Annotated in this window: 126 protein-coding genes, 4 tRNA genes and 1 pseudogene (1 of these 131 cut by a window edge); 81 read left to right on the top strand and 50 right to left on the bottom strand. The window is 69.0% G+C overall.

Annotation, left to right across the window (positions count from 1 at the left end; translation table 11 throughout):
* The 4 genes from PYR91_RS28535 to PYR91_RS28520 all read right to left on the bottom strand — a co-directional run.
* Positions 1–81, bottom strand: the beginning of a protein-coding gene (locus tag PYR91_RS28535; protein ID WP_279784679.1) for a carboxymuconolactone decarboxylase family protein. It extends 606 nt beyond the left edge of the window; only the first 81 of its 687 coding nucleotides appear in the window; the start codon lies at positions 79–81; its stop codon lies off the left edge, out of view.
* Positions 82–398: 317 nt separating this feature from the next.
* Entirely contained in the window at positions 399–1,139 is a 741-nt protein-coding gene (locus tag PYR91_RS28530) for an aspartate/glutamate racemase family protein (RefSeq protein WP_279784677.1), read from the bottom strand.
* Entirely contained in the window at positions 1,139–2,782 is a 1,644-nt protein-coding gene (locus PYR91_RS28525) for an NCS1 family nucleobase:cation symporter-1 (RefSeq protein WP_279784675.1), read from the bottom strand. The genes PYR91_RS28530 and PYR91_RS28525 overlap by 1 nt, the downstream gene beginning before the upstream one ends.
* A gap of 238 nt (positions 2,783–3,020) precedes the next feature.
* Positions 3,021–4,361, bottom strand: coding sequence for a cellulase family glycosylhydrolase (locus tag PYR91_RS28520; protein ID WP_279784673.1), 1,341 nt, complete (start codon positions 4,359–4,361; stop codon positions 3,021–3,023).
* Positions 4,362–4,658: 297 nt separating this feature from the next.
* On the opposite strand from PYR91_RS28520, the gene PYR91_RS28515 reads away from it, so the two are divergent.
* Positions 4,659–6,476 carry an adenylyl cyclase gene (locus tag PYR91_RS28515; protein WP_279784671.1) on the top strand — a complete coding sequence of 606 codons (1,818 nt, stop codon included), beginning with the start codon at positions 4,659–4,661 and terminating at the stop codon, positions 6,474–6,476.
* A gap of 6 nt (positions 6,477–6,482) precedes the next feature.
* On the opposite strand, the gene PYR91_RS28510 is transcribed toward PYR91_RS28515, so the two are convergent.
* Positions 6,483–9,821, bottom strand: coding sequence for a hypothetical protein (locus PYR91_RS28510; protein WP_279784669.1), 3,339 nt, complete (start codon positions 9,819–9,821; stop codon positions 6,483–6,485).
* A 5-nt stretch (positions 9,822–9,826) separates the two neighbouring features.
* Entirely contained in the window at positions 9,827–11,017 is a 1,191-nt protein-coding gene (locus PYR91_RS28505; RefSeq protein WP_279784667.1) for a TIR-like protein FxsC, read from the bottom strand.
* 253 nt (positions 11,018–11,270) lie between these two features.
* Here PYR91_RS28505 and PYR91_RS28500 point away from each other — a divergent pair, with 253 nt between their 5' ends.
* The 3 genes from PYR91_RS28500 to PYR91_RS28490 all read left to right on the top strand — a co-directional run bounded on the left by PYR91_RS28500 (position 11,271) and on the right by PYR91_RS28490 (position 14,907).
* Positions 11,271–12,155, top strand: a complete 885-nt coding sequence (locus PYR91_RS28500; protein ID WP_279784666.1) for an alpha/beta hydrolase — start codon at positions 11,271–11,273, stop codon at positions 12,153–12,155.
* A gap of 28 nt (positions 12,156–12,183) precedes the next feature.
* Entirely contained in the window at positions 12,184–13,488 is a 1,305-nt protein-coding gene (locus tag PYR91_RS28495) for a PP2C family protein-serine/threonine phosphatase (RefSeq protein ID WP_279784664.1), read from the top strand.
* 198 nt (positions 13,489–13,686) lie between these two features.
* Entirely contained in the window at positions 13,687–14,907 is a 1,221-nt protein-coding gene (locus PYR91_RS28490) for an endonuclease Q family protein (RefSeq protein WP_279784662.1), read from the top strand.
* 32 nt (positions 14,908–14,939) lie between these two features.
* Here the strand turns inward: PYR91_RS28490 and PYR91_RS28485 are convergent, their stop codons facing one another.
* Both PYR91_RS28485 and PYR91_RS28480 read right to left on the bottom strand, forming a co-directional pair.
* Positions 14,940–16,085 (bottom strand): hypothetical protein, encoded by a 1,146-nt coding sequence (locus PYR91_RS28485; protein WP_279784660.1) that lies wholly within the window; start codon positions 16,083–16,085, stop codon positions 14,940–14,942.
* Between the two features lie 109 nt (positions 16,086–16,194).
* Positions 16,195–17,178 carry a helix-turn-helix domain-containing protein gene (locus PYR91_RS28480; protein WP_279784658.1) on the bottom strand — a complete coding sequence of 328 codons (984 nt, stop codon included), beginning with the start codon at positions 17,176–17,178 and terminating at the stop codon, positions 16,195–16,197.
* Positions 17,179–17,275: 97 nt separating this feature from the next.
* On the opposite strand from PYR91_RS28480, the gene PYR91_RS28475 reads away from it, so the two are divergent.
* From PYR91_RS28475 to PYR91_RS28455, 5 genes are all read left to right on the top strand, one after another.
* Positions 17,276–17,671 carry a hypothetical protein gene (locus tag PYR91_RS28475; protein WP_279784656.1) on the top strand — a complete coding sequence of 132 codons (396 nt, stop codon included), beginning with the start codon at positions 17,276–17,278 and terminating at the stop codon, positions 17,669–17,671.
* 180 nt (positions 17,672–17,851) lie between these two features.
* A complete protein-coding gene (locus PYR91_RS28470) occupies positions 17,852–18,787 on the top strand; it encodes a DUF4352 domain-containing protein (RefSeq protein ID WP_279784654.1) in 936 nt (311 codons plus the stop codon).
* Positions 18,788–18,891: 104 nt separating this feature from the next.
* A complete protein-coding gene (locus PYR91_RS28465; protein ID WP_279784652.1) occupies positions 18,892–19,827 on the top strand; it encodes an ankyrin repeat domain-containing protein in 936 nt (311 codons plus the stop codon).
* Between the two features lie 81 nt (positions 19,828–19,908).
* A complete protein-coding gene (locus PYR91_RS28460; RefSeq protein ID WP_279784650.1) occupies positions 19,909–20,589 on the top strand; it encodes a TOPRIM nucleotidyl transferase/hydrolase domain-containing protein in 681 nt (226 codons plus the stop codon).
* 111 nt (positions 20,590–20,700) lie between these two features.
* Positions 20,701–21,429, top strand: a complete 729-nt coding sequence (locus tag PYR91_RS28455; protein ID WP_279784648.1) for a glyoxalase — start codon at positions 20,701–20,703, stop codon at positions 21,427–21,429.
* Between the two features lie 51 nt (positions 21,430–21,480).
* On the opposite strand, the gene PYR91_RS28450 is transcribed toward PYR91_RS28455, so the two are convergent.
* The gene (locus PYR91_RS28450; protein ID WP_279784646.1) at positions 21,481–22,122 is read right to left on the bottom strand and encodes a hypothetical protein; all 642 of its coding nucleotides are present in this window, start codon (positions 22,120–22,122) and stop codon (positions 21,481–21,483) included.
* Between the two features lie 769 nt (positions 22,123–22,891).
* Between PYR91_RS28450 and PYR91_RS28445 the strand changes: the two genes are divergently transcribed.
* Both PYR91_RS28445 and PYR91_RS28440 read left to right on the top strand, forming a co-directional pair.
* Positions 22,892–23,788, top strand: coding sequence for a helix-turn-helix transcriptional regulator (locus tag PYR91_RS28445; RefSeq protein WP_279784644.1), 897 nt, complete (start codon positions 22,892–22,894; stop codon positions 23,786–23,788).
* A gap of 125 nt (positions 23,789–23,913) precedes the next feature.
* Positions 23,914–24,885: a hypothetical protein gene (locus PYR91_RS28440; protein ID WP_279784642.1), complete on the top strand. Its 972-nt coding sequence runs from the start codon at positions 23,914–23,916 to the stop codon at positions 24,883–24,885.
* A gap of 153 nt (positions 24,886–25,038) precedes the next feature.
* Here the strand turns inward: PYR91_RS28440 and PYR91_RS28435 are convergent, their stop codons facing one another.
* Genes PYR91_RS28435 through PYR91_RS28420 form a run of 4 tightly spaced genes read right to left on the bottom strand, consistent with a single transcriptional unit; the run spans position 25,039 to position 28,852 of the window.
* Positions 25,039–25,716 (bottom strand): response regulator transcription factor, encoded by a 678-nt coding sequence (locus PYR91_RS28435; protein ID WP_279784640.1) that lies wholly within the window; start codon positions 25,714–25,716, stop codon positions 25,039–25,041.
* Positions 25,713–27,077, bottom strand: coding sequence for a sensor histidine kinase (locus PYR91_RS28430; RefSeq protein WP_279784638.1), 1,365 nt, complete (start codon positions 27,075–27,077; stop codon positions 25,713–25,715). The genes PYR91_RS28435 and PYR91_RS28430 overlap by 4 nt, the downstream gene beginning before the upstream one ends.
* A gap of 35 nt (positions 27,078–27,112) precedes the next feature.
* Positions 27,113–27,892 (bottom strand): ABC transporter permease, encoded by a 780-nt coding sequence (locus PYR91_RS28425; RefSeq protein WP_279784636.1) that lies wholly within the window; start codon positions 27,890–27,892, stop codon positions 27,113–27,115.
* Between the two features lie 42 nt (positions 27,893–27,934).
* Positions 27,935–28,852, bottom strand: coding sequence for an ABC transporter ATP-binding protein (locus PYR91_RS28420; protein WP_279784634.1), 918 nt, complete (start codon positions 28,850–28,852; stop codon positions 27,935–27,937).
* A 459-nt stretch (positions 28,853–29,311) separates the two neighbouring features.
* Here PYR91_RS28420 and PYR91_RS28415 point away from each other — a divergent pair, with 459 nt between their 5' ends.
* A complete protein-coding gene (locus PYR91_RS28415) occupies positions 29,312–30,538 on the top strand; it encodes a serine hydrolase (RefSeq protein WP_279784632.1) in 1,227 nt (408 codons plus the stop codon).
* 156 nt (positions 30,539–30,694) lie between these two features.
* Here PYR91_RS28415 and PYR91_RS28410 read toward each other — a convergent pair whose 3' ends face one another.
* From PYR91_RS28410 to PYR91_RS28400, 3 genes are all read right to left on the bottom strand, one after another.
* On the bottom strand, positions 30,695–31,918 hold the full coding sequence (locus tag PYR91_RS28410; protein ID WP_279784630.1) for a cellulose binding domain-containing protein: 1,224 nt from the start codon (positions 31,916–31,918) through the stop codon (positions 30,695–30,697).
* A gap of 519 nt (positions 31,919–32,437) precedes the next feature.
* Positions 32,438–33,385 carry a PaaX family transcriptional regulator C-terminal domain-containing protein gene (locus PYR91_RS28405; protein WP_279784629.1) on the bottom strand — a complete coding sequence of 316 codons (948 nt, stop codon included), beginning with the start codon at positions 33,383–33,385 and terminating at the stop codon, positions 32,438–32,440.
* Positions 33,386–33,472: 87 nt separating this feature from the next.
* A complete protein-coding gene (locus tag PYR91_RS28400; RefSeq protein ID WP_279784628.1) occupies positions 33,473–33,673 on the bottom strand; it encodes a hypothetical protein in 201 nt (66 codons plus the stop codon).
* 248 nt (positions 33,674–33,921) lie between these two features.
* Here PYR91_RS28400 and PYR91_RS28395 point away from each other — a divergent pair, with 248 nt between their 5' ends.
* The 9 genes from PYR91_RS28395 (at position 33,922) to PYR91_RS28355 (ending at position 40,385) form a co-directional block, all read left to right on the top strand.
* Positions 33,922–34,548 (top strand): signal protein, encoded by a 627-nt coding sequence (locus PYR91_RS28395; protein WP_279784627.1) that lies wholly within the window; start codon positions 33,922–33,924, stop codon positions 34,546–34,548.
* Positions 34,549–34,757: 209 nt separating this feature from the next.
* On the top strand, positions 34,758–36,398 hold the full coding sequence (locus PYR91_RS28390) for a PAS domain-containing sensor histidine kinase (RefSeq protein WP_279784625.1): 1,641 nt from the start codon (positions 34,758–34,760) through the stop codon (positions 36,396–36,398).
* Positions 36,399–36,536: 138 nt separating this feature from the next.
* Entirely contained in the window at positions 36,537–36,932 is a 396-nt protein-coding gene (locus tag PYR91_RS28385; protein WP_279784623.1) for an OsmC family protein, read from the top strand.
* Between the two features lie 332 nt (positions 36,933–37,264).
* On the top strand, positions 37,265–37,507 hold the full coding sequence (locus PYR91_RS28380) for a hypothetical protein (protein WP_279784621.1): 243 nt from the start codon (positions 37,265–37,267) through the stop codon (positions 37,505–37,507).
* 148 nt (positions 37,508–37,655) lie between these two features.
* Entirely contained in the window at positions 37,656–38,054 is a 399-nt protein-coding gene (locus tag PYR91_RS28375; RefSeq protein ID WP_279784620.1) for a hypothetical protein, read from the top strand.
* Positions 38,054–38,503, top strand: a complete 450-nt coding sequence (locus tag PYR91_RS28370) for a nitroreductase/quinone reductase family protein (protein WP_279784619.1) — start codon at positions 38,054–38,056, stop codon at positions 38,501–38,503. The genes PYR91_RS28375 and PYR91_RS28370 overlap by 1 nt, the downstream gene beginning before the upstream one ends.
* Positions 38,500–39,138 (top strand): TetR/AcrR family transcriptional regulator, encoded by a 639-nt coding sequence (locus tag PYR91_RS28365; RefSeq protein ID WP_279784618.1) that lies wholly within the window; start codon positions 38,500–38,502, stop codon positions 39,136–39,138. The genes PYR91_RS28370 and PYR91_RS28365 overlap by 4 nt, the downstream gene beginning before the upstream one ends.
* Positions 39,135–39,575, top strand: coding sequence for a DUF1772 domain-containing protein (locus tag PYR91_RS28360; protein ID WP_279784616.1), 441 nt, complete (start codon positions 39,135–39,137; stop codon positions 39,573–39,575). Before PYR91_RS28365 ends, PYR91_RS28360 begins: the two co-directional genes overlap by 4 nt.
* Positions 39,576–40,139: 564 nt before the next feature.
* Positions 40,140–40,385, top strand: coding sequence for a tyrosine-type recombinase/integrase (locus PYR91_RS28355; protein WP_279784614.1), 246 nt, complete (start codon positions 40,140–40,142; stop codon positions 40,383–40,385).
* A gap of 706 nt (positions 40,386–41,091) precedes the next feature.
* Here the strand turns inward: PYR91_RS28355 and PYR91_RS28350 are convergent.
* The 4 genes from PYR91_RS28350 to PYR91_RS28335 all read right to left on the bottom strand — a co-directional run bounded on the left by PYR91_RS28350 (position 41,092) and on the right by PYR91_RS28335 (position 43,155).
* A tRNA-Phe gene (locus PYR91_RS28350) sits at positions 41,092–41,165 on the bottom strand.
* A 27-nt stretch (positions 41,166–41,192) separates the two neighbouring features.
* A tRNA-Asp gene (locus PYR91_RS28345) sits at positions 41,193–41,267 on the bottom strand.
* 105 nt (positions 41,268–41,372) lie between these two features.
* Positions 41,373–41,445, bottom strand: a tRNA-Glu gene (locus PYR91_RS28340).
* An 84-nt stretch (positions 41,446–41,529) separates the two neighbouring features.
* Complete coding sequence (locus PYR91_RS28335) at positions 41,530–43,155, bottom strand: metallophosphoesterase (RefSeq protein ID WP_279784612.1); 1,626 nt, start codon at positions 43,153–43,155, stop codon at positions 41,530–41,532.
* Between the two features lie 167 nt (positions 43,156–43,322).
* Here PYR91_RS28335 and PYR91_RS28330 point away from each other — a divergent pair, with 167 nt between their 5' ends.
* Positions 43,323–43,664, top strand: coding sequence for a metallopeptidase family protein (locus tag PYR91_RS28330; RefSeq protein ID WP_279784610.1), 342 nt, complete (start codon positions 43,323–43,325; stop codon positions 43,662–43,664).
* A 168-nt stretch (positions 43,665–43,832) separates the two neighbouring features.
* Positions 43,833–45,125: an MFS transporter gene (locus PYR91_RS28325; protein ID WP_279784608.1), complete on the top strand. Its 1,293-nt coding sequence runs from the start codon at positions 43,833–43,835 to the stop codon at positions 45,123–45,125.
* 1 nt (position 45,126) lies between these two features.
* Here the strand turns inward: PYR91_RS28325 and PYR91_RS28320 are convergent, their stop codons facing one another.
* Positions 45,127–45,600, bottom strand: a complete 474-nt coding sequence (locus PYR91_RS28320; RefSeq protein WP_279784606.1) for a PspC domain-containing protein — start codon at positions 45,598–45,600, stop codon at positions 45,127–45,129.
* Between the two features lie 227 nt (positions 45,601–45,827).
* On the opposite strand from PYR91_RS28320, the gene PYR91_RS28315 reads away from it, so the two are divergent.
* Together PYR91_RS28315 and PYR91_RS28310 are read left to right on the top strand one after the other, a co-directional pair.
* Positions 45,828–45,899: transfer RNA gene (locus PYR91_RS28315), tRNA-Lys, on the top strand.
* Positions 45,900–46,973: 1,074 nt separating this feature from the next.
* Complete coding sequence (locus tag PYR91_RS28310) at positions 46,974–47,276, top strand: hypothetical protein (RefSeq protein WP_279784603.1); 303 nt, start codon at positions 46,974–46,976, stop codon at positions 47,274–47,276.
* 259 nt (positions 47,277–47,535) lie between these two features.
* Here the strand turns inward: PYR91_RS28310 and PYR91_RS28305 are convergent, their stop codons facing one another.
* Entirely contained in the window at positions 47,536–48,555 is a 1,020-nt protein-coding gene (locus tag PYR91_RS28305) for a helix-turn-helix transcriptional regulator (RefSeq protein ID WP_279784601.1), read from the bottom strand.
* Between the two features lie 154 nt (positions 48,556–48,709).
* On the opposite strand from PYR91_RS28305, the gene PYR91_RS28300 reads away from it, so the two are divergent.
* The 48 genes and pseudogenes from PYR91_RS28300 to PYR91_RS28065 all read left to right on the top strand — a co-directional run bounded on the left by PYR91_RS28300 (position 48,710) and on the right by PYR91_RS28065 (position 83,353).
* Positions 48,710–48,907 (top strand): helix-turn-helix transcriptional regulator, encoded by a 198-nt coding sequence (locus PYR91_RS28300; RefSeq protein ID WP_279784599.1) that lies wholly within the window; start codon positions 48,710–48,712, stop codon positions 48,905–48,907.
* Positions 48,908–48,909: 2 nt separating this feature from the next.
* Positions 48,910–49,143: a DNA-binding protein gene (locus PYR91_RS28295; protein ID WP_279784597.1), complete on the top strand. Its 234-nt coding sequence runs from the start codon at positions 48,910–48,912 to the stop codon at positions 49,141–49,143.
* 48 nt (positions 49,144–49,191) lie between these two features.
* Entirely contained in the window at positions 49,192–50,196 is a 1,005-nt protein-coding gene (locus PYR91_RS28290) for a bifunctional DNA primase/polymerase (protein ID WP_279784595.1), read from the top strand.
* Positions 50,193–51,548 (top strand): phage/plasmid primase, P4 family, encoded by a 1,356-nt coding sequence (locus PYR91_RS28285; RefSeq protein WP_279784593.1) that lies wholly within the window; start codon positions 50,193–50,195, stop codon positions 51,546–51,548. The genes PYR91_RS28290 and PYR91_RS28285 overlap by 4 nt, the downstream gene beginning before the upstream one ends.
* A 328-nt stretch (positions 51,549–51,876) precedes the next feature.
* The gene (locus PYR91_RS28280) at positions 51,877–52,395 is read left to right on the top strand and encodes an HNH endonuclease (protein WP_279784592.1); all 519 of its coding nucleotides are present in this window, start codon (positions 51,877–51,879) and stop codon (positions 52,393–52,395) included.
* A gap of 15 nt (positions 52,396–52,410) precedes the next feature.
* Positions 52,411–52,878 (top strand): hypothetical protein, encoded by a 468-nt coding sequence (locus tag PYR91_RS28275; RefSeq protein ID WP_279784590.1) that lies wholly within the window; start codon positions 52,411–52,413, stop codon positions 52,876–52,878.
* Positions 52,875–53,033 carry a hypothetical protein gene (locus PYR91_RS28270; protein WP_279784588.1) on the top strand — a complete coding sequence of 53 codons (159 nt, stop codon included), beginning with the start codon at positions 52,875–52,877 and terminating at the stop codon, positions 53,031–53,033. Before PYR91_RS28275 ends, PYR91_RS28270 begins: the two co-directional genes overlap by 4 nt.
* Positions 53,030–53,275 (top strand): hypothetical protein, encoded by a 246-nt coding sequence (locus PYR91_RS28265; protein ID WP_279784586.1) that lies wholly within the window; start codon positions 53,030–53,032, stop codon positions 53,273–53,275. The genes PYR91_RS28270 and PYR91_RS28265 overlap by 4 nt, the downstream gene beginning before the upstream one ends.
* 35 nt (positions 53,276–53,310) lie before the next feature.
* A complete protein-coding gene (locus PYR91_RS28260; RefSeq protein WP_279784584.1) occupies positions 53,311–53,607 on the top strand; it encodes a hypothetical protein in 297 nt (98 codons plus the stop codon).
* A gap of 73 nt (positions 53,608–53,680) precedes the next feature.
* Positions 53,681–54,088, top strand: a complete 408-nt coding sequence (locus PYR91_RS28255; protein WP_279784582.1) for a hypothetical protein — start codon at positions 53,681–53,683, stop codon at positions 54,086–54,088.
* Positions 54,078–55,295, top strand: coding sequence for a DUF4326 domain-containing protein (locus tag PYR91_RS28250; RefSeq protein WP_279784581.1), 1,218 nt, complete (start codon positions 54,078–54,080; stop codon positions 55,293–55,295). Before PYR91_RS28255 ends, PYR91_RS28250 begins: the two co-directional genes overlap by 11 nt.
* The gene (locus PYR91_RS28245) at positions 55,292–55,495 is read left to right on the top strand and encodes a hypothetical protein (RefSeq protein WP_279784579.1); all 204 of its coding nucleotides are present in this window, start codon (positions 55,292–55,294) and stop codon (positions 55,493–55,495) included. The genes PYR91_RS28250 and PYR91_RS28245 overlap by 4 nt, the downstream gene beginning before the upstream one ends.
* An 84-nt stretch (positions 55,496–55,579) precedes the next feature.
* Positions 55,580–56,254: a hypothetical protein gene (locus PYR91_RS28240; protein WP_279784577.1), complete on the top strand. Its 675-nt coding sequence runs from the start codon at positions 55,580–55,582 to the stop codon at positions 56,252–56,254.
* A complete protein-coding gene (locus PYR91_RS28235; protein WP_279784575.1) occupies positions 56,251–57,009 on the top strand; it encodes a GIY-YIG nuclease family protein in 759 nt (252 codons plus the stop codon). Before PYR91_RS28240 ends, PYR91_RS28235 begins: the two co-directional genes overlap by 4 nt.
* A gap of 628 nt (positions 57,010–57,637) precedes the next feature.
* Positions 57,638–58,165, top strand: a complete 528-nt coding sequence (locus PYR91_RS28230; RefSeq protein WP_279784573.1) for a hypothetical protein — start codon at positions 57,638–57,640, stop codon at positions 58,163–58,165.
* Positions 58,158–59,720, top strand: a complete 1,563-nt coding sequence (locus PYR91_RS28225) for a terminase TerL endonuclease subunit (protein ID WP_279784570.1) — start codon at positions 58,158–58,160, stop codon at positions 59,718–59,720. The genes PYR91_RS28230 and PYR91_RS28225 overlap by 8 nt, the downstream gene beginning before the upstream one ends.
* Positions 59,720–59,965: a hypothetical protein gene (locus PYR91_RS28220; protein WP_279784569.1), complete on the top strand. Its 246-nt coding sequence runs from the start codon at positions 59,720–59,722 to the stop codon at positions 59,963–59,965. The genes PYR91_RS28225 and PYR91_RS28220 overlap by 1 nt, the downstream gene beginning before the upstream one ends.
* Before the next feature lie 86 nt (positions 59,966–60,051).
* Positions 60,052–61,314, top strand: coding sequence for a phage portal protein (locus tag PYR91_RS28215; protein ID WP_279784567.1), 1,263 nt, complete (start codon positions 60,052–60,054; stop codon positions 61,312–61,314).
* Positions 61,314–61,508, top strand: coding sequence for a hypothetical protein (locus PYR91_RS28210; RefSeq protein ID WP_279784565.1), 195 nt, complete (start codon positions 61,314–61,316; stop codon positions 61,506–61,508). Before PYR91_RS28215 ends, PYR91_RS28210 begins: the two co-directional genes overlap by 1 nt.
* The gene (locus tag PYR91_RS28205) at positions 61,505–62,227 is read left to right on the top strand and encodes an HK97 family phage prohead protease (protein WP_279784563.1); all 723 of its coding nucleotides are present in this window, start codon (positions 61,505–61,507) and stop codon (positions 62,225–62,227) included. Before PYR91_RS28210 ends, PYR91_RS28205 begins: the two co-directional genes overlap by 4 nt.
* Positions 62,224–63,456: a phage major capsid protein gene (locus PYR91_RS28200; protein WP_279784561.1), complete on the top strand. Its 1,233-nt coding sequence runs from the start codon at positions 62,224–62,226 to the stop codon at positions 63,454–63,456. Before PYR91_RS28205 ends, PYR91_RS28200 begins: the two co-directional genes overlap by 4 nt.
* Positions 63,457–63,468: 12 nt before the next feature.
* Positions 63,469–63,879: a hypothetical protein gene (locus PYR91_RS28195; RefSeq protein WP_279784559.1), complete on the top strand. Its 411-nt coding sequence runs from the start codon at positions 63,469–63,471 to the stop codon at positions 63,877–63,879.
* An 8-nt stretch (positions 63,880–63,887) separates the two neighbouring features.
* Positions 63,888–64,103, top strand: coding sequence for a hypothetical protein (locus PYR91_RS28190; protein ID WP_279784558.1), 216 nt, complete (start codon positions 63,888–63,890; stop codon positions 64,101–64,103).
* A complete protein-coding gene (locus PYR91_RS28185) occupies positions 64,103–64,516 on the top strand; it encodes a hypothetical protein (RefSeq protein WP_279784557.1) in 414 nt (137 codons plus the stop codon). The genes PYR91_RS28190 and PYR91_RS28185 overlap by 1 nt, the downstream gene beginning before the upstream one ends.
* A 6-nt stretch (positions 64,517–64,522) precedes the next feature.
* The gene (locus tag PYR91_RS28180) at positions 64,523–67,132 is read left to right on the top strand and encodes an alkaline phosphatase D family protein (protein WP_279784555.1); all 2,610 of its coding nucleotides are present in this window, start codon (positions 64,523–64,525) and stop codon (positions 67,130–67,132) included.
* Positions 67,132–67,959: a hypothetical protein gene (locus PYR91_RS28175; RefSeq protein ID WP_279784553.1), complete on the top strand. Its 828-nt coding sequence runs from the start codon at positions 67,132–67,134 to the stop codon at positions 67,957–67,959. Before PYR91_RS28180 ends, PYR91_RS28175 begins: the two co-directional genes overlap by 1 nt.
* 1 nt (position 67,960) lies before the next feature.
* On the top strand, positions 67,961–68,413 hold the full coding sequence (locus tag PYR91_RS28170) for a hypothetical protein (protein WP_279784551.1): 453 nt from the start codon (positions 67,961–67,963) through the stop codon (positions 68,411–68,413).
* Positions 68,413–68,847, top strand: coding sequence for an HK97 gp10 family phage protein (locus tag PYR91_RS28165; RefSeq protein ID WP_279784549.1), 435 nt, complete (start codon positions 68,413–68,415; stop codon positions 68,845–68,847). Before PYR91_RS28170 ends, PYR91_RS28165 begins: the two co-directional genes overlap by 1 nt.
* Before the next feature lie 18 nt (positions 68,848–68,865).
* Complete coding sequence (locus tag PYR91_RS28160; protein WP_279784548.1) at positions 68,866–69,369, top strand: hypothetical protein; 504 nt, start codon at positions 68,866–68,868, stop codon at positions 69,367–69,369.
* A gap of 10 nt (positions 69,370–69,379) precedes the next feature.
* Complete coding sequence (locus PYR91_RS28155; protein ID WP_279784546.1) at positions 69,380–69,658, top strand: hypothetical protein; 279 nt, start codon at positions 69,380–69,382, stop codon at positions 69,656–69,658.
* The gene (locus tag PYR91_RS28150) at positions 69,658–70,140 is read left to right on the top strand and encodes a hypothetical protein (RefSeq protein ID WP_279784544.1); all 483 of its coding nucleotides are present in this window, start codon (positions 69,658–69,660) and stop codon (positions 70,138–70,140) included. The genes PYR91_RS28155 and PYR91_RS28150 overlap by 1 nt, the downstream gene beginning before the upstream one ends.
* Positions 70,141–70,147: 7 nt before the next feature.
* The gene (locus tag PYR91_RS28145) at positions 70,148–70,549 is read left to right on the top strand and encodes a hypothetical protein (RefSeq protein WP_279784543.1); all 402 of its coding nucleotides are present in this window, start codon (positions 70,148–70,150) and stop codon (positions 70,547–70,549) included.
* A 14-nt stretch (positions 70,550–70,563) separates the two neighbouring features.
* Positions 70,564–70,815, top strand: a complete 252-nt coding sequence (locus PYR91_RS28140; RefSeq protein WP_279784541.1) for a hypothetical protein — start codon at positions 70,564–70,566, stop codon at positions 70,813–70,815.
* 2,689 nt (positions 70,816–73,504) lie between these two features.
* A pseudogene (locus PYR91_RS28135) lies at positions 73,505–73,597 on the top strand (NlpC/P60 family protein); the annotation flags it as partial.
* Between the two features lie 500 nt (positions 73,598–74,097).
* Complete coding sequence (locus PYR91_RS28130; RefSeq protein ID WP_279784540.1) at positions 74,098–76,539, top strand: hypothetical protein; 2,442 nt, start codon at positions 74,098–74,100, stop codon at positions 76,537–76,539.
* A gap of 1 nt (position 76,540) precedes the next feature.
* Positions 76,541–77,053, top strand: coding sequence for a hypothetical protein (locus PYR91_RS28125; protein ID WP_279784539.1), 513 nt, complete (start codon positions 76,541–76,543; stop codon positions 77,051–77,053).
* Positions 77,054–77,056: 3 nt separating this feature from the next.
* Positions 77,057–77,572 (top strand): hypothetical protein, encoded by a 516-nt coding sequence (locus tag PYR91_RS28120; RefSeq protein WP_279784537.1) that lies wholly within the window; start codon positions 77,057–77,059, stop codon positions 77,570–77,572.
* Complete coding sequence (locus tag PYR91_RS28115; RefSeq protein ID WP_279784536.1) at positions 77,572–78,093, top strand: hypothetical protein; 522 nt, start codon at positions 77,572–77,574, stop codon at positions 78,091–78,093. The genes PYR91_RS28120 and PYR91_RS28115 overlap by 1 nt, the downstream gene beginning before the upstream one ends.
* Positions 78,090–78,485, top strand: coding sequence for a hypothetical protein (locus tag PYR91_RS28110; RefSeq protein ID WP_279784534.1), 396 nt, complete (start codon positions 78,090–78,092; stop codon positions 78,483–78,485). Before PYR91_RS28115 ends, PYR91_RS28110 begins: the two co-directional genes overlap by 4 nt.
* A 56-nt stretch (positions 78,486–78,541) precedes the next feature.
* Positions 78,542–78,967, top strand: a complete 426-nt coding sequence (locus PYR91_RS28105; RefSeq protein ID WP_279784532.1) for a hypothetical protein — start codon at positions 78,542–78,544, stop codon at positions 78,965–78,967.
* The gene (locus PYR91_RS28100; protein ID WP_279784530.1) at positions 78,964–79,287 is read left to right on the top strand and encodes a hypothetical protein; all 324 of its coding nucleotides are present in this window, start codon (positions 78,964–78,966) and stop codon (positions 79,285–79,287) included. The genes PYR91_RS28105 and PYR91_RS28100 overlap by 4 nt, the downstream gene beginning before the upstream one ends.
* Before the next feature lie 15 nt (positions 79,288–79,302).
* Complete coding sequence (locus PYR91_RS28095) at positions 79,303–79,458, top strand: hypothetical protein (protein ID WP_279784529.1); 156 nt, start codon at positions 79,303–79,305, stop codon at positions 79,456–79,458.
* Positions 79,455–80,294 carry a CHAP domain-containing protein gene (locus PYR91_RS28090; protein WP_279784527.1) on the top strand — a complete coding sequence of 280 codons (840 nt, stop codon included), beginning with the start codon at positions 79,455–79,457 and terminating at the stop codon, positions 80,292–80,294. Before PYR91_RS28095 ends, PYR91_RS28090 begins: the two co-directional genes overlap by 4 nt.
* 70 nt (positions 80,295–80,364) lie before the next feature.
* Positions 80,365–80,631 (top strand): hypothetical protein, encoded by a 267-nt coding sequence (locus PYR91_RS28085; protein WP_279784525.1) that lies wholly within the window; start codon positions 80,365–80,367, stop codon positions 80,629–80,631.
* Positions 80,632–80,977: 346 nt separating this feature from the next.
* The gene (locus PYR91_RS28080) at positions 80,978–82,198 is read left to right on the top strand and encodes a helix-turn-helix transcriptional regulator (protein ID WP_279784523.1); all 1,221 of its coding nucleotides are present in this window, start codon (positions 80,978–80,980) and stop codon (positions 82,196–82,198) included.
* Positions 82,199–82,356: 158 nt separating this feature from the next.
* Positions 82,357–82,641, top strand: coding sequence for a hypothetical protein (locus PYR91_RS28075; RefSeq protein ID WP_279784521.1), 285 nt, complete (start codon positions 82,357–82,359; stop codon positions 82,639–82,641).
* Positions 82,638–83,027 carry a hypothetical protein gene (locus PYR91_RS28070; RefSeq protein ID WP_279784520.1) on the top strand — a complete coding sequence of 130 codons (390 nt, stop codon included), beginning with the start codon at positions 82,638–82,640 and terminating at the stop codon, positions 83,025–83,027. Before PYR91_RS28075 ends, PYR91_RS28070 begins: the two co-directional genes overlap by 4 nt.
* On the top strand, positions 83,024–83,353 hold the full coding sequence (locus PYR91_RS28065) for a hypothetical protein (RefSeq protein WP_279784518.1): 330 nt from the start codon (positions 83,024–83,026) through the stop codon (positions 83,351–83,353). Before PYR91_RS28070 ends, PYR91_RS28065 begins: the two co-directional genes overlap by 4 nt.
* 319 nt (positions 83,354–83,672) lie before the next feature.
* On the opposite strand, the gene PYR91_RS28060 is transcribed toward PYR91_RS28065, so the two are convergent.
* From PYR91_RS28060 to PYR91_RS28025, 8 genes are all read right to left on the bottom strand, one after another.
* Complete coding sequence (locus PYR91_RS28060; RefSeq protein ID WP_279784516.1) at positions 83,673–85,664, bottom strand: hypothetical protein; 1,992 nt, start codon at positions 85,662–85,664, stop codon at positions 83,673–83,675.
* Positions 85,665–85,666: 2 nt separating this feature from the next.
* Complete coding sequence (locus PYR91_RS28055; protein WP_279784514.1) at positions 85,667–86,023, bottom strand: hypothetical protein; 357 nt, start codon at positions 86,021–86,023, stop codon at positions 85,667–85,669.
* Positions 86,020–86,259 (bottom strand): hypothetical protein, encoded by a 240-nt coding sequence (locus tag PYR91_RS28050; RefSeq protein WP_279784512.1) that lies wholly within the window; start codon positions 86,257–86,259, stop codon positions 86,020–86,022. Before PYR91_RS28050 ends, PYR91_RS28055 begins: the two co-directional genes overlap by 4 nt.
* Positions 86,256–86,489, bottom strand: a complete 234-nt coding sequence (locus tag PYR91_RS28045) for a hypothetical protein (protein WP_279784510.1) — start codon at positions 86,487–86,489, stop codon at positions 86,256–86,258. The genes PYR91_RS28050 and PYR91_RS28045 overlap by 4 nt, the downstream gene beginning before the upstream one ends.
* Before the next feature lie 75 nt (positions 86,490–86,564).
* Positions 86,565–87,332, bottom strand: a complete 768-nt coding sequence (locus tag PYR91_RS28040; protein ID WP_279784508.1) for a hypothetical protein — start codon at positions 87,330–87,332, stop codon at positions 86,565–86,567.
* 62 nt (positions 87,333–87,394) lie between these two features.
* The gene (locus tag PYR91_RS28035; protein WP_279784506.1) at positions 87,395–87,670 is read right to left on the bottom strand and encodes a hypothetical protein; all 276 of its coding nucleotides are present in this window, start codon (positions 87,668–87,670) and stop codon (positions 87,395–87,397) included.
* Positions 87,667–88,137: a hypothetical protein gene (locus tag PYR91_RS28030; RefSeq protein ID WP_279784504.1), complete on the bottom strand. Its 471-nt coding sequence runs from the start codon at positions 88,135–88,137 to the stop codon at positions 87,667–87,669. The genes PYR91_RS28035 and PYR91_RS28030 overlap by 4 nt, the downstream gene beginning before the upstream one ends.
* A gap of 77 nt (positions 88,138–88,214) precedes the next feature.
* Positions 88,215–88,886, bottom strand: coding sequence for a hypothetical protein (locus tag PYR91_RS28025; RefSeq protein WP_279784502.1), 672 nt, complete (start codon positions 88,884–88,886; stop codon positions 88,215–88,217).
* Between the two features lie 153 nt (positions 88,887–89,039).
* Between PYR91_RS28025 and PYR91_RS28020 the strand changes: the two genes are divergently transcribed.
* Positions 89,040–89,282 (top strand): hypothetical protein, encoded by a 243-nt coding sequence (locus PYR91_RS28020; protein WP_279784500.1) that lies wholly within the window; start codon positions 89,040–89,042, stop codon positions 89,280–89,282.
* Between the two features lie 310 nt (positions 89,283–89,592).
* On the opposite strand, the gene PYR91_RS28015 is transcribed toward PYR91_RS28020, so the two are convergent.
* The 13 genes from PYR91_RS28015 to PYR91_RS27955 form a co-directional block, all read right to left on the bottom strand.
* Positions 89,593–90,729 carry a tyrosine-type recombinase/integrase gene (locus PYR91_RS28015; protein WP_279784498.1) on the bottom strand — a complete coding sequence of 379 codons (1,137 nt, stop codon included), beginning with the start codon at positions 90,727–90,729 and terminating at the stop codon, positions 89,593–89,595.
* Positions 90,726–90,914: a helix-turn-helix domain-containing protein gene (locus tag PYR91_RS28010; protein WP_279784496.1), complete on the bottom strand. Its 189-nt coding sequence runs from the start codon at positions 90,912–90,914 to the stop codon at positions 90,726–90,728. The genes PYR91_RS28015 and PYR91_RS28010 overlap by 4 nt, the downstream gene beginning before the upstream one ends.
* Complete coding sequence (locus PYR91_RS28005; protein WP_347943553.1) at positions 90,911–92,593, bottom strand: replication initiator; 1,683 nt, start codon at positions 92,591–92,593, stop codon at positions 90,911–90,913. Before PYR91_RS28005 ends, PYR91_RS28010 begins: the two co-directional genes overlap by 4 nt.
* Entirely contained in the window at positions 92,590–92,739 is a 150-nt protein-coding gene (locus PYR91_RS28000; RefSeq protein WP_279784494.1) for a hypothetical protein, read from the bottom strand. The genes PYR91_RS28005 and PYR91_RS28000 overlap by 4 nt, the downstream gene beginning before the upstream one ends.
* Positions 92,736–94,160, bottom strand: coding sequence for an FtsK/SpoIIIE domain-containing protein (locus PYR91_RS27995; protein WP_279784492.1), 1,425 nt, complete (start codon positions 94,158–94,160; stop codon positions 92,736–92,738). The genes PYR91_RS28000 and PYR91_RS27995 overlap by 4 nt, the downstream gene beginning before the upstream one ends.
* 90 nt (positions 94,161–94,250) lie before the next feature.
* On the bottom strand, positions 94,251–94,592 hold the full coding sequence (locus tag PYR91_RS27990) for a hypothetical protein (protein ID WP_279784490.1): 342 nt from the start codon (positions 94,590–94,592) through the stop codon (positions 94,251–94,253).
* Positions 94,589–94,870 (bottom strand): hypothetical protein, encoded by a 282-nt coding sequence (locus PYR91_RS27985; protein WP_279784489.1) that lies wholly within the window; start codon positions 94,868–94,870, stop codon positions 94,589–94,591. The genes PYR91_RS27990 and PYR91_RS27985 overlap by 4 nt, the downstream gene beginning before the upstream one ends.
* Entirely contained in the window at positions 94,870–95,289 is a 420-nt protein-coding gene (locus PYR91_RS27980; protein WP_279784487.1) for a plasmid replication, integration and excision activator, read from the bottom strand. The genes PYR91_RS27985 and PYR91_RS27980 overlap by 1 nt, the downstream gene beginning before the upstream one ends.
* Positions 95,290–95,398: 109 nt before the next feature.
* Positions 95,399–96,139 (bottom strand): GntR family transcriptional regulator, encoded by a 741-nt coding sequence (locus tag PYR91_RS27975; protein WP_279784775.1) that lies wholly within the window; start codon positions 96,137–96,139, stop codon positions 95,399–95,401.
* Positions 96,140–96,196: 57 nt separating this feature from the next.
* On the bottom strand, positions 96,197–96,436 hold the full coding sequence (locus PYR91_RS27970) for a hypothetical protein (RefSeq protein ID WP_279784485.1): 240 nt from the start codon (positions 96,434–96,436) through the stop codon (positions 96,197–96,199).
* A gap of 21 nt (positions 96,437–96,457) precedes the next feature.
* Entirely contained in the window at positions 96,458–96,721 is a 264-nt protein-coding gene (locus tag PYR91_RS27965; RefSeq protein ID WP_279784483.1) for a hypothetical protein, read from the bottom strand.
* Positions 96,708–97,055 (bottom strand): hypothetical protein, encoded by a 348-nt coding sequence (locus PYR91_RS27960; protein WP_279784481.1) that lies wholly within the window; start codon positions 97,053–97,055, stop codon positions 96,708–96,710. Before PYR91_RS27960 ends, PYR91_RS27965 begins: the two co-directional genes overlap by 14 nt.
* A 283-nt stretch (positions 97,056–97,338) precedes the next feature.
* Positions 97,339–98,124, bottom strand: a complete 786-nt coding sequence (locus PYR91_RS27955; RefSeq protein WP_279784479.1) for a GntR family transcriptional regulator — start codon at positions 98,122–98,124, stop codon at positions 97,339–97,341.
* 74 nt (positions 98,125–98,198) lie between these two features.
* Between PYR91_RS27955 and PYR91_RS27950 the strand changes: the two genes are divergently transcribed.
* On the top strand, positions 98,199–98,627 hold the full coding sequence (locus PYR91_RS27950) for an NUDIX domain-containing protein (RefSeq protein WP_279784477.1): 429 nt from the start codon (positions 98,199–98,201) through the stop codon (positions 98,625–98,627).
* A 295-nt stretch (positions 98,628–98,922) separates the two neighbouring features.
* Here PYR91_RS27950 and PYR91_RS27945 read toward each other — a convergent pair whose 3' ends face one another.
* The 3 genes from PYR91_RS27945 to PYR91_RS27935 all read right to left on the bottom strand — a co-directional run bounded on the left by PYR91_RS27945 (position 98,923) and on the right by PYR91_RS27935 (position 102,083).
* Positions 98,923–99,648, bottom strand: coding sequence for a hypothetical protein (locus PYR91_RS27945; protein WP_279784475.1), 726 nt, complete (start codon positions 99,646–99,648; stop codon positions 98,923–98,925).
* Between the two features lie 385 nt (positions 99,649–100,033).
* Positions 100,034–100,666 (bottom strand): DUF4365 domain-containing protein, encoded by a 633-nt coding sequence (locus tag PYR91_RS27940; protein WP_279784473.1) that lies wholly within the window; start codon positions 100,664–100,666, stop codon positions 100,034–100,036.
* Positions 100,667–101,255: 589 nt separating this feature from the next.
* Positions 101,256–102,083: an NAD(P)H-binding protein gene (locus PYR91_RS27935; protein WP_279784471.1), complete on the bottom strand. Its 828-nt coding sequence runs from the start codon at positions 102,081–102,083 to the stop codon at positions 101,256–101,258.
* Positions 102,084–102,180: 97 nt separating this feature from the next.
* On the opposite strand from PYR91_RS27935, the gene PYR91_RS27930 reads away from it, so the two are divergent.
* Positions 102,181–102,585, top strand: coding sequence for a helix-turn-helix domain-containing protein (locus PYR91_RS27930; RefSeq protein ID WP_279784469.1), 405 nt, complete (start codon positions 102,181–102,183; stop codon positions 102,583–102,585).
* Positions 102,586–103,454: 869 nt separating this feature from the next.
* The gene (locus tag PYR91_RS27925; protein ID WP_279784467.1) at positions 103,455–105,185 is read left to right on the top strand and encodes a glycoside hydrolase family 6 protein; all 1,731 of its coding nucleotides are present in this window, start codon (positions 103,455–103,457) and stop codon (positions 105,183–105,185) included.
* Positions 105,186–105,344: 159 nt separating this feature from the next.
* On the opposite strand, the gene PYR91_RS27920 is transcribed toward PYR91_RS27925, so the two are convergent.
* Both PYR91_RS27920 and PYR91_RS27915 read right to left on the bottom strand, forming a co-directional pair.
* On the bottom strand, positions 105,345–106,166 hold the full coding sequence (locus PYR91_RS27920; RefSeq protein ID WP_279784465.1) for a cellulose binding domain-containing protein: 822 nt from the start codon (positions 106,164–106,166) through the stop codon (positions 105,345–105,347).
* A gap of 355 nt (positions 106,167–106,521) precedes the next feature.
* The gene (locus PYR91_RS27915; protein WP_279784463.1) at positions 106,522–107,160 is read right to left on the bottom strand and encodes a LysE family translocator; all 639 of its coding nucleotides are present in this window, start codon (positions 107,158–107,160) and stop codon (positions 106,522–106,524) included.
* A gap of 209 nt (positions 107,161–107,369) precedes the next feature.
* Here PYR91_RS27915 and PYR91_RS27910 point away from each other — a divergent pair, with 209 nt between their 5' ends.
* Positions 107,370–107,873, top strand: coding sequence for a hypothetical protein (locus tag PYR91_RS27910; protein ID WP_279784461.1), 504 nt, complete (start codon positions 107,370–107,372; stop codon positions 107,871–107,873).
* Positions 107,874–108,000: 127 nt separating this feature from the next.
* Here the strand turns inward: PYR91_RS27910 and PYR91_RS27905 are convergent, their stop codons facing one another.
* Positions 108,001–108,360 carry a nuclear transport factor 2 family protein gene (locus tag PYR91_RS27905; RefSeq protein WP_279784460.1) on the bottom strand — a complete coding sequence of 120 codons (360 nt, stop codon included), beginning with the start codon at positions 108,358–108,360 and terminating at the stop codon, positions 108,001–108,003.
* A 2-nt stretch (positions 108,361–108,362) separates the two neighbouring features.
* The gene (locus PYR91_RS27900) at positions 108,363–108,674 is read right to left on the bottom strand and encodes a hypothetical protein (protein ID WP_279784458.1); all 312 of its coding nucleotides are present in this window, start codon (positions 108,672–108,674) and stop codon (positions 108,363–108,365) included.
* A gap of 199 nt (positions 108,675–108,873) precedes the next feature.
* Here PYR91_RS27900 and PYR91_RS27895 point away from each other — a divergent pair, with 199 nt between their 5' ends.
* The 3 genes from PYR91_RS27895 to PYR91_RS27885 all read left to right on the top strand — a co-directional run bounded on the left by PYR91_RS27895 (position 108,874) and on the right by PYR91_RS27885 (position 110,654).
* Entirely contained in the window at positions 108,874–109,308 is a 435-nt protein-coding gene (locus PYR91_RS27895; protein WP_279784456.1) for a MarR family transcriptional regulator, read from the top strand.
* A 52-nt stretch (positions 109,309–109,360) separates the two neighbouring features.
* Positions 109,361–109,600: a hypothetical protein gene (locus tag PYR91_RS27890; protein WP_279784454.1), complete on the top strand. Its 240-nt coding sequence runs from the start codon at positions 109,361–109,363 to the stop codon at positions 109,598–109,600.
* Between the two features lie 91 nt (positions 109,601–109,691).
* A complete protein-coding gene (locus tag PYR91_RS27885) occupies positions 109,692–110,654 on the top strand; it encodes an SDR family NAD(P)-dependent oxidoreductase (protein WP_279784452.1) in 963 nt (320 codons plus the stop codon).
* Positions 110,655–110,875 lie beyond the last annotated feature (221 nt).

The raw sequence follows: 110,875 nt of genomic DNA, 5'->3' as shown, positions 1-110,875 counted from the left end.
CGCTATGGCGCGCGGATTGAAGATGTCCGTCAATTTGATGTCGATGGTCGACCGTGCCGGCAGAGTCAGGGCAGTGGTCATTCTAGGCCTCTCTTGTGTACCGTCCTAGTTGATTTGTGGTCACACGTACGATTCTGCGGCTTTTCGGACTCTGGGCCCATACAGATCGAAGTCAGCAAGTTGCCGGGCAGTTACCGTTTCCTGCCATCGCATGGTGGTTGACAACGGCTGCCTGCGCGAATATGAGCACCCCACGCAGGCGGCGCGACCGCGTTCACCCTCGGCCGTACCGCCCGTGTACGGGGAGAATCACTGATTACGGTGATTTCGACATCACGGACAATGTATACGCGCGCCCTAGCGCAAGAATGGCGTGCAGCTATCCGCCGGAGTACCGCTCAGGTGGCGGTCGTGAATCCTCGCAACAGGCCCGAGTACCGCTTGGGCACGGGCGGCGCGAACTCCCCCCGGGTGCTCGTCCGCAGCCCGAGCGCGACGAGCGACTCGACCAGCTTGGTGGCCGCCGTCACCCCGTCGATCACCGGGAAGCCGAGCTCGCGCGAGACGTCCGCGCAGAAGGCGGCCATGCCCGCGCAGCCGAGCACCACCGAGTCGCTGCCGTCCGCCTCGACGGCCGCGGCGCACAGCGCGGTCACCACCCGGCGCGCGTCGCCGTCGGGGCGGTCCAGCTCCAGCACGGGGATGTCGCAGGCGTGCACGCCCCGGCAGGCGGCCGTGAAGCCGTAGCGGTGGGCGAGGTCCCAGGCGCGGTTCACGGTCCTGGAGAGCGTCGTCACGACGCTGAAGCTCCGCCCGACCAGGGTGGCGGCGTGCATGGCCGCCTCGGCGACGCCGACCACGGGCCCCGACGCCAGCTCGCGGGCCGCGTCCAGGCCCGGGTCGCCGAAGCAGGCGACGACGTAGCCGTCCATTCCCACGCGCTCGCCCGCCGCGATCTCCGCGAGCAGCCCGGGGACGGCGAGGGCCTCGTCGTAGTGGCTCTCGATCGACTCCGGCCCCATGACGGGGCTGACGGCCACGATCTCGGTGCCCGGCGCCGCCACCGCCCGGGCGCAGCGGCCGATGGACTCGGTCATGGCCCGGGCGGTGTTGGGATTGATCACTTTGATGCGGGTCATCAAGCCGGCCGGGCCGCTCCGTCCGAGGCGGCCTCAAGGTCGCGGTCCAGGTCGCCGATCCGGGGCGAGGCGCGCTCCAGAAGGAGCATCGCCACGAACCCGAGGCCGCAGCCGATGAACCAGCTGTAGTCGGCGATCCAGGTGAGGTCGGCCGTCGTCAGTTCCAGGTCGAGCAGCAGCTTGGGAACGAGCACCGAGGCGATGGCCGGCAGCCCGCTCGCCACCGTGGCCCAGACCGCGTTCGGGTTGTAGCCGCCGCGGAACCAGTAGCGGCCCGCCCGGTCGAGGGTGAACAGCTCGTCCACCCACACCCGCTGCCGGGAGCACACGTAGTAGCCCGCGATCAGGATGCCGAACAGCGGCCCGATCAGCGCTCCGAGGAGGCCGAGCGTGTAGTGGATGGCGTCCGGGTTGCCGTACCAGTTCCACGGGGTCAACAGCACCGAGCCGACCGCCGCGATCATGCCGCCGGTGCGCCAGCTGATCCGCTGCGGGTTGACGTTGGAGAAGTCGAAGGCCGGGGAGATGAAGTTCGCGACGATGTTGATGCCCACCGTCGCGATGACGAAGGTCAGCCCGCCGAGCAGGATCGCGAACGGCGTGTCGATGCGCTGCACGGTGTGGATCGGGTCGGTGATGAGCTCGCCGAACACCGGCACCGTGGCCGAGGCCGTGATCACCGTCAGCAGCGAGAAGAACAGGAAGTTGACCGGCAGCCCGAGCAGGTTGCCCTTCTTCACCGCCGCGAACGAGTGCCCGTACCGGGAGAAGTCCCCGAAGTTCAGCATCGGCCCGGAGAAGTAGGACACCACCAGGGCGATGGCTCCCAGCATGACCGGGATGGACTCGGCGAAGCCGAGGCTCTCGCCCTGCGACAGGTCGAGGCTGATGTTCTGCCACCCGGCGCGGCTCACCAGGTAGACGGCGAGCACCACCATGACCACGTACACCGCCGGGCCCGCCCAGTCGATGAACCGGCGGATCGCCTCCATGCCCTTCCAGAACACCGCCGCCTGCGCCACCCAGAGGATCGCGTAACAGATGTAGCCCAGGGCCGAGAGCCCCAGGAAGCCGTAGGCCCGGGGGTCGTTCAGCGTGGCCGTCGCGGGCCAGAACTTGAGGAAGATGATGATGAGCGCCTGGGAGGCGAGGTAGGTCTGCACGCCGTACCAGGCGATCGCGATCAGCCCACGGACGATCGCGGGGATGTTCGCGCCCAGCACGCCGAACACGGCGCGGTTGATCACCGGGTACGGCACGCCGGTCATCTGGCTCGGCTTGGCGACCAGGTTGCAGAAGACGTTGACGATGACGATGCCCGCGATGAGCGCGAACAGCACCTGCCAGCTCGCGAGGCCGAGGGCGAACAGGCTGCCCGCGGTGACGTAGCCGCCGACGCTGTGCACGTCGGACATCCAGAAGGCGAAGATGTTGTACGACGACCAGGTCTGGCGGCGCAGCGGCGCCAGGTCCTCGTTGGCGAGCCGGGGGTCGTAGCCGGGCTTGATCAGGCCCGCCGTGGGCGCGGGCTCGTCGAACTCCGCACGCTCGGCCACACCGGCCGGTGCGGTGCCCGGCGGCGCGGTGACCGCGAGCAGATCATGGGGGTGGCTGGGCGGAGGGGACACACCGGGTTCGGTCATTTCAGCATCCCTTGGCGTAAGGGGGTGGACTGGAATGTCTGATCAGGGACCGGCGGACGGGGGCACGCGCTGTCGGGTGGACGATCAACCGATGGCGTGAATGTATTACGCGGCGATCGGTGGGTAATTTCGCCCGCGTAAATCCCTCGTGACGCCCCAGAACCACCGAAACGGCGTGGACCACCCGTGAACGACGAGGAGGCCGGCACCCCCGTGCCGGCCTCCTCTCGGGTTCGGCTCAGAAGTCGTCGGCCGTGCGGATCCGGTCACGGATCCAGACGCCGGCCTCCTTCAGGCGGGAGGTGCCCGTCCACGGGCCGCCGGCGTTGCAGGTGCCGGTGGTGAAGACGGCTCCGGAGCGGTGGTCGTCGGAGAAGTTCCAGTTCACCCAGCTGATCTTCTTGCTCGCCATGAGGTCCAGGTACTGCTGGGAGCGGGTGAAGTCGTTGGCGCCCTCTCCCGCGTAGTCCTGCGTGCCGAACTCGGTGACGAACATGGGGATGCGGTCGGCCGCCCGCGACAGCGCGTTGAGGTACTCGGTGCCGTGCGAGGCCGCGTAGAAGTGGAAGGTGTACATGATGTTGGAGGCGTTAACCGGGTTGGCGATCACCTCCGACTCGGTGGCGCCGTCGGAGACGCCGAGCGACGACCAGGCGCGGGTGCCGACCAGCACGACGCCGTCGGGGTCCTGGGCGCGGATCACCGGGATGACCTGCTCGGCGTAGCCCTTGACGGTGCTCCAGCTCACGCCGTTGGGCTCGTTGGCGATCTCGTAGATGATGTTGGGCTTGCCCGCGTGCCGCTGCGCGATCTCGTTGAAGAACGTCCTCGCCCGGGCCAGGTTGAAGTTGGGGTCGCCGGGGCTGAGCATGTGCCAGTCCACGATCACGTACATGCCGCGCGCGCTGACCTGGTCGATGAGCGAGTGCATCAGGTCCGTGAAGCGCCGGGGGTCGGTCTCGTACCCGTCCTCCTGGATGTACATGGACAGCCGGACGACGTCGGCCTTCCAGTCGGTCGCCAGAGCGTCCAGCGAGCCGTTCGTGAGGCACTGCCGGTACCACTGCAGGCCGTGGCTGCTCATGCCGCGGAGCTGGATCTGCTTGCCGTTCTTGTTGCACAGCTTGGTGCCGCAGACGCGCAGCTGCCCGTTGGCGGCCACCGGCGTGGTGCCGACGGGGGGCTGCCCGCCGCCGCCGTCGCAGGAGGCGCCGTTGAGTGCGCAGTTGGCCGGCGTGCCCGTGCCGTTGACGACGAACCCGAAGGTCGTCCTGCCGCCGGGGGCCAGGGTGCCGTTGTACTCCCGGTTCCTGAACGTGTACCGGTTGCCGGAGGTGGTCAGCAGGGCGTCCCAGTAACTGCCGACGCTGGTGCCGGCGGGCAGGTCGAAGGCGACCGTCCAGCCGTTCAGCGTCGAGGTGCCGGTGTTGGTGACCGTGTACTGACCGCTGTAGCCGCCGCCCCAGCTCTGGGTCTTGGCGAAGGCGGCGGTGTCGGCGTGCGCGGCCGACGGGGTGAGCAGGGCGAGCAGCAAGGTGAACAGCCCGGTGAGCACCAGGCCTGGCGCGGTGCGCCGCATCATCACTCCTTGAGGGGGCGGGTCCTGTCACGTTCTTTATCTTTAGGAAAGTTTCCTAACTTGCAAGCGACCGTAAGTGCTCGGGTAAAGCCGCGCAAGGCCCAAAGTCACCGAACCTGTCGTAACGAACCGATCTGAACGGACGTCAAGTGTTCCCGGGCACTGGCGTGGGCCGCGGTAACCGGATAGAAACAATGCGTCCCCTTTCTTCGGAGCCTGACATAAGCCCCGCACCGAAAAGAGAGCGCTCTCTTGACAGTGCGGGTGGCGGCACCCCCCTTCCCGACAGGCAGGTCGATGACGAACACCCATGACCACGGCGCGCGCGAGACCACGCGCGGCCCCAGGACCACCTTCCTGACGCGCCTCCTCGCGGTGACGTCCGCCGCGGCGGCCCTCGCCGCCACCGGCCTGGTGACGGCGGCCGGCACCGCCACGGCCGAGACGCACCGGGAGCCCGACTTCGGGCCCAACGTCTTCGTGTACGACCCGTCGACGCCCGCCGCCGAGATCCAGGCCAAGTTCGACGCGCTCTTCGCCCAGCAGGAAGAGAACGAGATGGGCACCGACCGGTACGCCATCCTGTTCAAGCCCGGCCGGTACGACGTCAACGCCAAGCTCGGCTACTACACCACCGTCGCCGGCCTCGGCAGGTCGCCGGACGACGTCGACGTCAACGGCGCCGTGCGCGTCATCGGCCAGTCCGACCCCGACTCCGCGGCCGGCATCTCCTCGCTCACCAACTTCTGGCGCTCGGCCGAGAACCTCTCGGTGACGCCGACCGACTGGTCCAACCAGTGGGCGGTCTCGCAGGCCTCGCCGATGCGGCGCGTGCACATCCGCGGCACCCTGTGGCTGGAGCCGGGGAACGGCGGCTACTCCAGCGGCGGGTACATCGCCGACTCCAAGGTCGACGGGGTCACGATCAACGGCTCGCAGCAGCAGTGGCTGACCCGCGACAGCGTGCTCGGCGGCGACTGGACCAACGGCGTCTGGAACCAGGTGTTCTCCGGCGTGACCGGCGCCCCCGAGCAGGGCTTCCCCGACCCGCCGTACACCACGCTGGCCACCAGCCCGGTGACCCGCGAGAAGCCCTACCTGTACGTGGACGACCGCGGCTCCTACCGGGTCTTCGTCCCCGCGCTGCGCCGCGACACCTCGGGCACCACGTGGGGCGACGGCCGCACCGAGCAGGGCACCTCGCTGTCCATCCGCGACTTCTACATCGCCAAGCCCGGCGACGGCGCCAGCCGCATCAACCAGCAGCTCGCGCGCGGCAAGCACCTGCTGCTCACCCCCGGCGTCTACCACCTGGACCGGGCGCTGCGCGTCAAGCACAAGAACACGGTGGTGCTCGGGCTCGGCATGCCCAGCCTGGCCCCCGACACCGGTGACGCCGCGCTGCGCGTCGAGGACGTCGACGGCGTCCGCGTCGCGGGCGTGCTCGTCGACGCCGGGCCGCGGCGGTCGGACGTCCTGGTGGAGGTCGGCGACCGCCACAGCCGCCGCGACCACGCGTCCAACCCGATCTCGCTGCAGGACGTCTTCTTCCGCATCGGCGGCCCGTGGGTCGGCAAGGCCACGACCAGCCTGGTGGTCAACAGCGACGACACGCTGATCGACAACATCTGGGCGTGGCGCGGCGACCACGGCAACGGCATCGGCTGGAACCAGAACACCGCCGACACCGGCGTGGTGGTGAACGGCGACGACGTGACCGCGTACGGCCTGTTCGTCGAGCACTACCAGAAGTGGCAGACGATCTGGAACGGCGAGCGGGGCCGCACGATCTTCTACCAGAGCGAGATCCCCTACGACCCGCCGAGCCAGGCCGCCTGGAACAGCCCGACCGGCAAGGGCTGGGCGTCCTACAAGGTGAGCGACCGCGTGCGGACCCACGAGGCCTGGGGCCTGGGCGTCTACTCCTACTTCAACCAGGGCGTCGACATCCGCGCCGACCGGGGCATCGAGGTGCCCAAGAGGCCCGGGGTGCGGTTCCACGACATGGTGACCGTCTTCCTGGACGGAAGCGGCGGCATCGAGCGGACCATCAACGAGGCCGGCACCCCGGTCGTCGGCTCCTACGGCACGAGCACCATCGTCAGCTACCCGTGACCTGACTCACTCCTCCGGCGCCCGGTCCGAGCTTCTCGGGCCGGGCGCCTCCATGCCCGCTCCCTCCTGGGCGAGCCACTCCTGCAGCAGCGCGTGGCGGAACTGGTACGTCGAGCCGTACCTGCGCAGGACGCCCCTGCGATGCGCGTCCTCCAGGAAGGCCATCAGCCGCAGCGGCAGCACTCTGCGGGCGGCCAGCCACCAGCGGGTCAGCACGAACCAGAACCACGCGCTCCTGCCCAGCGCGAATGCCACGGCGAACGTCGCGAGCGTCAGGGCGACGAACCCGCCGGCCGCCGGGAAGCTGCCCGGCGGCAGGCCCACGAGCGAGTACGCGACGCCGAAGGCGAGCGGCACCGCCGCCATCACCACGGTGGCGGCGCGGTCGCGCCGGAGCACGGTCGCGGGATCGTCCGCTCCGGCCAGGTCGGCACGGACGAGAAGGTACGAGCGCCGAGACGAGCGGACGTGCGGGCGGACCGAGACGAGGCGTCCGGCCGAGAGGCGACGCACGCTGGACGAGACGCCGACCCTTCTTCGTGACGAGAGCGCCAGCCGGCGCGGGAGCGGCGGCGAGGGGACCACGACGGCCGCGACCGCGCCCATCACGCCGAGAGCCGCGCCGAGCATCCACCCTCGATCCCAGCCGAGGAGCGACGGCAGGCCCGCGACGGTGTGCAGAACCCACTGCACCGGTGCCCCCAGCAGGCCGACGGCCACCGCGAGCACGACCCGCGCCACCGGGGACACGGCCTCACGCAGCCGCCACCATTCCAGTTCGGTGCTCTGCCGCCGGGACATGAGAGCCGCCAGGAAGGCCAGCGTCCCGGTCGCCGCCGACGGCTCATACCACGGCCCGCCGGGGTCGACGCCGGGAACGACTCGCTGATAGGCGCTGGGGATCAGCCTTCGCAGCAGATGCCGCTCGATCGCGAGCTGGGAGGGGAAGACGAACCGGTCGAGCAGTTCGGCCGGCTCGGTCGCCGGAGGCGCGTAGGTGTCGCGCATCAGCCACACCATAAGCGGCGTGGACAGCACCCTTGCCAGAGGGCTCTCGGGATGTTCGGTCAGTTGGGCGAACACCGGCTCCCAGCGGCGGTCCAGGGCGATGCTCGTCCGGGCGAGGAACCGGGCCGCCTCGGCGGGCGGCACCGGCTCCAGCTCGATCACCGCCGCACGGCGCAGCGGGACGCCGGTCGCCGCCACCATCGATTCGTACTCCCGCGTGCGCGAGGTCAGCACGAACGAGCGGCCCGTGGTCGCCTCGTCGAGCACACTCACCGCGCGGGCCCGCGCGGCGTCGGGCAGCTCGTCCAGCCCGTCCAGCAGGGGCAACACACGTTCGGCGCGCAGGAGCTCCATGGCCTCCTCGATGCCCGCATCGCCACGCATCACGAAGACGTAGTCCTCCACCAACCGGCGAGCCACCCAGGTGGAGAACGGCTCCTCGTGCGGGCGCCAGGAGGCCAGCGCCAGCACCACGGGCACCGGACCGGAGGCGTCCGCGAGCAGCTCGTCCGCCAGCACGGTGACGCACGTGGTCTTCCCCGCGCCTGGGGCTCCGAGCACGACGAGCTGCCGGTGCGGCAGCCGCAGGAACGCCTCCGCGAGCGACCGGGTGTCACCGGCCAGCCGGAGCCCTTCCCCCGAGGACGCGCCCTCCGGCGACGCCTCGTCCAGGATCGCCCAGGAGGTGGGGGACACGGGACGGCGGGTCGCCGACCATCGCAGCCGCAGGCCGAGGTTCCCGTCGATCCGCGCGCCCCACGTCTCAAACCTCGTCCGGGCGAGGACCGCCCACCGCAGCTCCCTCTCCAGCCTCCGCAGCTCCGGAGGGAGGGACTCGCCGGGAGACGGAAGGCGTGTCTCAGGGGTCTTCGGGCCGTCCTCGTCGCGCCGGGCGGCCAGCACTCGGAGCAGCGGCTCGACCCCTTCGGGACTCAGCTCACCGATCACCACGGGGGCCCGCTCGCCCTGCAGGAACTCAGGCAGGTCGGCGGCGGAGCCGCCCGGCAGCACGACGGGCACCAGACGGCGGGTCAGCGGGCCGGCCCAGTAGGCGTCGCGCACGACGCGCGGCGCGGACGCCTCGCCGTCCTCGCCGTCGCCGGCCTGGGTCAGGTAGGCGGGCGAGGCGACCACGGCGACCAGATCGGCCCGGCCGAGCTCGGTGGCGAGCCACGCGCTCCAGCCGGGCCGCCGCTGCCCCGGGGCGTGGTCGAGCCGGGCGTCCACCCCGTGCTGCCGCAGCAGGAACCACAGCTCGCGGACGCGCTCGAAGTGCTCGGCGGACTCGTAGGCGTAGGAGATGAACACCCTGGGCGTGTTCTTCCCCGCACCCCCCGCCCGGGGCGGCGCGGCGCGCTCGCCCGCGCCCGCCCGGACGAAGCGGTCGAGCAGCGCGCGGCGTTCGTCCTCGGGCGGCGGCCCGGCCAGCTCGGTCACCCGCCCGTCGGTCAGGTAGCCGGCGATGCGCTCGGTGGCGGCCAGGATGGTGTTCTCCTGCCGGGGTCGGTCGCCGACGGTGGCGAGGATCTCCTCGTACGCGTAGTAGCTCTTGTACGGGACCTCCACCTCGCCCCAGTACCGCTCGGGATCGGGCACATGCGACAGGAACCGGCCGAACCGGCCGCGGGCGTAGTCGCGGCCGGCCTCCAGCTTCTCCTGCTCTCCGTCCTCCACCCGCATGGGCACCGGGAAGATGCGCAGCTGCTCGGCGTGCCGCTGCCGGTGGATCGACGTCGCGACCGCCGCCGCGCCGTCGACCGCCTGCGTGCTGAAGGTGAAGCAGTTGACGAGGATGTCGGGAAGCTGGACGGTGCAGATGCCCGCCGTGTCGCTCAGCCCGGTGCGGCTGTCGATGAGCACGTAGTCGTACCGCCCCCGCATGTCGCGCCTGAGCGCCTCCAGGAAGGCCCCGCCGCTGAGGCGGTCGTAGAAGTTGCCCCAGTCGAAGCTGCTGACCAGCGCGGAGTACGAGGCGTCCTGGCGACCCGCGGGCACGAGGTCGACCGTGCCTTCGCCGGGGAAGGCGTGGTCGAGCGACATGGCGTACGGCGAGACGCGGGCCAGCCGCTCGTGCCAGCCGGGCTCCTTCGAGCCCTCGGGGTCCATGGCGGCGGTCGCGAACTCCCAGACCAGGTCGATCACCCCGCGCGACAGACGCAGGTCCTTGTCGGGCAGGAAGGGATGGAAGAACCGGTGCAGGCCGGGCGCCTCCAGGTCCCAGTCGACGACCAGGACGCGCAGGCCGTTGCTCGCCAGGATCCAGGCGGTGTTGGCCAGGCTCATGGAGCGGCCGGTGCCGCCCTTGTAGGAGTAGAACGTGATGATGGGCGCGGCCATGGTGATCAGCCTCCCGGCCCCGCCAGGATCGGGCGCGGGATCGCGGCCCCCGCGACCCGCCGGGCCACCTCGTCGCGCTTGACGATGCGGGCGCGGATCTCGACCAGCACCTGCGCGAGGATCTTCTCGAACTCCTCCATCGACTGGATGTCGTCGCAGTACTCCGGCGGGCCGGCCTCGGCCCACCCGCCGAGGCTGAGGTACAGCCGGTCGCGCACGGTGTCGTCGGGCGGGTCGGCGGCGTGCCAGGGCACCAGCACGGCGATGTTGCCCGAGCGGCGCCCGTCGAGCCACTCCAGGACGGGCCGGCGCCCGGCGAGGCCGACCGCCCACGGGTCGAGCAGCAGCACCATCAGCTCGTTGCGGGCGCGGGCGTGGTCGAGGAGCTGGAACAGGCTGTCGTCGGCGGGGCGGAGCGCCGAGATCATGCGCTGGGCGGTGGCCACCGCCTGCGCGCGCAGGGCGATGGGGTCGGGGCAGGCGGGGTGGTACGGCCGCCAGTCGTCCCAGTCGTCACCGTAGGAGTCGACCGTGGCGCGCATGACGCGCATCTGGGCGCGGTCGCCGGCCGCGACGACGAAGGTGACCCTTTTGGGGCCGCTCACCGGCCTGGGCGCCCGCCCCGGGCCACCGGCGAAGGCGTCGGGCTGGGTCTCCAGATCGACCTCGGCGCCCGGAAGCGGCGCCTCGCCGGCCGCCGCCATGATCATGATGGTGAACCTGACGAGGAAGTCCTGGTAGCGGCTCTCGTTCTCCTTCAGCTGCATCAGGTAGCGCAGGCCGTAGTCGAGGTACTCGGCCCCGAACTTCGCGCGCGTGTCCTCGATGGCCCGCGCGGTCTCCGGAGGGTCGGCGGGCAGCGGCACCCACCACACCGGCACGATGGCCGCCGCCGCCTCGCCGGTCGCGCGGCGGTGCGCGGCGAGTCGCTCGCCGAAGACGTGCCACTCCTGCCCGCAGTAACGGCTGGAGAAGTAGCTGGGGGAGTAGACCGGGACGAACACCTTCGACACGGCGAGCGCCTTGCCCGTGGCCGTCGACCACAGCGTTCCGGGCGGCTGCTCGACGTCCAGGAAGCCCGTCTCGGCGTGCGGGATGCCGGCGCGGGTGGCGAGCTCGCGGCGCAGGTCGTCGTAGAAGCGGTGGAGATACACGTCGGCGGCGTCCACCCGCGCGTAGCTGAAGAAGAAATGCACAGCACCTCACCAGCCCGGCGACCCGCGACCCGACCCAGCGACCCTATCCGAAACCGATGACGGGAAAGCGGGGAAAACGGAGAAGCGGATTACCGGCAAGGGGCTCTGATCGGAGGCCGGAAATCCGCCGGACGGTCACGTCGAACGCGAAGGCTCGGCTGGACGACGCGAACGGGGATGTCGAGCACGCGCTCGCGGCTCCGACTCCCGGTATACACGTCTGGGAATTCCGACGATCGAGGAGATCGCCCTCATGACCGACACGAAGACCGGCACCCTGACGGCGCCGGGCGCGACGCTGCACTACGAGGTCGGCGGCTCCGGCCCCGTGCTGCTGCTGATCTGCGGCGGCGTCTACGACGCCGCCGGCTACGCGAGCCTGGCCGGGGAGCTCGCCGGCCGGTACACGGTCGTGCGGTACGACCGGCGCGGCAACTCGCGCAGCCCCCTGGACGGCCCGCCCGAGCCCCAGCGCCTGGAGGTGCACGGCGACGACGCCCGCCGCGTGCTGGAGGCGGCCGGCGTCACGCCGGAGCGGCCCGCGTACGTCTTCGGCAACAGCTCCGGCGCCATGATCGGCCTGGAGCTGGCCGCCCGCCACCCCGGGCTGGTGAGCGTCCTGGTCGCCCACGAGCCGCCGCTCTTCGAGCTGCTGCCCGACCGCGAACACTGGCGCGCCGTCATCCGCGACGTACAGGACGCCTTCGTCAAGGAGGGCGCCGGGGCAGCGCACGCGGCCCTCGCCGCCGGGCTGGAGATGCGCGGCGGCGAGGCGTCCGGCGACCAGCCCGAGCGCGTCCCCGGAGGCGCCGAGGCGCCGGCCGGCGAGCCCGACCCGGAGACCATGGCCATGCTGGGCCGCCTGGAGAAGAACGCGGAGTTCTTCATCGGCTACGAGGTGCCGCCCTTCGCCACCTACACCCCCGACCTGGCCGCGCTGCGGGGATCGGCCGTGCGGGTGGTCGCGGCCGTGGGCGAGGCGTCCGCGGGCGAGCCGCCGTACCGGGCCGCGTGCGCGGTCGCCGAAGGGCTCGGCACGCGCCCGGTCGTCTTCCCCGGCGATCACGGGGGCTTCGGCGGCCACGCCGCGCCGTTCGCGGTCAGGCTGCACGAGGTGCTTTCCGGCATCGCCGGTTGAAGTTCGCCATGAGGTGAATCATGGGGGGATGAGCGAGAACCCAGCCGGCGCCCGCCGGCCCGCCTCCCGGAGCGGCACGGTGGACGACGACGGCCCCGGCGGCGTGGAGCGAATGCTGACGGGGCTGTTGCAGGACAGCCACCAGGTCGCCCTTGAGGGGGTTCCCTCGCTGGTCGGCGAGCACGCCGCGAAGGCGGGCCTGCACGAGGTGCTGATCTACCTCACCGACCTGCAGCAGACCACGTTGCGCCTGCTCGCCGCGCACGGCGCGGGAGCCGGCGAGGGCGCGGGCGGCGATCCGGGCGCGTCCGAGAGCCTCGACGACCTGCGCATCGACGGGACGCTCGCCGGGCGCGCCTTCCAGGAGGTGCGCATCCTGTCCAAGCACGACGCCGACGGGGCCGTGGAGTGGTGGTGGGTGCCGCTGCTGGACGGCACCGAGCGGCTCGGCGTGCTGCGGATACGCGCGAAGGACGCCGACGAGCACGCCGTCGACGCCATGCGGCATCTGGCGTCCGTGGTGGCGTTGATGGTGGTGAGCAAGCGTGCCCTCAGCGACACCTACGCCCGGCTGGTGCGCACCCGTTCGATGCACGTGGCCGCCGAGATGCAGTGGACGCTGATGCCGCCGCTGACCTTCGTCGACGACCAGGTGGCGATCGCCGCCATCATGGAGCCCGCCTACGAGGTCGGCGGCGACGCCTTCGACTACGCCATCGCCGGCGACACCGTCCACCTGGGGCTGTTCGACGCGATGGGCCACGACGTCTCGGCCGGGCTGACCGCCTGCCTCGCGGTGGCCGCCTGCCGCAACAACCGGCGCCAGGGCGCCGACCTGATCGCCACCAGCGAGGCGATCGAGCGCGTGCTGATCGACGAGTTCGGGCGGGGAACCCGGTTCGTCACCGCCGTCCTGGCCAACCTGGACACCGTCACCGGGACGCTCACCTGGGTCAACCGGGGCCACCACCCGCCGGTGGTGATCCGCGGCGGCCGGTGGGTGACCACCCTGGAGTGCCGGCCCTCCCACCCCATGGGGCTCGATCTTCACGTCCCGATCACGCTCTGCCGCGAGCAGCTGGAGCCCGGAGACCGGGTGATGTTCTACAGCGACGGCGTCATCGAGGCGCGCAACGCCGAGGGCGAGGAGTTCGGGCTGGAGCGGTTCGTGGACTTCGTCATCCGGCGCACCGCGGACGGCCTTCCGGTCCCCGAGACGCTGCGCCGCCTGGTGCGCGGCGTGCTGGACTACCACGACGGCAACTTCCAGGACGACGCCACGGTGCTGCTCGCGGAATGGCACGGCTCCGCCGACCGCGACATGAAGATGTGACGGAGACCTCGGAGCCGCGATTCGGCTCGCCCGCTGCTCATACGCTGATTCGGCCCCTCGGCCTTTCGGGCCGCCAGAACCCTGCCGGAGAACGGCCGTACGCGCCATTGCGGGGTGTGGCACGATGTCGCGGTGCCTTTCCATGCCGATTTGCATATGCATTCGAAATACTCGCGAGCCTGCAGCGGAAACAGCGATTTGGAGCATCTGACATGGTGGGCCCGGCGCAAGGGCGTCACTCTGATGGGCACCGGCGACTTCACCCACCCGGCGTGGTTCGGCCGGTTGCGCGAGAGCCTCGTCCCGGCCGAGCCGGGGCTGTTCCGCTTACGCGACGACCTCGACCGTGACGTCTCCCGTACGCTGCCGGCCGGTGTGGCCGCCCGTGAGGTGCGGTACATGCTGTCGGTGGAGATCTCCACGATCTACAGCCAGGGCGGCCGTTCCCGCAAGATCCACCACCTGGTCTACATGCCCGGCTTCGACGAGGCCGAGGCGTTCAACCGCAGGCTCGGCCGGGTCGGCGACCTCGGCTCCGACGGCCGTCCCGTCACCTCGATGAGCTCGCGCGACCTGCTGGAGACGACCCTGGAGTGCGGTGACGGCGCCTACCTGGTGCCCGCCCACGTCTGGACGCCGTGGTTCGGCGTGTTCGGCTCCAAGTCGGGCTTCGACTCGCTCGAAGAGTGTTACGGCGACCTGACCGGCCACATCTTCGCCCTGGAGACCGGCCTCTCCAGCGACCCGGCGATGAACTGGCGGGTCTCGGCCCTCGACGGCTACCGCCTGGTCAGCTACTCCGACGCCCACTCGCCCCCCATCGTGGGCCGCGAGACCACGGTGTTCGACACCGACCTCGACTACTTCGCCGTCGAGCGGGCCCTGCGAACCGGCGCCGGGCACGCCGGGACGATCGAGTTCTTCCCCGAGGAGGGCAAGTACCACGTCGACGGCCACCGCAGGTGCGGCGTCCGCGTGGACCCGGCGGAGACCCGGAGCCTCGGCGGCGTCTGCCCCGTGTGCGGCAAGAAGCTCACCGTCGGCGTCCTCAGCCGCGTCGACGACCTCGCCGACCGGCCGGAGGGCTTCCGCCCCGAGGGGGTGCCGGGCTTCCGCAACCTCACCCCGCTCCCGGAGGTCGTGGGCGAGATCCTCGGCGTGGGCCCGAAGAGCAAGAAGGTCGGCGCGGAGGTCGAGCGCCTGATCACCGCGCTCGGCCCCGAGCTGGAGATCCTGGCGGAGCTGCCGGTGGACGACATCGCCGTCCACTCCCCCCGCCTGGCCGAGGCCGTCGCCCGCCTGCGCCGCGGCGAGGTCACCAAGGAGCCCGGGTACGACGGCGAGTTCGGCACCATCCGCGTCTTCGAGCCGGACGAGCCCAAGGAGCCGACCGCGGAGGAACCACCCACCCTCTTCTGAACACCAGCGCCGATCGCGCCCCGGCGGGCTCGTCAGGAAGAGCAGCCGTCGGCGGCGACCCGCGAGAGGTCCAGCACCGTGTAGCGGTCGCCGCCGGACTTCCAGTAGAGCAGCGGGCCGGCGGGCGCGGATCCGCCGAGGTGGATCTGTTCCGGCCGGCCGTCGGTCGCCGCGCTCGCGGAGGGATCGAGGAGGGCAGAGCGTCCCGTGCAACGGTCGTACAGCACGGTCGCGGTTCCGAGGGTCCCCACCGGTCTGCCCATGGTCGTGACCATGAACGCCCCTCCCTGGACGAAGGGCGGATCGAAGAAGCCGAACCTGTCGCGGACCAGAGCCTCCTCCATGTGCACGCCGGGCGTGAGCGTCCTGCCGGAACCGTCCACCCGCTGCGTGACGACCCGCGTCAGCTCGTGCGCCTTGGGGGTGAGCTCGCTGACGCACCACTCGGCGCCGCAGCGCCGGGACCCCCCGTCCATGGCGGCCACGGCCCTCCGTTCGCCGGTGGCCAGGTTGAGCAGCCCGTCCTCCTTGTCGTACGCCCACGGCCACGAGGACATGTAGTCGTACCCCTCGGTCTTCACCCGCCGCACCGCCCCCCCGGAGATCGGGACACGATGCACGAGAGCGCCGCTCCACCAGACGACGTGACCGTCCGCGATCTCGAAACCGTCCAGGGCGCTCGGCGAGAACCCCTGGCCCGGGAACTCGGTGAGCAGCTCAGGGGCACCGCCGGAGACGGGCATGACCCAGATCTGTATGCGCGGCGGATCCCCGTCGCCTCTCACGTTCGCCATCCACGCGACACGGCCGGCGCCGCTGGCCGCTTTCGCGATGCGATGCCCGGCGGGGCCCTCCGGAACCCTGGCCAGCACGCGGTGCGCCCGGGTCCGCGGGTCGTATCCCACCAGGACGGGATGGGTGCTGCTCGGATCGGCCAGCAGCACCTCACGCTCGCCCAGCATGGCCACCGGCCGCACGGCGCGGACGCCCGAGATCCGCGCCGGCGTCTCGAAGAACGCGTCCGGCCAGACGTCGCCGGCCGGCGGGAGACTCGGGGCCGTCGGCGGGGCCGCGGACCGGGCCGGCGGCTCGTCCGCGGACCGGCACGCGGAGAACGTGCCCGCGAGCATCACAACCAGCAACGGCACCAGAACGCGCCCGTACCCCGTCTGCCCCATGACCGGTACGACGTACGGCCGGACCGGCGGGTTCCTCCGCGGCCATATCGATATGCCGGCCCGCGCGCCCGACGGGCCGCCCCGGGCCGGGTTCGCGTCCCCCCGGCGGTCACGTGCCGGCCGCCTCCGGCGTCATGCGCGACTGGGTGAGGCGGTAGTGCGCGGGCGGGATGCCGTAGCGGGCGGTGAAGGCCTGGCGCAGGGTCTCGGTCGTGCCGAAGCCGCAGCGGGCGGCCACGGTGGCCATGGGCAGGGAGGTCGAGGTCAGCAGGTGGGCCGCCGCCTCGGCGCGAGCCTCGCGTACGAACCTGCCCGGGGTCTGGCCGAGGTGCCGCAGGAACAGCCGTGTCAGGTGCCGCTCGCTGACGCCCGCCCCGGCGGCCAGCGCCGCGACCGACAGGTCGGCGTCCAGGTGGCCGGTGACGTGGTCGACCACCCGTCTGACCAGGCTGTCGGACGGCGGCGGCGCGGCGGTGAACATGCTCATCTGCGCCTGGTTGCCGGGCCGCTGCAGGTAGGTGACGAGCTGGCGGGCCACCGTCCGCGCCAGCTCGGGACCGTTGTCCTGCTCGATGAGCGCGAGCGTCAGGTCGAGCGCGCTGGTGACGCCGGCCGAGGTGTAGACGTCGCCGTCGCGGATGAAGATGGGGCCGGGATCCACCCGCACCTCCGGGTGGCGGGCGGCGAGCGCGCCGGCCCAGCGCCAGTGGGTGGTGGCGCGCCGGCCGTCGAGCAGGCCGGCGGCGGCCAGGATCCACGCTCCGGTGCACACGGACGCCACCCGGCGGCTCTCCCGCGCCAACCGGCGGACGTGCGCGAGGACCAGCCGGTCGGCCGCCGCGTCCTCGCTGCCGCTCCCGCCGGACACGAGCATCGTGTCGACCGGCCCGGTGACCCGTTCGAGCCGCTCGCCGGCCTGCAACGTGACGGTCGGCCCGCAGTCGATGGGCCGGGCTCCCGGCGTGGCCAGGCGCACCTTGTAGTACGGGGCCGCGCCGTACCAGTTCGCGCACTCCAGGCTCGCCACCACGCAGGCGATGTCGAGCAGCTCGGCGGCGTCGTACCCGACGATCACGAAATGCCGCGGTTCCATGGTTCGACTGTAGGCCGGAAAGACCGGCTGCCCAAGATTCCGGACCTCCACGCTCACCTTCCTTGGACGCCACCTCCCCCGCTCACATAGTCGGACCATGACGCAGACAGCGACCAACGCGCGCGGCGGCCGGCTCCGGTTCGCCCTCCACTACATCGAGATGATCGTCGCGATGTTCGTCGGGATGTTCGCCCTGGGGCTGCTCCAGGCAGCGGTGGGCCTGGACTTCTCCCACGCGCGGTACCCCGAGGCGGGCTACCTGGTGATGGCCTTCAACATGTCCGTCGGCATGGCCGCCTGGATGCGCTTTCGCGGCCACGCCTGGCGGCACACCCTGGAGATGTGCGCCGCCATGTTCGCCCCGGTCATCCCGCTCTTCCCCCTGCTCTGGCTGGGCGTGATCGACGGCGACGCGCTGACGGTCCTCGCGCACGTGGCCATGCTCCCCCTCATGCTCGGCCTGATGCTGGCGCGCCGCTCCGAGCATGTCTGAGACCTGCCCGGCGGCTCCGGAGGTGAGACCTCCGACCGGCGGGCTCCGGAGGCGGAGAACCCCGGGCCGGCGCGGCCCGCCTCGGCTACGCTTCGATCATCACGGGGCGCCCTCGGCAGCCCGTCCGCGTCGCGCCTGCCGTCCTCCCCGGGGCGCGGTCAGCCCCCCTCGGAGTAGACGATGGCGTACCAGCAGGGCCCCGGCCGGCCGGCGCACCACGGCCCGCCGCCCGGGTACGGCCACCGTCCCGCGCCGCCGCCGCCCAAGAAGAGCCACACGAGGCTGATCCTGGTCGTCGCCGGCGTCCTCGCCGTCGTCCTGGCCGGCGGGGCAGCCGTCCTGCTGGGGGCGGTCGGCATCGGTTCGAGCCCTGGGTCGTTCGGGCAGCCGGCCGACGCCTCCGGGCGCTCGCCCGCCAGAACGGCTCAGGCCGGCGCCGCGGCACGCGACGGCCGATTCGAGTTCCGGGTGACCAAGGCGGAGTCGGTGCGCCGGGTCGGCGACAGGACCCGGGGGAAGACCGCCCGGGGCCGGTTCGTGCTCGTGTACGTCGAGGTGCGGAACGTCGGCGACCGTCACCAGTACTTCGCCGGCTCCTACCAGCGGCTGCGCGACGCCCAGGGCCGCCGCTACGAGGCGGACACCCCCGCGGCGAACCACCTCGGGGACGCCGACAGCATTTACGAGCGAATCGAGCCCGGTGACCGGATCAGCGCCGTCGTGCCGTTCGACACGCCAAGGGACGTCACCCGGTTCGTCCTGGAGTTGCACGACTCACCGACGTCCGAAGGGGTCGGTGTCCCGGTGACGGTGACGTCCGCGCCCGCGCACGAGGTGACGTTCGAAGCGACCGGCGAGGGCGTCGGCGAGGTGCGCAACCTCAACCACAAACGGGGCCGCGACGGCGAGGACCTGGCGGACGTCCCCCTCCCCTGGCGCAAGACCGTCCGGCTGGAGGGCGGCCCCGTCCCCGAACTGAGCCTGTCGGTGCTGAAGGGCAGCCGATCGGGCACGGTCACCTGCCGGATCAAGCTCGACGGCAGAACCGTCGCGGAGAGGGCCGTCTCCGGCGACGACGTCATCTGCGACGTCGCGTTCACTCCCCCCGCCCACTGACGTCGACCGCCCGCGGCCCCACCGGCACCGCGTTCTGAGTTTGTCGGTCTCATGCGCCATGATCGGCGCACCTCGCATCGATCACCTCACCCAAGGGGCGCATGATGTCAACCCACGGCCGGGCCGACTGGTCCGACGTCGGCTGGAACGACTGGACGGATCTCGGCCTCATCCGGGCACGGCTCGACGCGGGCGCGGACCCCCACTCGGGGGTGTGGAACTACGCGGGGCCGCTGAGCGCGGCGGCCGAGCTCGGCTCGCCCGAGGTCGTCGCGGAGGTGGCCCGGCGCGTCGACGACGTCGACGCCGAGCATGAGGGCCGCACCGCGCTCTGGCAGGCCGTCTTCGCCAACCGCCCCGGCAACGCCCGCGCCCTGTTCGCTGCCGGCGCCGACCCGTGGCGCCCGATGATGGCCGGCTGGTCCCCCGGCCGGCTCAGCCTGGCCGGCCCCACCCCCGGCCTGTTCACCCGGCCCGCGGGCGAGATCGGCCTGTCCGCCGCCGAGGCCGCCGCCGTGGCGGAGGCCGGCCGGCTGATCACGGCGCTGGGCGACTCCGACGAGGAGGACCTGAGCCTGGCGTGTGTGGCCGGCATCGGCGCGGCCGAGGCCGTACGACGCCTGGAGGCCGTGCCGGCCGAGAACGAGGACGACGACAACGCGGCCGACGTCGTCGGCGTCACGGACGTGCCCGGTGGATGCGTCGTCATCCAGCCGTGGGCGTGGGCCGCGGCCGACCCCGGCGTGGTGGAACGGTTGTCGGTGGGCACGGTCTGCTACGCGATGTACGCCAACCCCAAGAGCGGCGACCAGGGAAGCGTCACCCGCGACGGCACCGTCGAGGAATGGGACACCCACCCCGGCGGCGGCACCGTGTCCCAGGAGGACTCCGCCGAGGACATCCTCACCGAGTACCTCTACCAGGGCCGGCCGGTGGCGTACTGCTGCGCCGCCGCCGGCCTGCGCCCGACCGACGCGCGCGCGGTCACCGGACCGCCCGGCATGTGGGTGAGGCTGCCCGACCAGGACTGGTGGCAGTGACCGTGCGCGCGTAGCGGGCGGAGCCGTTCTCCGGCCGAAATCGGGGTGACGGCCCGGAGCGGCCGCTGCGAGTATCGGTCTATGCGAGAGCTGGAGCGTTTCCGAGCCGCCATCCGTACCTGGGCGGGCGGCGGCGCGGGCGCTCCGGCGGCCGCCGCGGAGGCCCGCGGGCTGGCCCGCGACGGCCTGGGCACGGTGGTGCTCGTCGAAGGGGTCAGCGACCAGAGCGCGGTGGAGGCACTGGCCGTGCGGCGCGACCGCGACCTGGCGGGTGAGGGCGTGTGCGTCGTGCCGATGGACGGCGCGATGGGCGTCGGCCGCTACCTGCGCATCCTCGGCCGGCCGGAGCTCGCCGTCAGCGTGCGGGGGCTGTGCGACGAGGCCGAGGAAGCCTACTTCCGGCGCGGGCTCAAGCAGGCCGGCCTCGGCGCCGGCACGACCCTGACCCGGGACGCGATGGAGTCCCTCGGCTTCTACGTGTGCGTCGCCGACCTCGAGGACGAGCTGATCCGCGCGCTCGACATCGCCGGCGTCGAACGGGTCCTCGCCGCCGAAGGAGATCTCGCCAAGTTCCGGCTCTTCCAGAACCAGCCAGCGCAACGCGGGCGGGCCGTCGAACGCCAGCTGCGCCGCTTCATGGGCACGACGAGCGGCCGCAAGGCCCAGTACGCACGCGCGCTCGTCCTCGCCGTCGACGCGAACCGCGTCCCCCGGCCGCTGGACCACCTGCTCGCCCACACCTCCCGCTGCTCCACCCGCTGACCCGGCGGAGCGCAATTCCGGCGTCGTTTCGCTACGCATCCTGGAACGATCCATGTGCGCGTTCGGTGGAACGGTGTCAGCATCGTCCGGCGACCCGAAAGGCGGAATGACGTGGGTGAGACTCCGGTTCGGCCGAACGAGACCACGGTGCCGTTGATGCCGTGCGCGTCGGTGGAGGAGATGTCGGCGTTCTACGAAAGCCTGGGATTCGAAGCCACCTACAAACAGAGCAGGCCCTACGTGTATCTGGCGTTGCGGTGGAGCGGTTTCCAACTGCATTTCGGGCCGGCGCCCAAAGGCCTGGACCCGGCCCGCGAGGAGTCCGGGGGCTGCCTGGTGATGGTCGACGCCGTGCAGCCGTACCACGAGGCCTTCGCCGCGGCGATGCGCCGGGTCCACGGGAAGGTGCTGAGTTCCGGCGTTCCGCGGATCACCCGCTACCGGCCGGGCGCGTCCCGTTTCACGCTGATCGACCCGTCGGGAAACTCGATCGTATTCATCCAGCGCGACGAGCCGGAGGAGGTGGAGTACGGCGGCTCGAAGAAACTGACGGGCCTGGCCAAGGCGCTCGACAACAACCGGATTCTGCGCGAGTTCAAGAACGACGAGGCGCACGCCTTCCGCGCGCTGAAGTCGGCGATGCGCAGGCACGGCGCGGACGCCCCGGTGGCCGAGCGGGCCATCGCCCTGTGCCACCTCGTCGACCTGGCCACCGTCCTCGGCGAGCCCACCGATCCGTGGGCCACCGAGCTGCGCGGCCTGGAGCTCACCGCCGGCGACCGGCAGCGCATAGAGGCGGAGCTCGCGCACGTCCCCGGCCTACAGGAGTGGCTTCCCTGAAAGCCCGGCTACCGGAGTGGCTTCCTGAAGAGGGGCGTCCGCGCGGCGGGCCTATTCGCCCGGCGGGGAATCCGGCCAGTACGGCACCGCCCGCTCGGCGGCCGACGCGATGGCCGCGCCGTCCAGGACGCCCATGCTCAGCTCGATGCCGCCGACGGGCCACTCCACGCCGAGCTCGAAGGTCTCCGGAGGCGGCGAGGGCCAGAGCCACAGCCCCATGGTGAGAACCCCCGCGTCCTCGTCACCGCTGCGCATGGACACGCCGCCGAGCAGCAACGAGAGCCGCGGGCCCGGCGGCGGATCCTGCGGCAGCTCCTTGAAGTCGAAGCTCTGCCCGACGGTGGTGACCTTGGACCCGTCGGAGTAGCGGACGCCGAACCGCAGCAGGTTGTCCGGCAACCGCCCGGCGCTCACCCCGGCGACCATGTGCGGGTACACCGACATCTGCAGCGCCTGGAAGTCCTCGGCCGACAGCGTGTGCCGCCTCATGACGATCTCCACGTTCATCAGACAGCCCGTCCTGAACGCCACAATCGTCGGCACCGCGACGACGACCCGCGGGCTGCGCCCCAACACCAGCCCACTGACCACCACCGCCCCCATCACCTCCCCCGGCGGCGCGTACCAGGCGGGCAACCCAGGCTTGGGCGAACGAGCGGGTTCTTCCTGCACGACCGGAGGCTCGAAGAACATGCCCCCACCCTACGAAAAATCCCCAAGGCCGCGCGGGATGCGGATCCACGCCCACCAGCCCTGACACCGGTTGAACCGATAGACGCACCCTGCCATATCAGGCATGCTGGTGCCCCGATGCGGGGGGGAGAACCAGATGGCGGGAATCGGATTCGCCGAGATTTTCGTGGTATTGGTGCTATGGGGCGTTCCAGGCGCTTTATTCTTCTTCCTCACCTACTGGGTGATCCGCCTGGCGATCAGACACGAGAAGCGCCGAATACCGACCCGAAGAGAAACCGCCCGCCAGGAACACCGCCAACGCGCAGCCTCAGCACGCACCGCCCAACGCCAAAGACAACAGCAGTCCGAGTAACCGAACCAACCTCCTGGCCTGGCGACTCAAGGAACGTTCGTGGTGAAGTCACGCGTCGTACAGATCCTCCCCCCTCAGCCCCCGGCTTGGTACAAGAACCCGAAGAGCACGGGCGCGCGGGGCGGTTGCAGCCAGCACGGAACTCCCCCGTGTCACTCCGAAATCGTCGCGAGCGTCGTTCTCTCCGATGCCGGCAGCGACGACATCCAGTGGGCGGTCTGCGAACGTGGACTGCGACAGCTCAAGCTCAACCATTGATCGGTGGCGAGAGGCGGAGGAGAGACCGCCGCGCCATGGCGTTGGTCAGACGGTGATGTCGGCCGGCGCCCTACGCCGTCGCGGGAGGCGGACCCCGGGGATCCCTACCCCGGCGGGGTGAGGCACGGATTGCCGGGAGTGCGCATACTCGACGTCATGAGCAAGCATGGGCACCTCGCCGAGTTCCTGCAGACGCGCCGGGGGCAGTTGCGGCCCGAGGACGTCGGGCTGCGGACGTATGGGGAGCGGCGGCGGGTGCCGGGGCTGCGGCGGGAGGAGCTGGCGATGCTCGCGGGGATCAGCGCGCCCTACTACACCCGCCTGGAACAGGGGCAGTCGCACAACGCCTCGCCCGAGGTGCTCGACGCCATAGCCGGCGCCCTGCGGCTGGACGAGCCCGAGCGTGCCCATCTGCACGCACTGGCCCGAGCGCCGAGACGCGGCGGCCCCTCGGGCCGGCCGCGTGCCGAGCGCGTCCCCCCGGCGACCAGCGCCTTGCTGGCCGCCTTCAAGGGCACACCCGCCATCGTGATCGGCCGGGGCAGCGATGTCCTGGCCTGGAACCCCGAGGGTCACGCGCTGTTCGCCGGCCATCTCGATCCGGAAAGTCCCGACGTCCCGGGCCGGCGGCCGAACATGGCCAGGCTGGTGTTCCTGGACGCGCACACCCGTGACCTGTACGCCGACTGGCCCGCCAAGGCCAGGGCCGTGGTAGGCAACCTGCGCCTGACGGCTGGGCGGCACCCGGACGATTCTCGGCTGGCCGGGCTGGTCGGCGAGCTGACCATGGGCAGCCCGGAGTTCGCCAGGATGTGGGCCGACCACCGGGTCCAGGCCTGCGACGTCGCCGACTACGAGATGCGCCACCCCCTGGTCGGGACGCTGACGGTCACCCAGCAGACGCTGCAGAGCCCGCGGGGAGACGGCCCGACCCTGGTGGTGGCCACGGCCGAGCCCGGCTCCCCCTCCGCGACGGCCCTGACCCTGCTCTCCCACGTCATCGAACCGGATGCGGCCCAGCCGCGCCGCGGCGCCCACACCCCCACCGCCTGATCCTTCCGCCGGCCCGCTCCCACGTCTGCCCGGTCGGCGGCACCATTCCGACCTCCCGCCAGGCGTCCCCTCGACCACGGCGCCGCACCGCGGCCGCCGCATGCCCGAAAACAGTGAAGGAAACCATGTCCAAGCGAATGATCAAGATCGCCGTGTCGGCCGCTCTGGCGGCCGCGGCCGCCCTGACGGTGGCCGCGCCGGCCGGCGCGACGTCCCCCCACGGCCCGCTGGCGGATGTGCGGGTCGCCACCCACTTCGACCTGTCCGCGGGCCAGATGCCGGAGAACATCAGCCTGCTGCCCGACGGCACGGCGAACGTCACCTTCGCCGCCAGCCGCCAGGTGGCGCAGATCACCCCCGCGGGCAGGACACGCATCCTGGCGACGCTGCCCGCGCCCGCCGACGGCGGGGCCGACACGCCGGTCCTCGGATTCCCCCTGGCCACCGGCATCGTCCACACCTCGGACGGCACCGGGTACGTGCTGTACGCGACCGGCACGGCCGAGCTGACGGGGCTGTGGCGGCTGCGTCCCGGCAAGGCCCCGCGGCGCATCGCCGCCCTGCCCGCGGAAGGCCTGCCCAACGGGCTGGCGCTGGACAGGCGCGGCGAACAGCTCTACATCACCGACTCGGTGCTCGGCACCGTGTGGACCGTACCCGTCACCGGCGGCACGCCCACCGCATGGTCCACCGCACCCGAACTGTCCTCGACCGGCTTTCTGGGGGTGAACGGCGCGAAAGTGCACGGTGGCGCGCTGTGGGTGACCAACCTCGACCGGGGCACCCTCCTGCGCATCGCGATCCGCCCGGGCAACCGTGCGGGGGCACCTGAGGTCAAGGCGTCGGGCCTCGTCGGCATCGACGACTTCACCTTCACCGGCCGCGGTGACGAGATCCTCGCCGCCCTCAACGGCCCCAACACGGTCGTGCGCATCCGTCCGGGCAGCACAGGCACGACCGTGCTGGACGGCACCGACGGACTGCAGAACCCCACCTCCGTCGCACTGCGCGGCAACGACGTGTACGTGCTCAGCGCCGCCTACACGACGGCCACCGACCCCAACCTGCTACGCGCACGCCTGCGCACCCACCCGTAAGACAGGCGATCCCGAAAGGTGCCCACCACCCGGCCACGACCCGCCCGGCCGGGACGGCCGGAAGGCCCGCTCCGTCACGCATCACGGAGCGGGCCTTCCCGCACGCGTTCACCGGCTTCACCGACACCGACGCGATCCCCGCGATGCGCCTCGTCAGGACGGCTCGCGTGGTTCGGGGGTGAGCAGGCGTCGGTTGAAGGCCTCGGCCACGGCGGCGGCGCGGTCGCTTACGCCGAGCTTGGCGTAGATGTTCAGGAGGTGGCTCTTGACGGTGGCCTCGGTGATGAACAGACGGGCGGCCGTCTCGCGGTTGGTGTTTCCGGTCGCCACCAGTTCGAGGACCTCGAGTTCTCGCTGGCTGAGCAGTTGGGGGGCGGGCGTTCTGACCCGGTTCATCAGCCTTGCCGCGACCGAGGGGGACAGGACGCTCTCGCCCCTGGCGGCGGCACGCGCGCCGCGCAGCAGGTCCTCCCGGGGGGAGTCCTTGAGCAGGTAGCCGGTCGCGCCCGCCTCGATCGCCGGCAGCACGTGGGTGTCGTTGTCGTAGGTGGTCAGAACCAGCACGCGCGCGGTGACGCCGAGCCTGGTCAGCTCGGTGATCGCGGTCAGCCCGTCCATGACCGGCATGCGCAGGTCCATCAGGATCACATCAGGCCGGAGCTGCTTGGCGAGCCGTACGGCCGCGGCGCCGTCAGCGGCCTCGCCCAGCACCTCGAAGCCGGGCGCGGAGGCGAACATGCTGCTCAGCCCGTCCCTGACGATGGGATGATCGTCCGCGATCAACAGTCGGATCAGGGGCTCGGCTGCCGGCTCGGCCGTGCGGTCGGTCATACGGGGCTCCCGGGCGGCTCGGCCATGCGATCGGTCATACGGGGCACCCGGGCGGCTGAGCCATGCGATCGGTCATCTGGGCTCCCGGTCGGCTGGGTGGGGATGCAGGCCGAGATGCCGGTGCCGGCGCCGGGTTCGGACTCGATCCGCAGGCTCCCGGACAGTCCTTCGACGCGTTGTCGCATGATGGTCAGGCCGAACCCGCCGCGGGACGCCGGCCGCGACGCGCCGTCTCCGGCCCCTTCGGCTTCCAGGCCCGCGAGGTCGAAGCCCCTGCCGTCGTCACGCACGTCCAGCGCCACCTCGTGTTCCAGGTACGACAGCGTCACTCCTATCCTCGTCGCCCGCGCGTGCTTGGCCACGTTGGCCAACGCCTCCTGGGCCGTGCGCAGCAGCGCGAACTCGGCCTCCGGCGCCATCGGCCGCGCCGTGCCGGTCGTCGTGACCTGGACGGGGAGGCCGTGCAACTTCGACCAGCGGTCGGCGACGTCGGTGAGCGCCTCGCCCAGGCGCGCGGTCTCCAGCGGTTCGGGCCGGAGCGCGTCGACCGAGCGCCGGGCCTCCGCCAGGCTCTCCCTCGCCAGCCCCTTGACGGCCTCGAAGGGGCGGCGCCACTGCGCCGGGACGTCGTGCATCTGCTCGGCGGCCTGGAGCTGCGTGATGATCCCGGTGAGCCCCTGCGCCAGGGTGTCGTGGATCTCGCGAGCCATTCGCTGGCGCTCGTCGAGGACCCCCGCCTCCCTGGCCTGGGCGAGCAGCTGGGCGTGCAGGCCGGCGTTCTCGGCGAGCGTCGCCTCCAGCAGCCGGTTCGTCCGGCTCAGCTCGGCGAAGGCCTGGACGCGCTGCTCTCTCTCCTGCTCGGCGATCTGCAGGAACCAGGCGGTGACGCACATCATGACGATGTTGACGATGACGATGAGCGCGGAGATCGTCAGGCCGAGAGCGGTCGTCTTGGGCACGCTGGACGCCTGTGCGGCGCCGGCGACGACCGCCACGGCGGCCACGCCCAGCAGCCGCCACGGCCAGCGGACGACGGTGAAGGCGTAGATGTAGGGGGCGGGGGTGAACAACCCGAACACGGGGGTGCGGGCCACCAGGACCGCGGTGATCGCCACCAGCCCGGTGAAGAACACCGCCATGATCAGTGGCCGCTCCCACCAGGCGGGACGCAGGGTGAACATGCCGAGCATCCACCCCGCGGCCAGCCCGCACAGCCCGAGGTCGACGGCCAGGGAGCCGTCGCCCGCCGATTGCTCCGTGATCACCTGGAAGACGGCGAGGCCGGCCAGCAAGGTGTACGGCACCACGGTCACCAGCAGAAGGGGAGGCCGTTCCCACGCCGCGCCCTGGGGCTCTGGCATCTGCCCGCTCACATCCCTCAGCCTCCGGCCGCAGTCTATTCCCAGCGGAACCAGCGGACCGCGATGATCGCGCATACGACCGCATAACACGCCAAGGTCACCAAGGGCTGGGCGGACGGGAAGTGGCCCTGGTAGGTGTCCTGGAACGCCTGCATGCCCGCGCCGAGCGGGGTGTAGTGGCTGATGTTCCGCAGCAGCGGCGGCATCTGCGCGATCGGCACCCAGAGGCCGGCGAAGAACATCATCGGGAAGAACAGCACCGTGCCGATCGCCGTGGCCGGGCCGCGGCCGGGCGCCAGCGCGGTGATCATCAGGCCGATCGAGAGCAGCGCGGCGGCCGCGAGCAGCCAGCCGGCGGCGAAGCCGGCGAGGTTCTGCGGCAGGCGGACGCCGAAGCCGAGCCCGGCCACGGTGAGAAACAGCGCCACCGCCACGACCGCGATGGAGAAGTTGGCCACGAGCTGGGCGGCGAGTACGCGGGCCGGGCCGACCGGCGTGGTGCGCATGCGCCGCAGCACGCCGCTCTCGCGGTACCCGGCGAGGATCGTCGGCAGGGCGGTCAGGGCCAGGATGGCCAGGTTGAACAGGATGATGACCGGCACGTAGAGGTCGAAGTACGTCGGGCCGCCGGCCTCAACGGGCTCCCGCAGGGCGGGGACGTTGCCGAGGATGACCAGCAGGATGAGCGGGAAGCCGACCCCCCAGAGGGGGCCGGTCTTCTCGCGGACGCACAGTTTGATCTCCGCTTTGGTGAGCCTCCACGTCGCGGAACCGTGCTTGACGGTGACGGGTGCGGCCGTGCTCAGGGCTGACACGATTATGGCTTCCTCTCTGTGTAAGGGCTGCGTCGGTTGGGATCAGGAGGTGGCGTCGGGGCGTTTCCCGGTCAGCTCGACGAAGGCGTCCTCCAGGCTCGCCTGCTCGACGCGCAGCCGTTCGGCCACTATCCGGTTGCGGGCCAGCACGGCGGTGACGGCGGTGAGCGCGTCGCTGTTGCCGGTGACGACGACCAGCTCGCCCCGGCGGGTGACGCTGGAGACGTCGGGCAGGCTCGTCAGCAGCGCGTCGTCCACCGGCCTGGACGGTCGGAACTGGATCCGGTGCTCGATGCGGGCCCGCTCGGTCAGCCCGGCCGGGGTGTCGACCATGACGACGCGGCCCGCGTCGATCAGCGCCACCCGGTCACACAGCCGCTCGGCCTCCTCCATGAAGTGCGTGACCAGCACGATCGTCACCCCGCGGGAGCGCACGCCCTCGATCAGCTCCCAGGTGTCGCGCCGTGCCTGCGGGTCGAGGCCGGTGGTGAGCTCGTCGAGTATCGCCACCCGGGGGCTGCCGACGAGCGCCAGCGCGATGGAGAGCCGTTGCTTCTGGCCGCCGGACAGCTTGGCGTACCTGGTCTTCGCCTTGCCCGCCAGGCCGAGGCCGTCCATCAGCGCGCGCCAGTCGGCCGGTTCGGGATAGAAGGAGCTGTAGAGCTCCAATGCCTCGGCGACCTCCAGCCGCTCCTGGATCTGCCCGTCCTGCAGTTGGACCCCGAGCCGCCGGGTCAGCTCGGCATGGTCCCGGCGGGGATCGAGCCCCAGCACCTTGATCTCGCCCCGGTCCGGCACGCGGAGGCCCTCGACGCACTCCACGGTCGTCGTCTTGCCGGCGCCGTTCGGGCCGAGGATCCCGAGGATCTCGCCCTCCTCAACGGTGAGCGAGACATCGTCGACCGCGACATTGTTCCCATAACGCTTGTGGAGGTTGCGTACCTCGATCACTGGCGGCATGCGGGTGTCCTCTCGGGCTCCGGCTCATCGGCGACCGGCGAGATCCACCCTTCTATGGCGGCGCTCATCCGAACATCGACCGGTGGACGGGACCCGGTCGCCGCCCGGCGGGCGAGCCGGCTCCACCGGGTGGCGCCGGCGATCAACCGATCGGTGGATCGCCGACCGCGCCCCGCCGATGTGGGTGGAACCTGGGTGAATACCGCTGTCAGCTTCACCCCGGGCGGACGACCTGCGCGCAGGAGCGCCGAAAACTGGCAATCCCCCCGAGAGGCCGGCGTCCACCGAGCGGCTTAAATAAAGCGATATGCCGAAGGAAAAAGGCGTCGGTCGCCGTTCGCGAATACCAGGGGAGAAGGCGGGCTTTCATGAGAATGGTGGCTGGGGTTCTAGACGAGCCTTGCTCGATTTACAGAAATGCCGGGATTTCAGGGCAGCCGCCGGCACAAGGGGGAGAAAATGGCCAAGTGGCCGATTTTTGTCGGGTTGCTGGGGATCAGCACGGCACTGACCGGTGGAGCCGTCCCCTCGGCCGCTCCCGCCATCGCCGTATCCGCCATCGCCGTATCCGCCGGGGACGGCGTCGTGACCGGCCTCGGCGCCGATCGCGGCGCGGCCACCCGGCGAGCTGGACCACCGGCCCCGCACGACAAGACCGGTGCGGCGATGCGGGAGTACCTGCGGGTTCTGGCCGCGAGCAAGGAGTTCACCGGCTCGGCGCTGGTGGTACGACGCGGGAAGGTGCTGGTGCGCTTCGCCGCCGGCGAGGCCGACGAGGCGAAGCACATCCCCAACCGGCCGGATACGGTGTTCCGGATCGCCTCGGTCACCAAGCAGTTCACCTCGATGATGGTGCTGAAGCTGCGCGACCGCGGGCTGCTCGGCCTGGACGACCGGGTCTGCCCCTATCTCGTCCCGGCCTACATCGCGACCTGCCCGCCGGCGTGGCGGCCCATCACGATCCGCGAGATCCTCACGCACACCTCCGGCATCCCCGACATCCAGGGCCTGCCCGACTTCTACCTGGAGCTCCCGCTGCCGACCACGACCCGAAGGCTGATCCAGCGGTTCGTGAACCTGCCGCTCGACTTCGAGCCCGGCACCAGCTGGAAGTACAGCAACTCCGGCTACATCCTGGCCGGGGCGATCATCCAGCGGGTGACGCACAAGCCGTACGGCGCCGTACTGCGCAAGTTGATCACCGGCCCGCTCGACCTTGAACACACCGGCTACAGCAGGGGAGATCCGCCCCCGGGGTACGCGAAGGGCTACTACACGCTCGGATCACCGGCCCCGCCCATCAACGGCTCGCAGGCGTTCTCGGCGACCGGCATCTACTCCAACGCCGACGACCTCGTCGACTGGGACCGCTCGTTCGGCGCCTACGAGGTCGCGCCACCCGCCACCGTCAGGCAGGCGTTCACGCCACAGGCGCCGTGCCCCAGCACCGGCTGCCTCAACCTGCCGTCGTCCGCGTACGCCTTCGGCTGGCTCGTCTACCGGCTCAACGGGCACCGACTCCGCTACCACCCGGGTCTTCTCCCCGGCTACGCGGCGAGCAACATGTACCTGCCCGATGACGACATAGCGGTGGTCGTGCTCAGCAACGTCGAGAACACCGACACCAACGGCATCGCCCGCCACCTGGCCCTGATCGCCCTCGGCCCCTCCGAGTGCGCCTGCTGACAGCCGAACGGCGTGTCACCCGCGACCTCGCCGGGCGAGCGGAAGAACAAGGCACGGAATGACGGACGAAAAGTCTGACCGGGCCCACCATTCGCGGCGAGCCGGGACCTCGCTCCCGGCCCGCCGCTGTGGCGCCCTGCCCCAGGTGAGTCGGGGTCAGCCGGCTGTGCAGGTGACGGTGGCTCCGGCGCCGGTTCCGTTGGCCTGGAAACCGAGGCTGGTGCTCTGTCCGGCCGACAGCCGCCCGTTGTAGTTCACGTTGGTGACGGTCACGGTGCCGGTGGTGCCGGAGTTGACGCCGCTCCACATGGAAGTGATCGTGGCGCCGGCGGGCAGGGTGAGGGCGAGCCTCCAGCCGTTGATCGCGGAGCCGCCCGCGGTGACGTTGATCGCGGCGACGAACCCGCCGGCCCACTGGCTCTGCACCGAGTAGGTCGCCGAGCAGCCCCCGGGCCCGCTGGTGGGTGACGGGGAGGGGGACGGGGACGGCGACGGACTGCCGGTGGGTGACGGAGTGGGGGTCGGGGACGGGGTGCCGTCGAGCGTGAGGTTCTTCTGCTGGACCTGCCACTGGGTGTTGCACAGGCCGCAGTTGGGGCCGACGAAGGCGGCGCCGGCCGTCGCGTCGCCCTTCAGCCGCCACTTGAGCCACAGCACCGCAACGCGGCCGAACTCGCCGCCGTTGGTCTGGCCGTAGGTGCCGCCGTGGCCGACGTTCAGGTTGCCCATGAACGCGGGCAGCCCGGCCGGCAGCTTGCCCCAGTCGTCGATGGCGTTCGGGTAGGCGATGTCACTGGTCCCACCGATGAAGTAGGCGATCGGCTTCGTCAGCCGGCGGAGCTGGTAGTCGTCGGCGTCGTTCAGCAACCCGCTGCTGAAGATGGTGGTCGTGCTGAGACGCGCGTCGTTGGAGACGGCATAGGCCTCCAGCCCCCCGCAGGAGAAGCCCCCAGCGGCGATCTTGCCGGTGTCGAGTCTGCCGTAGAAGATGCTGCCCTGGCGGCTGTTCTCCGCGACCGCCCAGTCGATGGACTGGGTGAGCATCTGGGACGTCGTCGAGCCGGAGCCGTTCGGGCTGCCGCTGGCGATGACCAGGAACCCGTGCGAGGCGATCTCGCGGAGGAAGTTCAGCTGCGACGTCCCGTTGGCGGAGCAGCCCCCGTTGCCCCATACGTAGATGGGGAGTTTCTCGGACGGGAGGGTTCCGGGCCGGTAGATGGTGTGATTGGGCAGGCTGGCGGAGGTCTCGTAGTCGGCCGGGTAGGGGCCCGAGCCGCCGACCGCGGCGGCGGTGGGCGTCGTGGTGAGCGCCAGAATTCCAGCGCAGACCGGGGCGATCGCGACCGCCAGTACCGCGTTGAGGATCGAGCGTTTTCTCATTTCGCCCTCCGAAGGTGTCACGACGGCGCTCTGTGTCGGAAATCGCATACGCGGCGCACGCCGACGGAGCCCGGCAACGGCACAACCACTCCCACCGCGGCCGGTCGGCGCCGGCCGAATGTGGGGATCGACATGGCGGCCCATCGACTGCGAGCTGCGCTCGTGTCAGTCAGCGCGAGCCGATGAGAGCAACGTGCAGTTACTATCACTGCGGTGATAAAAAGTGTCAAGCAATCGCAACTCGGCCGGTTAAGCGGTGTGCGCGCCGACCGGAAACGGCCCTGACGCGCCGGGGTCCGGGCGCGGGCGTGAACCTTCGGGACGGCGCCACCGGACCCCTGCCCGGCGCCGGGAGGACGGGCCGGTACGGACGGCTCCGGCGCAGGTCACAATGCCCCACTCGGCCGGACACGCCGGTGGCTCTCGGCGGACGGCGGCCGGTCGAGAACCTGACGCGCCACGGCGGTCACGAAGCGAACCCAGGCGGCCGGGCCGTCGTCCTCGTGGGTGAAAGTTTCTTCAGCCTTTCCCGCCGGCCGGGACCGACACGGAGTTCTCCGACGCCTGGAAGTGGGTGATCCAGGAAGCGGCGTCCGGCCAGTACGGTGTCGCGACCTGGATGAGCCGCGCCTCGGCGAGCGAGCCGAGAGCGGAATGGATCTCCAGCATGAGGTCCCTGGCAGCCTGGCGAGGCCACGGTGCCGGCAGGAGGTGGTCGGGCAGGTTCGGGTCGACGTCTGGGAACTTCCGCCAGGAGTCCATGACCGAGGTCCGGGCCACCAGCGCCCGGGGCGCGTCGACCTCCCGGTCACGGACGGCCACCCGCAGGTCCGAGTACCGCGCGATGAAAGCCTCGTACGCCGAGGCGAGGCCGGCCAGGTCGTAGGCGGCTGCCGGACCGTGCGGGCCGGCCTCCTCGTGGAACCGGGTGTGCATCACCGACCATCGGCCACCGTCGACGTCGTCCAGGATGTCGTGCAGCGCCTGGGTCACCGGACCGGAGCCCGAGCCGGGCCTGATCCACACGCTGTCGTACAGCCGCGCGAAACCCAGCGCCCCCAGAGCCTTGCGGACCGCGTGCCGCGGGGCCTGGCCGGACTGGGGGATCGAGAAGGAGACGGTCACCCAGTCGCCGGTCCACCGCGGCGGGCGGGCGCCGAAGCTCAGGAAATGGTCCATGCGGGAACGATGCCGGGCGATCGCCTGAGGCGTGAGGTGGTACACCGGCGGCCGTCCGGACCCCCGCACGGCGATCAGGCCACGCTTGGTCAGCCGGGACAACGCGGCCCGCGCACTGGGCTCGCTGATGCCGAACTCCCCGAGCATCGCGACCACCGCCATCGACGGAAGGTCGGCGTCCGAGGAGTCGAGGTACTCACCCAGCAAGGTCGTCAGCAGGTGCTGCGGATTCGGCCCGACCTGCGCCCGCGGTGCTCCGACGTCGTCCGAAGGTACAGGGACACTCACGCCCTCAGCTTGCCTCACGACAGGGCTGCGAGAGGCGGCCACGCGTTCCGAAGGCGATCGCGTCGGCTCGAAGGCGATCGCGTCGGCTCACCCGCCGCGGGAAGAGTGGCTCCTGCTGCCGAGGTCGTCGTGGATCAGCCAGCCCTGGTCGGTCTTGCGCAGGGTCAGGGTCCCCAGCCTGTTTGGGTTCTCCGACGGCTCCTCGCCCTCGGGCAGGCACCACCCTTTGCCGCAGTATCCGCTGACCTTGGCCGGGGAGCCGTCCGTCTTGAGCCCGGAGGGAACCATCCGCCGATAGGCGTCCGCGGTAGAGAAAAGAGCTGTTGCGGTCCCACAAGCACGGCCTTGGTGTCGCAAGTTACATCAAGGCCACTGCGTCTGGATCGGGCGCAGCAGGAATCGCCCAGTCTGCGGGACAGCCGATCACTCTTATTCCGTACGGCGGCGAAGTCAGCGATCGTCACGACCCCTGTCGTCACTGACATCTTTCTGGTCCATACGGGAGGGCGGATACTCGTCGGTCCTATGATTCCCGAATGCCTTCCAGATTCGCTACACCGCTTCTGCTGGCCGTCGGCCTCCTCACTGGCTGCGCGGGGGCTCAAGAGAGCAGCGCGGAGGGAACGGGCAGAAATGCCTCTCCGAAGCCGGCCGGCTCGTCGGCGGAGGCGATCCAAGGACGCTGGTGGACCTGGGCGGCCTCGGAAGGCGAGAGCACCAACCCCGTGACGGACCCGACCGGGAAGTTCTGCGACCGGAACCAGCCAGAGGACGTGTGGTTCCTCGCCGGAACCTTCGGCGGCACCTCACAGCGGACGTGCGAGGTTCCCGCAGGGCGGATGCTGGTGTTCCCCCTGGTGAATCGGGTCGGATCCGAGGCGGTGTGCAAGGAGTTCATGGCCACCGCCGAAGGCGGAGCCACCCTCGACGGTAAGGCGGTCACGCCTGAACGGATGGAAGAGAACGACGTTGCCGTGACCGGGGTGGTGGGCAACCCTCTGACAGGCGAGGAGGGAACGGCAACCTCCTACGCTTGCGGCATCTGGGTACGTCTCCAGCCACTGCGGCCCGGCCGTCACACACTGACCATTCGCGGATCCTCCGGCGACTTCCACACAGGCGTTGATTACACGCTCATCATCAAGACCGAGCAGCAAGCGTGAATCCGTCTCATGGCAAGCGTCGCCCTGGCCGAATCAGCAGGGGCAACGTGTGCCAGACGACTCCGTGTAAGGGGACGTCCCCCAAGGTCGAGAACGATCTACGAAGGATCTCCCCGGCGCATACGGCAGTTTCCCGCAAGATACATACCCTTAGGGTTTGTTCACCGTTTCGGCGGGTTGGACAGGTGGTGGGTAAAGGGGGGACCGCCGTGGCAACCAGCGACGACTGGGCGAGATATGGGTTCAGCGCGGAACTCTCCAGAGCCCTGTTCCAGGATCTGCGCGTGGGGATGTACGTGGTCGGCCATACGGGGAAGATCCTCCTGGTCAATCCGTATGCCGAGATACTGCTCGATCGTCCCGCGCGGCACTTGATCGGGGCCGAGCCCCACGACCTGCTGCACCGCAACGCCGACGGTAGCCCGATCGCCCGGGAGGACTGCCAGATCCTGGCCGGGTTCGCCGAGGGGATGTACGTCCGCAGCGAGGAGGCGTGGTTCACTCGCGGGTCCGGAGGCCTGATCCCGCTGGGCGTGATGTCGGCTCCGCTCCCGTTGGGCGGGGGACAGATGGGCAATGTGGTCCTGTTCTACGACCTGTCGCAGCACAAGGCCGTGGAACACGAGCAGGCGGCCGCCCTCACGGCACTGGAGAAGCTGACCGATCGATTGTCGCTGATGGCGGAGACCAGCACCGTGCTGGCCTCCGCCCTGAGGGTGGATGAGGCGCTGCGGCGGCTGTCTCGTCTGGTGGTGCCCCGGCTGGCCGACTGGGCGATGATCGATCTGCTCGGCCCCAGCGGCGAGGGGGTGTACAGGGTGGTGGTCGTGGTCAAGCAAGGCCGGAACGGTGTCGAGTACAAGCAGTGGGAGGGTCCGCTTCCGGCGTTTTCGGAGACCTCCCAGGCGCCGATGGCACGGGTGCTGCGCGGTGGCCCCGCGGTGTTGCTCGGCCCTGAGGATGTGGCCGAGCAATACGATCATGAGGAGTACAGCGTCGAGCGGCGGCGGCCGTTCGCAGCGTTGGGTGCCCATTCGGTCATCGTCGCGCCGCTGCGTACGCCGCGCCGGGTGCTGGGTGCGCTCACCCTGGCCCGTTACGAGACCTCCCTCGTGTACGACTCAACCGATCTATCCCTCATCGGCGACATCGCCAGCCGAGCCGGGCTCGCCGTGGACAACGCGAACATGTTCGAGGAGCAACGCCGGTTCGCCTCCTCCGCCTCTCACGAGCTCAGAACGCCGCTCACCGGTCTCCGCGCCCAGCTCGAGGAGGCGGTGCTCTACCCCGCCGACATAGACCCGCACGAGACCATCAGGAAAGCGCTTGCCGTCACCGATCGGCTGGAGACGATCGTCGACGACCTGCTGGTGTTGGCTCGGCTCCATGCCGGAGAGCCGGCCGCGTACGAGCCGATCGACGTCGGCGCGCTGGTGTCGAAGGAGGTGGCGGCCATGGCGGGTGGCGTGCCGCTCCACGTCGACGCTGACCGGGATGTGCACGTTCTGGGCAACCGGATTCAGCTGATCCGAGTCGTCGACAACCTCTTGGTCAACGCCCGGCGACACGCGGACACACAGGTCGAGGTCACCGTGGGACGGGCGAAGGGCTCGGCCGTCATCACCGTGTGCGACGACGGTGCTGGAATCGCGCCGCAGGACCGAGAGTGCGTCTTCAAGCGCTTCGTCCGCCTGGACGAGGGCCGACGCAGAGAACCGGGAGGCAGCGGGCTGGGCCTGGCCATCTCCCGCGACATCGCCCAGGCCCACAACGGCACCCTCACCATCGAAGACTCCCCGCGCGGCGCCCGCTTCGTCCTCCGCCTCCCCCTGACAGACAGGCGTCCATAGCCTCCGCCGCCTCCGACCACCGCCTCCCCCGGACAACGGACGCGTGTGGGAGAGGGCTGTGTTGCCGGTTGGCGGTTGTGACGTGTAGGACGAACATTGTCGTCACGTCCGTACGCCTGAGGTGCCGGGAGCTGAATCGTGGATGATCGTTTCAACGTGATCGTGAGCGCAGGATCGCTGAAGGTGACGGACGAGCACACGGTGCATTTCCCTCATCGATGGACGCCCGAGGGCGTGAGCGTCAGGGCTGACTTCACCGGAGGACATCTCCTTCATCTCGCGGCGGCGGGATGCGTCCTCAACGACCTTTACCGGGAGGCCGCCGCACTGGGAATTGAACTCCTGGGAGTGCGCGTCTCCGCAGCCGGCGGCTTCGATATCGAGAGCTGGCAGTCAACCGGGATCACCTACACCGTCGACGTCAGCTCCACTGCTCCAGCCGAGAGCATCGCCCACCTGATCGACATCGTGGACTCCGTCGCCGAGATCCCCCGCGCCATCCGACGGGGTGCCACCGTGCAGAGGATCAGCTAACGACCCTGCAGGAACACAGCCAACGAGGACTTCCGCACCGTTAAGGCGGCATGAACACGCGGTCGGCCGCGGAGGAGGACGTCCGCATCGGCGTGACGGCGACGGAATCGACAGGACATTACGAGCTCGCGGGCGCCGTGCCTGGTCAGTAGCCGGAAGACAGCTCAGCGACCGTTGCATCACCGTCTGGCCTTGTTGCTGTTTCCGGGCGGGCTGGCCAGCACGTAAAGTCCTCGACCGGTCCGGTGGAGCGGTGTTCCACCTGCGCTGGGCGGTCCTCCGGGCGCATTACTGATCATGCCTTGAAAGGTGGGATCGAGGCTTGGCCGGTCATGATCACGGCGCAGGTAGAGTGCCCAGATCCACTCGTAGACGGCGATCCGCGTGAATGGCGGTCCTGCGGGGTGATCGTGGTCGCCCGCCAGAGCGTCTCGCTCCGTCGCCTGCGTGCCGGCCAAGTCGTCACCGTGCACGTCAGTCACAGCACGCTCACCATCGACCTGGACGAAGGCCCGCGCACGGTGCAGCGCACCACCGACCTACCGGCCTCCGGGGAGGATCGGACCGTGTTTTGACGCTAGGAACGCGATCTTGACGATGATTCGGTGACGCAGGCACTTGCCCTGGTTGAGGGCCGTGGCCGACTCAGCCACGGGCCCGCACTGCAGAAGTATGCTAACGTGCGTTACTATAACGATCGTTAACCTACTTGGAGGGGGAGCAGTGCTGGATCAGCTGGGACGGGCGCTCGCCGCGGAGGACGCCACTGCCGTGTCCGTGGTGCTGGCCGAGGACGTCACCTTGCGGGTCGCGGTGCACGACGAGCCGATCGAGGGGGTCGGTGCCGCGTCTCACGTCATCGAGGCTGTGCTCGACGGGGTGCTGCACGACATCGAGGTGTCGGCGACCATCGGCGGCGTCGGCGACACCTCGGTTCTGATGTTCAGCGCCCAGGTCGCGGGCCACCCCGGCCGGGCCGACGGGCTGCTCGTCGCGCGCCAGGACCGGGACGAGCGGATCTCGGATCTCACGGTGTTCGTCCGGCCGCTCGCGGCGTTGCAAGCGCTGGCCGACGAGATGGGGCGGCGGCTGGGTGTGCCGCGCCCCGGCGGTGTCGTCTGATGGCCACCCCATCGCTGCGCAACTGGATCCCGGCCGCGATCCTGTCCTCGCCGCTGCACCCGGTGATGAGCCGGAGGAGTCTCCTGCTGAGCTTCACCGGGCGCCGCAGCGGCGTCCGCTACGTCACCCCCGTCAACTACCTCCAGCGTGACCGCGAGCTGCTGATCACCACGAAGGGGGGGTGGTGGCGCAACTTCGACGGTGGGGGGCCGGTGGAGCTGCGGCTGCGGGGCCGCCGGGTCGCGGCGGTGGCCGAGGCGGTGCGCGAGCCCGCTGTTGTGGCCGAGGCGCTCACCGCACTCGTGCGTGACCACCACGCGTACGGCCGCTGGGCGCGGGTCCGGGTCGGCGCGGACGGCACCCCGGACATCGCGGACGTACACGCGGCTATCGCGAGCGGCCGGGTTCTGGTCCGTGTGCTGCTGGACGACGAGGCCGTCACCCCATGACCGCAACGCACCGCAGGCGCCGTGGCACCGGGCACGAGCTGCGTGAAGTGGTGGTCCGGGTGGCCGCCGACCTGCTGGCGCAGCTCGGCGACGCCGACGCGCTCACCATGCGGGCCGTCGCCGCCGCCGCAGGTGTCACCGCACCTTCGGTCTACCGGCACTTCCCGGACAAGGAGGCGTTGCTGCGTGTTGTCATCGCCGAGCGGTTCGCCGAGTTCACCGAGCAGCTCGAAAGCGCCGCCGTGTCCGCTGCCGGCGACCCCGTCGCGCGGCTCGAGGCGATCGCCAGGGCGTACGTCCGGAGCGGTCTGGAGCAGCCGGGGCATTACCGGGTGCTGTTCAGCGCCATGAACGCGGGCCCGGCCGGGCTGGGGCTCGAACCCGGCGCTGCGCATCCCGGCGCGGCCTCCTACAAGGTGCTGGTCGACGCCGTCGGCGCGTGCCTGTCGCCCGCCCGCCGCGATGCGGCGTTCGTACTGGCCACCGAGCTGTGGGCTTCCCTGCACGGCGCCATCGACCTGCGCATCACCAAACCCGACATGCCCTGGCCCGAGCCCGATGCGCTGATCGACACGGCGTTGACCGCTGTGCGGACCGCGTCGTCGCCCGGGCCACTACCCGCGGAGTCGCCGTGAACCTGCTCGTCTTCGTCACGCTGGCCGTCACCGGTTTCGTCGCCTGTTCCGAGTTCGGCTCCTATGCCTTCGTCCATCCGGTGTTGCGCAACTTGCCCGGCACCGAACGCATCGCCGTCGAGAAGGGCCTGCTCAAGACGTTCGGGCGGGTCATGCCGGTCGGGATGACGCTGTGCGTGGTGCTCGCGGTAGCCGTCGCGATCGAGGGCAGCGGGCCCGGGTGGCTCGCCTGGTCCGCGGTGGTCGCGTTCGCCGTCGCGGTGGGGTTCACCGTCGCCGTCAACGTCCCGATCAACATCGCCACCGGACGCTGGGATCCGGCGAACCCGCCCGCCGGATGGGAACGGACCCGCCGCCGCTGGGAGTTCTTCCAGGGCGTGCGCTCCTGGCTGCTGCTGATCGGTTTCGTCCTGGTCTGCGCGGCAGGCACCGCCTGATCAGCGCGCGGCGGCTGCCAGCACCACAGCCCGTTGTCCCGACATGTGGCAATTCAGGGCATGCACTCGTCCCTACCACGTCAAACGTGAATACGGAGTCAGTCATGCACTTCTCTCGAATCACCGGCATCGCCGCCCTCGGCTTCGCCATCACGATCGTCTCGCCAACGCGATCATGGTGCCCGCCGGTCTGCCGCTCACCGGTGCCGAGATCGGCGAGGTCAACGCGTTCTTCGGCACCGAGGGCGAGGTCGTCGCCGTCGCGTCCGCGCTCACTTCCCTCCGCCTGGCTACTGGCCACCTTGTTCGGCGCAGGCGCGGTCTCCGCGCTTGGGTGGACATCGACCTCGACGGCGCGAAACTCGAAGTGATCCAGACCCTTCAGCGTGTCGAGGGCCGTCTCCAGTTCGTCCGGCCCAAGACCAACGACTCCGAACGAACCGTCCCGCTCCCCTCCATCTGCGTCGAAGCGCTCCGACCACACCGCAAGCAGCAGAACGCTCCGACCGCTGGAACGACTGGGAGGAACACGGCCTGGTCTTCCCATCCCCGCGCGGAACGCCCATGGAGCCGGACAACCTCCGCCGAAGCTGGGGAGCCATCCGCAAGGCCGCCGGCCTCGGGGACATGCGCTTTCACGATCTCCGCCACACCTGCGTGACCCTGCCGCTTAACCTCGGCGTCCCGCCCCAGGTCGTCCGAGACATCGTCGGCCACAGCGACATCGAAGTGACCATGACCATCTACGCCCACGTCTCCCTCGACGACAAGCGCAACGCCCTCGGCAAACTCGGCGACGCGCTCGCATAGAACAGGAGCCCTACTCCGACGCCTCGGCTTTGGCCGGGGCGTCTTGTCGTTCTCAAGGCAACTGTCAATAGAAGTCGCTGATGTGACGCCAGATGAAAGCCGACCCATTTACGATGAGGCCAAGTGCACACAAAGTGGGAACCGCTTCCTCTTCGTCACTCGCAGGTGTCTGGATGTTCCGTCACCTGAAGGATGACGGGAGTGAGGAGGTGTCGATGGCTCGCCATCGGAAGAAACCCCACAATGTGTGGACACGGTGGTTGCCGGATCTTGATGCTGTCACAGCGATGGTCACTCTGCTCGCAGGGTTGGCTACCGTGATCGCGACGGTGATCTCACTTTACAAGTGAGATTGAACGGGCAACCCCCGGGCCAGTTCGGCCTCGCGGCGAGCGAGTCGTCCTGGTCCCGGATCAGGGGTAAGCGTCACCGCTTACCCGAACTCGCACACGGGCTTGAGATCTCAGTGCCCCTGCACTGTCAACCGCCTCGCTCACAGTGCTGAACTCACTCCGCGGCACCCAGTCGATTCGGTCCATGACCTCGGGTAAGCGCTACCGCTTACCCACATCACCGAGTGCTCCTCGTTTGGGGCATCACAAACTTCGAGAGAAGCTAACCCACATCCCGCTGGGACGTTGCTGTCATTGGACATCAAAAAGCCCCGGGCCGTAATCGACTCGGGGCGTTTGCTGCTCAGTTGCTGTGGTCAGGGGCGGGGTCGAACCGCCGACCTTCCGCTTTTCAGGCGGACGCTCGTACCGACTGAGCTACCTGACCTTGGCGGTGAGATGACACCGACCTATGCGGTCCTGACGGGACTTGAACCCGCGACCTCCACCTTGACAGGGTGGCGAGCACTCCAAACTGCTCTACAGGACCTTGCTTGGCTGAGGTGGTGTTCCCCGGCCCTTTGCGCTCGCTTAGCCTACCAGCTCTCCGGAGATCTTTGACCTCCCGGCTTGCCGTGTGGCATCGGCTCGCGCGTGCCCCCAACGGGATTCGAACCCGTGCCGCCGCCTTGAAAGGGCGGTGTCCTAGGCCACTAGACGATGGGGGCTCAGGACTCTCGCCCTGGTTCCGTGACGCCTTCCGTCGGAGACCTCTGAAGCATAGGGGACGTCAGCCCCCGATGCCAAAGCGGTCAGCCCCTGGCGGGCGTCGCGGTTGCGCCCTCTTCTCCCGTTGGCGACGGGGACGAAAGCGGCTCCGGGGAAATTGTACGGCCAGGGTCGGTCTCCACGTGACGCTGGATCTGTACCCATTGCTCGCCCAGACCGCCGAGCGTCACGTCGTCCCAGGCCTGGAGGCGGTGGGTCTTCCTGTCGAAGTACAGCACCGAGGCCTGGATGGGGGTCGGCTCGTCGTGCTCCAGGCCGCGCAGGCCGGCGCCGCCGGTCGAACCCTGGATCATCAGGCGGGTCCGCGAGCTGAGCATCTCCGTCGACCGTTCGTGGACGTGGCCGGTGAGCACCAGCGACACCGCGCCGGCGAAGGCCCGTCCGATCGTCGGGTCGTGAACGGCGACCACGTCGACGTCGATCTTCTTGGCGTCCTTGCCCTTGGTGCTCGCGGGCTTGGTCGCCGGGCCGGAGGGCTTGGGGCTGGGAGATCCCGCGCGCTCGGACGCGGACGCCTTCGCGGTGAGGGGGGCGGGCGTCAGGTTCCTGGCGTGCGAGCGGCCGAGGCTCTCCAGCGAGGCGTCGTCGGACTTGACCTCCACCGACTTGTCGGGCGTGAACCTGGGGTCCCCGACCCCGTAGATGCGCAGGCCCTCGACGGTCTTCGCCTCGCCGTCCAGGACGACGGCGTTCTTCTGCTCGGCGATGGCGTCCTGCGTGGCGTCGGAGTCGTGGTTGCCCCGGACGTAGACGTAGGGCACGCCGAGCTTGCCGATCTCCTCCACGAACTTGTTCTCGGCCTTGGTGCCGTGGTCGGCGATGTCCCCGGTGTCCAGAACGACGTTGATGTTGAACTGGTCGCGCAGCGAGCGGATCATGTTCCAGGCCACCGGGTTGAGGTGGATGTCCGAGACGTGCAGCACCCGCAGCGTGTTCGGGTCGGGTTCGTACACCGGCAGCGTGGTGCCGGCGTGGTAGAGCTGCGAGACGTTGGTGACCAGCTTGGCGAGCTGCCCTCGGTACTCCGTGAAGCGCGTGACGATCGACTCGGCGCTGCCGATCAGCGACGGCACGCCGGTGAGCAGGCCGGTGTAGCGGGGTTCGGCGACGGAGGCGGGGTTGAAGGTCGTCACCGCCAGGACGACGGCGACCGCCACCGCGCCGAGGCTGCCAAGGCTCGTCCACACCGCGCGCCGCAGCCGGCGGAAGACGACCAGCCCGACGAGGAAGCCGCCGGCGGTCCCGAAGAGCACGGCCCTGACGAGCAGCTCGCGCAGTCCCAGCATGAGGTCGGCCTCGATGAGGCCGGGAAGGGTCTCGGCCCATCGGGGGCTCTCCAGGAGCTGCTGGGCGACGTCGGCCCTGATGCCGTCGAGGCTCAGGCCGAGCTGTACCGGTCCGTGGTGGGAGTCGAACCGCAACGTGCCGAGCGGGCGGACGTCGAGGACGGTCTGCCCGCCCCAGGAGGGTTGGAGGCTCATCCCTATCTCGGCGGGACCGACCGCCGTACTGACCCTGGCTCCCATGGCGATGCCTAACCAGGCTCCGGCGAGGGCGACGATCCCGATGATCAGGACGGTCGCCGTCCGGTTTACGGCTCGCCGCTCGCTCAGCCGCGAGGCGGCCTGCCTCCAGCGCATGAAGTTCATCGCGACTTGCCTACCCGAAAACGCCGCACATCTCATAGCGGCCACGAGTCAACCGCCGTTCACAGAACGGTCAAGAATCGTCTGGCCAGCGGCTAAGCACCCTTCCATAAGCCGATGCAGGGGGACGAACTACCACACCCTCTCTCCGCGGTGACACGATTGACGGTGTGATCGAAGTTTCGCGGGAGAAGTTCGAGCAACTTGTGGCCGAGGCGTTGGACACCATCCCGCCCGAACTCGCGCGGGTCATGGACAACATGGTCATGGTCGTGGTGGACGATCCCCCCGAACCGGGGCTGCTCGGGCTCTACACCGGCATTCCACTGACCGAGCGGGGGGAGTGGTACTCGGGCGTCCTTCCGGACCGGATCGAGATCTACCGCAACCCCATCTGCGAGATGTGCCAAACCGAGGAAGAGGTGGTGGAGGAGGTACAGATCACCGTCGTCCACGAGATAGCGCACCATTTCGGCATCGACGATGATCGTTTGCATGAGCTCGGCTGGTGACGTACCCGCCCACCAGGCATCGCCGTTCGGTACATAGCACCTGAAAGAGGGCAAGCGGCGGGCCGTTCGGCTGGCCTGCTCTTGCGTAACGACGGGCGGCTCGGGCACCGTAGGTGACATACTGAACACGGTGTGTCAGGTACGGCCCAGCGAGCCAAGCGGAGACATATGGCGGCCACAAGGCCAGGCCGGCTGCCCGGGCGGCACCGCCGCTCGCCCGAAAGCCGAGCGACCTACGGCGAGGTCATCGCGATCGGCGAGTTTCGCGCGCTGTGGGCCGGTCAGTGCCTCTCCCTGCTCGGCGACCAACTCGCCCAGGTCGCGCTCGCCCTGCTGGTCTACGACCGGACGGGCTCGCCGCTCGCCACCGCCGCCGTCTACGCGCTGACCTACCTGCCGCCGATCCTCGGCGGGCCGCTGCTCGCGGGGCTGGCCGACCGCTACCCGCGCCGCCGGGTCATGATCGTGTGCGACGTCGCACGGGCCGTGCTGGTCGGCCTGATGGCCCTGCCCGGAATGCCGTTCCCCGTCCTGTGCGCCCTGGTCTTCCTCGTGGTGCTGCTCAGCTCGCCGTTCACCGCCGCGCGGGCCGCCCTGCTGCCGGAGATCCTTGAGGGAGACCGGTACGTCGCGGGCTCGGGCCTGCAGAACATGACCAACCAGGCCGCGCAGATGCTCGGCTTCGCCGTCGGCGCCGGGATGATCGCCACGATCGGCCCCCACCGTGGCCTCGCGCTCGACGCCGTGACCTTCCTGGCGTCCGCGCTGATCTTGGCAGTGGGTGTGCGCCGTCGTCCCGCGCCCGAGCTCGAGGACGGCGTCCCCGCGTCCATGTGGAGCATGACCAAGGCGGGGGCGAAGCTCGTCTTCGGCGACCGGCGGCTGCGCACTCTGGTGCTGTTCGCCTGGCTCTGCGGCTTCTACGTGCTTCCCGAGGGCATCGCCGTGCCGTACGCCGCGACGTTCAGCGACGACCCCCGCACGATCACCGTCATCACGGGCCTGCTCATGGCCGCGATGCCGACGGGGACGGTGGTCGGCGCGTTCGTGTTCGCCCGGTTCGTGTCGCCTACGCGGCGGCTGCGCGCCATGGGCTGGATGGCGATGCTGAGCTGCGCCCCGCTCATCGGCTGCGCCATGCGCCCGCCGGTGGCCGTCGTCCTGGCGCTGTGGACGCTCGCCGGCATCGGCGGGGCCTACCAGCTCGCGGCCAACGCCGCGTTCGTGCAGTGTGTGCCGGCCAACCGGCGCGGCCAGGCCTTCGGGCTCGTCCAGTCGGGCCTGCTCGGCGCCCAGGGCATCGGCATCCTCATCGGAGGGGCCGCCGCACAGGTGCTCGGCCCAGAGCCGGTGGTCGCCCTCGCCGGAGCGTCAGGGCTGTCCGTGGCCGCGTTACTGGCCGTGCTCTGGGCCGAGTCTCGTGCCGAGATAATCACCAGGGTCCGTGCCCAGGTGACCTGAGTCACGCCTTCGCGGGCGGCTCGTCCACCGGCGGCTGCGGCCGGTCCTGGGGCGTGGAGGTCGGGTCGTTGTAGGTCGGGGCGCCGTAGGTCGGAGCGTCGGCGTACGGCGGCTGGTCGGCGTAGGAGGGCGGGTTCGGCGCCTTGGAGGGCTGCTGCCAGGAGCTGGAGGCCTTCTGCCAGTGCTCGGAAGCCTGCTGCCAGGCGGTCCCTTCGCCGGTCTTCTGCTTCTCGATCAGATCCTGGACGATCGAGGTGATCTTCCCCTCCTGCGGGATGAGCAGCCACGCGACGGCGTAGATGCCGACTCCCAGCCCTCCGAAGAAGGTGGCGACGCCGAGCGCCAGCCGCAGGATGTTGGCGTCGACGCCGAGGAACTCCCCGGCGCCGGAGCACACACCGGCGACGATCTTCCCGTGCCTGGTGCGGCGGAGTTCCTTGCCCGGCTTGTACCCGAAGGTGTTCATCTCGTTCATGTCTCAAGACTGCCCGCAGCCCTCCCCTTAGCACATCGGGATTCCCCCTGGCCCGACCCTGGCACCGCCCTGAACCCCAAGAGCCCCCAACCCTGGCGCCCTCCCCCCGCCCGGCGACCCCACCCACCACCAGAGCCCCCCTTGCCCGACTCCAGCCCCCAAGACCCCTCCCATACGGGAAGCCGTTCGCCCCAGGCGCGGTACGCTCAGTACCCTGCAATCGAGCCGGGCCGCTAGCTCAATGGCAGAGCTGCGGACTTTTAATCCGTAGGTTCAGGGTTCGAATCCCTGGCGGCCCACCCTCAGACCTCCCGCTGACCTGGTCTTTCATGGCGGCCCCGGAATCCGTAGGGATGGGGACCACGACCGGGGGGACCGAAGGGGGACCGGCAGTCTCGGACGCCTCCCCCACGGCGACCTTCCGAGGCACCAGAGCGGCGATGGCTTCGGCCGCCTCGTGAGCCACCTCGGGCATGATCGCGGTATAGGTGTCGGTCGTGATCGTGATCGAGGAGTGGCGAAGCATCGCCTTCACGGCCGCCATCTCGACGCCGGCGGACAGGCCCATCGTGGCCGCACCATGCCGAAGGTCATGCAGCCGAATCGGCGGCAGGCCAGCCGCGTAAGCGAGCCGGGCGAACATCTCGCTGATCGAAGCCGGGTGCAGCTCGGTGCCGTCCTCTCTGGTGAACACTCGTCCAGTGTCCTGCCACGCCTGGCCCCATGCGAGGCGTTCCTCGTTCTGCCGCGCCCGGTGCGCCCTCAGCACCGCCACCGACGCCTTGTCGAGGGCGATCGTCGCGTCGCTGGAGCCGGTCTTCGGCTCCCCCTCCTCGAACTCCCAACCCACCTGCACGAGCTGCTTGGAGACCGCGAGCGTGCCCTCGTCCAAGTCAAGGTCGACCCATCGGACACCGCAGGACTCACCCCGACGCAGGCCGCGGAACGCCACCAGGTGGAACAGGGGGTAAAGGTGGTGACCGGTCGCCTGGTCGAGGAACACCCCGAGCTGCGCCGGCGTCCACACCATGACCGGACTCGGCCGGGGCGTCGACTCCCACACGTTGAAGGCGCTCGACGTCTTGCCGCCACCGGCCGCGCGCACCGCTTCGAGTCTCTGCTGGAACTGCGCTGACCATGCCTCCACACGGGCCTTGGTCCACACCAGCCCTTTCGGCCGCTTCCCCGCTTCCAGCTTGACCAGCTTCGCCACGTTGTCCGTTACGAGGTTCTCGCGCTGGGCGTCGCTCAGCGCGGAGCGCAGCGTGGCCCGGATCCGCTGCTTGGTCGCCGGGCCTGTGATCCGCTGACCCTTTACCGAGGCGCGCACGGCCGGGTCCTCGGAGGCGCGGGCTTGGAGGAGCGCCTCATTCTTGGCGTCGACCCCGTCGAACATCTCCTGGACGACGGAGACGCGCAGGCGGTCCATCCGCACCGGGTCCAGGACGTGCAGGTGGACGCGGTGGTGGGACTCGTACGCCCGGATCGTGGTCTTGCGGATGTCCGCCGACTTCCGCCGCCGCGCGATCCACCGTGCCCAGAACTCCCCGAACGTCACCGCGTGGAACGTCTGCCCCGCCCGGTACTTGCGCCGCAGCTCGTCGCAGTCTGGGAGGTCGGCGCCGGTCTTCCGGGCCTGGCGGATCAGGCCGAGGATCTCCAGCCGCGCCTCGTGACCGTCCGGGCCGGCGTCGGGGACGTCCATGAGCCGGTCAGCGGACTCGAAGAAGTCGGACAGGTCGGCCTCGGTACGGAACCCGCCGACGGCCAGGCGGACCCGGGCGCCGTCTGCGCCGGGGGTGTACTCCTTCTTGCCGTACCAAGATCCGTGGTTGGGGTTCCACGACCCGTCTTTGCGCCGCAACTTCGGGCATTTTGCGCCGAGTTCTCGACTCGCGTTGTCACGGCACTTGCAGCGCTTAAAAGCACCCGCCGTCATGACTCGCCCTGCCCCTGGGCTACTTTTCGTTGCTTCAGCTCCTCATCCCTGCGCCTCATGACAGCGTCCAAATCTTCGAGCTGGACGAAGACGTGGGCTTTAGCCTCAGGGGAATACTGGAGGTACCCCAACCGGGCCTCTATCAGGGCCTTCTCAATCAGCCACGTGCTCTTTTCGAGGCTGGAAGCAATTGCTTCGACCGATTCGCCAGCGCGGAACCTGTCCACGGCGACCTTCGCAATTGGATCGGGGAGACGTTCTTTCCCGATCAGTCCAAGCTGCTCGTAGAGGTCGTCCTGTACGCGGCCGATATCGCCCAAGAGTTGACGAAGAGCTTCGTAGTGGTATCGGGTCCGATCGATCTTCTCCAGGATCTGATCGTGTGTCGCCTGCTGTGAGGCGTGGACGCCCCAAGCGTCTTGCGCGTAGGTGGTCTCGCCTTCTTCGCGCGGCTCGTCACGCTGATAGAAGACGACGGCGTCGTTGAGCCGGCGTCGATACTGCTCGTTGGTCTTCTCGGGTAGGTCAGCGTCCTCCTCCGCGTCCTCCTCGGCTTCGAAGGTGAAGCCGTCCGTGTTGATGACGTAGTCGAGGACATCGGCCATATACAGGCAGTCGTTGCCCCTCCCCGTCGTGTCCGGGAGGTCCATGAGGTATCGCTGCTTGATCCCGTCATCCTCTGGGGGGAGGAAGAATGCTGCGATCGGCAGGCCGAGCGTGGTGGCCAGACCGAGGATGAGATCGGCGTCGAACTGCCTCACCCGCTTCCCATCCCACGACCGTTCAGCGGCGCTGATGGACGCGTTCGTCCACAGGGTCTGGCCTCGGGCCATGTTCAGCCGCGCCGCCAAGTCCTCCTGCTTGAGGCCTGCCGCCTTGCGGAAGTAGGCCATGTTGTAGGCCACCAGGCGATTTGGCGTGATGTGGGTCCCCGGAAGCTCGCCGTAGTCGCTCCCGGCTTCTCTTGGCGCCCTCGTGTAGCGCTCCGGGGCCTGGGGCTGCTTGGTCTCATCCACGTGGCCACTGTAGCCGCTCAATCATCATCCATCCAGATTCTTGCGTATCCGGCCGAACGATTTGACATGGAGACAGAGTAAGGATCACTCTGTCTCCATGATGAACGCGCCGGACGATCTGTCTGTAGACGGAACGTCCACAGCGGACCTGTCCTTGCGGGCAGTCCGTATCCGGCTGGGCCTCTCACTGCGATCAGTCGCAGCGAGGGCGGGCGTCGACCCCGCCCAGCTCTCCCGCATCGAGCGCGGAGAGTCGCAGCTCACCGTTGACGTGCTCTACCGACTGGCCACGGCCCTGGAACTCCACGTGCTCGTCCGCGAGCTGGAGCCCCACCTCCCCCGAAAGAGGTAGTCATGGCGCAGACCATTGCGTCCCCCGTCGGCATGACGGAGGAAGAGATCCGCGCTCTTCCCGTCGCCGTCCCTCTCGTGACCGCTGGCCGAGCCCTGCTCATGGGGCGCACCAAGGCCCACGAACTGGCTCGGTACAACAAGTTCCCGTGCCAGGTGCTCCGCATCGGCGGCAGCTACGTCGTGCGCAAGGTCGACCTTCTCAAGGTCCTGGGCCTGATGGCCGAGACCTCCTAACCCCCAGCCAGCACATCAAGATCCGTAACACCCCGGGGGGACCACGTGATGTCCGGCATCGGCGCCGAGGGGCTCGGCGCCGCTTCTCCTCACACCATCAACCACGCGACAGGGATCCGAATCACCCCTGACACGCCCAAGATCGACGCGATGCTCGCGTACGCGGCCCACGGCTTCAAGTGCTTCATGCTCAGCGCCAGCAAGGTCCCGCTCAAGAACTGCGACGACTGCACCGAGCACCACCTCACCAACGAGCAGCGCGAGGCATGCGAATGCCTCACCTGCCACGGTTTTTACAGCGCCAGCGCCGACCCTGAGCGTCTCCGCGAGATGGGGCGGCGGAACCCCGGCGGTCTTGTCGCCATTCGGACGGGCGCGGTCTCCGGCCTGGTCGTGGCCGACATCGACACCCTCGATGCCCACGGCGCGGACGGCATCACCACCGCCGCCACGCTCATCAAAGACGGCCTGCTCCCGCGCACTGCCGCCGCCCGCTCCGGCACCGGCGGATGGCACCTGCTCTTCGCCCACCCGGGCGGATGGATCAAGTCCGGGGCTCACCGGCTCGGGCCGGGAGTCGACATCAAGGGTGACGGCGGCTACTTCGTTGCCGCGCCGAGTCGACACCCCAGGACCGGCCAGCCATACCGGTGGCTCAACGACACCGTCTCTCTGCCGCTCACGCCGCTGCATCCTCGGGTTGCCGAGCGCCTGCGGGAGAAGCCGGCGCCCGCGCCGAGTGGGCGCCCGGTCGGCCTTCCGCACATCCGAGACCGGTACGTCATCGCGGCCGTCGAGGGAGAGGTGCAGCGCATCCTCGACACCGCCATGGTCGGCGGCAGGAACGACGCGCTCAACCGCAGCTCCTTCGTCCTCGGCACCCTCGTGGGCGCAGGCGTGCTCGACCAGCTCGACGCCGAGACCGCGCTGCGCGCCGCAGCCGAAGCCGTCGGCCTGATCGCCTGGACCGGTGAACGCCAGGTCGACGCGACCATCCGCTCCGGCCTCACCGCCGGGTCCCGCAACCCCCGCCGCCTTCAGGGGGCCCGGTGACCACCACCGCCAAGACCCGCGAGCAGCACAGAGGGCAGCTCCGGATCGCCGAGCGGTTCGCTCATCAGCACGCCGACGCCCTTCGCTTCGTCCACGGCCTGGACTGGTACCGCTGGGACGGCAGCAGGTGGGCCGAAGACAAGGACGGCGGCGCCAAGCGCTGCGCCATCGACACCGTCAAGCAAGCCCGGTCCGAGGCGAGCAGGCTCTCCAAGGACGCCAGGAAGCAACTCCTGGAAGACGCCGGCAAGTGCGAGTCCGCCTCCGGCCTCGAAGGCGTGCTCCGCATCGCCGCAAGCATCAAGCCGCTGGCAACGGCTTCCGACCAACTCGACGCTGACCCCTACCTCTTCAACACACCGACGTCCACCGTCCACCTGCTCACCGGCGTGAGCGGCCCGAACAACCGCAACCACCTCATCACCAAGGTTGCGGGCGGCAACCTCCACTCCGACCCCAACGCCGAGTGGGACGCGTTCCTCCGGCGGATCCTGCCCGACACCGACGTCCGCACGTTCGTCCAGCGACTCATGGGCTACGCAATGCTCGGCAAGGTCACCGAACACGTCATGCCGATCTTCACCGGCGACGGAGCGAACGGCAAAGGCACCTTCCGGGACGCCCTCATGGCCGCGTTCGGCGACTACGCCATCGAGGTCGACCCAGCGATGCTCATGGAGAGCAAACACGAGCGACACGGCGCATTCAAGATGCGGCTCCGCGGCGCCCGCCTCGCCTTCTGCTCCGAGACCGAGAAAGGCCGCCGGTTCGCAGAAGCGACCATGAAACGGCTGGTCGGTGGAGACCCCATCGAAGCCAACCTGATGCATCGCAACCCCATCACCTTCGACCCGTCGCACACCCTGGTCATGCTGACCAACCACCTGCCGGTCGTCTCCGGCGATGACCCCGCCGTGTGGCGCCGCATCCTCGTGGTGCCGTTCGACGTGGTGATCCCCGAGCACGAGCGCGACTCTGACCTGCCTGAACGGCTCAAGGCCGCGGCGCCGACCATTCTCTCCTGGGCTTACCAGGGGTGGGGTGACTACCAGTCACAGGGTCTGAATCCGCCCGAGGTGGTCAAGACGCGCACCAAGCAGTACCAGAACGACAGCGACGTCCTCGCCCGCTTCCTTTCCGAGCGCATCCATCGCACAGAAGCCGGCAGGGAGAAGGCGAGGGACCTGTTCGCCGCTTGGACCAGTTGGTGTCTTGCGAGCGCTGAAACGCCTGGTAGCGAGGTTGAGTTCGCGAAGTCCATGGAGAAGCGCGGCTTCGCCAAGGTGCGCACCAACGCCGGAAACGTCTACCGCGGCCTGGTGCTCACCGTCGAGAGAGAAGAAAGCCCGTGACCTGCGGAAGTGCAGGGCGTGTAGGGATGTGCATGGTTTCCCGGTTGCCTTCATGCGTGTGCGCGCGTATAGCGAGTTTCGGAAAACCCTTCACAACCCTACACACCCTGCACGACCTGCGGAAATGCACTGGTAGCCCTACACGGATCAGTTATCCGACAGGGAAAGTAGGAAACCAGCCGTGCATACAGCGCTCCGCAATGGGGGCGATTAGTCCCGGTGCCTCCACCAGCGCAGCCATGGCTAGCCGTACCTGCGCTGTCCGACACGGAGAGCTGTCCCCAACCCCCCGCCCCACCTCTGTTCGCCTACGTCCCCGGGGGGACTCATGACCTCACTACTCATCACTGACTTAGACGTCGTCACCGTGCTCGCGTCGAGCAAGGCCGGGCCCGTCCCGGTGCTCCTGGACCGGGTCGACTTCGAGCGCCTCAAGGGCCGGCCGATCTCTTTGGGAAGTCACGGATACAGCCAGCTCTGGGACGGCGGCCGGAGCGAGCTGCTGCACCGCTGGGTCATGGGAGCCCGCCGCGGCGACGGCCTCTACGTCGACCACGTCAACCGCGACCGGTACGACTGCCGCCGCTCCAACCTGCGGTGGGCCACGCCGCAGATGAACGCGGCGAACCGCCGCTCCACCGCCGTCTCCGGTTACCGGGGCGTCTACAAGCGCCGTAAGCGGTGGGCGGCACAAGCGAAGGTCGACGGCCGGAGCTACTGGCTCGGGCTCTTCAAGACGCCTGAGGAAGCCGCCCAGGTCGCGCACGAGTGGCGACTGCTCAACCTGCCCGGCTACCTCGGCTCGGACACCAGCACCGCGCCCACGGTCAAGTTCGTGGCCGCCTAACCAAAGGAGAAGCGAATGACAACAGCGATCATCTACCCGAGCAGCACCAAGTGGGGCGCCGGTAACACGCGGTGCTTCATCTGCGGAGACAGGTTCACCTACAACTACGACGAGAAGACCATCCCGGCCGTCCGGGCTCCAGGCGCCTGCAACAAGGGGTGCCTCAGTGCGCCGAGCGCCCACCGGGGGGACTGCGCGGCTCTCGGCGGAGACCTGTGCCCGATGTGCGTCGCGCAGGCGGGCAACGGCATTGAAAACCTTCGCCACAGCGTCCAGATCCGCATCAAGAGCCTCCTCGGCACGATCGGCAATCTCCTGCCGTACCTCACCGCGGAGTGGGAAATCCACGCTGACATTAAGGCCGCGAGCGCTTGCCCCGATTGCGGATCGCAGATGCTCTGTGTCCCCGGCGAAAGCGCTACTTGCCCCGGCTGTGGGCTCACCGTCGGTGCCCTCGCCAGCCGAGAAGGAGCGAGTCAGTGAGCGCGAATCAGATCCCGGCGCCGCTCACGGCTCGTCGATCGCCGAGCACCACCCTGGAGCACTCCTGCCCCGAGTGCTGGATGAACGGCGGTCCCGGTCACCGGCCGGCCGACGTCATGCGGATGCTCGGCCGTCCCACCCGGAGGACCCGATGACCCTGCTCGAACAGCTCCTCGCCGTCGCTGCCGCCTTCGGGCTTCTCGGCATGGCCGCTCTCCACAGCCGCGTCAAGAACCTGAAGCTCCTGCTCGACCAGGCGCACCGCCAGTACCGGGCCGAGGTGCGGAACAACGCCGTCAGGCAGCGGGAGCTGGTCAACGGCGCACTGCGGCACGCCGCCCAGCTCAACCGCATCACCGACCGCGCCCACACGGTGAACGGCCACGATCCCCGGTGAACAGCTCGCTGACCGCCATGACAGGACAAGGCCCGATGACCAAGATCACAGAGAAGACGCTCAAGCGTCAACTCGCTCAGCTTCGTAAGGACTGGCGCCGGTGGCGGACCGCCCAGACTGACGACCCGGGCTGGATTGAACGTGACCTCGTCTGTCCCGTCACACGGAATGCCTACCGCAAGGGGAAGCCGCTGACCTGCGGCGATCCGACTTGCGAGGGCTGCCTAAGCACTCTCTACCGCGCGGATCGCATGGCGGAGATTGAGGCCAGGGTGCGGGAACTCACCGCGCCGACCGAGATTCAGCCCGTCCAGGAAGCTCTCTTCGCGTGAAGCACGCTTCGGCCGCCCCCGCGCCTATCGGGGGCGGCCAGCGCTCAGGTAACCACAACCAGAAAGGAACGTGATGGTCGACCCCACGCTCGCCACCCTGGCCGAGCACTACGCCAAGCACCTGATCGTCGAAACCGAGATCCACGCCCGCGACAACTGGGCCGGTGACCCCACCGGCGACGTCTACGAGTTCCCCGACGCAGCCAACATTCTCCAAGCACACACCGCCCTCGTCGGAGCCGCCGCCGCCTACGACGGTCAGACCATCACGATGCGGGACGTCCTCTCGCTCATCAAGGACGACGGCCAGGAGTACGTCATCGCCGCCGACAAGATCCGGCTCGACGACATCGACACCGCAATGGTGTGCCTCGCCACGGAGTTCGACGCCCTGAACAACCACGCCCACGAAGTCATGGCCACGTTCGCCGGCCTGGTGCGTCTGAAGAAGCTCCTCAAGGAGGCAACCGGTGACAAGTAACGACCCCACCAACGCCCAGCCCAAGCGCATCCAGATGCCGCCCCGCCACGAGCGCAAGGGGTGGCGCAAGCCTGAGAACTCCAAGCTCGCCACCCGCGCCACCCGGTGGGGCAACCCGTACAAGGTGCAGCCGCTCGGGCCCCACACGCTCGAAGAGTCCCTCGCCCTCTACCGCCGCGACCTGTTCAGCGACGAGGGCGTCCAGGCCCGGCCAGACCTTCCGCGCGTCAACACCAAGGACGTCTCCGACAATCTCCGCGGCTACGACCTGATCTGCACGTGCCCCCTGGACCAGGCGTGTCACGTCGACCTGCTGCTCTCGGTGGCCAACATCCCCTGGAGCGGCGAGGGGCCGTCGATCACCGAAGACCAAGCCGCCCTGATCGCCGAGTGCTACGACGAGACCCGCAACTGGGGTCAGAACTTCGCCGTCTACATCGAGACCCTGCATGAGCGGGACCCCATGGAACTGGGGCACTACCACTACGCCATGGCGGTGGCCGACCTGTGCGGCGACAACGGCCTCATCCCGGGGTTCGACCGTACGGTCAATTGGTTCGGCTACGGCGAAATGACGATCGCGTTCGAGGCGCAGAACGACGACGAGCCTCTCAAGACGATGTTCTGGTCTGAGGATCTCGCCAGGGTGTCCGGGGTCGATCTCAAGCGTCTCCACGACTGGTGGCAGCAGCAACTCGACGACGACGACCGCGAAGACGTATGGGGCCTCACCTACTACAGCCCGCGCCACGATCGAGAGCGAACCCTCCCGCTGTTCAGTCACAGTGCGGCCCTGCGCGTCATGACCTTCCTGTCGCCATGGAGACATGAGTTCTACGAGGCAACGAAGGAACTGATGTCCCACGCGATGGAGAAGTCTGGGCTCGGTGAGTTCCTCCTGGGCGGGGAGAAGTCCGGCTTCACCGCTCTGGCTCACATGAAGAGCACCGACGGCGCGATCACCAAGGTGATGATGCCGATCCACGACTTCAGCGCCGACAACATCCCGATCGTGCGGGCTCCGTGGGACGACGCCGCCGACGACGAGTTCCTCAAGATCACCGAGTTGTGCGAGCGCTACGAAGTGCACCGCGCGTCCGACGCCGTCCACGCCTTCCTCGGCCCCCGGGTCAGCGAAGAGGAAGCCAAGCAGATGGCGTTCCGCGGCCCGTCCACCATCGACACGACGCAGGAAGGAACCCAGTGACGATCTCCATCGAGGGCGGCGCCGAACTGGTGCGAGGCATTGTCCGGCAGATCCTGCTCGACGTCCCGGGAGTCAAGCCCGAGAGCCTGGAGCTGTTCGACGGCGGCACCGCCCGCTGCATCGTCACGGTCCCCGACGAGCAGGCTGACCGCGCCGCCCTCATAGCCGCCAACGCCACCCAGCAGGCCAACGCTTCCTAAACCCCAAGGTCAGCCCCGCCGTAACCTACCGTTACGGCGGGGCGGCCGGGGACCATGCACACCAGTCACTTCCGGGGGAGTCCGTTGAACATCGACCTCGTATACGCCGACCTCGACAACCTTCGCAGTAGCCTTCCGCAGCTCCGCGCCGCCCTCGTCCCCGGAACCCCCCGCCGGTGGAGCCAGCACGACCTCACCGACGAAGCCCGCGCCCGCGCCGACGCCCTGGCCGTAGCCGAACGCGAGGCCAAGCACGTAAACATGGGCCAGGGTCTGAAGAGCCTCGGCGACGGGAGGGCCCCTTTGTCGTTGAGCGTCCTCGACGTCCTCGCTGACATCGAGGCCGCCGTCGTCGACCTCGAAGCCGCCGTCGTCGACCGCCTCGGGCAGACACGCCTCGCCGGCGCATCACCCGCCGAGCGCATCACCCGCCTGGTCGGCCTGCTCGACCGGATCGCCGCAACCGAAGACCTCGCCGAACACGTCGCCGACGAAGCCCACCGCATGAAGCGGCAAGCGCGCCGCGCCCTCGGTGACGTCGAGCCCGTCCACCGGCTCGCCGGGAGATGCCCGATCTGTGACGGCATGAGCCTGCGTGCCATGCCCGAAAGGGAACTGGTCGTCTGCGTCAACGTTGCCTGCCGGTGCAACACCGACGAATGCCCGTGCAACGCCACCCAGCCTCGCCGCCACCGCTGGCTGTACAACGAATGGCCGTGGCTGGCGCAACTCCTCGCCGACGACCTGGAGAACGCGTGAACCCCTCGATCGACACGGACGCCGAATACACCACCAGCGAAGTCGCTGCCGAGCTCGGCGTCGCCCCCGCCACCATCAGCGTCTGGGTCTACCGTGGATACCTCACTCCAACCGGCAAGCGGGGTAAGCAGAACACCTACCGTCTCGCCGATGTCTTCGCGGCCGAGCGGTGCAACCGGTGGAAGAACCTTGCGGCCGTCAACGATCTCGACCCCGACCAGCGTGACAAGTCGCAGGCCCGGCTCGCGCGCGTCCTCGCCAGTGAGCCGATCCTCCCCGGAGGGCCGATCTGCCGGGCCAACGCCTCGCCGACCGACCGCTACACCCCGGTCGACATGCGCGCCCGCCGGCTTGGAGAAGAGTCGGTGTCCGGGCCGCGGTGCAGCAACCCGATTCCCCGCGACGCCCCCGTCCCAATGTGCGTGCACCACCTCGCCACCGCGTACCTGTACACCCGTGACATCCTCGAAGCCGCACGCACCACCATCGGCAACGGTCAACGGTCGGCGACCTCGGTGATCTACTTCATCCAACGCGGTGACCTCATCAAGATCGGATACAGCGAGAACCTCGCCCGACGAGTACAAGCCCTTCACGGCGACCGCGTTCTGCTCGCACTCGCCGGGACCCGCGCGCACGAGTCCGCCCTCCACGAGCTGTTCAAGGAGCACCGCGTGAAGGGCGAGTGGTTCCGCGGGCACCCCGACATCCTCAGCTTCATAGAGGAACGCACACCCCAGAACGTGGCGGGGTAGATCGTCCAAGCCTTACACTCCAAAGAGAACCCGCCCTGCGTGAGCTATCAGTTCGACCAGCCCGGCCTCAGTGCCGGGCTTTTGCGTGCCCGAGGAGGAACACCATGCCCGTCTCCTCGGCCACACTGTCCCATTTGGGACAGTCGGCCGCCTCGCAGTAGCGGACGCAGCAGCACATGCCCAGACGCGAGTGCATAAGCTGCGCCATCCTGCACTCAGGCAACGGCCCGCGCTGCTCCGCCTGCACCACCCAGCGGTCCCGCGCCCGCGACCGGCAACGAGGAACCACCACCGAACGCGGCCTCGGCTGGACACACCAGCAAGCCGCGAAGCAGATCCTCGCCGACGCAACGCACTGCGAACTGTGTGGACTACCACCAACGCCAGACGATCCCCTCACCGCAGGACACAAGCACGCCCGAGCTGCCGGCGGGACCAACGACCCCACCAACTACCAGCCCGAGCATCTGAGCTGCAACCTCCGCAAAGGCGCAGGTCAGAAGGGGTAGGGGGGCCTCCCCGGCACGGGGGATCATGATCATCCCCTGACCCGTTCCCATCGGGCCCTTTTTCGGTGGTACCACGGCGCGGGATTTCCCCCTCAATGCGATCTTGTCGAGGTGTCGTCATGCCCAGAGCCAAGAAGGTCGCGGGCACAGCCGTGGACAAGCGGAACGGCCAGCAGGTTCTCGGCGTCGTTCCCGGGCTGAAGGTCGAGAAGTTCCCGCCTCCGCGTGGCCTGTCGAAGCCCGCCAAGGACGCCTGGGATGCCTTCTGGGAGGACCGGCCGGCTCACCTGGTCACCCCGGCGTCCAAGGTTGTGCTGCTCAGGTGGATCGATGCGCTGGACCGGTACCTGCGGACTATCGCCGAGGCTGACCAGCAGCCGATCGTCACCGGTTCGACCGGTCAGGACTCGATGAACCCGCTGTACAAGGTCGCTAACGACGCCATGGCCATCGTGGAGCGGTGTGAGAAGCAGATGGGCGTCGGCGGGTTGAACGCGGCGTCCCTGGGTCTGGCCGCGATCAGTGAACAGCGGTCTCTCGCTCAGATGAACGCCCGCTACAGCGACCCGGTTGACTCCGAGGACAATGCGGAGCCGGAGCCGGATCCGCGCCTGCGGGTCGTCGGCGAGGTCGTCGATGATGAGTGACCAGCCTTGCGCGGCGTGCGGCTGGTCTCCGAAGCCGGGCGAGCTGTGGCCATCCCTCGGCGGCCTGGCTGTCCGGTGGATCCAGGACAACCTGATCTTCCCCGAGGGGGACACCTTCGGTCAGCCGTTCACGCTGCGCGCTGACCAGAAGGAGTTCCTGTACCGCTGGTACGAGTACTGCAAGCGGTGCGACCAGTGGCACTACGACGAGGGCGTACGCGGCGCGGCCACCGGTGACGGCAAGACCACGTTCATCGCGGCCATCGCCCTGCTGGAGTTCGCCGGCCCTCCGCAGATCGCCCCGATCAGCCCGATCATCAACATCGCGGCGGCCTCCTATGACCAGGCCGACGAGTTGTTCGCCAAGGCCGGTCAGATGGTCGGCGGCCGGGACGACGAGATCACCGAGGCGCCGCTGTGCGGGTTCTTCGCCGTCTACGAGAAGGTCATCCAGTTCCGCGACGGGCGGCCGGGCGAGATCCGGCGCGTGGCGGCCGTGGCCGGGACGAACGAGGGCGGCATCCCGCACCTGTTCGTCTGCGATGAGGTGCACGAATGGGGCGATGTCGGGTCGAATAAGGCCCGCGTCCACACCGTCATCTCCAAGTCCACGAAGAAGCGGAAGACGGCGCGCGGGTCCGGCCGGGTCTTGAACCTCTCGACAGCCGGGTTCGACGTGGATCATTCCCTGCTGGGGGCCATGTACAAGCGTGGTCTGCGGGTCCTGAAGAACCCCATGCTCGCGCCCCGCCTGCTGTTCGACTGGCAGGAAGCCCCCGAGGGGCTGGACTACGAGGACCCCGACCAGCGGGCCATCGCCGTGCGCACCGCATCGAAGGCGGCCGGGGTGCTGTGGAACGTCGCCGACCGGGTCAACGACTGGGGCAAGCCCTCGATGCCGCGCCATGAGTGGCTGCGGTACTACGCGAACCAGTGGGTCGACGTCGCCGACGAGTCATGGCTGAAGGACCACCCGCAAGCGTGGGGCGACTGCCGCGGCGACGCGACGATCCCGGGCCGCGCCGAGGTGGTCGTGGCTGTCGACATGGCGCTGCGCCGGGACTCGGTGGCCGTGCTGGTCGCCTGGAAGCGGCCGGACGGCCGGGTCGCGGTACGGGCCAAGATCTGGAACCCCGACGGCGGGAAGATCGACCACCTGGCGGTCGTCGACTACATCCGCCGTGACCTCGCCGATGAGTACACGATCACCGAGGTCACCTACGACCCGCGGTTCTTCGAGGTCCCCGCCCGGATGCTCGAAGACGAGGGATTCAACATGGTCGAGTTCCCGCAGTCGATCGAGCGGATGACGCCGGCGTGTGGGCAGGCGCTACAGGCCATCGTGGACGGCCTGGTAGTGCACGACGGTGACCCGGACCTCGGTGCGCACGTGAAGTCCGCGGTCCTGCGGCCGAACGAGCGGGGTTTCACCCTGTCGAAGGGCAAGTCCAAGCGGAAGATCGACGCCTGTATCGCGCTGGTCATCGGCCTGTGGCGGATTCTCGCGCCCGATCCTGAGGAACAAGTGGTCGAACCGTGGGTGATGTGGGGGTGATGGCGGTGGTCAACGCGACCGTTCCGGTTGAGCGGATCTCGGCCGAGGCGCGGCGGGTCGACGGCCGCCAGGCTCTCGCCGCGGTGGGCAAGGTACTGGCGACGCTCCTGCTTGCCCTGCCGTACGCGGCCGGCTGGTTCCTGCACAAGTTGTGGATGGGACTCGTGCTGGTGTGGATGGCGGGCACGGTGGGCTGGCGCGATGCCGGACCTCCGGCGGCGCCCGATGAGGCAGACCCGACCTGATGGGCCTACTAGACAGGGTCACGGCAGCGGCCCGTGACCGGCGCGAGCATGCCCGCAAGGAGTGGTCGGAGTCCTCGTTCTGGGACATGGAACGGCTGCGTTTCCCCCTGATCAGCTCGTCGGGCCGTCAGGATCAGGAGCGGATCGAGAACGATTTCGAGGGCTACGCCGCTGGCATCTACAAGCGGTCGGGCCCGGTGTTCTCGCTGATGGACGTCCGAGCCAAGGTGTTCTCCGAGGCCCGGTTCCAGTTCCGCCGTTACCGCAATGGCCGACCCGGGGACCTGTTCGGCGAATCCACCCTGGAGCGGTTGGAGAACCCGTGGCCGGGTGGGACGACCGGCGACATGCTCGCCCGGATGTTGCAGGACGCCGACCTCGCGGGCAATGGCTGGCTCACCTACCACGCAGGCCGGATACGCCGGATGCGCCCCGACCGGGTGACCATCGTGCTGGGGTCGCGTAGCGAACCCGACGGCGACATGCCGGCCGGTTACCTCCCGTTGGACGTCGAGGTGCTGGGCTACATGTACAGCCCGCAGGCCCTCGGCTCGGACGGCGACATCTTCCTGCTGCCGTCGCAGGTGGCCCATTTCGCGCCCATCCCCGACCCCGAGGCGCACTTCCGGGGCATGTCGTGGCTGACGCCCCTGCTGCGCGAGGTGTCCGCCGACACGGCGGCGACCACGCACAAACTGAAGTTCTTCGAGAACGCGGCGTCGCCCCGGTTCGTGGTCCGAGTGGACGCGAACATGGAGCCCGAGAAGTTCAAGCGCTTCAGGGCGATCATGGAGGAGGGGCACGCAGGCGTCGACAATAGTTTCCGGACGATGTATCTGGGCGGCGGGGCGGATATCACACCCCTCACCTTTGACCTGCGGCAACTCGACTTCAAAGCCGTTCAAGGTGGCGGGGAAACCCGGTTGGCGTCGGCCGCCGGGGTGCCGCCGGTCATCGCCGGATTCAGCGAAGGCCTCGCGGGATCAAGCCTCAACGCCGGCAACTACAGCGCCGCGAAGCGCCGGTTCGTGGACGCCACGATGCGCCCGCTGTGGCGCAACGCCGCCGGGTCGCTGGCCACCCTCGTAGACGTCCCCAAGGATGCGGAGCTTTGGTACGACGCCCGCGACATTCCGTTCCTGCACGAGGACGCCCGGGACGCCGCCGATATCTTCCAGGTCCGCATGGAGACGATCAACAGTGCGGTCCGGGAAGGCTTCACCGCTGACTCTGCGAAAGCCGCGGTCGCCGCTGAGGACGAAAACCTTCTCGTGCACACCGGACTGGTGTCGGTACAACTCCAGCCGCCCGGTACGCCGCACACCGCGCCGCCCGCCGAGGACCGGTGATGGGCCGTCGTCTTCGCGTCATCGGCGCGTGGGCTCTGCTGTGCGGGTCGCTAGTCGGGTGGCCGGTGTCGGCGCTCACTGTCGCCCGCGAGGAGCCGCCTTTCATCTTGGGCCTGTCGTGGCTCGCGATCATCCTGACGTCGCTGGACCTGCTGACGTCGTCCCAGGTGCACGAGGAGCAGGGGAAGAAATGAACACGAAGAGCCTCCGCGTCGAGATCAAGGACGCCGACAAGGGCGAGGTCACCGCGATCTTCAGCACGTTCAACGTCAAGGACAGCGACGGCGACGTGACGCTGCCGGGCGCGTTCGAGGACGGCGCCGAAATGCCCATCTCGGCATACGGGCACACGAGCTGGTCGGGCGCGCTGCCGCCGGGCAAGGGCCGGATCCGGACCACGAAGACCGAGGCGATCCTTGAGGCCCAGTTCTTCCTCGACACCCAGCACGGCGCGGACACCTTCAAGACGGTGCAGCGCCTCGGCGAGCTTGGCCAGTGGTCCTACGGCTACGACGTGACGAAGGAGTCCCGCGGCGAGTTCGAGGGTAAGCGGGCCCGATTCCTAGAAGGTCTGAAGGTCCACGAGGTCTCCCCTGTGCTGCTCGGCGCGGGTGTGGGGACTCGCACATTGGGCGCCAAGAGCGCCCCCATGAGTTTCGCCGAGGAGGCACGTGCGGTCTTGGCCGCCGTGTCCGGCCTTGGTGATCGTGCCGCGGACGTCTTGGCGAAGCGGCTTGAGAAAGGCAAGGGACTCGGCGCCGAGAGCGCCGAACTGATCGAGCAGGTCAACGCGGAGCTGAAGCGCTACGCCGACCTGCTGGCAGACCCCGAGCCGGACGTCGACACCAGCGACCTGGAGCGCGAATGGCTGCGCATGGTCGCCCGCAAGCACGCCAAGGAGAAGGCAGCATGACGATGACGTTCCCTGCGCTCGAAGAGGCGCAGGGCAAGCTCGACCACGCCCGCAAGGCACTGCACGAGGTCTTCGAGCAGGCCGGCGCCGAAATGGACATGAACAAGGTCACCGTCATCGACGGTGACTCCAAGTCCAAGGTGGACTGGATTCGCACCAAGAACGCGGAGATCGACGACCTGGCCAAGGACGTCGAGGAGAAGCTCCAGCTCGCTGGCGCCGCGCAGAAGTCCCGGGAGCACGCCCAGAAGGGCCAGCCGCGCGGCGAGGCCGGCGACGAGCGCGGCAAGCCCGGCGGCAAGACCAAGTCGTTCGGTGAGCTGTTCACCGACTCCGCCGCCTTCAAGGGCCGGCAGGGCAGCAACGGCCCCGAGGCTCACCTGGACATGGAGCTGAAGGCGCTGCTGGACACCGTCACCGGGTGGACCCCGGAGACGACCCGCGGCCCCCGGATCGTCGACTTCATCACCCGGCCGATCCAGCTCATCGACCTGATCCCGCAGACCTCCACGTCGCAGACCGCGGTGACGTACATGGAGGAGACCACGTTCGTGAACAACGCGGCCGAGATCCCCGAGGGCGGGCCCTACCCCGAGTCAGCGCTCGGCCTGGAGGAGAAGCAGGCACCGGTCCGGAAGATCGGCACCTGGATCCCGGTCACCGACGAGGAGCTCGAAGACGTCCCCCGGGTCCGCGGTTACATCAACAACCGTCTCCCCTTCATGGTCCGCCAGCGCCTGGACAGCCAGATCCTGATCGGCACCGGCTCGGGCACCAACCTGCGGGGCCTGCTCAACGTGCAGGGCATCCAGACCCAGGCCAAGGGCGGCGACCCGACTCCGGACGCGGTCTATAAGGCGATGACGAAGGTCAAGGTCAACGCGCTGGCCATGCCGAACGTCACGGTGTGGAATCCGATGGATTGGCAGGAGGTCCGCCTGCTGCGCACCACGGATGGCATTTACATTTGGGGGTCGCCGTCCGAGCCGGGTCCGGCCCGTATCTGGGGTCTGCCGGTGGTCGAGGCGTTCGGCCTGACCGAGGGCACCGCCGTGGTCGGCGACTTCCAGAACTACTCCGAGCTGGCCACCCGTCGTGGCATCGACGTGCAGATCAGCAACAGCCACGGGGAGTTCTTCACTCACGGAAAGCAGGCCATCCGCGCTGATGTGCGGGTCGCTTTCGTCATCTACCGGCCGGCCGCGTTCGCGACCGTCACCGGCATCTGAGAGGGGCTGAACATGCCGTACACGGGTGGATACCCCTCGGGCAGCGTGCAGGTCGTCCGCGGCCGTTACGACTTCGCGGTGGACGGTGGCGCGGTCGGCGACATCGACCTGACGAAGACCGCCGTCATCCCGTCTGGGGCGGTGATCCTCGGCGGGTTCGTCGAGGTCGACGTCGTTCCGACCTCGGGCGGCTCGGCGACGATCGCGGTCAAGGTCGAGGGCGCCGGCGACATCATCGCCGCGGCGGCCATCTCCGGTGCCCCGTGGTCGACCACCGGCCGTAAGTCGGTGGTGCCGGCCTGGACCGGCGCCACCACGGTCAAGACGACCGCAGCCCGCAAGGTGCAGGCGACGGTGGCCACGGCCGCCCTGACCGCGGGCGTCATCGATGTCGTGCTGTTCTACGTCCCGATGGCCGACTAGGAGGAATCGTGCGTGCTGACCAGCGCCTGTGGCGCACCAACGACGACCGCCTGGTGGCCGAAGGCGACCCGGACGCCGCCACCCTCGCTTACACCGTCGGCGACGACATCGCCCCGCGCGACGAGGGGAAGCTCCCCCGTAGCGAGGGGCCCGCCGGCGAGGAGAAGGCGGCGCGCAGGCCGGCGAACAAGGCGGCCGACAAGCCGGCGAACAAGGGCGTCTGATGGCGATCCGTCTCCCCACGGCGGCGCGGAACGCCGCGGCGGACGCCGTGGTCGACCTGCTGGACGCGGGGTCGGGCGCGGCGACGCTGGAGGTCCGGTCGGGGTCTCAGCCTGCGTCGGCCAATGACGCCGCCAGCGGCACGCTTCTGGCGACGTTCACCCTGGCGGACCCGGCGTTCGGTTCGGCGAGCACTGGTGTGGCGACAGCGGCGAGCGTGCCGCGGACCACGACCGGTGCCGCGAACGGCACGGCCGGGTGGTGGCGCGCCAAGGACTCCACAGGTGCCACCGTGCTGGACGGCTCGGCGACGGCGACTGGGGGTGGTGGTGAGGTGCAGCTCAACACCACGACCGTCTCGACCGGCGTCGAGCTGCGACTGGAGAGCCTGACCGTCACCGTGCCCGCAGGCTGATCTGAGGTGGTAGCGCGCGCGGCGGTGCTCGGTGACGGTGGCACCAACGGGGCCACCGTCACCACCACCAACACCGGGCGTAAAGCGGGCGTGCCGGTGGACTCGGTCACCATCGGCTCCGGCGCCACGCTCACCTGGGACACCACCCGCGCCTACCACGGCAACGCCTCCATGCGGCTCACCACCGGCGCGGCGGCCAACGCCTGGGTGCGCTGGGAGTCGATGTACCGGCCGGCGTCCGGAGCCGCCCAGGTCGCCACGGTGTGGCTGTACCAGACGGCGTTCACGCCGACGAGCAGCATCGTGTTCGTCGCGAACAGCTCATTGCAGCGGATCTGCGAGTTCCGGGTGTCGAGCGCGGGCCGAATCCGCGCGCTCAACAGCGCCGGCACACAGATCCTGGAGACCACCAACGCGATCAGCCTGAACACCTGGGTACGGATCGACTGCCTGTTCACGCCGCACGCCTCGGCGGGGGTCTTACAGGTCAAGCTGTACAACAACCCCGCGTCGAGCACCCCGACCGAGTCGACGTCGGTGTTCACCGCGCAGAACTTGCGGCAGACGCAGGTCGACCAGGTCTACATCGGTGACACCATCTCGGCTGCCTCGCAAAGCTGCTGGTTGCAGGCGCACGTCACCGACGGGTCGCCGCCGCCGTTCGGACAGGTCGGCTGGGTCGCATCCAGGTGGCTGGGCGCGGTGACGGACACCTCGGCCAGCGTCGCCGCGCGCATCCTCGGCGGGGCGTCGGCCCGGCTGGTGGTGTCCACCTCCCCGTCACTGACCAGCCCGTCGTACTCCAGCTCGCAGAGCCCGGACTCCGACGGCACCGTGCGTATGACCGCCACGGGACTCACCGCCGGGACGCAGTACTACTACGCGGTCGAGGTCGACGGGACCATAGACCCGGACTCGGCCGGGTCCTTCCGAACCGCGCCGACCCCGGGCAGCGAGGCGTCGTTCCAGTTCATCGCGGCGGCGTGCGCGGCCACCAACAGCAACGCCGCGGTGTTCGACGCCATCGTGACGGCCAACCCCGACTTCATGATCCATCTCGGGGATTTGCACTACCAGGACATCTCGACGAACAACGAGACGGCCTACCACGCGGCCTACGACCGGGTGATGGCCTCGCCCCGGCAGCGCGCCCTGTTCGGCACTGTGCCGACCCCGTACATCTGGAGCGACCACGACGCCACGGGCGACAACGGCGACGGCACCGCCGCCAGCATCCCGGCCGCGAACGCCGTCTACCGCTCCAGGGTCCCGGCGCATGCCGACATGCCGAGCACCACCGGCACCTACTTCAGCTTCGTTCGTGGCCGGGTGAAGTTCGTCTGCACCGACGGCAGGAGCTTCGCCTCCCCGATCGCCGCGACCGACAACAGCTCGAAGACCAAGCTCGGGACCACGCAACGGACCTGGCTGATCACCGAGCTGACCGACCCGGACTACCCGGTCAAGATCTGGGCGCACGAGGACGCGATCAGCAACGGGTCGACGTTCACGGGGGACGACACCTGGTCGGCGTACTCGACTGAGCGCGCGACGATCCTCGCGGCCATCGCAGGTGAGCGCGTGGCGTACGTGTGCGCCGACCTGCACATGGTGGCCGCCGACGACGGGAGCAACGTTCCCGCCGTCGGGGCGGCCTCCGGACTCCCGGTGCACGTGTGCGGCCCGCTGGACCAGACCAGCTACCTGGGCAACGGCACCTACTCGGCGGGACGCTACCCCGCGTCCAACGACGTCGCGGTCAACCAGTACGGCTGGTTCGAGGTCACCGACACAGGCGACGCGATCGAGCTGCTGTACGAGGGCCGGTCCGCCGACGGCACCGTGCGGGTCACGCAGACCACGACGTGGACCGGCCTGGCCGAGACGATCACGGGTGACCTCGCCGCGACGCTGCCCGCACTCACCGGGGTGGGGTCCGCGTCCGTCGCGGTGACGGGCACGGCGGCTGCAACCCTGCCGGGGCTGACCGGCTCGGCGTCAGCGGTCGTCGCCGTCTCAGGATCCGGGGCCGCCACGCTGCCTCCGCTGACCGGGCAGGCAAGCGGCACAGTCGCCGTCACCGCCCAGGCCGCAGCCACGCTGCCGCCTCTCACTGCCGAGGGCACCGGCACCGTTACCGTCCTCGGGTCCGCTGCCGCAGTGCTGCCCGCGCTGACCGGCGACGGCGCTGCGAGCGTGTCGGTTGCCGGGACGCTCACCGCCCAACTCCCGGCCCTCACCGCAGCCGGAACCGCCGTGGTGGAGTCCGACGGCGGGTTCCTCGCAGCGACCCTGCCCGCGCTCACCGGGCAGGGCTTTGCCACGGTCACCGTGACCGCCGCCGCCGCGGCGACCTTGCCGGCGCTGACGGGGACGGGCACGGCGGAGGTCGTCCCGAGCAGCGGCACGCTGGCCGCCGTCCTGCCTGCGCTCACGAGCGCCGGGGTCGCGACCGTGCGCGTGACCGGCATCCTCGCAGCGACCCTGCCCGCACTGGTGGGCGGACCGGCCGACTCCGTACCCGAGACGTCCCGAGGGGCGATAAGCCCCCGCTTCCGGCCGGCGCCAGCGATGGCGTCGCGAGTGCGCGCGGGCGCGACGATGGGAGGCCGCTGATGTCGTGGGACCTGGGGGACGTCGTTCCCCTGTCGATCGCCATTACCAACGAGAACGGGCAGCCGGAGGACGCCGGGCAGGTCATGCTCACCGTCACCCGCCCGGACGGCACCATCGACACTCAGGGGCCGATCGTCTCGACGACACCCGGGGTGTACGACGTCGACTACCCGGCTGCGCAGGTGGGTCGCCACCGGTGGCGCATGGTCGCAACCGGTGCGAACGCCAGTGCCTTCGGCGACGTGTTCGAGGTGGTCGCCGCCGACGACGGTGTGTTCATCAGCCTCGCCGACGCGCGAGCCCATCTGAAGAACAGCTCGGCTGCCGATGAGGCCAAGCTGCGCGGGATCATCGCCGCGGCCTGCCAGATGATCACCGACCGAATGGGGGCGGTGGCCCCGGTCACCGTCGTGCACGAGGTGACGGCATGCCGGGGCGTGGCGGTGCTGCCGACGCGTCCGGTCATCAGCGTGTCCAGCGTGCTGCGCCTGCCCGGCCTGGAGCCGCTGCTCCCAGGTGACGATGGGTGGACGTTGACCAGCCGTGAAGGCGTCCTGGAGGGCGTCCTGAGCACCTCCCGGTGGCGCCACCGGGTGCGGGTCACCTACCTCGCTGGTCGGTCTCCTATCCCGGCGAACTTCCGCCTGGCCGCACTGGAGCTGACGGCGCACCTGTGGCGCACCACCCAGCACAACTCCGGCGGCGGACGCCCGGGGCTGGTCGTGGACGAGCAGGTGATCCCCGGGGTGTCGTACGCCCTGCCGTACACGGTGCGGCAACTTCTCGGCCTGGACAAACGACCGCGAGACGAAATCTTGGTGGGCTGAAATGAACGTCATCTCCACCGTCCCGATTGCGCTGGACGCACTGGTGGCCGCGGCCCGCAGGGCACTGCCCGGGGTGCAGGTGGTCGACGGTGACCCGGTGGAGGACATCGCCGACAAGCTGATGTGCATCGGCTACGGCGCCGACCCGGACGAGCCGGTCGTGGAGATGGTCCGCACCCGCGACCAGGCCACCACCACCCCCGAGCACGAGTCGTACACGGTGACGTGCGGCGCCTGGGCCTGGCCCGGACATGAGGTGGACATCAAAGCGGCGCGGGATCAGGTGTACGCGATGCTGTCGGCGTTCGCCGCCGAGCTGGCCGCCGACCCGACGCTCGGCGACGTCGTCGCGCGGGCGCAGATCACCACCGACTCCTACGCCCAGGGGCAGACCGACCGCGGCGCGTCGGCCGGCGTGCGGTTCACGATCGCCGTGGACGCCTGGAAGCCGTGATGGCCCAGCCCCGCACCGGTACCGATGACCTGCGCAGCCTCATCCGCAGCTTGGGCAAGCTGCCCGACGACATGCGCAAGGAACTGCGTCCGGTGCTGCGCAAGGCTGGGCAAGAGGCGCTGACCCAGGCACGGGCGAACGCCTCGTGGTCCACCCGCATCCCCAAGGCCACCAAGCTCAGCGTGTCGTTCGCCAAGCGCCGCCCCGGGATCGCCCTCACGGTCAACGCAGCCCGGGCGCCGCACGCCCGAGCGCTGGAGAACCTCGGGGCCCCGGGGTTCTTCCGGCACCCGCTGTTCGGTAACCGGCGGCGCTGGGTGCGGCAGAAGACCCGCCCGTTCCTGTGGCCGGCGGCCCGCGCGCAGCTCTCCCAGGTGGACTCCGATATCGCGGCGGCGGTCGATGTGGCCGCCCGCAAGCACGGCTTCAAATGATGATCGAAAGGAACCTTGATGGCCTTCAGCCTGCGGGCGTTCTTTCAGCTTGAGTCTGAGCTGACCAGCCCGCTTGACCTGTCCACCGTGTCGTCGCCGACCGGCTTGTCCCAGCAGATGAACTTCGCCCAGGGCGCGGGCGCCGGGCAGGCCGACATGGTCTTCGGGGACCGGCGCACCATCGCTGCCTCGGCGACCGACAGCCTCGACCTCGCCGGCGGGCTCACGGGCCCGTTCGGTGCCGCGTTGACGTTCGCCCGGATCAAGATGCTGGTCGTCCGCGCGGTGGCTGGCAACACCAACAACGTCAACGCCACCCGCCCGGCCTCCAACGGCGTCCCGTGGCTGCTCGCCGCCGGCGATGGCATCGCGGTGCAGCCCGGCGGGATGTTCGTTTGGCACGCCCCCACCGCGGCTGGTGTCGTCGTCACCCCAAGCACGGGCGACCTCATCGACTTCGTCAACTCCGGTGCCGGGACCACGGTGACCTACGACGTCATCATCGCCGGCGCGGCCACCTAGGAGCAGAGCCATGGAAGAGCTGGACCTGGAGATGGTGGAGATGACCCACCCGGACATCGACGGCGGCAAGCGGGTGGTGCCCGTGCCCCGGGTGGCGTTCGAGCACCACCACGCCCGCGCCGGATGGGAACTGGTCGACGACGAGGCCGCGGCAGATGCCGCCGAGCCGGACGCACCCCCATCGGGCGAACCCGCCAAGACGCAGGCCCTGGAGCATCAGCCCGGGGCTGACACCGACAAGCCGACGGCGCGTCGGCGCGCCAGCAGCAAGGAAGAGGGGGCTGAGTGATGGCTGCCACGCCGATCACGCCGTTCACGCCGTACTACACCAAGGGCAACATCAAGTGGGTGTGGGCGCCGGCCGTGGCGCTCAAGACCGCCCCCGCGCGTGCGGAGATCAACCTCGGCACCGACGTCACCCAGATCGTCAATAGCTGGGACGGCTGGTCCAAGACCGCGAACTTCATCGACATCCCGAACCCGAACGACCGGTACACCGGCAAGGTCCCGGGCGGTATCGAGGCGGCGGACTCCTCGCTGACCTGCTACCTGAACAAGGCGGGGGTCGACGCCCGGCAGTTGCTGCCGGAGCTGTCGGAGGGGTTCATGTTCCGGTTCGACGCCCAGGACATCCCCGGCCGGTTGTTCGACGTGTTCCCCAGCACGGTCGCCTCGCACTCCAAGGAGTTCGAGATGGACGGCGTCCCCATGGTGGTCATCAGCTTCGCCATCACGTCCGAGCCCGCCACCAACGTCACCATCCCTGCGTAGGAGAACCGTGGAACTGATCAGCAAGGACGCCCTGTGGCAGGTCCGCTGCCCCGAGGAGGACGTGCCGCTGCGTCGCCCCGACGGCAGCGCGCTGGGCACGATGCGGCTGCGGGGGCTGACCGGCGAGCAGGTCAACGAGTGGCAGGACCAGGTGACCGAGCAGGTGGGCAACCACCGCCGCCAGTCCAAGCACACCATGGCCCAGCTCATCGTCAGGTCCGCGATCACCGCCGAAGGGGCCCCGTACTTCGAGCCCCATGAGGTTCTGCGCGTCTCCCAGATGCCCGGGTACCTGCTCACCCAGCTCACCCCGGTCGCGATGCGCCTGTCGGGGCTGGGCGAGGACGACATCAAGGAGCTGGTCGAGGATTTCGGCGCAGGCCCGAGCGAGCCCGATACCACCGACTAGCTCTCGCGTTCGGGATGCCGGTTTCCCAGATGCTCCAGCAGGTCTCAGGCCGGACGCTCGCCGAGTGGGAAGCGTACGAGCACCTGTACGGGCCGATCGGCGTAGAGGCACGGGTCGACCGGGCGGCGGCGCTGATCGCCCAGCAACTCGCCAACGCGTTCCGCCCGCCCAAGACGCGGGAGTTCGCCATCGAGGACTTCCTGCCGAACTGGGCCGGGCGCCCACTCCACACCGAGGGGGATGCTGGTGGCTGGCCTGCTGCGTAACCTCCGCATCGTCCTCGGCGTCGACTTCGACGAGAAGGGCCTCAAGAAGGCCGATAAGGCGCTCGCACAAATCGACGCCAAGCTAGGGAAGATCGGCCGCACCGGTGCGGTGGCTGGCGGCCTCGCGGCGCTGACGGGCAGCGCCACTGCCCTGGTCGGGGCGCTGCTGCCCGCCGCGCCGGCCGTGGCCGCGATGCCTGCGGCGATGGCGGCTACCAAGGTGGCCGCCGGGACGCTGAAAGTCGGGCTGATCGGGGTCTCCGACGCCGTTGAGGCGCTGGCGAACGACGACCTGGCCGCCTTGGACGAAGCCCTCGCCAAGCTGTCACCAGCCGCGCGCGGCTTCGCCCGGGAGGCGTCCCGGTGGAAGGGCGCGTTCGACCCTATCCAGCGGGCCGTGCAGGACCGCTTGTTCGCTGGCGTGGCCAAGGACATGCGCCCGGTGGCCACCAACCTGTTGCCGGGGATCCGCACCGGGATGCTGGACGTGGCCGGGAGCTTCAACTTCGGCACCCGGGAGGCGTTGCGGTTCGCCGCAACACCCATGGCCCGGGGCGCGGTGAACAAGACGTTCGCGTCGACCTCGCGCATCATGACCACCCTCGGCGGCGCCGTCCGCCCGGCGCTGGCCAGCGTCACACAGTTGACGGTGGCGGGTCTGCCGCTGGCTGAACGCATGTCTCAGTGGGCGGCGAACGGCGCGAAGTCGGCGGCGGGATTCCTGACCTCTGCGGAGGGCGCGGCCAAGCTGGACCGGGTCGTCGACCGGGCCGGGGACACGCTGGCCAGCCTCGGCCGGATCACCAAGAACATCGGCGTCGGTGTGCTCGGCGTGTTCGGCCAGATGGAGGACTCCGGTGAAGGAGTCCTGGACACGGTGGAACGCCTCACCGCGCGGTTCGCCGCCTGGACCAAGACAGCCCAGGGTCAAGAGGAGATCGCTAACGCCCTGGGCTTGGTGCGTGAGGTCGCCGCCGACCTGGGAGCGGTGCTGCCGCTGGTCGCCGGGCCACTCGGCCTGGTGGCCAACATCCTCACCTCCTTGCCTGAGCCGCTGCGCGGCGTCGTCACACAGGGGTTGGCCCTGGCCCTGATCGTGGGCCCACTGGCCGGCAAGTTCGGGGCCCTGGCCTCAGCCGGGCTGCACGCCGCCGACGGCGTACGCCAGATGCGCGACAAGGTTGCCGACGCCGGTGGGCCGATGGCCGCCCTGGGGGCGGGGGCGTCGCGGACGCGGAGCCTTCTCGGCTCGGTGACCGGTGTGCTGGCCGGCCCGTGGGGTATGGCGCTCGGCGGCGCCGTCGCCGCGCTTGGGCTGTTCGCCACCCGTAACGACGAGGCCGAGCGCCGGGTGGCTGACCTCACCGATTCCCTGGTGAAGAACAAGGGCGCCCTGGACGACAACGCGATCTCCAACGTCAAGAACCGGCTGGAGACCGAAGGCGTCTATAAGGCCGCCCAGCAACTCGGCATCCGCCTGGACATGGTGACCCGGGCGGCGCTCGGCGAGACCGACGCCCTGGGCCAGGTCAACTCCCAGCTCCAGACGCACGCCACCAACGTCCAGATCACCGGCGGCCGGCTCGGCACCTTCTCCGTGGCACAGAAGCAGCTCACCGGCGGCGCCCTGCTGGTGAAGAACGCGGTAGGCGGCAGCAACGCCGAACTGGCCAACGCCCGAGAGCAGTACCAGCGCCTCACCGCGGCCTCACCGAAGGTCGCCGCCGGAGCGTCCGAGGTCGCGGGCAGCATGACCGACGTCGAAACCTCCGCAGGCCGAGCGGCAGGCAAGGTCGGGACCCTGACCAGCAAGCTGGCCGGGTTCAAGGCGATGACCGGGGACGTCGACATGGCGGCCATCGGGTTCCGCGACAGCATGGACGAGCTGTCGTCGGCCCTGGGCAAGAACAGCCTGCGGCTCGACGCCCGCACCGGGAAGATCAACATCTCGAACAAGGCCGGTCGGGAGAACAACCGCCTGCTCATCGACGCGATCCGCTCCGCCGCCGACCACGCCGACAAGGTCCGCAAGCAGACCGGCAGCGTCGACAGGGCCAACACGACGTTCGCGCGGCATATCGAGCGGCTGCGTGGCGTGCTGGAGAAGTCCGGGCTGTCCAAGACTGCGATCGACCGGCTGATCCAGCGCTATGTCACCATGCCCGAGGCGATCAACAAGGCAACCAAGAAGATCAACGACCGGACCGTGCGGATCGAGGTCAAGGCCGGCGGCAAGCTGATCGGCTACAAGGTGCAGGGCGGCACCATCCCGGTCTACGCCTCCGGCGGCATCCTGCCGGGCTACACCCCCGGCCGCGACGTCCACCTGTTCAACAGCCCAACCGGCGGATCCCTAGGGTTGTCCGGCGGCGAAGCGGTCATGCGACCGGAGTGGACCAAAGCGGTTGGCCCCGGCCTCGTCGACTACTGGAACGCCAAGGCCCGCACTGGCGGGGTGTCCGCCGTCCGCAACGCCATGGGCGAAGGCGTGGGCGTCGGTCGCCACCGGTTGCGCGGGGAGGGCGCGTTCTTCGCCGACGGCGGCATCATCCACCGCGGTGGCGTCACCGGCCTGGACCGGGTACGCGAGATCACCACGGCGGCCAACCGGCTCTACGGCCAATGGGCCACCACCATCGGCAAGGACGTCGCCAAGAAGGTCAACAAGGACTTCGCCGGCGGACCCGGCGTACAGGGCGCGCTGCGGTGGGCCCGTGCGCAGGGCGGAAAGCCCTACGTCTGGGGTGGTGTGGGCCCGCGCGGCTACGACTGCTCGGGCCTGTGGTCCGCCGTGGTCAACAAGATCAAGGGGAAGAACCCGCACTCGCGCCTGTTCTCCACGCACTCCTTCGGCGCCAACAGCGGGCCCGGTGGATTCCGCCGCGGGCTTCGCAGTCCCGTGATGGTCGGCGTCACCGATGCCGGTGTCGGGCACATGGCCGGCACCCTGGCCGGGGTCAACGTCGAGTCCCGTGGCAGCCGCGGCGTGGTCATCGGCGGCGGTGCCCGCGGCGCCAGCAACGGGCTGTTCACCCGCCGGTACGGCATGAAGGTGATGGACTCCGGCGGCGTTCTCGGCCCTGGAGAACTCCAGTACAACGGCACCCCCCGGCCTGAGTACACCTTCACCCAGCGGCAGTTGCACGAGGGCGTCGCCGGTCCCCGCATCGAGGTGCACAACCACTTCAACATCCCCAACCACCCCAACATGAACGCAATCGCGAAAGATCTTTACGAGATGCTGGATGGGTACATGGCCAAGTCGAAGCGACGGCTTCCGGCGTGAGTTATCCGCAGATCATCGTCGAGTGCCAGTTCACTGAGCCGACCTGGACCGACATCTCGCCGTGGCTGCGGGGGGCGTCGGTCCAGCGCGGGTCCTCACGGGTGGAGTCTCCGATCACCCGCTATGACGCGGGGACGGCCACCATCCGCCTGGACAACCGGGACAGGCGGTTCGACCCGACCAACCTCGCGGGGCCGTACACCGAGGCGTACGCCTCCGACAGCGGGGTGCGGACGTTCACGTGCGAGGTCACCCAGTCCTACGGTCAGGGCTGGACGGTCGACGTCAAGTCGGCGGTCGGCCTCCAGGCCAGCGTGGTGGGCGTCTCCTCGCGCGCGTCCGGTACGACCGGCAGCTTCACCGTGTCCAAGCCGTCCGGTGTCCTGTCCGGGCACAGGCTGCTGGCGTTCCACTTCTGCGACGTCGGCACCACCCTGGGGTCGATGGGCACCCCGACCGGTGGCGCGTCCTGGGGGACGGCCATCGGCACCCGCTCCGAGGGCGATGACACGCTGCTGGGCAAGGTGTGGGCCAAGACCGCCGGCGGCAGCGAGCCCAGCAGCTACACCTTCACGCAGAACTCCGGCGCTGACGGCGTGGTCATCATCGTCGCCGTGCGGGACTGGGACGCTTCCTCCTCCGAGGTCGTCCTCTCCCAGTCCAACCCGGAGTCCGCCGCGATGGGGACGCCCGCCACCACGCCGCACGCGACTAACGACCTGGAGATCCGGGTCGCGGCCGGGTCGCAGGGCGGCGCCTCGGGTGCGACGTGGACCCCGCCGCAGGATGACGGCTGGTCGGAGCTGGCCGACCGGCAGTCCGGCTCCTACACCACAGCATCCTTGGCGGCCAAGCAGCTCACCGGGTTCGGCAGCGGCAGCGCGACCCGGGTCAAGCCCGGCCGGCCGATTCGCCTGCGCGCGAGCTTCCCCTTCGCCGCGACCACCAACCTGGTGCAGAACCCCTCGTTCGAGACCGACACCACCGGGTGGGCGGCCACCGCGAACACCGCTATCTCCCGGGTGCCGGACGTGGCCCGGCACGGCGGCTACGCCCTGGAGATCCGCCGGACCGCGACCAACCCACCGTTTCAGCTCTACGGCGCTGCGGTCGCCTCTGTCGCGGGCGGTGCGACCACCGGGGAGACCGTCACCATCTCGGCGTGGGTGTACATCCCGGCCGCGTCGTTCCCCAAGGTCACCGGCATCGTCATCGGCGCCGACGGGGTGACGTTCGACTTCGTGTCGACAGCCGGGCTGGTCGCAGACGCCTGGTACCGGGTCACCCGCACCGCCGTCCTGACCGCGACCTTGGACGACATCGAGGTCCAGGTCTGGACCAACGACACCCACGCCGATGGGCAGATCGTCGCCTACATCGACGCCGTCCAAGCCGAGGAGAAGCCCGCGGCGACGCCGTACTGCGACGGGTCCCTGCCGGCGTGCTCGTGGACCGGCACCGCGCACGCCTCCTCCAGCTCCCGGCCCGCGTCGTTCACCTGGGATCTGTTCACCGGGTTCGTGGACGACTGGCTGATCAACTGGACGCAGACTTACGACTCCGAGGTCACCGTGCCATGCACCGACGGCCTTGGCGTGCTGGCCGACTACGACCGCGCCCCGGTCGCGGCCGTCGGTGCCGGGGAAGACGCCGGCGACCGGGTCGAGCGCATCCTGGACTCACTGGACTGGCCAGCCTCAGACCGGCAGATCGCCGTCGGCAACACCACGCTCCAAGCCACCACCCTGGAGGGCGACGGCCTGTCGGAGTTGCAGCTCGTCGCGGACACCGAGATCGGCGAGGTGTACGTCAACGGGTCCGGTGACGTGGTGTTCCGCAACCGGCAGGGCCTGCTCGTCGACACCCGGTCCACCATCGCGCAGGCCCGGTTCGGACCCGGCGGTTCAGCGCGCGGGCGGCTGACCTACCACGACGTCGGCGTGGCCTACGACCGTTCCCAGATGGCCAACCACGTCAGGATCGCGCGGGTGGGCGGTGCGCCGCAGACCGCGTCCGATGCCGCCTCACGCGCGGAGTACCGCACCAAGACCTATCCGCGCGACGACCTGATCATGCAGTCCGACGCCGAGGCCCTGGCCTACGCCCAGTGGGTGCTGTCCATCGCCAAGGAACCCGAGCTGCGGTTCGACCAACTCGTGGTCCGACCCGAGGCCGACCCCGACGAGTTGTTCCCCGTGGTCCTCGGCCGGGAGATCGGAGACCGGATCCTCATCGAACGCCAACCCCCCGGAGGTGGTGACCTGGTGTCCCGCGAGGTGTTCATCAGAGGCGTCACCCACGAGATCGGTGCGGGGCGGGGTGGGGCACCACGGTGGGAGACCTCGTGGCCGTTGCAGGCCGCCGGCCGCGCGGGTTCGTTCTGGACGCTCGGCCACCCGACGCTCGGCCGGGTCGACTCCAACTCGCTGGTGTACTGACGTGCCGTTTAAGACGTGGGGCCACGACGAAGTCGGCTACGCCGCGGACCTGAACCGCTTCTGGGTGCAGGGCATGCACGTCAACAAAACCTCCGACCAGGCGGTCACCAACTCCACGACCCTGGTCAACGACTCCCAGCTTCTGCTCGCGGTGCAGGCGAACACCGACTACTGGGTGGAGGCGTTCGTCATCTACAACGCCCCCACCGCCAACGACATGCAGCTCGCGTGGAACACCCCCTCAGGCGCCACGCTGAACTGGTCGAACAACGGGCTCGCGCTCGCCGCCACCGGCAGCGTGGACCGGGTCAGCCGCACCGCACTCACCGCGGCCAGTACCGCCACCATCGGCGGGTCCAGCGGGGATGCGATCTGCGCAATGAAGGGCATCCTGCGCACCGCGGGATCCTCGGGGAGCTTGCAGATGCGGTTCGCGCAGAACACCGCCGGGGCCGGCACCAACGTCACCGTGAAGACCGGATCGCAGATCATCCTCACCCGGCTGAAGGTCTGACCCATGCCCATCAAGGATTTCCAGGTCGGGGCACCGCCCACGGCCGCCAACATCAACCGCTACTTCCAGCAAAGGGCCCACGTGGTCCGCAGCACCAACAAGTCGATCACCTCGACGACCACGGCACAGAACGACGACCAGCTCTTCCTCCAGGTGCAAGCCAACACCGACTACTGGCTTGAGGCGTTCCTGATCTACGACGGCGCGACCGGCGGAGACATCAAGATTGGGTGGTCGGTGCCGTCCGGCGCCACCTTGGAGTGGACCTCCAACGGGCTCACCGACGGCGCCACCTCCACCGCTGATGACCTGTGGCGCCGCCGCCGCTCAGCCGCCCAGGACGAGATCTGCGGGGCGCTCGGCGCCGGCACCAACGCGGTGGCCATGCCCGAGGGCCTGCTGCGGGTCGCCTCCACGGCCGGGCCGCTGCGGCTGCGCTGGGCGCAGGGAGCCTCCTCGGCCACCTCGACCATCGTCAAGTCCGGCTCCCTGCTGATGGTCTCCCGGATGGTGCCCTGATGCCCATCAAGGACTTCACCGACGGCGAGCGCCCACCCGCCTCCGACCTCAACCGGTACCCGCTGCAACAGGTCCACATCATCAAAACCGCTGATGAGACCTACAACTCCACCGTGATGCAGGACGACAACCACCTGTTCCTAGACGTGGTCGCCGGCACCGAGTACTGGGTGCAGGCGTTCCTCATCTACGAGGCCGACGAACGGGAAGATTTCAAGATCGGGTTTGTCGGGCCCAGCGGCTCCACGTTCGACTGGATGTCGGACTCGCTGATCTCCTCCGGCGTCACCAGCTCCGGCCCGGTCTCCCGATCCCTGCAAGCGTTCGGCAACACCCCCAGCCCCGGCGGGGTGGGGCAGGGCACCTTCACCCGGTGCGTGGCCATGCCCCGCGGTGTGCTGCGCGTCGGCCTCACCAGCGGCGTGTTCCGCCTCCAATGGGCCAAGCTGTCCGGCTCTTTCGGCATCGCGACCACCGTCTACGCCGGGTCGCTGATCCGGGTGCGGAGGCTCACCACATGAGCAAGGGCGGCCCACCCGAGTGGCACCCCGACCCCGACAACCCCGACGAGATGGTCCGGATTCAGTGGATCTACTCCTACGGGCACCCTCTCGAACTGCCCTACGAGGACGCCGAGGCCATCACCCGCCAGTCCGCCGCGCAGCAGGCCGGCGGCCGGGTCATCAACTCCTACCCCGAACCGCTGGACGACGCCGCCTACCTGTGGACGCTGTGGCTGACCGACGTCCCCGGCTGGCAGGACGCACCGCCGCGCGAGGGCGACGGCCCACCGGTCGAGGAACCCCCGCAAGAGGAACCGCCCGCCGAGGAACCGCCGGACGAGGAGGACCCCCCGCCGGCGGACTCTGAGACCGAGCCGGACGAGCAGCAGGCCCCGCCGCCCGCCCCATAGACGTGCCGCCCGCCGCCTCCCGCGGGCGGCACCCCCCACGAAAGGCCGGAACGGTCATGATGATCAGTCGGCGCGAGAGGTTACGCCTCAACCCCTTCGGCACTGTCGCCGCCAGCGCAGCCGTCGTGCTCGGCGGCATCGCCGCCGTCCTCGGAGACGACATCTCCCAGGGCATGACCAACAGCCTGCGCGCCAGCGCCGAGATCATGGCCCACCTGTGGGGCGCCAGCCTGGCCGCCGGCGGCCTGCTCAAGCTGTACGGCCTGTACGCCGGCCGCTCCACCATGGAGATCCCTGGCCTGTGGATGATGGCCGGCGGCTACGGCTTCTACGCCATCACCGTGGTCGGCGGGCTCGGGCTCGGTGGCCTGGCCGCAGGCATCCTGTCCACCGCCCTGGCCGTCGGTTCCGTGATCAAAGTTCAGATCATCATGCGGCACGCCAGGAATGCCGTCCGCCTCCACGACGCGGAGGGCGAGTGACCTGGGGGCAGATCCTGCTGTCCATCGCCCAGGTAGCCGTCGGCGGCGGCATCGTCCAGGCCATCCTCGCGTTCACCCGGCGGCGCAGCGAACTGCGGCAGCTCGACCGGGGCTCGGACTCGGTCGCCGTAGAGACCGCCGACCAGGTCGTCGTGATGATGCGCACCGAGATGCAGGAGACCAAGGCCGAGAACAAGGAGCTCAAGGCCGACCTCGCCGACCAGCAACGCCAGATCGAAGCCCTCGCCGCGGAGGTGTCCAGCCTGCGCGCTGAGCTGGCGATCGCCCGGGCCGAGATCCACCGGCTGCAAGACGGCTGAACCGAAGGGAGAGCTGTGAGCGGACCATCCGAAGAGGCGCGGCTTGTCGAGCAGGGCGTCGACCGCCACGACTGGGGGCCCACCGAGGAAGACGAAGAGCAGGTGCTGGCAGACCTGGGCTACGTGCTCGACGACACCGGCATCTACCGCGGCGAAGGGGAGCCGCTGTGACCGCCGCGGCGGTGCTCGCCGAGGCCCGGCGCGACCTCGGCATGACCGGCCGGCCCAACCCGATCACCCGCGAGTACGCCGCCCGGCACGGCCAGGAGTTCCTGAACGCGCCGTGGTGCCAGATGAGCATCACCCACTGGGCCCGCCAGTCGCGAAGCGCCGACGCCGTGCTCCCGGCCGGGGACCGGGCGTTCACCGTGTGGCATGCCCAGGACGGGCAGCGCGCCGGCCGCTGGCATCCCGGCACCACCGCCAACATCCGCGCCCACGCCCGGCCCGGTGCCGTCGTCTTCTTCGACTGGGGCGGCAGCGACCAGATCGGCGCCATCGACCACGTCGGCATCGTCGAGCGCGTGCTGCCGGACGGCCGGGTGCAGACCATCGAGGGCAACACGGCGGACGCCTGCAAGCGCAGGGTCAGGGCCGCCAACGTGATCGCGGGGTTCTGGAACCCCGACTACCAGGAGGACGACATGCCCAGTGCCAAGGAGATCGCCGACGCCGTCTACGAGCGGATGACCGGCACCGTCACCGATGACGTGTGGGCGGCCCGCGAAGGCATCCTGGAGCCCGGCCAGAAGATCGACCCCAAGACCGCGTTCCGGCAGATCTGGGCGTACGGCAAAGACGGCCACGCCCAGCTCCGCGTGATCCTGGCCAAGCTGGGCGCCCAGGACATAGCCCTGCGGGCGCTGGCCGACGCGCTGGCTGCGCAGAACGACTCTGTCGACGCCGACGCGCTCGTTGCGCGGATCGAAGCGGCGATCGAGAACGTCCGGGTGCGGCTCGACGTCACCGACGACGACCCCGCCCCGGCGCCCGCTGCAACTAACTGAGCGGCGTTCGACTTTCTGACCTGCGGCGACGCGGGTCTTTTCTATGCCTGCATCACCCGAGGAGTCCCTCATGAACGAAGCCCCCATCACCCCGAGCACCCCGACCAAGCCGCCGGTCGAATGGAAGGTGAAGGCCGCCTCGCTCGGCACCTTCCTCGCGTCGGTCGCCGGCCTCGCTGTCCTCCAAGCCGTGGACGCCGATCACTCGCTGATCGAGTTCCTCCCGGACCCGCTGGAGGCAATCAGCTTCGCCCTCATCCCGACCGGAATCGCGTGGCTCGCCGGGTTCAAGGCCCGCCACACCGCCCGCCCGGACCTGCCGCTCGATCAGCGGTAAGACCTGGACATTCCCGCACGTCACTGAGGGGGGAACGAATCGTTCCCCCCTCGCGCGCCGGGGACGGACCTCAGAGACCCTGAACATGTGACTGGTCACATGTTCAGCCCCTCGCACGCCGGGGCCGGACGATTGGCTTACCGAAAAGCGCAAGTCTGCGGAATTCGGTAGCCCGCGCGCCGGGGCCGGACCCTCGGCCACCTGGACGGCATGCCCCGCTCATCCTCTTCGGAGGGTGGGCGGGGCTTCTTCGTCGCGCCTGGAGTCCCTGCCGGGTTGGTCCTGGCAAGAGAAAAGCCCTGGGGCCTACGCTGAAGTTGTCGAGGCTTCAGGAAGGTCAGGGCTTATGAGCGAGGTTAACACGGTCCCTTTCGGCGATGACATGATCGGTCGCCGCATCGCCCACGCAAGGAAGCTGCGCAAGCTGACACAGCGCGAGCTTGCCGAGCTGGTTCCCTGCTCTAAGAGCTTGATCGCTCAGGTTGAGGGGGGACACAAGCCAGCCACCCCCTCTCTGATCGGGGCCGTGGCGCGTGCGCTCCGCGTGCAGGTGACCGAACTTACCGGGCAGCCGTACCGGGGACGCACCGCCGACACCGATCGCATCCACGCCACCATCCCCGAGATCCGTGAAGCCCTCGTCTACTGGGACATCACCCCAGAACTCGACGTGCCGCCGCGCTCGGTCTCTGACCTGCGTGCCGCCGTCGACCGCGCCACAGCCCTCCGGCAAGCGGCACGGTACGTCGAGCTGGGAACGATGCTCCCTGCGGTGATCAAAGAGCTGACCGTCCACGCCCACACCATCGGAGCCAGCCGAGAGGCCGAGGTGTATTCCCTGCTGGCCTCGGCTTACAGCGCTGCGGACTCCATGGCCTACAAGCTGGGATACCTGGACTTGTTTCACATCGCGGTGGAACGGATGGCGTGGGCCGCGGGGCGCTCCGATGACCCGCTCTTGCCGCCGGTCGCTGATGTCCGCCGCAGCATGGCGTTCGTCGCGTCGGGCGCTTACGGTGGAGGGTTGACCTTGCTCAGCCGAACCCGCGAAAGCCTCGAAGCGGACCTGTCCGACGACCAGGCGGTGCTCAGTGTGTACGGCACCCTCCATCTCCGTGCCGCGATCTTGGCAGCGCGGGACAGTCGCACGGGAGACGCGTGGGAGCACATGGCTCAAGCCGGGGATGTCGCTGCCCGCGTCCGCCACGACACCCCCGACTACGGTCTGCTGTTCGGCCCGAGCAACACCGCGATCCACGAGGTTGCGGTCGCCATCGAACTGGGGGACGCCGACGAGGCCATCCGTCGCGGCGCGGGGCTGGAGCTTCCGCCGTCGCTGTCGGCCGAGCGGACCTCGCACCATTTCATCGATCTGTCCCGGGCGTGGCTGTGGCAGCGCAAGCCGGAGAAAGCTCTCGACTGCGTCCTGCGGGCTGAGCAGATTGCCGCCCAGCGGACGCGGTATCACCCCATGGCGCGGGAGACCATTGCCCGGCTCCTGGACACTCAGCGCCGCGTTCCGACGCGCCTGCGGGGCGTCGCGCGACGCATGGGGATCGCAGCCTGAGGGCGCCGAGAGTTTCACAATCGCGTGAAACTTAGACGCTAGGCCCCGGCGTACCGTCGCGACATGAGCAACCCGTTACCAGGTGCGACGTTGTGTAGCTGGTGGGTGCTCCGCAACGCGGCCTGCCGCTTGGCGACCGGTCAGAGCGGAGCCGAGGCATGAGCCGGCCCATCGGGCGGCACCGCGACGGCGGGCTGCCGCCCCGGTTCCGTTCCCGCCGTTGGGACGCCGAGAAGAAGGCCGACGCCGCGCAGCTCGACCAGATGGAACCGTCCTGGGTGATCCTCTACGGCGAGGGCACCCGGCAGTTCATCGCGTTCGCCAAGTGGACGGCGGAGCCGGTGCGGATAGCCGCGGCCTCCGTCGACGAACTGCGGAGTCTGATGCGCGAGGCTGAGCTGACCGCGATGTTCCGAGGCGCACCCACACGGAACACGGCATGACCAGCCAGGGCGAGCAGACCGATCCCTACGGCATGTCGCCCGCGGCCCGGCCGTCGGTGGGCGGCTACTTTCCGCCGTCCGGGCCGTTGCCGCTGCCGGCGCAGCAGCCGGTCGTCCCCTTCCTGGCCGGCCTGGTGGCCCAGCAGATTCACGCCATCGAGCAGACCTACCCGGCGTGGTTCATCGTCCGCCTGGTCGACGAGCACGGCATCCCGGCCGGGTGGACCGCCACCCGGCACGCCGACCTGACCGCCGCCCAGCGCGCGACGGGCCTGGTGCCGTTCCTGGCGAGCGACGACGCCGAGGGCCTGATCGCGGCGCTGGCCGTGCAAGACGAAATCGCCCACCAAGCCCGGTACTCGCCAGGTCCGAAGGATGCGGCGTGAGACGACACGAGACGGCGATCAGCGCCACCGAGGGACATGTGGACCACGCCCCGCACGTCCACCAGAGGGCGAGCAGGCGCGCCGCTCAGCGGCTCACCTGGGGCAAGCAGGCGAACCGCATGGAGCGCCCCCGGGTGCTGCGCTGGACGTGCGAGTGCCGGCAGACCGTGTACTACCTGATGACCGGCGGCGGGCGGGCCTGGATCCGCCGCACCGTGCGCAACGGTTCCCAGGACGCCGCGCCTCAGGTCACCGAAACCGAGCTGATGCTCTACCCCGACGCCGAGAGGCTGTGGGAACGCATCCTGCTCGGGCACGCGCGGTAAGCCACCCGTCTGGCCTGTCCACCCGCAGCGTGGGTCAGGCGGGTTCGGGCGTGGCGGCGCTGTCCTTTGTCCCCCTCGCCAGGGTGATAAGCGCCGCCACGCCTTCCACGCCTGCGCGTGGCAGAGGGTCACCGTGCCCCCCGCGCGCACGGCTGCGCGTGGGATGCGCGCGATCCGCTCTTTGTGATCTTGTTCGGGGTGTCGCGGCACCGTCGCGAGGGTGTCGCGACGGGGTGTCGCAAGGTGTCGCGACAGGTGTCGCGAGCCCCTGACCTGTAACCCCTCCTCCCGCGACACCCCCCAGCCCCCACGCGACACCTCACACCCCAGCGGGGTCCCCGGCCAGCAGATCGGCGCGCAAGATCCGGTAGCACCGGGCGATGTCGTCCCGCTCGATGACCCCGTCCTCGGCCAGCAGGGTCAACTGGTCGTTCAGCCAGCCCCGCGAGCTGTACCCGGTGCGCTCCTTCACCTCCTTCAGGTCCCGGGTGGCGAACTCCTCCCGCCCGGCGCGCACCCACGCGGCGAGCTGCTCCAGCAGCACCCCACGGGCCTGCTCGGGCGGCATCTTCGGCGCGGGCCGCGGCGGGAACTTCGCTTTGTTGAGCGGCTCGATCGGGTCGTCGGCGTTGGCCTCGATGTCGGGCGAGGGGTCCTCGGTCTTGACGTGCTCGGCCATCGGGTCGTCCTCGTCGTCCTCCTCTCGATCCTCGTCGCCGACGGCGTCGGGGCCGTAGTTCGCGCAGATGATCGCAGTGAACTCGTCGACCTCCTTGGCCGCCGCAGGCCAAGACTCGGCGTGCCGACGCATCCGCGCGTTAGCCTCCTGGTCGCTCTCGCCCCAGTCCCAGGTGCGGTTCGGCATCGCGATCCGCTCCTCGGGAATGGAGGGCGCGTCCAGGTAGGACATGCCGGCCCGTTTGTTGGCCCACAGCTCGGGCCGGGCGGCGCCGGTCTCCTGCTGGGCTTCCGACAGGCCGAACTTGGCGTCCTTGGCGCTTTCCAGGCCGAAGCACCACTTTGCGCCCTGGCCGCGCGCCAAGGTCGGCATCTGGCTGTAGTCGCTGCGTTGCAGGCTCATGGCGATGGTGCCGCCGGCCGAGCGCAGCTCCTTCACCAGCTCCAAGAACTTGTCCTGCTCCTTGGACGGCAGCGCGTCAAAGATCTTCGGAAACTCCTCCAACCAGACGATCCAGTAAGCCAGGCCGCACCCGGGCACCCACTTCTGGAAGCCGCGTTCGGCCAGCCACTGGGTGCGCTTGGGCGCCTGCTCGTGCAGGCGGCGCAGCATGGCGCGCACTTGCTTGATGTCGGTCTCGAAGCGGTGCAACATCGGGCGCAGCGGGCCGAGGGTCTGGTCCTGCTTGGCGGTGTCCGCCGCGAAGATCGCCACGTCATACCGGGTACCGGCCTCGGCCAGGAAGTTCCACGCCCCACCGATCGACTTGCCCGAGCCGGTCATGCCGTTGATGACGACGTGCGCGCCCAGGATCGTCCACTCGACCGGGTCCAGGTCTTGCCACAACCCGAGACGGATCGCCTCGCCGATCGACCCGTTCGGCCGCGACGGGCCCGGCCACGGGATCCGGTTGCGCAGCACGCGGGGGTCGGAGACGCTGACGTTTGCCTGACTGGCGTCGTCGGGGTCGAGCGTCGCGATGATGGAGCCCGGGGGCAGGGGGACGCCGGACTCGATGTACTTGACCTTCTTCTGCAAGTCCTCGGCGACCTGCTGGCCCTGCTCCAGTTGGACCTTGCCCTCGACCTTGTGCTGCCCGATCTTGGTCGTGCGGGCCTGCACGCCCGGCATGCCGGCGGCTTCGGCGCCGTGGCCGAACAACCACCCGAGCTTGTCCTGGACGGCGCCAGGGGTGTCGAGCCCGGTGTGCCGAATCGCCGAGCGGATGTTCCAGGTAAGGACCAGCGTCACGCCGCCGATCAGCGACAGGCGTCCGAAGATCGGATGCAGCACTCCTTGGAAGGTGGCGCCGCACACCCACAGCCCGGCCAGGAACGTGGTCAGCGTCGTGTGCGTGCGCCCCCACGGCCCACGCGCATGCGACTGCCCGTAGGCGACGGCCGCGAGCACGGCCGAGCAGAAGGCCATGAACCACGACGTCCACGCCACGGTCTCGGGGTCGTCGGAGTCGAGGATGAAGTGGAACGCTGACCCCAACCCAAGGATGAGTACGCCGACGATCCACGGGGAGGCGTACACGGCGACCTTGGACACCCCGCGGGCCATGATCCGGTCCATCGAGGTGTCCTGCATCTCGGTGATGGTGGTCTGGCCACCTTTGCGGTTGGCCATGATCACCAGTCCCACTTGCGTTGCCGCTTGGGCACCGGCTTGACCAGCTCGGCGAACTCCCGGCAGTACTCCAGGTTCAGCTTCACCGACTCCACGGCCAGGCCGGCGGCCATCTCGGCCATCCGATCCAGCCGCTTGCACACCCGCCGGGCCCGCCACTTCACGTCCAGGCCGAACGCCAGCGGGTGACCCTCGCCCATCTCGCACAGCACCGCGTACAGCTCATCAGAGCTGCCCTCGTACTCCATGCACAGCGCCCACGCGAGGTCACGCGAGACGCTGGCGTAGGTGGCGATCGATTCAGAGCCGTCGAACTCGATGACCTCCAGCGCGGGCACCTTGGCGTCCTTGCCGCTCACTGGTCTTCCTCCCATGTCTTGCGTACGGCGACCGACACCAGGCGGTAGCACCGCGCGAGGCGTGGCACGCCGAGCCGCGCGGCGATGACCGCGTCGACCGCGCCGAGCACCAGCGCCGCCACGTGACCGACGTAGGTGAGCACGACGACCACAGCCGCCAGCACGGCAAGCAGAAACGCCCGCACCGGCCGGGGACCCGGCCGGGGGGCATCGGTGATGACGTGGACGCGGGTCATCGGCGGCTCTCGACGGCCACGCGCACCCGGGGCATGGCCAGCCCCATCGACAGGCCGAACACCACCCCGCCGCCGTACATCGCCCACCCGCTGTCGATCAGCAGGCTGAGCCCGAGGTACACCAGCCACGACAGCAGCACGCCGCCGAGTACGGCCGGACCGCCGGTCGACCGCCGGCGCACCTTCACCGCCGCGGCGCGGTTGCTTCGGCGTCTCGTCTGATGGGACATTGAAGATCTCCTCTCGTTGGGAGACCGCCCCCGGGTACGGCCGGTCAAGCTTCGACCCGGGGGCGGGTACAGGGGTTACTGACTGGCCAGCGTCGACAGGTACGCCCTGACCTGCTGCGCCCTGTCCTGGCCGATGCCCAGCTCGGTCTTGAGTTGCCGGACGCCGGGAAGCGACCCGGTCACTACGTGCGGCAGGAACCGGCTGGCGGCCTTGCGCCGCAACTCCTCGGGTACGTCGCCGGGTACGTACTCGGGCTCGTCGGGTACGTCACCGGCGGGCGGCTCGATCTCCGGCACCTCGACCGGTTCGGAGGCCACCACGACGGGCGGCTGGTCGAACAGTTCGATCTCGGCGGCCCAGTCGTACACCTCGCGCGACACCGGCACCGCGGCGGCCGGCGGGGTGTACCCGGAGGGTTCAGGTATGGGGTCCGGGTGTACCTCCGGTTCAGTTGTGGCCGTCTCGACCACAACCGCCGGAGACGCGTGGGCGTCGCGGGCCAGCATGTGGCCCAGCACCGCGCCCACGCCGAGCACCAGCACCGGCAGGCACGACACGGCGGTCACGATCAGCGGCGGCGCCGTCGTCAGCCCCTTGGTCACCAGCAGGTGGTAGGCGACCTGGCCGAGCATGCCCAGCCCGAGCGCCCCCATCGAGGACCACTTGGCGAACGCCCGGGTGCCGTCCCCGACCCGGCGGCTGTGCGACAGCCACGTGCCGAGCGCGTACGCGGCGTAGGTCTCCACGCCGATCGGCAACGTCACTGCGGTGTTGAGCTCCCAGTCGGCGATGCCGGGCAACGGCTTGACCATGCCGAACCCGCACAGTTCACCCAGACTCACCCACCCCGACCAGGTAGCGACGAACGCCGGCAGAGCCAGCAGGAGAAGAGGCCAGCGGTGCGTCATGAGGCACCCCCCGCCCGCAGGCTCCTGCACCGCGGGTACTGCGCGCCGACCGGGCACCTGGCCCAGGTGGTCGACGACACCTTGATCGGGGTGCGGACCCCGCTCCTCGCGATGGTGATCTCGTAGCGCCACCAGCAGGAGGTGCAGGAGCGCCGCCCCACAACCGCGCCGGATTCGACGTTCCGGTAAGACGTCGTGCTCTGCTCGCACGCGGTGAGCGGCAGGAGCAGACCCAGCAGAACCAGCAGGGCCGGGAGCCATCGGCGCGTCATCGGCCGGCCTCCTCGTCGTGGTGGGTCGACGCCCCGGCCTCGACATCCAGCGCCGAGGGGCGCGGCGGGTCGGAAGACACGATCATCGGCCCGTCCAACGGGTCGACGCTCGGCTCTCGCTCACCGACGAGCACCGACACCTCGGTCATGGTCGTAATGAAGTCGCTGGCCTCACCGAGCGGCAGACCCGCGAGCGCGTGACCCAGCACGAAAGCGAAGTGCAGGGAGAAGTCGACCTTCTCGTGCACCGGCGTGTTCAGCGGGCCGGCGGTGTCCACGAACATGCGGACGAGAGTCGGGCCGTCTCCGAACTGGACGAGCGACAGGCCGATCATCGCGGTGTCGAGAGTGCCGAAGGTCCCCAGATCGCGCCAGTGCGCCTGCTCGGGCGCGGGGGCGATGTGAACTTTCCGGCACCACTCGATGGGGCATGACGCCGGGGACGTGTTGTCCCTAGGGTGATCCATCAGATCCATCTCCTGTGTTGGCAGGGTTGGGTTCAGACCCCGGGCCGGTGTTGACGCACCGGCCCGGGGTCGCTGAGCTAGTCCGCCCAGCGGGCGTAAGCGAGAAGCTGGAAGGCCAACTGCTCGGCCTCCACGGGGGTCATGCCGTTGTGGGACTCGCGCTCGAAGTGCACGCGGGCACCCTCCTGCGGGTTGTAGGTCAGGCCGATGCGCCCGGCGTCGATCGAAAGTTCGGGAGCGTGACACACGCCGTCGTCATGGGCGCCGTGCGGGTCGCGACACCACTCCTGGTGTCCGGACCGCTTCTGGTGTCCGGCGGCCCCCCCGGGCGCCGGAAGACCAACAGTGGGGTTACGCCCCTCGGCGACCAGGACAAGCAGGCTGCCCGCGAACGTGACCGCCTCGTCCAGCGTGAGCTTGGCGTTGTACTCGTCCCGTTCGTCGAGCAGTTCCACGACGGGCTCGATCTCGCGGAGGTGCTGAAGCAGCGACCCCGTCAGGGTCGGGGCGCGGTAGCGGTAGAACGGCTCCGTCCCGTGAGGGCCGAACTTGGCGGGATCCGCCAGGGTGAGGGCCACGCCCGTGTTGAGACCGGCGTGGCTGCGGTCGTCGAGCGGGTCGGAGTCGTAGTGCGGGGTGACGCACCACCGGGGGCACGGCGAGGTCTGCCAGTAGGGCTGGTCGGCGGAGTTGAAGCTGAACGCTTCGTCGATGGCGGCGTCGGCGTTGACGCCCGTACGCTGGGTCATGGTGCAGGACTCACTTCCTGTGCAAGGCCCTGGCGTCGCGCTGGAATCGCTTCGCCGGGGCCGTCAATCGTTTCAGGGAATCGCTTCTCTGTTGCGATTACCTTAGCTAACCGCCTATGGGAATCGCAAGAGGTTTGCGATACCGTGTTGGGCATGGCGAAGAAAGATCCACTCGACGCTCTAGACGAGAGCACCGCTCGGTACCGCGAGACCGAGGCAGCGCACGAGGAGTCCCGCCAGGCGGTCGCCAAAGACGTGGTCGCCGCACTGAAAGCAGGCAAGCGCCCGACCGATGTCGTGGCGCACTCGCCCTTCACGGACGCGTACGTCCGGAAGATCGCCCGGGACAACGACATCGCGCCGGCACCCCGCGGCGGCGGCAAGAAGCCGAAGTAACGGGGGCCCATGGGAGACCGATGGGGGACCGGAAGGAACATGCGGTCCCGGTTCAGCCCGACGAAAGCGGCACTCTCCGGCCCGATGAAAGTGCGCCTACCTGCTGACACTCCGAACTGTGACATTATCCGTCACCGTCCGGCACGTTTCCCAATGCTCTTTTAATCCGTAGGTTCAGGGTTCGAGTCCCTGGCGGCCCACCAGCGAAAACAGGCGTGTTGGGCCTTGCTTCGGCCCGCACTACAGCCATCCTCTACAGCCAACAGGGCCGGACCCCGTCTTGGGAGCCCGGCCCTTGCGCTTCTGGCGCTCATCCGAAAAGCTTCTTGGCGACCGCATCGACGGCCTCCCGCTCGATCCCGGGCAGGACGTGAGCGTAGGTGTTCATCGTCAGCCCGATCTGACTGTGTCCGAGCGTCTTCATCACCGTTCGGGGAGAGGCCCCGCAGGCGATCAGGAACGAGGCGCAGGCGTGTCGAAGGTCGTGCAGCCGCAGCCAGTCGAGGCCAGCCTTGGCCCTGGTCTTCCGCCACCTGGTGCTCAGGTTCCCCGGTTCGATCGGCGTGCCGATGGTGGAGGCGAACACAAGCCCGCTGCTCTTCCACCTCTCCCCCGCGGCGAGTTGTTCGGCGGCCTGCTCTCGCTTGTGCTTCCGCAGAGCGGCCAGGGTCGGCTCAGGGACAGGTACGGCGCGACGTGACCGGCTGGTCTTGGGGTCAACGAGCTGAAGTGACCCGTCCGCCCGCTGAAGGCTCTGGCGCACCGCTAGAAGCCCCTTGCCGAAATCGATGTCCTCCCATCGAAGCCCGAGGAGTTCCCCGCGCCGCAGGCCGAGAGTCAGAGCGCAGATCCAGAAAGCTTCGAGCCGGTCGCCCTTGATCGTGTTGATAAGGCTCTTGGCCTCTTCGATCGTCAGCACTCTGGCTTCGTCACGCTTGACGGACGGAGGCTTGACGAGCTTCGCCACGTTGCGGTGTATCAATTCCTCGCGTTCCGCATCGGCCAGAGCATTGCGGATCAACCCGTGAACCTGCTTGACCGTCGCTGCCGAAAGACCGGACTCTGCTTTCGCCTCGATCAGCCGTCGGACATCTGTGGGGGTGAGTTTGTCGAGCTGCTTTCGCCCAAGGGCCGGCTTCACGTGATCGTGAATGAGCTGCCGATACCCGCGAAGTGTGAGGGGACGAGTGCCCTGCCGCTTCTTCATCTCGATCCACTCATCTAGCCACTCGGCGAACTTCCGAGGCCGAGCGGCCAGGTTCTGCCCCTTACGCTGGGCATCCTTCAGTTCGGCGAGCTTGCCGAGAACTTCTTTCTCGGTCTTCCCGTAGACCGTCTTGCGAATCCTCTTACCGTTCACCCAGCCCAGATCTACGGCGCCGGACCAGAGCCCATCCTTGCGCTTGAACACCGAGCCTTCGCCCTGTGACCGCCGACGCCCGCTCACGCCGCCTCCTGCTCGATTGCCGAAAGAAACGCGTACAGCGCCCTGGCGGGAATGCGCCGGCACCGGCCGATCTTGACCGAGTGCAGCTCGCCTGATGCCATCAGTTCATAGACCTTCGTCTTGCCGAGCCCGAGCATTTCGCTCGCATCGGCCGGAGTGAAAAGAAGCCGGTCTCCTGTAGTCATGCCGCCCTCCTCAATCTGATCGCTGGTGATTCCTCGTTGGGGCGCCCATCTGCTCTGGCTTGGGCTTGTCTGAGTGCGGTGCGCCAGCGTTGGCGATTGGCGATCTCTTTGAGGAGTCGCTCGGCCAGGGGTGGCACGTCGCGGTCCGACGGGGCGGCGACGCGCCACAGGTAGCGGTGCGGGTCGACGGGTGGCGTCTCGTCTTCGGTTGCCGAAACGCCGAGCTGTTCCAGCACCCAGGCCCGCCGGTCCTGCTTGTGTTCGGTGAGGGTCTTGCCGGACCACTTGCGCGAGACCAGGACGCGGCGGCCGGCGTAACCGAGGTGTTCGGGCTTGTGTGCCTTGCCCCGGCACCCACCCGGACGCATCCCCGACTTGGCGCCCTTGGGTTGCACGCCGTAGCGCAACCAGTTGGGGCAGGTGGGTGCGCACGGTTCGTAGCGGAGCACGTTCATCAGCCGTTCCACATGCGCCCGGACGGCAGTGCTATTGATCTCGTGGCATTGGGACAAGGACTTGGTGAGGTACTTGGACAGGTAGTGCAGGCCCTTGTCCGCGTCGGGCGATCCGGCGAGTACGCCTTTGACGTCGACCTGTTGGCCCAGGCGCACCACGTGCAGGGGTTCGGCCTCCTGGTCGGTGTCGAGTTGGTCGAGCGCCTGTTCCCAGGTCGGCAGCACTTCGCCCGTTGCGGGGTCGAGGTAGTCGCCGGCCTGCCCGTCGATGCGATCGGCGGTGTGCTCGTCGGTGACCCAGACCGGAAGGTGCTCGCCCTCGAAGCGGACTTGGTCACACGGTGGCCACCAGACTTGGTGATACGTCGCCGCGGCGACGGCCTTGACCTCGGCCCGTGGCATGGTGCCGCGGACGGCCATGTGCAGGTGTGGTGCCAGGCGGCGTTGGGGTTCGACGGTGGCGAAGTACTGAACGTCATACCCGGCGACGCGGCGAAGGTTCTGCACGAACCGGTCCACCAGCTTGGGGAAGTGGATCGCATCCCTGGCGGCCCGGACGTAGTCATACGTCGAGGGGTCGACCGGGGTGCCGTCCGAGCGGACCTTGCCGTAGCTGTCGCAGGTCAGGGTGATGAACAGCGAGGGCCGGTACACGGCGCCGTCTGGCGCGGTGAAGGTGCGTCCGACCGTGCGGTTCTCCCGTTGCCGCTTGGGCAGGTCCGGGGCGTCCTGCCGGCGACGCGTCGAGCGCGACCGCTTGGGCTTGCCCGAGCCGGGCAGCACACTCCCCCGGACACCGGAGGTGGCCAACTCATCCTCCAGGGTCGTGACCACCTCATCCCACACGGCCACGTCCCCGCCGGTCTCCTCGGCCAGCTCTCGCAGCACGTGAGCGTCGGCACGTTCCTCGATGAGCCAGAGTTGGCGTTCGGTCGGTTCCGCCGGCTCGGTGACCGGTTCGGCCTCCAGGTGCCAGCCCTCCCGGCATTGCGCCTTGCGGAGCTGCACGGCCCGCTTGGCGCACGGTTCGCACCTGGTCTCCAAGGTGGCGCCGCACGGGATGTTCACGAACTCGACCCGGCCCGTCATGACCTCGGTCCGCCGGAGCGGCACCGGACGGATGCACACGCCGTGCTGCTTGGCCACCTCCTCGATGACGTCCAGGGCCACCGGCATGGACTGGCGGACAGCGCGCGGGATGGCGCGTTCACCGGGGTTGGTCACGCGGCCTCACCACAGTCGACCAGGCAGCCAGCCCGCTCACCGCACTGGCGGCACTCCACCAGCCCCCGGACGGCATCCAGCCACAGCACGTTGAGGCCCCCGCAGCAGGCGCAGCGCAGGCCGTCCAGGATGTGCGCCAGCGTCATCGCCTCTCACCGGCCTTGGCGAAGTCCGCGACCATCGCGCGGATATCGGCATCGGAGACGAACGCCGCGCGGACGCGGACCGGTTCGGGGCAGGCTTCGAGGCGGACGTATCCGACGCCGGCGCCCAGGGCGGGGGTGGAGGAGATGTGATCGGCCAGGGCGCCCCGGTCGCGTGCCCCGTCGCCGAGGACGAGATCCACCTGCGAGGGCTCATCGAGCCGTAGAGCGATCTTGTCGGGGAACAGGTTGCGGATGGACAGGATCTCTTTGCGGGGGTCTTGGAGTGCCGCCATCACCCCGACACCGACCGCGCGGCCTTGCGTGGTGAGAGTGGCCAGAGCGGCACTGATGCGTTCCTTGAGTTTGCGGTCGGTCTGGTAGGCGGTGAGGAACGCCACCTCATCCACGATGACCAGCACGAACGGGTCCTCGACGGTGGGCACGTGGTTGCGTTGCACGCCGGCGAACCGTGCGGCCCGCTCCTGCATGACCTTCACCGCGGCTTCGAGAAGGTCGGCGCAGGCGGCGGGGTCTGCGGCGTAGTGGTCGCCGAACAAGGCGCGTCCGTAGGACAGCTCCATGAGCTTGGGGTCCAGCGCCCAGATCTGGGCCAGCCCGGCGAGCACGGCCGGCAGCAGGCCGCGAATGGCCGACCACAGCCACGAGCCTTTTCCGGCCCCGGTCGCCCCGGCGACCAGGACGTGTGTGCCGTGCAGCTTGAGCCGGTAGAGGGTCCCGTCCTCGTGATGCCCGATCGGTACCGCAGAGGCCTGCACGTCGCCGGGGATCGGCAGCGCGGGTATCGGGGTGGCCAGCAGGTCACGGCGCGGCAGAACCAGCGTGATCCGGCCGGGCTTGTCGACCTTGACCCGACACTCGGGAGCGGCGAACCCGTGGGCGAGGTTGCCGGCCCTGTCCTGCCATTCCTCGGCCGCCTGACCGGAGAGCATCTTCAGGCGCACTACGTCGGCGGTGGGGGTGCAGGTGACCTTGAGCAGCCGGGGTAGGTACTCCCGGCCGCCCACGTGCTTGGCCAGCCCGGAGACGACCATGACGGGTTGCCAGTGCCGGCGGTAGTTGCTCATCCACCGCCACCAGGCGTACAACCGCAGCCCCACCCACGGCTTGAACGAGACCGGATGAGCCAGCCACCACCCGGCCAACCCCGTGGTGACCGAGACGACGGCGATCAGGGCGAGATGCCAACCATACAGCCAGCACAGTGCCGCCGGGATGGCGACGGCTGGGCAGGCGACAGGGTGCCGCCACAGCGTACGGGCCAGGGCTACGACGGCCCTCAGCAGCATCGCGGCGAGGGTGAAGATGGCCGGGGTGTTGACGACGACGGGGCGAAAGACGAGGGAGCTGGGGGCGGTGGAGACGATGTCGCGGGTGTAGTCGCCGGGGAGTTTGCGCAGCATAAACTGAACACCTCTTCAGGTGAGTTGAGTCGCAGGGAGAGAACCGGGGGGCCGCCGGAAGTTGCCGCTTCCAGCGGCCCCGCTAAACGATCAGGCCGCCTTGCCGGGCGTCGCCTGACCAGTACCGGTACCGGTGTCGCCGGAGTCGCCGACGTGCTCGTCACGCAGCCGTTCACAGTCGGCCAGGAACCGGGCAGCGGCCTCGAACAGGTCGCGGGCGAAGCGCACGTGCGCGTCGGTGACCGTGGTGTGCTTGGTCGTGCCGATGTTCACTTTGGCGTCGCCGTGGTCCACCGACAGGAACGCAAGCGGGCCGTCGGTGGCGGGGTAGTACTGGACCCGCGCGTGCTCGTCGGGGTAGACGGACACATCGACCACAGGTGACCGGCCCGGCCGCATGCTGATCGTCGTGTAGCTGTAGCCGCCGCTCATGCCACGCCTTCCTTCCGCTTGGACTCCTGCCGGACCTGAACCAGATACAGCCGCTCGACCTCAGCGGCGAAGGCGCCGGCCTGATCGGCCATCTCCCGGGCGAACATCACCGAGGCGTAGTCCACCCGGTTGGCATGCAACGTCACCTTGATGACCGCGTTGCCCGCCGCGACCTCCAGGATCGGCGTGCGGTGCGGGTAGGCCAGACACGCCACCCGCCCCCGCCCGTCCACATGTAACGCCGTGCTCTGCCAGGACCCGTTGACCCGGCCGCCCATCAGGCCGCGTCCTTACCGCTCACGCTCACCGCGACCTTGGCCGGACCGGCACCGGTCCGGGGAGCGCGCATCTCCCGCGCCCGGAAGGAGAACGCCTGCCGCTCGTTGTTGACCCACGGGGTGACGGTCATGCCGTCGAACTCCACCGGGATGAACGGCAACCCCTGAAGGGGAGCCGGCGGCACCGGCTGAACCGGGGCGCTCACCTTGACCTTGACCGTCTTCTCTCGCGCCTCGGGGTCACAGTCGATCACCGTGACCTGCCACACGAACTCCCCCGTCGCCTTGTCCCGCGCGAACACCGGCTTACCGGCCGACGACGCCGCGAAGTCCCTGACCTGCTCCACCTCCCCGACCATGTAGCACCCGTACGGGAACACATGCTCAAAGCCGATCGGGATCGCACCACGTATACCCACGTCGTTCTCCTGTCGTTCTGTTGCCAACTCGAACTGTCGAGTTGAATCTAACCTCTAAACGTCTACTCGTCTAGATGAGTTTCGGCGTGAGTGTGTGACATAGGTCACATCACACCGAATAGGTGTCATCCAACTCGTGCAGGGTGCCCGGCATGGCGATGTCGACCACCAACACCACCCGTCCCGTTGAGTCGAAGACCCGGGCCAGGACGCCGAGCACAGCCGCGGAGTCGCTCAGCTTGAACACCTCGACCTCGTGCGGCAAGGGATGCCGCGCCGACAGCCGTTCAACCACGTGGTCCAGGCGCAGCCCCTTGACCGCCTGCACGTGCCGGCCCACGCTGACCGACAGAGCCTGTTCCCGGCCGAGGTCGGTTCCTTCGGCCATCTCGATGGGACACCAGAAGGTGACCAGCTCGACCGGCTCGTCCCCCTCACTCATCAGCAGGCGACGCATCACCATCGGGGTTCCAACCGGGAGCGACAGCATGCCCGCCACGTTGCCCGGAGCCGGCCCCGATCCTGCCTGGATCACCGCCGCATCGCTTCCGGACTCCACCCGATCCAGCACGGCGCGGCCCGGCCTGGAACCTTCCCTGCCTCCCACAGGCGGCATGGTCTTCACGTAGGAGCCCTTGCCGTGCTCCCGGCTGATGATCCCGCGAAGCTGCAACACCTGAAGCGCCCGCACCACCGTCGGACGACTCACCGCGAACTCACGGATCAGTTGGGCCTCTGAGGGGAGTTGGCCACCGGGAGGATAGGTGCCGTCCTCGATCTTGCGTCGTATCGCCGTCACGATCCGGGCGTACTTCGGCGGCGCGTACTCATCCTCTGCGGACATGACCACCAACAACTACTCGACTGTTCGACAGCCCAGCACGGCGGCCCTGGCGTCCACTTGCACTCACCGGCGCCGGTCCCGTTCCCCCAGGTGTGCCGGTGGCGTGCCCGTTTCCTCCCGCCGATGCCAGGGCGTCATGTGCCACAGGTCGAGCCAGGCCAGGGCCATAACGCCGACGAGAGCAGCCAAAGCGATCAGCATGTCCCGAGGCGAACCGGCGCCGGCGACGATCGCGAGCCCCGCTGCGCCACCGGAGACGAAAGCCCACGGGTTGAGCGAACGTCCGATACGCCTGAGTCGCATAACGCCTCCATGAATAGGTGATCAGTGTTCTCCCGGCACACGAGGCCGGTCTTCGATCCGCGTTTCGGCGGCGAGATGGGACGCCAACTCGTCCAGGGTGGCCGCGCATCGCACGTTCGACAGGCCGCGAGCCAGCGCAACGCCCGGCAGACAGTGCCGCCGCACGGCGACCCACCCGCCACTGATGCCGTCGGAGATGTCCCAGCGCATGCCGTACTTGCTTTGCAGCCCCGCCAAAGTGACGGCCGGGCGCATCGCCGGGATCGACGGCTCAACGCGGGCCATGGTCGCGCCTGGTGTCTGTCTCCAACCAGGGCACCCGATGAAGACGCCGCATCTGCGCGTACCGGAACGCGATCCGGCGGGCCGCGCGATCAGGGTCAAGAGCCGGATGCCAGGCGTACACGATGCGGCGGTTCTGCGGGTTCCACCCTGTCCGCCACCAGAAACGATCACCGTTACACCAGACGACCAGACCGACCCAGACCGAGACGAGCGCCAGCCCATAGCCGTCATGCACGTCGGAGGAAATGCCATGCGCGGCGAGCCCGGTCTTCAACGTCTGTGCCGTCTCCAAAGCCAAACGCCCGTCCCAGACCGGGCGCCGCCCCGCGCTCACCACCCTCCCTCCATGGGGATGCCGGCAGGCAACTGCGCACCCCAGCACGTGGAACACCGCCCACGGACACGAGAACCAGACGCGGCCTCACCGGGACCCGCGACCAACTCACGCCGCGAACTGACGTACTTCCACCCGCGTCCTTCGCAGGACGCACACCGCTCAGTTGGCATGACGCTCGACTCCGCTCGGGATCAGCAACCAGCAATCCCAAGGCGTCTACTCGCCTAGAGGAGTGATTGGCTGACTCCTTTATGACTCCTCTAGAGGAGTTCGTCAAGCCCTATCGCGCGGGCAGCTCGTACGACAGCACGTAGGCATCACTGGACATCACCGTGTCACAGACCTCGACCGCCTTGCCGTCCGTCGTATACGCAGTCCTGACCAGGCGAAAGACCGGAACACCAGGGGCCAGCCGGAGCGCTCGCATCTCCTCACGCAGCGGCATCCGCGACCGGATGTCCTCAACGAAATGATCCAGCCGGTACCCCAACTCCTCCAGCCGGGCATAGATCCCACCCGGCCCACTGTCCGGCTCCGCGATCCGCGTACCCATCGCGATCTCAGCAGGGATGTACGAAACCGCCGTCTCGACCGGTTGACCATTGATCAGGTAGCGACGAGATCGACGGATCACCCGAGCGTCCTCGGCCAGCCCGAGGAGCGTAGCCACATCGGCCGGCGCCTCCTCCTCGGTGATCCGGATCGAGTCGACCGACGGCTTACCGCCGGCCCCCTCGGTCTCGGCGATAAACGCCGCTTTACCCTCCTGGCGATGACGACGGGCAAACCGGTCAGAGGCCAGCCGCCGGACCGGGGGATGAGAGCGCACGAACACGCCGCGCCCATGCTCGGCGACCGTCAGCCCTTCGCTCTGGAGCACCTGGAGCGCGTTGCGGATCGTCATCCGTGCGACGCCGTAGTGCTGCATCAGCTGAGCCTCCGAGGGCACCTTGTCCCCCTCGGCCAAAGTGCCCTGCTCGATCGCCTCACGAATATGATCAGCGATCTGCCGGAACACCGCCCGATCACTGGTCGGGTCCAGCTCAGGCAACGACAACTCAGCCACGACCCGACTCCTCAACTCGTACATACGTGTACTACGGTCGAGGATAGCGACCAGCACCGCCGGAGGTAATCCCGATGGATCACCACAACACGCACTCCGTCAGCGTGGCAGGCGTGATCATCGACGACCAAGGCCGCGCCCTTCTCACCCAACGCCGCGACAACGGCCACTGGGAAGCCCCCGGCGGCATCCTCGAACGCAACGAGGACATCATCACCGGCCTTGTCCGCGAGGTCCGCGAAGAAACCGGCCTCGACATCGACCCCGTCACCCTCACCGGCGTCTACAAGAACATGACCCGCAACATCGTCGCCCTGGTCTTCCGCTGCAAGGTCATCGGCGGCCAACTCACCGAGACCGACGAAGCCCGCTCCTTCCGCTGGGTCACCCCGGACGACGTCCGCTCCCTGGCGTCTGAAGCCTTCGCCATCCGCGTCCTAGACGCCATGCATCACGACCAGCCGCCGGCCATCCGCCACCACGACGGCACGAACCTGCTCTGAGCCAGCACTGCGTGATCTCGCTGACGTAGCGCAGATCTTGCCGAATTGTTCTCTTAGGTATCAAGGCGGCAGCGCTCCGCGCCGCCGCACGGCCCGCCGCCCGCCCGCCGTCCGGGCGTGCGGCGTGGACGCCGGTCCCGGCCGGCGGCGGGAACGCGGGCCGCCCGTCGCACCGGCACTCGCCGACCGCAACCCAACCCACCGACCCGGAACGCGCCGCCGCGCAGATACAGCATGAAGGTCACCCTGATGTGTAGCTAGCATTTGAATCGCTTAACGCGAACGACTCAGATGCTCACGAAAATTTCTCGAACAACATTTTCATCACCGCCAACTGAGACGGCACGTCAACGACATCTCCTTGAAACTTGTATATACCCTCGCGTTCCTCTATATTCTGCAATCGAACTTCAATCCAACCCTTCACGGGCGAGGCAGACGTCAAATCGCCATTAATGCGCACACTAAAGGCTTCGATTGCGAATGGCGTGTAGCTTACCTTATACCCAAGATGTGAATCATTATCTGTCGAATTAGCCAAGGGTGGCCCTTCTAATTCCAGATCGACTGGCGGCCGCAGATACGACTCGGTAACTTTCAAAAAGTACCAGAGCACCTCTTCTAGATCCGAACATTGCTCCCAGTCGGGCGGTTCGGCATCGTCGTGCTCTACGGAATTACGAAGTTTATTCAACTTTCGCAGCATCCGCTGCCGGATTATTCCCAATTGTTCGAGCGTGTTCAGCCAATTCCCGGCGTCATCCACAGGCATTGCGCGTAAATTAAGCTCTTCTGCGAGATGCTCCAGGCGAGCACGCATCGCACGCTTAAGCGCGAGTATTCCGTCTATTCTATTGTATAGTCCGGTATCAGACGACAGGCGATGCACTGCATGCAGATATGCCTTGCTAGCCCTGATGCCCAGTGGGTCAGTTCTGCCATCACCGCCCGGCTTACCACCTCCCGAAAATGACCAAACATCCCGATCGATACAGATCCAAGCTTTTCCATCAATCTGCATAATTACAAGGATACAGGTTGAGGTCATTAAAGGCATTCCGAACAGCGACACCGGTGACCAGCATGCCCAGACAATGATCGCCTATGGCTCTGATCGATCTAATCGCTCATCCACGCCGCCGCCCGGCCCGCCACCCGAACGCCGCCCGGCCGGGCATGCAGCGTGGACGCCGGGTCCCTGGCCGGCACTGGGAGCGCTGACCGCCCGCCGCACCCAGCACCCGCCGACCGCACCCATGCAGCACGACGATCGCCCTGCGATGGCCGGCCATCACACGGGGTCGGGGGCGATCGAAGGTCCGGGGCTTCGTTCCTCAGCCCCGGACCACCGAATTAGCTCCGTCACCTGGAAAGAAAGTGACGGAAGGGTTTAGAGCCAAGCGAATCTAAGCTTCAGCGTCCCTTGGAGGCCATTCGGCGACCACCTCTCCCTTATTACGCCAAAAAGGTTCTCGGCGCCACATGGGAATAGAGCGACCAAAGCAAACGCTTACCTCCAGCAGTTTTTGTTCGTTCCAGGGACGAGCGTCCGGAAGATAATATATGTGCCATCCGGACACGCTAACTATCTGCAATAGTGCGTTCCGACTCCACTCGGTAGCAAGGTTATTGCGCTCCGGCACCCACAGTTTCCAGCCTCCTCTTTCCGTCGGTGCCAACGCAGGAGACTCCGCGTGCGCCATCTGCCAATAACCCTGCCGCGAGATCGGGTCGTATATAACCATGACCACTGGAAGACTATAGGATGCCCAGTAATATACGTGATCCTCGGTCGGCCGAAGAATCCACCCATCGCCGCAACGTTCCCGGAAATAGCTGGAGCCGGATTTTATCTGCAAGGCAAAGAGTTTGCCGGTGACCAAATCTGACCAGTTTTCATCGACTATTTCGACGTGTGCATCAATGCCGAAATCGCTGATCGGCTGCTCACGAAAGAGCCAACGGTACTGATCATCGAATACCTGTTGGCAGTAACTCACGCCTTGGCGAGAGGTGTGGTGCTCTTCAGGCCTATGCACGAATGCATGGTCCCACGCACCATCATCTGGCGACTACTCGGACGGGCCTGTCGATCATCGGCGACGCATCTGTCTACTGACGTGAGGACCTTGGCTGTACAGCCACAGCTACAGCCAAGGGGGCGAGCGAGGGCAGACTTTGGCGGACGTCTGCGGACGCCGCGTGTCCAGATCAGAGCCCACGGAGCTTGATCGAATCGGCTACTTTTAATCCGTAGGTTCAGGGTTCGAATCCCTGGCGGCCCACCCTTATCTACCAGGGCAGACTCCCGGATACCATGATCCAGACTTCTGCCCGGGTTCAGTTCGGGTTGCAGTTGTCAGCACCGGGGTTGCGGTCGCCGGCCTCGGTCATCCCACAGCGCCCGACCCATCCGCGCCGCCGCATCGCTCGCCAGCTTCGACGTGACGTGGGTGTACCGCTTGGTCGTGGTGTCGTCATAGCTGGCAAGTAACAGCGCCTGAGGGCTTGCGGTGGGAACAAGGATGTGCGGTCTGCGGGATGAGGCGGCGCTGGTGCAGCCCAAGCCCAAGGGCGCCAGGCACGAGGCGTGGTCGGCGCCGCGTTCCTCGCGGCACTGGGTGGGAACTATTCGAAGGCCGCGATGTTTCGCACCGCCCACTCGGCGAAGGTACGGGGCGAGCGGCCGAGGATCCGCTCGAGGTCCGGGCTCACCTGCTGCTCGGCGGCCTTCGGCCTGCCCAGGATGTCAAGGGTGGACTCCACGATCGGCTCGGGCATGAACTGCAGCATCTGTGCCCGAGCCTCCGCACGGCTCTGCTCGACGAACTGGACCGGCTCACCCAGCGCGTCGCTGATCGCCATCGTCTGCTGGCGAGGTGAAATCGGTGCCGGTCCGGTCAGCACATACGCCTTGCCGACATGACCGGCGTCCAGCAACACCGCTGCGGCGACCTCGGCGATGTCGGCCGGATCGATGGTCGGCAGCGCGACATCACCGAACGGCGCGGTGACCATCCGTCGCGTGCGGACCATCTCGGCCCACTGCAACGTGTTGGAGTCAAAGCCTCCTGGCCGCAGCAGTGTCCAATCGAGATCCGACTGCGTCAGGGGGTCCTCCAGTGTTGAAGGGTGGCTTCCCGTGGCAACGCCCTGGGAGGACAGCAGGACAATCCGGCGGATCCCGCCTGCTTCAGCTACGTCGAGGACGTCGCTGACGTTGCCGCCGACCGCCACGAAGTCGCCCGAGGTCAGCAGGAACAGCGTTTCGGCACCATCGAGTGCGGGCGCGAGGCTTTCCGGCTGGGCGAGGTCGGCCTGCTGATGCCGTACTCCGGCTGGAACGTCCTGCGGTGAGACTCTCCGCGACACTGCGGTCACCTGTTCGCCGGCCGCGATCAGCGCCTGCATGAGTGGCTGTCCGACGTTGCCGGTGGCTCCAGTCACCACAATCATGTTCACTCCCAGTTCTCGATGTCCGTGGACTCGATGGAAGCTACTAGGGCTGTGATAGTAGGTACCTAGAGGAAAGTATTGGGGAGAAGGGCTTATCGTGACCAACGACACAGCGTCGGCATCTCCCGTCGCGGTCGCCCCGGAGCAGGCGTGTCCGATCACTCCGGTGGTCGACATCGTCTTCAGCCGCTGGACCACTTCGATCCTGTGGACGCTCCACGAATACGGGCGGCATCGGTTCGTGGAGCTGGAACGCCGCATCACCACCATCACGCCCAAGGTACTGACCGAACGACTGCGGCAACTGGAGCGCGACGGGCTCGTTGTGCGCACCTATCACCCCGAGGTTCCACCGCGGGTGGAGTACGAGATCAGCGACTTGGGGCGCAGCCTCGGGCCGCTGTTCGCGGCACTCGCAGGCTGGTCGGTCAACCTGGGCAAGGTCGAACAAGCCCGGCTGGAATACGACGCCAAGGAACCGGCCCGCGGCCGTCGAAAGTAATGCCCGAAGGCTTGGCCAGAACCCTCAAGACTCCGGCACCGTGAGGGTTGCCGGGTCTTCTTGCTTCCACACGTCTTCATCTTGAATGACGCCTTCATCGATTTTCAACGCGCGGAAACCGGGACACCCAGTCGGCAGGCTATGCTGGCCGACGCCAGTTAGTGATCACCGTATTGCGACGACGCCTCGAAGGCGACTTGAGCTAACACGCCGGCCGCTCGGAGGTTCCGCCTCACGGATCACCTGGGCGTATACCCGATGGATAGCCGCTGGTCGGCCTACTCTGTCGTTATCGCGTGCTCCGGTACCTCCGGCCGCCGTCGCGTACACGTGTAGCGCCCAGCGGGGCGAAGAGGAACATCCGCTGGCAGTGGTTTGAGGGAGTCACGGAGAATCTGGGGTATCGGGATCCAGCCCTTCGCTTTGCACAGGCTCATCGCCCCTCTCCGCTGCGCTGTTGCTCGTGGATGCGCCAGACGATTGTTTGAGTGCGGGCTGAACGTGAGCACTCCGCATGGTTGCAGGTGCGCGGCTTGGCAAGGCTCGAAGCGAGCGCCGATAAGCGCGGGATCTTCGTGGTCTGGGTTTCCATTGAGGAGGCTCGCCGGGCGGCGAAGGGGTGAAGCTTTCAGGAGGGCGGGCGGGTTGCGGGGACTGTGAAGATGTTCCTTCCGAGCTAGGGGGGCTGATCGCGGTCGGGGGGCGGGGTGCGGGGGGCGCGCGGCCGGGTGCGCGGTGTACAGGCGTGCGTGAGGGGCGAATCGTAGTGGTCGCCCCCTTCTCCGCCCTGGGGGTTTCTCCGTGGCCCGGTTTCGAGGAGGCACGACGTGGTGGTGCGGTGGAGGACGCGGTGCCGGGGGACCTTGGCGATGGTCGCGGGAGTGGTGGCGTGCGCGGTGGTGGCGGTGGCCGTGCCCGCGCTGGCGGCGATGCCGCCGGCCACGTGCCGGGTGACGTATGTGAAGACCTGGGACAGCAGCGGACGGTTCGGGGCGAACATCACCATCGAGAACATGGCTCCGCGGATCACCTCGTGGCGGCTGACGTTCACCTGGCCAGGTGACCAGCGGGTGGACAACGGGTGGTACGCCACGTGGAGCCAGTCGGGCAGGAACGTGACGGCGGCGAACCTGCCGTACAACGGGCCCCTGAACCAGGGGCAGCGGATCACGATCGGTTTCAACGGGTCGTACACCGGCCCGAACTCGCCGCCCGCGCTGTTCCTGCTGAACGGCGTCGGCTGCCTCGGCCCCAACCCGCCGGTGACCCCGACGCCCACCCCGACCCCGACGCCCACCCCGACCCCGACGCCGACACCCACCCCCACACCGGATCCCGCGAGGGTCGACAACCCGTACGCCGGGGCCGACGGGTATGTCGACCCCACGTGGTCGGCCGCGGCGGCGGGTGAGCCCGGCGGGGCGGCGGTGGCGCGGACCTCGACCGGTGTGTGGCTGGACCGGATGTCCCGCATCGCGGGCACCTCCACGGCACCGGGGCTGCGGGCGCACCTCGACGAGGCGGTGCGGCAGGACGCCGCGAACGGCGCGACGCCGCTCACCATCCAGATCGTGCTGAACGACCTGCCCGACCGCAACTGCCTGCGGTACGCCAGCACCGGCGACTTCACCATCGCGGCGGACGGCCTCAACCAGTACCGCACCAGGTACGTCGACCCGATCGCCTCGATCCTCGCCGACCCGGCCTACCGGCGGTTGCGCGTCGTCGCGGTGGTCGAGCCGGACTTCCTGCCGGGCCTGGTGATGCCGACCGGCACCATGTACACCATCCACTGCGAACCGGTCCGCGCCAGCGGCGTCTACCCGCTGGCCGTGCGGTACGCCCTGGACCGCCTGTACGGCGTCCCCAACGTTTACACCTACCTCGACGCGTCCAACCACGGGAGGCTCGGCTGGGCGGACAACTTCCACCCGGCCGCCGAACTGCTGGCTAGCATCGGCAACGCCACCGGCGGCGGCCTGCCGCCCGTGCACGGCTTCACGGTGAACACCGCCGAGTGGGCCGCGCTCACCGAGCCGTTCTTCACCGCCTCCACGATGATCGCCGGGACCCCGGTGAAGTGGACCCGCTGGGTGGACTGGAACGACTATGTGGATGAGCTGTCGTTCGCCCAGGCGTTCCGGAACCGGCTGATCGCCGCCGGGTTCCCGCCCACCATCGGCATGGTGATCGACACCTCCCGCAACGGCTGGGGCGGCCCGGCCCGCCCGACGGCGCCGAGCACCTCCACCGACGCGAACACGTTCATCGACCAGTCCCGGATGGACCGCCGCGTCAGCCTCGCCAACTGGTGCAACCAGACCGGCGCCGGGCTCGGCGAGCGGCCGCGGGCCGATCCCGCGCCCGGCATCGACGCCTATGCCTGGATCAAGCCGCCCGGTGTCTCCGACGGGGCCAGCGCGGCGGACGTCGTGCCCAACCCGGAGAACATCCCGTTCGACCAGCGGTGCCACCCGCAGTTCCAGGAGCCGCGCGGCGCGTACGTGCCGGGCCAGGCGCTGCCGAACGCCCCGGTGGAGGGGCAGTGGTTCCCCACGCTGTTCCGGCAGCTCCTGGCCAACGCCCACCCGCCGCTGTAGCCGTCAGGCCCGCGCGGTCCTCATCGCCCGCTGGCGGGAGAGCGGCTACCAGACGGCGAGCCGCACCACGGCGCGGCTTCAGCGCTCGGGCGAACACGTCGGCCGCCGACGCTTCCGCCGATCGGGTCGCGTGTGCGTAGACCCGAAGGGTGATCGCGTCTATGAGGGGGGCCATACCTCGGACGAGCAGCTGACGTCGTTGAGGTAGAACCCGCCGGGGGTGGGGGCCATGCCGCGGTGCACGGCGGTGAAGCCGGCCTGCACCGATCCACCTGGGGGGATGACGCGGTTCCAGGCCAGGTGCCGGGCGTTGAAGCGGGTACCGGTCTGGCTCCACGTCGCCCAGTACCCCGAGATGAGGCGCGGGGCCGGCGGCGCCCATGTGATGACCAGCGTCCAGCCGTTGATCGGGGTCGTACCGGTGTTGCTGATCGTGACCCGGGCGTTCTGACCGGTTCTCCGCGCCTCGGGTTCGTATTTCACATGGCAGTTGGAGACCGGTTCTGTGCGGGTCGGCGTGGGTGAGGGCGAGGGGTCGGGGAGGTCGTCGCGGGCGAGGGCCACGAACGGGTCGGAGGGCTCGCTGAGATTGCCCGCCGCATCCCTGGCGACCACGATGTAGGTGTAGGAGGTCCCGATGACCACGTCCCCATCGTGGAAGATCGGGTATGGGGACGTCCCGACCTTGACGTACCCGGTGACCGTCTGGCGTTGGACGTCATAAGCGACCACCCCGACATCGTCGGTGGACGGCTCCCAGCAGAACAACACGCCCTCGAAGTCGGAGGAGCAGCGGTCCCGGAAGCCGGTGGGCTTCGACGGAGGCGTGGTGTCGGCGGCGGCCCGTGCGCCGGACGCGGCGCCGAAGCCCGACGCGGAGGCCGCGGAGGCGGTCCCGTGCGCGCCGGGGACGACGGTCAGGGCGAGGGCGAGTGACGCGGCGGCCAGAGCCGCCCATGAACGTGGTGCGCGGAGTTCCATCCGTCCCCCTGTCGGATCCACTTCGGGCGAACACTTCTCGCAGCGAGCGTGGAACACGTCCGCTGCCCCGTAAAGCGGACACCGCGCCCCGCCACCGGACGCACAGCTCCCCGATGAACCTTTCACTCGACCGGCACGGGATCCGCTTTGAGCTTTCACGCCGCAGAGCGCGAGTCGCGAGTTGCCATGAACCTCGTCGGCGACCACCTGGAAGGGGGTACCGCCGTCAGCGACGACCGTGAGCTGCACGCCGAGCCGGCGGGTGCCGTCGCGACTCCCGACGCGTGGGGGTGGGCCGGGGGCACGGTGGGGGTGCGCTTCGGTGGTTGCTCGCTATCGCAGGGGCGTACGAGCCTTATGGCTGCCGTTGCACCGCCAGTCGTAGGCCGAAGCCGATCACGATGAGGCCCGTGAGCCGATCCAGGGCGCGCTTGACCGACGGCCTGTGCAACCAGCCGCGCAGGAGACCGGCGAACCCGATCAGCAGGGCGCTCCACAGCAATCCTTCACACACGTGGACGGCTGCCAGCATGACGCCCATCGCGGCGTGAGGGACGTCATCGGGCATGAACTGGGGAAGCACCGCGACGTAGAACGCGCCCACCTTCGGGTTGAGCGCATTGGTCAGCAGGCCGCGGCGGAACGTCGGCCACCATGCTCTGCTCTTGGGCTGGTCGGGTGCCGCCACCTCCCCCGCGCCGCCTCTACGGCTCCGCCAGAGCATCAGGCCGCCCATCCACACCAGGTAGACGACGCCTGCCCAGCGCAGCGTCTCGTAGGCGAGGGCAGAGGCCGCGAGGAGGGCGGACAGACCGGCCGCCGTCAGAAGGCCCCACATCAGCGTTCCCGCCTGTATACCGAGAACCACAGCCCATGCTGATCTTCTGTCGATGAGGAGTGAGGTGCGCAGGATCAGTGCCGTGTCCAGCCCCGGTGTCACCGTGAGCACTCCCACGATCAGCGCGAACGCGGCGAGCGACCCGTATATGTCCACGGACGTCACCATAACGTTGGGCAGGACTGCTGCTCGTCGCCCCTGCTGGGGCGTGCGACTCGCATGTCGTGCCGACCATCGCGGTCCGACAGGCATTTGGACGGGTTGCGGGCGCGCATTTCGCCACAGACCAGAGGGGGATGAGGCGCTTTCCTTGGGTTGTCGGCCCGACGGGGGCCGGGATCACCGAGTTGAAGGACTGAATGGAAATGCGTCGTCACATCGCCGCTCTCGCCCTCACCATCGCCGGTTTCGCCGGCATGGCGTCCCTGTCCGCTCCCGCGCAGGCGGCCTCGCCGATCACCGTTACGGTGAGCCTCGGCGGCATGTCGGTCACCGGGACGACCGGATCCGACCTGATCACCTTGGCCGAGGGCACCGGGGGCGCCATCAAGGTGACCGGGGTGGGCGTCACCTCCAGCGACACCGACTGCCAGCCGATCTCCGGCGGGGTCAGCTGCACGAAGGCCAGCACGATCATGGTCAACATGCGCCAGGGCGACGACATCGTCAACAACGACACCGTCGGCCGGTTCACCGAGATCTTCGGCTCGGCCGGCCACGACACCCTGTGGGGTGGCAGCGGCCGCGACGTCCTCGTCGGCGGCAGCGGTAACGACTTCCTGAACGGCCGTGGCGGCAACGACACGACCGACGGCGGAGCCGACACCGACAACTGCACCGGCGAGACCGAGGAGAACTGCGAGATCTGAGAGCGACCGGCCACGCGGAAGGGGACCGGTGGCGGGCCGGGCGTCCTACGGGGCGCCCGGCCCTTTCGCGTCCAGCCTCACCGGCAGCACGGCGGCCCCTCGTACACCGCCTGCCGGCGTTCCGCGGCTACACCATCGGGTTGCCGTTGACGGACGCGTCCGCGGTGACCTCCGGCTGGACGACGTCCCAGTGCTCGACGATCCGGCCGTTCTCGAGCCGGAAGATGTCGACGATGACGACCGGCGTCTCGGCCCAGCCCAGCACCCGGCTGTGCGTCATCACCAGGTCGCCGTCCTCGACGACGCGCGCGGGCTCCCAGGAGAAGCCCTCCAGGTGCGGCACGACCGCGCGCAACCCGTCCAGCCCGTTCGGCATCGTGGGGTTGTGCTGCAGATAGGGCTCGGCCCAGTACCGGTCGATCGCGGTCAGGTCCTTGTCGTGGAACAGTTCGCGCATCGCGGTCAGAACGATGTCCTTGTTGCTCACCGTCATGCCTCCTTGATCGATCCGACGAACGTGTAGATCTGGCCGTCGACCGTGACGTTGGAGTACAGGTCGCCGTTGGCGAAGTCCTCCACGTGCGTCACCGTCGCGCCGCTCTGCTCGCGCCAACTGTTCAGATACAGCCCCGGGCGCAGCTCCTTGACCGTGATGTCGACGGTCTCCGTGTGGCCGTCGGGTGCCAGCCCCGCGCCTTTGACCACCGTGAACGTGGCCGCCTGGGGGGAGTCGAAGCGGTAGCGCACCTGAAGCTCTCCGAGGTCGAACAGGAACGTTCGCCCCGCCAAATGATCGGACATCGGCCCGTACTCCTCTCTGCGCGGCCATGCGGTCGCGCTCTGACTTGAAGTTTCAAGTCACCTGGTGACTTTAACATTCAACTCAGCCGGGTTCGTTCCCCTGCCACCCGGCCGGATCTGCGAGGATGCTCCGGTGACGGCGAGACTCACTGCCCCGGAGCGCGCCGCGTGGCGCTCACTGGCGATGATGATTCACCTGGTGGATCTCGAACTGGAACGCCAGATCCAAGCTGACGCCGGCATGCCCCACTCGCACTACAAGGTCCTGGTGCTGCTGTCCGAGGCCCCGCGCCGCACCGTCGGCCTGAAGGAACTCGCCGAGTCGCTGCAGTACTCGCAGAGCCGGATCTCCCACGCGATGCGCGCGCTGGAGCGCGCCGAGCTCGTTCGCCGCGAGCCGACGCCCGAACCGGGACGGGCCCAGCAGGCCGTCCTCACCGGCAACGGCCTGGAACTGGTCCGGCGCGTCGGCCCCCTCCAGATCGCCGCGGTCCGGGCCCGCGTCCTCGCGGGCCTGACGCCGGTCCAGGTCGAGCACCTCAAGGAGATCGCCGACACCGTCGTCGCGACCCTTCAGGACGGGGGGTCCCGCTCGCTGAAGGGGGCTGCCCCGCACGGCTCTCCGAGTCCCTGAAGCGCCTCCTCCCCCGAGCCGAACAGGACGTGCCGCCGGGCAGCATGAAGGCATGCCCACCGACTACACGATTCAGATCGAGATGGAAGACGTGCACGGCGACTGGATCGTCGTCCGCCGGTTACCGCGGCTCACCGACGAACGGAGCTGCGCCGACCTGGCCAACCGGCTCGCGGACGACAACATGATCGCCGACGGCGCCGACTGGCGCGTACGGGTCTGGCTCGGTCACGATGCCGACGCCGAAGCCGAACCGCTGTGTGAGGTGGGGTGGAACGAGTACGAACCCTGACCGGTTCCTCCGGGGCGCGGTCGTGGCGCCGAGCGGCGCCGAGCGTACGCCCCTTGACCTGGACCTCGGTCCAGGCTCTAGCTTTCCGCTCATGACGACACCTCAACGCCGAGTCGGCTCCGGCTTCGGCGCACGGAGCACCGCGGACGACGTCCTGCGCGGGGTCGACCTGTCAGGGAAGGTCGCTGTAGTCACCGGCGGCTACTCGGGGCTCGGCCTGGAGACGACTCGCGCGCTCGCCCGCGCCGGGGCGCGTGTCATCGTGCCCGCCCGGCGGCGGTCGGTGGCCCAGGAGGCGGTGGCGGGGATCGAGGGTGTCGAGGTGGACGACCTCGATCTGGCCGATCTCGACAGCGTGCGTGAGTTCGCCCGGCGCTTCCTGGCGTCGGGCCGGGACCTCGACATCGTGATCAACAACGCCGGCGTCATGGCCTGCCCCGAGACACGGGTGGGGCCGGGGTGGGAGGCGCAGTTCGCCGTCAACCACCTGGGCCACTACGCGCTGGTCAACCGGCTCTGGCCGGCGATCAGGCGCGGTGGGGCGCGGGTGGTCGCCGTGTCCTCCGGCGCCCACGGGATCACGGGCATCCGCTGGGACGACGTGCAGTTCGAGCGTGGCTACGACAGGTGGCAGGCCTACGGGCAGGCCAAGACGGCGAACGTGTTGTTCGCCGCGCGGCTTGACGCGCTCGGCCGCGAGGCCGGGGTGCGGGCGTTCTCGGTGCACCCGGGCAGCATCCTCACCCCGCTGCAGCGCCACCTCCCGAAGGCGGAGATGGTCGCCTCGGGATGGATCGACGAGGACGGCAACCTGGCCGATCCCACCTTCAAGACGCCCGAGCAGGGTGCGGCGACGCAGGTGTGGGTGGCCACGTCCCCCCGGTTGGCGGGTATGGGCGGCGTGTACTGCGAGGACTGCGACATCGCGGAGCCGGCTGGTGGCGGTTCGGCCGGTGGGGTGCACGCCCACGCGACGGACCCCGGCGAGGCCGCGCGCCTGTGGGCACTGTCGGCGAACCTCACCGGCGTCGACGCGTTCGCGTCCGCGACCTGAATGCGTCGTCCGCCGACATCGACCGGCTTCCCGCCGTTAGTAGGCGCCGAAATCGCCGTACCACCTCGCACCGACGCGGCGCCGATTAAGGAACACGATGCCGGAGGGAAGGCGCGCCGAGGCCAGAGGAGGCGCGCGAAGGAGCGGCGACCTGGCGAGTTCCCGCCGTAGTAGGCGCCGAAATCGCCGTACCACCCCGCGCCGACGCGGCGCCGGTTGAG

Source organism: Sphaerisporangium sp. TRM90804 (genome assembly GCF_029846175.1).
Taxonomy (GTDB): Bacteria; Actinomycetota; Actinomycetes; order Streptosporangiales; family Streptosporangiaceae; genus Sphaerisporangium.
Note: the sequence above shows the minus strand (reverse complement) of the source record. Positions and strands in the feature narration are given on the sequence as shown.

Bases quoted from the DNA above. Each gene is read 5' to 3' on its own strand.
- PYR91_RS28530 (WP_279784677.1), bottom strand. From the start codon at position 1,139: ATGACCCGCATCAAAGTGATCAATCCCAACACCGCCCGGGCCATGACC.
- PYR91_RS28525 (WP_279784675.1), bottom strand. From the start codon at position 2,782: ATGACCGAACCCGGTGTGTCCCCTCCGCCCAGCCACCCCCATGATCTG.
- PYR91_RS28520 (WP_279784673.1), bottom strand. From the start codon at position 4,361: ATGCGGCGCACCGCGCCAGGCCTGGTGCTCACCGGGCTGTTCACCTTG.
- PYR91_RS28515 (WP_279784671.1), top strand. From the start codon at position 4,659: ATGACGAACACCCATGACCACGGCGCGCGCGAGACCACGCGCGGCCCC.
- PYR91_RS28510 (WP_279784669.1), bottom strand. From the start codon at position 9,821: ATGGCCGCGCCCATCATCACGTTCTACTCCTACAAGGGCGGCACCGGC.
- PYR91_RS28500 (WP_279784666.1), top strand. From the start codon at position 11,271: ATGACCGACACGAAGACCGGCACCCTGACGGCGCCGGGCGCGACGCTG.
- PYR91_RS28495 (WP_279784664.1), top strand. From the start codon at position 12,184: ATGAGCGAGAACCCAGCCGGCGCCCGCCGGCCCGCCTCCCGGAGCGGC.
- PYR91_RS28485 (WP_279784660.1), bottom strand. From the start codon at position 16,085: ATGGGGCAGACGGGGTACGGGCGCGTTCTGGTGCCGTTGCTGGTTGTG.
- PYR91_RS28480 (WP_279784658.1), bottom strand. From the start codon at position 17,178: ATGGAACCGCGGCATTTCGTGATCGTCGGGTACGACGCCGCCGAGCTG.
- PYR91_RS28475 (WP_279784656.1), top strand. From the start codon at position 17,276: ATGACGCAGACAGCGACCAACGCGCGCGGCGGCCGGCTCCGGTTCGCC.
- PYR91_RS28470 (WP_279784654.1), top strand. From the start codon at position 17,852: ATGGCGTACCAGCAGGGCCCCGGCCGGCCGGCGCACCACGGCCCGCCG.
- PYR91_RS28465 (WP_279784652.1), top strand. From the start codon at position 18,892: ATGTCAACCCACGGCCGGGCCGACTGGTCCGACGTCGGCTGGAACGAC.
- PYR91_RS28460 (WP_279784650.1), top strand. From the start codon at position 19,909: ATGCGAGAGCTGGAGCGTTTCCGAGCCGCCATCCGTACCTGGGCGGGC.
- PYR91_RS28450 (WP_279784646.1), bottom strand. From the start codon at position 22,122: ATGTTCTTCGAGCCTCCGGTCGTGCAGGAAGAACCCGCTCGTTCGCCC.
- PYR91_RS28445 (WP_279784644.1), top strand. From the start codon at position 22,892: ATGAGCAAGCATGGGCACCTCGCCGAGTTCCTGCAGACGCGCCGGGGG.
- PYR91_RS28440 (WP_279784642.1), top strand. From the start codon at position 23,914: ATGTCCAAGCGAATGATCAAGATCGCCGTGTCGGCCGCTCTGGCGGCC.
- PYR91_RS28435 (WP_279784640.1), bottom strand. From the start codon at position 25,716: ATGACCGACCGCACGGCCGAGCCGGCAGCCGAGCCCCTGATCCGACTG.
- PYR91_RS28430 (WP_279784638.1), bottom strand. From the start codon at position 27,077: ATGCCAGAGCCCCAGGGCGCGGCGTGGGAACGGCCTCCCCTTCTGCTG.
- PYR91_RS28420 (WP_279784634.1), bottom strand. From the start codon at position 28,852: ATGCCGCCAGTGATCGAGGTACGCAACCTCCACAAGCGTTATGGGAAC.
- PYR91_RS28415 (WP_279784632.1), top strand. From the start codon at position 29,312: ATGGCCAAGTGGCCGATTTTTGTCGGGTTGCTGGGGATCAGCACGGCA.
- PYR91_RS28410 (WP_279784630.1), bottom strand. From the start codon at position 31,918: ATGAGAAAACGCTCGATCCTCAACGCGGTACTGGCGGTCGCGATCGCC.
- PYR91_RS28400 (WP_279784628.1), bottom strand. From the start codon at position 33,673: ATGGTTCCCTCCGGGCTCAAGACGGACGGCTCCCCGGCCAAGGTCAGC.
- PYR91_RS28395 (WP_279784627.1), top strand. From the start codon at position 33,922: ATGCCTTCCAGATTCGCTACACCGCTTCTGCTGGCCGTCGGCCTCCTC.
- PYR91_RS28380 (WP_279784621.1), top strand. From the start codon at position 37,265: ATGATCACGGCGCAGGTAGAGTGCCCAGATCCACTCGTAGACGGCGAT.
- PYR91_RS28370 (WP_279784619.1), top strand. From the start codon at position 38,054: ATGGCCACCCCATCGCTGCGCAACTGGATCCCGGCCGCGATCCTGTCC.
- PYR91_RS28365 (WP_279784618.1), top strand. From the start codon at position 38,500: ATGACCGCAACGCACCGCAGGCGCCGTGGCACCGGGCACGAGCTGCGT.
- PYR91_RS28355 (WP_279784614.1), top strand. From the start codon at position 40,140: ATGGAGCCGGACAACCTCCGCCGAAGCTGGGGAGCCATCCGCAAGGCC.
- PYR91_RS28335 (WP_279784612.1), bottom strand. From the start codon at position 43,155: ATGAACTTCATGCGCTGGAGGCAGGCCGCCTCGCGGCTGAGCGAGCGG.
- PYR91_RS28325 (WP_279784608.1), top strand. From the start codon at position 43,833: ATGGCGGCCACAAGGCCAGGCCGGCTGCCCGGGCGGCACCGCCGCTCG.
- PYR91_RS28320 (WP_279784606.1), bottom strand. From the start codon at position 45,600: ATGAACGAGATGAACACCTTCGGGTACAAGCCGGGCAAGGAACTCCGC.
- PYR91_RS28295 (WP_279784597.1), top strand. From the start codon at position 48,910: ATGGCGCAGACCATTGCGTCCCCCGTCGGCATGACGGAGGAAGAGATC.
- PYR91_RS28290 (WP_279784595.1), top strand. From the start codon at position 49,192: ATGTCCGGCATCGGCGCCGAGGGGCTCGGCGCCGCTTCTCCTCACACC.
- PYR91_RS28280 (WP_279784592.1), top strand. From the start codon at position 51,877: ATGACCTCACTACTCATCACTGACTTAGACGTCGTCACCGTGCTCGCG.
- PYR91_RS28275 (WP_279784590.1), top strand. From the start codon at position 52,411: ATGACAACAGCGATCATCTACCCGAGCAGCACCAAGTGGGGCGCCGGT.
- PYR91_RS28265 (WP_279784586.1), top strand. From the start codon at position 53,030: ATGACCCTGCTCGAACAGCTCCTCGCCGTCGCTGCCGCCTTCGGGCTT.
- PYR91_RS28260 (WP_279784584.1), top strand. From the start codon at position 53,311: ATGACCAAGATCACAGAGAAGACGCTCAAGCGTCAACTCGCTCAGCTT.
- PYR91_RS28255 (WP_279784582.1), top strand. From the start codon at position 53,681: ATGGTCGACCCCACGCTCGCCACCCTGGCCGAGCACTACGCCAAGCAC.
- PYR91_RS28230 (WP_279784573.1), top strand. From the start codon at position 57,638: ATGCCCAGAGCCAAGAAGGTCGCGGGCACAGCCGTGGACAAGCGGAAC.
- PYR91_RS28225 (WP_279784570.1), top strand. From the start codon at position 58,158: ATGAGTGACCAGCCTTGCGCGGCGTGCGGCTGGTCTCCGAAGCCGGGC.
- PYR91_RS28220 (WP_279784569.1), top strand. From the start codon at position 59,720: ATGGCGGTGGTCAACGCGACCGTTCCGGTTGAGCGGATCTCGGCCGAG.
- PYR91_RS28215 (WP_279784567.1), top strand. From the start codon at position 60,052: ATGGAACGGCTGCGTTTCCCCCTGATCAGCTCGTCGGGCCGTCAGGAT.
- PYR91_RS28210 (WP_279784565.1), top strand. From the start codon at position 61,314: ATGGGCCGTCGTCTTCGCGTCATCGGCGCGTGGGCTCTGCTGTGCGGG.
- PYR91_RS28205 (WP_279784563.1), top strand. From the start codon at position 61,505: ATGAACACGAAGAGCCTCCGCGTCGAGATCAAGGACGCCGACAAGGGC.
- PYR91_RS28200 (WP_279784561.1), top strand. From the start codon at position 62,224: ATGACGATGACGTTCCCTGCGCTCGAAGAGGCGCAGGGCAAGCTCGAC.
- PYR91_RS28195 (WP_279784559.1), top strand. From the start codon at position 63,469: ATGCCGTACACGGGTGGATACCCCTCGGGCAGCGTGCAGGTCGTCCGC.
- PYR91_RS28185 (WP_279784557.1), top strand. From the start codon at position 64,103: ATGGCGATCCGTCTCCCCACGGCGGCGCGGAACGCCGCGGCGGACGCC.
- PYR91_RS28175 (WP_279784553.1), top strand. From the start codon at position 67,132: ATGTCGTGGGACCTGGGGGACGTCGTTCCCCTGTCGATCGCCATTACC.
- PYR91_RS28170 (WP_279784551.1), top strand. From the start codon at position 67,961: ATGAACGTCATCTCCACCGTCCCGATTGCGCTGGACGCACTGGTGGCC.
- PYR91_RS28165 (WP_279784549.1), top strand. From the start codon at position 68,413: ATGGCCCAGCCCCGCACCGGTACCGATGACCTGCGCAGCCTCATCCGC.
- PYR91_RS28160 (WP_279784548.1), top strand. From the start codon at position 68,866: ATGGCCTTCAGCCTGCGGGCGTTCTTTCAGCTTGAGTCTGAGCTGACC.
- PYR91_RS28155 (WP_279784546.1), top strand. From the start codon at position 69,380: ATGGAAGAGCTGGACCTGGAGATGGTGGAGATGACCCACCCGGACATC.
- PYR91_RS28150 (WP_279784544.1), top strand. From the start codon at position 69,658: ATGGCTGCCACGCCGATCACGCCGTTCACGCCGTACTACACCAAGGGC.
- PYR91_RS28140 (WP_279784541.1), top strand. From the start codon at position 70,564: ATGCCGGTTTCCCAGATGCTCCAGCAGGTCTCAGGCCGGACGCTCGCC.
- PYR91_RS28120 (WP_279784537.1), top strand. From the start codon at position 77,057: ATGCCCATCAAGGATTTCCAGGTCGGGGCACCGCCCACGGCCGCCAAC.
- PYR91_RS28115 (WP_279784536.1), top strand. From the start codon at position 77,572: ATGCCCATCAAGGACTTCACCGACGGCGAGCGCCCACCCGCCTCCGAC.
- PYR91_RS28110 (WP_279784534.1), top strand. From the start codon at position 78,090: ATGAGCAAGGGCGGCCCACCCGAGTGGCACCCCGACCCCGACAACCCC.
- PYR91_RS28105 (WP_279784532.1), top strand. From the start codon at position 78,542: ATGATGATCAGTCGGCGCGAGAGGTTACGCCTCAACCCCTTCGGCACT.
- PYR91_RS28085 (WP_279784525.1), top strand. From the start codon at position 80,365: ATGAACGAAGCCCCCATCACCCCGAGCACCCCGACCAAGCCGCCGGTC.
- PYR91_RS28080 (WP_279784523.1), top strand. From the start codon at position 80,978: ATGAGCGAGGTTAACACGGTCCCTTTCGGCGATGACATGATCGGTCGC.
- PYR91_RS28075 (WP_279784521.1), top strand. From the start codon at position 82,357: ATGAGCCGGCCCATCGGGCGGCACCGCGACGGCGGGCTGCCGCCCCGG.
- PYR91_RS28070 (WP_279784520.1), top strand. From the start codon at position 82,638: ATGACCAGCCAGGGCGAGCAGACCGATCCCTACGGCATGTCGCCCGCG.
- PYR91_RS28060 (WP_279784516.1), bottom strand. From the start codon at position 85,664: ATGGCCAACCGCAAAGGTGGCCAGACCACCATCACCGAGATGCAGGAC.
- PYR91_RS28050 (WP_279784512.1), bottom strand. From the start codon at position 86,259: ATGACCCGCGTCCACGTCATCACCGATGCCCCCCGGCCGGGTCCCCGG.
- PYR91_RS28045 (WP_279784510.1), bottom strand. From the start codon at position 86,489: ATGTCCCATCAGACGAGACGCCGAAGCAACCGCGCCGCGGCGGTGAAG.
- PYR91_RS28035 (WP_279784506.1), bottom strand. From the start codon at position 87,670: ATGACGCGCCGATGGCTCCCGGCCCTGCTGGTTCTGCTGGGTCTGCTC.
- PYR91_RS28030 (WP_279784504.1), bottom strand. From the start codon at position 88,137: ATGGATCACCCTAGGGACAACACGTCCCCGGCGTCATGCCCCATCGAG.
- PYR91_RS28025 (WP_279784502.1), bottom strand. From the start codon at position 88,886: ATGACCCAGCGTACGGGCGTCAACGCCGACGCCGCCATCGACGAAGCG.
- PYR91_RS28020 (WP_279784500.1), top strand. From the start codon at position 89,040: ATGGCGAAGAAAGATCCACTCGACGCTCTAGACGAGAGCACCGCTCGG.
- PYR91_RS28010 (WP_279784496.1), bottom strand. From the start codon at position 90,914: ATGACTACAGGAGACCGGCTTCTTTTCACTCCGGCCGATGCGAGCGAA.
- PYR91_RS28000 (WP_279784494.1), bottom strand. From the start codon at position 92,739: ATGACGCTGGCGCACATCCTGGACGGCCTGCGCTGCGCCTGCTGCGGG.
- PYR91_RS27995 (WP_279784492.1), bottom strand. From the start codon at position 94,160: ATGCTGCGCAAACTCCCCGGCGACTACACCCGCGACATCGTCTCCACC.
- PYR91_RS27990 (WP_279784490.1), bottom strand. From the start codon at position 94,592: ATGAGCGGCGGCTACAGCTACACGACGATCAGCATGCGGCCGGGCCGG.
- PYR91_RS27985 (WP_279784489.1), bottom strand. From the start codon at position 94,870: ATGGGCGGCCGGGTCAACGGGTCCTGGCAGAGCACGGCGTTACATGTG.
- PYR91_RS27970 (WP_279784485.1), bottom strand. From the start codon at position 96,436: ATGCGACTCAGGCGTATCGGACGTTCGCTCAACCCGTGGGCTTTCGTC.
- PYR91_RS27965 (WP_279784483.1), bottom strand. From the start codon at position 96,721: ATGGCCCGCGTTGAGCCGTCGATCCCGGCGATGCGCCCGGCCGTCACT.
- PYR91_RS27950 (WP_279784477.1), top strand. From the start codon at position 98,199: ATGGATCACCACAACACGCACTCCGTCAGCGTGGCAGGCGTGATCATC.
- PYR91_RS27945 (WP_279784475.1), bottom strand. From the start codon at position 99,648: ATGCAGATTGATGGAAAAGCTTGGATCTGTATCGATCGGGATGTTTGG.
- PYR91_RS27935 (WP_279784471.1), bottom strand. From the start codon at position 102,083: ATGATTGTGGTGACTGGAGCCACCGGCAACGTCGGACAGCCACTCATG.
- PYR91_RS27925 (WP_279784467.1), top strand. From the start codon at position 103,455: ATGGTCGCGGGAGTGGTGGCGTGCGCGGTGGTGGCGGTGGCCGTGCCC.
- PYR91_RS27920 (WP_279784465.1), bottom strand. From the start codon at position 106,166: ATGGAACTCCGCGCACCACGTTCATGGGCGGCTCTGGCCGCCGCGTCA.
- PYR91_RS27910 (WP_279784461.1), top strand. From the start codon at position 107,370: ATGCGTCGTCACATCGCCGCTCTCGCCCTCACCATCGCCGGTTTCGCC.
- PYR91_RS27900 (WP_279784458.1), bottom strand. From the start codon at position 108,674: ATGTCCGATCATTTGGCGGGGCGAACGTTCCTGTTCGACCTCGGAGAG.
- PYR91_RS27890 (WP_279784454.1), top strand. From the start codon at position 109,361: ATGCCCACCGACTACACGATTCAGATCGAGATGGAAGACGTGCACGGC.
- PYR91_RS27885 (WP_279784452.1), top strand. From the start codon at position 109,692: ATGACGACACCTCAACGCCGAGTCGGCTCCGGCTTCGGCGCACGGAGC.